Source organism: Cohnella rhizosphaerae, from assembly GCF_029525575.1.
In the GTDB taxonomy this organism is placed as follows: Bacteria; Bacillota; Bacilli; order Paenibacillales; family Paenibacillaceae; genus Cohnella; species Cohnella rhizosphaerae.
In genome coordinates this window covers 1-115,343 of the sequence record NZ_JAPDIA010000002.1, presented here as the reverse complement: position 1 = coordinate 115,343, position 115,343 = coordinate 1, and the positions used below count along the sequence as shown (strand labels likewise).

Annotated in this window: 88 protein-coding genes and 12 pseudogenes (1 of these 100 running past the window's edge); 18 read left to right on the top strand and 82 right to left on the bottom strand. The window is 60.4% G+C overall.

Annotated features, from left to right (window positions below; translation table 11 throughout):
- From OMP40_RS04090 to OMP40_RS04055, 8 genes and pseudogenes are all read right to left on the bottom strand, one after another.
- Positions 1–661 carry the 5' portion of an S-layer homology domain-containing protein gene (locus OMP40_RS04090; RefSeq protein WP_277529783.1) on the bottom strand. The gene continues 2,405 nt to the left of window position 1, outside the view, so 661 of the gene's 3,066 nt are visible here — the first part of the coding sequence; the start codon lies at positions 659–661; the stop codon falls past the left edge of the window.
- A 40-nt stretch (positions 662–701) separates the two neighbouring features.
- The gene (locus OMP40_RS04085; protein WP_277529372.1) at positions 702–1,496 is read right to left on the bottom strand and encodes a COG1470 family protein; all 795 of its coding nucleotides are present in this window, start codon (positions 1,494–1,496) and stop codon (positions 702–704) included.
- Positions 1,438–2,934, bottom strand: a complete 1,497-nt coding sequence (locus OMP40_RS04080) for a chitobiase/beta-hexosaminidase C-terminal domain-containing protein (RefSeq protein WP_277529370.1) — start codon at positions 2,932–2,934, stop codon at positions 1,438–1,440. Before OMP40_RS04080 ends, OMP40_RS04085 begins: the two co-directional genes overlap by 59 nt.
- Positions 2,935–3,078: 144 nt before the next feature.
- Positions 3,079–4,101 carry an extracellular solute-binding protein gene (locus OMP40_RS04075; protein WP_277529368.1) on the bottom strand — a complete coding sequence of 341 codons (1,023 nt, stop codon included), beginning with the start codon at positions 4,099–4,101 and terminating at the stop codon, positions 3,079–3,081.
- 148 nt (positions 4,102–4,249) lie between these two features.
- Positions 4,250–4,615: pseudogene (locus OMP40_RS04070) on the bottom strand (extracellular solute-binding protein); the annotation flags it as partial.
- Complete coding sequence (locus OMP40_RS04065) at positions 4,597–5,271, bottom strand: carbohydrate ABC transporter permease (protein ID WP_338131020.1); 675 nt, start codon at positions 5,269–5,271, stop codon at positions 4,597–4,599. The gene OMP40_RS04065 and the pseudogene OMP40_RS04070, both read right to left, overlap by 19 nt.
- Before the next feature lie 320 nt (positions 5,272–5,591).
- Positions 5,592–6,482 (bottom strand): ABC transporter permease, encoded by an 891-nt coding sequence (locus tag OMP40_RS04060; protein WP_277529366.1) that lies wholly within the window; start codon positions 6,480–6,482, stop codon positions 5,592–5,594.
- Between the two features lie 152 nt (positions 6,483–6,634).
- Positions 6,635–7,615, bottom strand: a complete 981-nt coding sequence (locus tag OMP40_RS04055) for a Gfo/Idh/MocA family protein (RefSeq protein ID WP_277529364.1) — start codon at positions 7,613–7,615, stop codon at positions 6,635–6,637.
- Between the two features lie 236 nt (positions 7,616–7,851).
- On the opposite strand from OMP40_RS04055, the gene OMP40_RS04050 reads away from it, so the two are divergent.
- Positions 7,852–8,961 carry a hypothetical protein gene (locus OMP40_RS04050; RefSeq protein ID WP_277529362.1) on the top strand — a complete coding sequence of 370 codons (1,110 nt, stop codon included), beginning with the start codon at positions 7,852–7,854 and terminating at the stop codon, positions 8,959–8,961.
- Between the two features lie 122 nt (positions 8,962–9,083).
- Positions 9,084–10,130 (top strand): helix-turn-helix transcriptional regulator, encoded by a 1,047-nt coding sequence (locus OMP40_RS04045; RefSeq protein WP_277529360.1) that lies wholly within the window; start codon positions 9,084–9,086, stop codon positions 10,128–10,130.
- A gap of 880 nt (positions 10,131–11,010) precedes the next feature.
- Here the strand turns inward: OMP40_RS04045 and OMP40_RS04040 are convergent.
- From OMP40_RS04040 to OMP40_RS03900, 30 genes and pseudogenes are all read right to left on the bottom strand, one after another.
- Entirely contained in the window at positions 11,011–12,150 is a 1,140-nt protein-coding gene (locus tag OMP40_RS04040) for an IS110 family RNA-guided transposase (protein WP_277529358.1), read from the bottom strand.
- A 1,200-nt stretch (positions 12,151–13,350) separates the two neighbouring features.
- Entirely contained in the window at positions 13,351–13,563 is a 213-nt protein-coding gene (locus OMP40_RS04035) for a GNAT family N-acetyltransferase (protein WP_277529356.1), read from the bottom strand.
- Positions 13,473–14,105: a hypothetical protein gene (locus tag OMP40_RS04030; protein ID WP_277529355.1), complete on the bottom strand. Its 633-nt coding sequence runs from the start codon at positions 14,103–14,105 to the stop codon at positions 13,473–13,475. The genes OMP40_RS04035 and OMP40_RS04030 overlap by 91 nt, the downstream gene beginning before the upstream one ends.
- Before the next feature lie 931 nt (positions 14,106–15,036).
- Positions 15,037–15,306: a hypothetical protein gene (locus tag OMP40_RS39725; RefSeq protein WP_338131036.1), complete on the bottom strand. Its 270-nt coding sequence runs from the start codon at positions 15,304–15,306 to the stop codon at positions 15,037–15,039.
- A gap of 97 nt (positions 15,307–15,403) precedes the next feature.
- Positions 15,404–15,964: pseudogene (locus OMP40_RS39720) on the bottom strand (IS110 family transposase); the annotation flags it as partial.
- Positions 15,965–16,016: 52 nt separating this feature from the next.
- Positions 16,017–16,178, bottom strand: coding sequence for a hypothetical protein (locus tag OMP40_RS04020; RefSeq protein WP_277529353.1), 162 nt, complete (start codon positions 16,176–16,178; stop codon positions 16,017–16,019).
- A gap of 508 nt (positions 16,179–16,686) precedes the next feature.
- Positions 16,687–17,374, bottom strand: a pseudogene (locus OMP40_RS04015) (response regulator transcription factor).
- Positions 17,371–18,852: a sensor histidine kinase gene (locus tag OMP40_RS04010; RefSeq protein WP_277529352.1), complete on the bottom strand. Its 1,482-nt coding sequence runs from the start codon at positions 18,850–18,852 to the stop codon at positions 17,371–17,373. Before OMP40_RS04010 ends, OMP40_RS04015 begins: the two are co-directional and overlap by 4 nt.
- 10 nt (positions 18,853–18,862) lie before the next feature.
- Positions 18,863–19,615 (bottom strand): ABC transporter permease, encoded by a 753-nt coding sequence (locus OMP40_RS04005; RefSeq protein ID WP_277529348.1) that lies wholly within the window; start codon positions 19,613–19,615, stop codon positions 18,863–18,865.
- Complete coding sequence (locus OMP40_RS04000; protein WP_277529346.1) at positions 19,584–20,354, bottom strand: ABC transporter ATP-binding protein; 771 nt, start codon at positions 20,352–20,354, stop codon at positions 19,584–19,586. The genes OMP40_RS04005 and OMP40_RS04000 overlap by 32 nt, the downstream gene beginning before the upstream one ends.
- A 72-nt stretch (positions 20,355–20,426) precedes the next feature.
- On the bottom strand, positions 20,427–21,341 hold the full coding sequence (locus OMP40_RS03995) for a hypothetical protein (protein ID WP_277529344.1): 915 nt from the start codon (positions 21,339–21,341) through the stop codon (positions 20,427–20,429).
- Positions 21,342–21,592: 251 nt separating this feature from the next.
- Entirely contained in the window at positions 21,593–21,967 is a 375-nt protein-coding gene (locus OMP40_RS03990) for a hypothetical protein (protein WP_277529342.1), read from the bottom strand.
- Positions 21,968–22,055: 88 nt separating this feature from the next.
- Positions 22,056–23,639 (bottom strand): response regulator transcription factor, encoded by a 1,584-nt coding sequence (locus OMP40_RS03985; RefSeq protein ID WP_277529339.1) that lies wholly within the window; start codon positions 23,637–23,639, stop codon positions 22,056–22,058.
- Entirely contained in the window at positions 23,639–25,531 is a 1,893-nt protein-coding gene (locus OMP40_RS03980) for a cache domain-containing sensor histidine kinase (protein ID WP_277529337.1), read from the bottom strand. The genes OMP40_RS03985 and OMP40_RS03980 overlap by 1 nt, the downstream gene beginning before the upstream one ends.
- 98 nt (positions 25,532–25,629) lie before the next feature.
- On the bottom strand, positions 25,630–27,366 hold the full coding sequence (locus OMP40_RS03975) for a type 2 periplasmic-binding domain-containing protein (RefSeq protein ID WP_277529335.1): 1,737 nt from the start codon (positions 27,364–27,366) through the stop codon (positions 25,630–25,632).
- An 87-nt stretch (positions 27,367–27,453) separates the two neighbouring features.
- Positions 27,454–28,344 (bottom strand): carbohydrate ABC transporter permease, encoded by an 891-nt coding sequence (locus OMP40_RS03970; RefSeq protein WP_277529333.1) that lies wholly within the window; start codon positions 28,342–28,344, stop codon positions 27,454–27,456.
- A gap of 17 nt (positions 28,345–28,361) precedes the next feature.
- Positions 28,362–29,333: an ABC transporter permease gene (locus OMP40_RS03965; RefSeq protein WP_277529331.1), complete on the bottom strand. Its 972-nt coding sequence runs from the start codon at positions 29,331–29,333 to the stop codon at positions 28,362–28,364.
- Positions 29,334–30,233: 900 nt separating this feature from the next.
- Positions 30,234–32,663 carry a glucosidase family protein gene (locus tag OMP40_RS03960; RefSeq protein ID WP_277529329.1) on the bottom strand — a complete coding sequence of 810 codons (2,430 nt, stop codon included), beginning with the start codon at positions 32,661–32,663 and terminating at the stop codon, positions 30,234–30,236.
- 31 nt (positions 32,664–32,694) lie between these two features.
- Positions 32,695–32,958 (bottom strand): hypothetical protein, encoded by a 264-nt coding sequence (locus tag OMP40_RS03955; protein ID WP_277529328.1) that lies wholly within the window; start codon positions 32,956–32,958, stop codon positions 32,695–32,697.
- A complete protein-coding gene (locus tag OMP40_RS03950) occupies positions 32,955–34,157 on the bottom strand; it encodes an alpha-L-fucosidase (protein ID WP_338131035.1) in 1,203 nt (400 codons plus the stop codon). Before OMP40_RS03950 ends, OMP40_RS03955 begins: the two co-directional genes overlap by 4 nt.
- Before the next feature lie 998 nt (positions 34,158–35,155).
- A complete protein-coding gene (locus tag OMP40_RS03945; RefSeq protein ID WP_277529326.1) occupies positions 35,156–37,108 on the bottom strand; it encodes a glycoside hydrolase family 2 protein in 1,953 nt (650 codons plus the stop codon).
- Positions 37,109–37,308: 200 nt separating this feature from the next.
- Entirely contained in the window at positions 37,309–40,329 is a 3,021-nt protein-coding gene (locus OMP40_RS03940) for an OmpL47-type beta-barrel domain-containing protein (protein WP_277529325.1), read from the bottom strand.
- Positions 40,330–40,370: 41 nt separating this feature from the next.
- Positions 40,371–41,729, bottom strand: coding sequence for a family 16 glycoside hydrolase (locus OMP40_RS03935; RefSeq protein ID WP_277529323.1), 1,359 nt, complete (start codon positions 41,727–41,729; stop codon positions 40,371–40,373).
- A 95-nt stretch (positions 41,730–41,824) separates the two neighbouring features.
- A complete protein-coding gene (locus OMP40_RS03930) occupies positions 41,825–42,499 on the bottom strand; it encodes a type 2 periplasmic-binding domain-containing protein (RefSeq protein ID WP_277529321.1) in 675 nt (224 codons plus the stop codon).
- Positions 42,450–43,805, bottom strand: coding sequence for a type 2 periplasmic-binding domain-containing protein (locus OMP40_RS03925; protein WP_277529319.1), 1,356 nt, complete (start codon positions 43,803–43,805; stop codon positions 42,450–42,452). The genes OMP40_RS03930 and OMP40_RS03925 overlap by 50 nt, the downstream gene beginning before the upstream one ends.
- Entirely contained in the window at positions 43,802–44,371 is a 570-nt protein-coding gene (locus OMP40_RS03920; protein ID WP_277529780.1) for a carbohydrate ABC transporter permease, read from the bottom strand. Before OMP40_RS03920 ends, OMP40_RS03925 begins: the two co-directional genes overlap by 4 nt.
- Before the next feature lie 63 nt (positions 44,372–44,434).
- Complete coding sequence (locus tag OMP40_RS03915; protein WP_277529317.1) at positions 44,435–45,685, bottom strand: ABC transporter permease; 1,251 nt, start codon at positions 45,683–45,685, stop codon at positions 44,435–44,437.
- A gap of 97 nt (positions 45,686–45,782) precedes the next feature.
- Entirely contained in the window at positions 45,783–47,705 is a 1,923-nt protein-coding gene (locus OMP40_RS03910) for a sensor histidine kinase (protein WP_277529314.1), read from the bottom strand.
- 15 nt (positions 47,706–47,720) lie between these two features.
- Positions 47,721–48,515 (bottom strand): response regulator transcription factor, encoded by a 795-nt coding sequence (locus OMP40_RS03905; RefSeq protein WP_277529312.1) that lies wholly within the window; start codon positions 48,513–48,515, stop codon positions 47,721–47,723.
- Between the two features lie 61 nt (positions 48,516–48,576).
- Positions 48,577–49,611 (bottom strand): zinc-dependent alcohol dehydrogenase, encoded by a 1,035-nt coding sequence (locus OMP40_RS03900; protein ID WP_277529310.1) that lies wholly within the window; start codon positions 49,609–49,611, stop codon positions 48,577–48,579.
- A 147-nt stretch (positions 49,612–49,758) separates the two neighbouring features.
- Between OMP40_RS03900 and OMP40_RS03895 the strand changes: the two genes are divergently transcribed.
- Entirely contained in the window at positions 49,759–50,370 is a 612-nt protein-coding gene (locus tag OMP40_RS03895; RefSeq protein ID WP_277529308.1) for a cupin domain-containing protein, read from the top strand.
- Entirely contained in the window at positions 50,303–50,686 is a 384-nt protein-coding gene (locus tag OMP40_RS03890) for a helix-turn-helix transcriptional regulator (protein ID WP_277529306.1), read from the top strand. Before OMP40_RS03895 ends, OMP40_RS03890 begins: the two co-directional genes overlap by 68 nt.
- 22 nt (positions 50,687–50,708) lie before the next feature.
- Here the strand turns inward: OMP40_RS03890 and OMP40_RS03885 are convergent, their stop codons facing one another.
- The 3 genes and pseudogenes from OMP40_RS03885 to OMP40_RS03875 all read right to left on the bottom strand — a co-directional run bounded on the left by OMP40_RS03885 (position 50,709) and on the right by OMP40_RS03875 (position 53,800).
- Positions 50,709–51,638, bottom strand: coding sequence for an alpha/beta hydrolase (locus OMP40_RS03885; RefSeq protein WP_277529304.1), 930 nt, complete (start codon positions 51,636–51,638; stop codon positions 50,709–50,711).
- A 202-nt stretch (positions 51,639–51,840) separates the two neighbouring features.
- Positions 51,841–52,633: pseudogene (locus OMP40_RS03880) on the bottom strand (SDR family NAD(P)-dependent oxidoreductase); the annotation flags it as partial.
- 141 nt (positions 52,634–52,774) lie between these two features.
- On the bottom strand, positions 52,775–53,800 hold the full coding sequence (locus tag OMP40_RS03875; RefSeq protein WP_277529303.1) for an AraC family transcriptional regulator: 1,026 nt from the start codon (positions 53,798–53,800) through the stop codon (positions 52,775–52,777).
- Positions 53,801–54,323: 523 nt separating this feature from the next.
- Between OMP40_RS03875 and OMP40_RS03870 the strand changes: the two genes are divergently transcribed.
- The 4 genes from OMP40_RS03870 to OMP40_RS03855 all read left to right on the top strand — a co-directional run bounded on the left by OMP40_RS03870 (position 54,324) and on the right by OMP40_RS03855 (position 60,131).
- A complete protein-coding gene (locus OMP40_RS03870; RefSeq protein WP_277529811.1) occupies positions 54,324–54,632 on the top strand; it encodes a hypothetical protein in 309 nt (102 codons plus the stop codon).
- A 51-nt stretch (positions 54,633–54,683) separates the two neighbouring features.
- Positions 54,684–57,104, top strand: a complete 2,421-nt coding sequence (locus tag OMP40_RS03865; protein ID WP_277529301.1) for an MMPL family transporter — start codon at positions 54,684–54,686, stop codon at positions 57,102–57,104.
- Between the two features lie 185 nt (positions 57,105–57,289).
- Entirely contained in the window at positions 57,290–57,442 is a 153-nt protein-coding gene (locus OMP40_RS03860) for a hypothetical protein (RefSeq protein ID WP_277529300.1), read from the top strand.
- Between the two features lie 925 nt (positions 57,443–58,367).
- Positions 58,368–60,131 (top strand): right-handed parallel beta-helix repeat-containing protein, encoded by a 1,764-nt coding sequence (locus tag OMP40_RS03855; protein WP_277529299.1) that lies wholly within the window; start codon positions 58,368–58,370, stop codon positions 60,129–60,131.
- A 207-nt stretch (positions 60,132–60,338) separates the two neighbouring features.
- On the opposite strand, the gene OMP40_RS03850 is transcribed toward OMP40_RS03855, so the two are convergent.
- The 3 genes and pseudogenes from OMP40_RS03850 to OMP40_RS41160 form a co-directional block, all read right to left on the bottom strand.
- A complete protein-coding gene (locus OMP40_RS03850; protein WP_277529298.1) occupies positions 60,339–60,710 on the bottom strand; it encodes a hypothetical protein in 372 nt (123 codons plus the stop codon).
- A 51-nt stretch (positions 60,711–60,761) separates the two neighbouring features.
- On the bottom strand, positions 60,762–61,361 hold the full coding sequence (locus tag OMP40_RS03845) for a phosphatase PAP2 family protein (RefSeq protein WP_277529297.1): 600 nt from the start codon (positions 61,359–61,361) through the stop codon (positions 60,762–60,764).
- A gap of 283 nt (positions 61,362–61,644) precedes the next feature.
- Positions 61,645–61,947 (bottom strand): annotated as a pseudogene (locus OMP40_RS41160) (DedA family protein); the annotation flags it as partial.
- A gap of 468 nt (positions 61,948–62,415) precedes the next feature.
- Here OMP40_RS41160 and mprF point away from each other — a divergent pair.
- Positions 62,416–64,935: a bifunctional lysylphosphatidylglycerol flippase/synthetase MprF gene (mprF, locus tag OMP40_RS03835; protein ID WP_277529295.1), complete on the top strand. Its 2,520-nt coding sequence runs from the start codon at positions 62,416–62,418 to the stop codon at positions 64,933–64,935.
- Between the two features lie 552 nt (positions 64,936–65,487).
- Here the strand turns inward: mprF and OMP40_RS03830 are convergent.
- The 9 genes and pseudogenes from OMP40_RS03830 to OMP40_RS03790 all read right to left on the bottom strand — a co-directional run bounded on the left by OMP40_RS03830 (position 65,488) and on the right by OMP40_RS03790 (position 74,377).
- Positions 65,488–66,426 carry an S-layer homology domain-containing protein gene (locus OMP40_RS03830; RefSeq protein WP_277529778.1) on the bottom strand — a complete coding sequence of 313 codons (939 nt, stop codon included), beginning with the start codon at positions 66,424–66,426 and terminating at the stop codon, positions 65,488–65,490.
- A 43-nt stretch (positions 66,427–66,469) separates the two neighbouring features.
- On the bottom strand, positions 66,470–67,363 hold the full coding sequence (locus OMP40_RS03825; RefSeq protein WP_277529294.1) for an Ig-like domain-containing protein: 894 nt from the start codon (positions 67,361–67,363) through the stop codon (positions 66,470–66,472).
- A 1-nt stretch (position 67,364) separates the two neighbouring features.
- Entirely contained in the window at positions 67,365–68,831 is a 1,467-nt protein-coding gene (locus tag OMP40_RS03820) for a galactose-binding domain-containing protein (protein WP_277529293.1), read from the bottom strand.
- A 49-nt stretch (positions 68,832–68,880) separates the two neighbouring features.
- Positions 68,881–70,182: pseudogene (locus OMP40_RS03815) on the bottom strand (polysaccharide lyase family 8 super-sandwich domain-containing protein); the annotation flags it as partial.
- 249 nt (positions 70,183–70,431) lie between these two features.
- Positions 70,432–71,481, bottom strand: coding sequence for a glycoside hydrolase family 130 protein (locus tag OMP40_RS03810; RefSeq protein WP_277529292.1), 1,050 nt, complete (start codon positions 71,479–71,481; stop codon positions 70,432–70,434).
- 12 nt (positions 71,482–71,493) lie between these two features.
- The gene (locus OMP40_RS03805) at positions 71,494–72,672 is read right to left on the bottom strand and encodes a DUF3502 domain-containing protein (RefSeq protein ID WP_277529291.1); all 1,179 of its coding nucleotides are present in this window, start codon (positions 72,670–72,672) and stop codon (positions 71,494–71,496) included.
- Positions 72,557–73,036 carry a type 2 periplasmic-binding domain-containing protein gene (locus tag OMP40_RS03800; RefSeq protein ID WP_277529290.1) on the bottom strand — a complete coding sequence of 160 codons (480 nt, stop codon included), beginning with the start codon at positions 73,034–73,036 and terminating at the stop codon, positions 72,557–72,559. The genes OMP40_RS03805 and OMP40_RS03800 overlap by 116 nt, the downstream gene beginning before the upstream one ends.
- A 64-nt stretch (positions 73,037–73,100) precedes the next feature.
- Positions 73,101–73,991 carry a carbohydrate ABC transporter permease gene (locus OMP40_RS03795; protein ID WP_277529289.1) on the bottom strand — a complete coding sequence of 297 codons (891 nt, stop codon included), beginning with the start codon at positions 73,989–73,991 and terminating at the stop codon, positions 73,101–73,103.
- Between the two features lie 14 nt (positions 73,992–74,005).
- On the bottom strand, positions 74,006–74,377 hold the full coding sequence (locus tag OMP40_RS03790) for an ABC transporter permease subunit (RefSeq protein WP_277529288.1): 372 nt from the start codon (positions 74,375–74,377) through the stop codon (positions 74,006–74,008).
- On the opposite strand from OMP40_RS03790, the gene OMP40_RS03785 reads away from it, so the two are divergent.
- Positions 74,367–74,804, top strand: coding sequence for a hypothetical protein (locus OMP40_RS03785; protein ID WP_277529287.1), 438 nt, complete (start codon positions 74,367–74,369; stop codon positions 74,802–74,804). The genes OMP40_RS03790 and OMP40_RS03785 overlap by 11 nt on opposite strands.
- A 342-nt stretch (positions 74,805–75,146) precedes the next feature.
- Here OMP40_RS03785 and OMP40_RS03780 read toward each other — a convergent pair whose 3' ends face one another.
- From OMP40_RS03780 to rarD, 5 genes and pseudogenes are all read right to left on the bottom strand, one after another.
- Positions 75,147–77,345, bottom strand: a complete 2,199-nt coding sequence (locus OMP40_RS03780; RefSeq protein WP_277529286.1) for an S-layer homology domain-containing protein — start codon at positions 77,343–77,345, stop codon at positions 75,147–75,149.
- A 133-nt stretch (positions 77,346–77,478) separates the two neighbouring features.
- A pseudogene (locus OMP40_RS03775) lies at positions 77,479–77,817 on the bottom strand (Ig-like domain-containing protein); the annotation flags it as partial.
- A 1,192-nt stretch (positions 77,818–79,009) separates the two neighbouring features.
- Positions 79,010–79,210: a helix-turn-helix domain-containing protein gene (locus OMP40_RS03770; RefSeq protein ID WP_277529285.1), complete on the bottom strand. Its 201-nt coding sequence runs from the start codon at positions 79,208–79,210 to the stop codon at positions 79,010–79,012.
- Positions 79,158–81,245 carry a cache domain-containing protein gene (locus OMP40_RS03765; RefSeq protein ID WP_277529775.1) on the bottom strand — a complete coding sequence of 696 codons (2,088 nt, stop codon included), beginning with the start codon at positions 81,243–81,245 and terminating at the stop codon, positions 79,158–79,160. The genes OMP40_RS03770 and OMP40_RS03765 overlap by 53 nt, the downstream gene beginning before the upstream one ends.
- 183 nt (positions 81,246–81,428) lie before the next feature.
- A complete protein-coding gene (gene rarD / locus OMP40_RS03760) occupies positions 81,429–82,307 on the bottom strand; it encodes an EamA family transporter RarD (protein ID WP_277529284.1) in 879 nt (292 codons plus the stop codon).
- 203 nt (positions 82,308–82,510) lie between these two features.
- On the opposite strand from rarD, the gene OMP40_RS03755 reads away from it, so the two are divergent.
- Positions 82,511–83,230 carry a glycosyltransferase gene (locus tag OMP40_RS03755; protein ID WP_277529283.1) on the top strand — a complete coding sequence of 240 codons (720 nt, stop codon included), beginning with the start codon at positions 82,511–82,513 and terminating at the stop codon, positions 83,228–83,230.
- A gap of 106 nt (positions 83,231–83,336) precedes the next feature.
- Here OMP40_RS03755 and rhaI read toward each other — a convergent pair.
- The 13 genes and pseudogenes from rhaI to OMP40_RS03690 all read right to left on the bottom strand — a co-directional run.
- Positions 83,337–84,537: pseudogene (gene rhaI, locus OMP40_RS03750) on the bottom strand (L-rhamnose isomerase); the annotation flags it as partial.
- Positions 84,538–84,587: 50 nt separating this feature from the next.
- Positions 84,588–85,253 (bottom strand): ribulose-phosphate 3-epimerase, encoded by a 666-nt coding sequence (gene rpe / locus OMP40_RS03745; protein ID WP_277529282.1) that lies wholly within the window; start codon positions 85,251–85,253, stop codon positions 84,588–84,590.
- A gap of 24 nt (positions 85,254–85,277) precedes the next feature.
- Positions 85,278–86,312, bottom strand: coding sequence for an alcohol dehydrogenase catalytic domain-containing protein (locus OMP40_RS03740; RefSeq protein WP_277529281.1), 1,035 nt, complete (start codon positions 86,310–86,312; stop codon positions 85,278–85,280).
- Complete coding sequence (locus OMP40_RS03735; RefSeq protein ID WP_338131034.1) at positions 86,284–86,943, bottom strand: zinc-binding dehydrogenase; 660 nt, start codon at positions 86,941–86,943, stop codon at positions 86,284–86,286. Before OMP40_RS03735 ends, OMP40_RS03740 begins: the two co-directional genes overlap by 29 nt.
- Before the next feature lie 36 nt (positions 86,944–86,979).
- Positions 86,980–87,213, bottom strand: a pseudogene (locus OMP40_RS03730) (alcohol dehydrogenase catalytic domain-containing protein); the annotation flags it as partial.
- A 168-nt stretch (positions 87,214–87,381) separates the two neighbouring features.
- Positions 87,382–88,284, bottom strand: a complete 903-nt coding sequence (locus OMP40_RS03725) for a sugar phosphate isomerase/epimerase family protein (RefSeq protein ID WP_277529280.1) — start codon at positions 88,282–88,284, stop codon at positions 87,382–87,384.
- Positions 88,285–88,711: 427 nt separating this feature from the next.
- Positions 88,712–89,836: a GntR family transcriptional regulator gene (locus OMP40_RS03720; RefSeq protein ID WP_277529279.1), complete on the bottom strand. Its 1,125-nt coding sequence runs from the start codon at positions 89,834–89,836 to the stop codon at positions 88,712–88,714.
- Positions 89,837–90,036: 200 nt separating this feature from the next.
- Entirely contained in the window at positions 90,037–90,597 is a 561-nt protein-coding gene (locus tag OMP40_RS03715; protein WP_277529278.1) for an S-layer homology domain-containing protein, read from the bottom strand.
- A 67-nt stretch (positions 90,598–90,664) separates the two neighbouring features.
- On the bottom strand, positions 90,665–91,651 hold the full coding sequence (locus OMP40_RS03710) for a hypothetical protein (protein ID WP_277529277.1): 987 nt from the start codon (positions 91,649–91,651) through the stop codon (positions 90,665–90,667).
- 62 nt (positions 91,652–91,713) lie between these two features.
- Entirely contained in the window at positions 91,714–95,175 is a 3,462-nt protein-coding gene (locus OMP40_RS03705; RefSeq protein WP_277529276.1) for a discoidin domain-containing protein, read from the bottom strand.
- 74 nt (positions 95,176–95,249) lie between these two features.
- Positions 95,250–96,653: a type 1 glutamine amidotransferase family protein gene (locus OMP40_RS03700; RefSeq protein WP_277529275.1), complete on the bottom strand. Its 1,404-nt coding sequence runs from the start codon at positions 96,651–96,653 to the stop codon at positions 95,250–95,252.
- Entirely contained in the window at positions 96,574–97,362 is a 789-nt protein-coding gene (locus OMP40_RS03695) for a hypothetical protein (RefSeq protein WP_277529274.1), read from the bottom strand. Before OMP40_RS03695 ends, OMP40_RS03700 begins: the two co-directional genes overlap by 80 nt.
- Positions 97,363–97,415: 53 nt before the next feature.
- Positions 97,416–97,817, bottom strand: coding sequence for an ABC transporter permease subunit (locus tag OMP40_RS03690; protein WP_277529273.1), 402 nt, complete (start codon positions 97,815–97,817; stop codon positions 97,416–97,418).
- Between OMP40_RS03690 and OMP40_RS03685 the strand changes: the two genes are divergently transcribed.
- Positions 97,801–98,343, top strand: coding sequence for a hypothetical protein (locus OMP40_RS03685; RefSeq protein ID WP_277529272.1), 543 nt, complete (start codon positions 97,801–97,803; stop codon positions 98,341–98,343). The two genes, OMP40_RS03690 and OMP40_RS03685, sit on opposite strands and share 17 nt — an antisense overlap.
- Here the strand turns inward: OMP40_RS03685 and OMP40_RS03680 are convergent.
- Both OMP40_RS03680 and OMP40_RS03675 read right to left on the bottom strand, forming a co-directional pair.
- Positions 98,309–99,187 (bottom strand): carbohydrate ABC transporter permease, encoded by an 879-nt coding sequence (locus tag OMP40_RS03680; RefSeq protein WP_277529271.1) that lies wholly within the window; start codon positions 99,185–99,187, stop codon positions 98,309–98,311. The two genes, OMP40_RS03685 and OMP40_RS03680, sit on opposite strands and share 35 nt — an antisense overlap.
- 110 nt (positions 99,188–99,297) lie before the next feature.
- Complete coding sequence (locus tag OMP40_RS03675) at positions 99,298–100,716, bottom strand: ABC transporter substrate-binding protein (protein WP_277529270.1); 1,419 nt, start codon at positions 100,714–100,716, stop codon at positions 99,298–99,300.
- A 195-nt stretch (positions 100,717–100,911) separates the two neighbouring features.
- Here OMP40_RS03675 and OMP40_RS03670 point away from each other — a divergent pair, with 195 nt between their 5' ends.
- The 3 genes and pseudogenes from OMP40_RS03670 (at position 100,912) to OMP40_RS41150 (ending at position 104,411) form a co-directional block, all read left to right on the top strand.
- Positions 100,912–102,771, top strand: a complete 1,860-nt coding sequence (locus OMP40_RS03670) for a cache domain-containing sensor histidine kinase (protein WP_277529269.1) — start codon at positions 100,912–100,914, stop codon at positions 102,769–102,771.
- A gap of 1 nt (position 102,772) precedes the next feature.
- Positions 102,773–103,099, top strand: a pseudogene (locus tag OMP40_RS41155) (response regulator); the annotation flags it as partial.
- Positions 103,100–104,273: 1,174 nt separating this feature from the next.
- Entirely contained in the window at positions 104,274–104,411 is a 138-nt protein-coding gene (locus OMP40_RS41150; RefSeq protein ID WP_420871893.1) for a helix-turn-helix transcriptional regulator, read from the top strand.
- Positions 104,412–104,561: 150 nt separating this feature from the next.
- Here OMP40_RS41150 and OMP40_RS03660 read toward each other — a convergent pair.
- A pseudogene (locus OMP40_RS03660) lies at positions 104,562–105,203 on the bottom strand (discoidin domain-containing protein); the annotation flags it as partial.
- A 397-nt stretch (positions 105,204–105,600) separates the two neighbouring features.
- A complete protein-coding gene (locus tag OMP40_RS03655) occupies positions 105,601–106,698 on the bottom strand; it encodes a hypothetical protein (RefSeq protein WP_277529267.1) in 1,098 nt (365 codons plus the stop codon).
- A gap of 213 nt (positions 106,699–106,911) precedes the next feature.
- Here OMP40_RS03655 and OMP40_RS03650 point away from each other — a divergent pair, with 213 nt between their 5' ends.
- The 3 genes from OMP40_RS03650 (at position 106,912) to OMP40_RS03640 (ending at position 109,100) form a co-directional block, all read left to right on the top strand.
- Positions 106,912–107,358, top strand: a complete 447-nt coding sequence (locus OMP40_RS03650; RefSeq protein WP_277529265.1) for an AraC family ligand binding domain-containing protein — start codon at positions 106,912–106,914, stop codon at positions 107,356–107,358.
- Positions 107,318–107,848, top strand: coding sequence for a helix-turn-helix domain-containing protein (locus tag OMP40_RS03645; RefSeq protein ID WP_277529263.1), 531 nt, complete (start codon positions 107,318–107,320; stop codon positions 107,846–107,848). Before OMP40_RS03650 ends, OMP40_RS03645 begins: the two co-directional genes overlap by 41 nt.
- A gap of 100 nt (positions 107,849–107,948) precedes the next feature.
- Positions 107,949–109,100: a glycosyltransferase WbsX family protein gene (locus OMP40_RS03640; protein ID WP_277529262.1), complete on the top strand. Its 1,152-nt coding sequence runs from the start codon at positions 107,949–107,951 to the stop codon at positions 109,098–109,100.
- 94 nt (positions 109,101–109,194) lie between these two features.
- On the opposite strand, the gene OMP40_RS03635 is transcribed toward OMP40_RS03640, so the two are convergent.
- The 7 genes and pseudogenes from OMP40_RS03635 to OMP40_RS03605 form a co-directional block, all read right to left on the bottom strand.
- The gene (locus OMP40_RS03635) at positions 109,195–109,536 is read right to left on the bottom strand and encodes a discoidin domain-containing protein (RefSeq protein WP_277529257.1); all 342 of its coding nucleotides are present in this window, start codon (positions 109,534–109,536) and stop codon (positions 109,195–109,197) included.
- 268 nt (positions 109,537–109,804) lie between these two features.
- A pseudogene (locus OMP40_RS03630) lies at positions 109,805–111,010 on the bottom strand (discoidin domain-containing protein); the annotation flags it as partial.
- Between the two features lie 25 nt (positions 111,011–111,035).
- Positions 111,036–112,646, bottom strand: coding sequence for a glycosyl hydrolase family 28-related protein (locus tag OMP40_RS03625; RefSeq protein WP_277529255.1), 1,611 nt, complete (start codon positions 112,644–112,646; stop codon positions 111,036–111,038).
- A gap of 29 nt (positions 112,647–112,675) precedes the next feature.
- On the bottom strand, positions 112,676–113,881 hold the full coding sequence (locus OMP40_RS03620) for a DUF6259 domain-containing protein (RefSeq protein WP_277529772.1): 1,206 nt from the start codon (positions 113,879–113,881) through the stop codon (positions 112,676–112,678).
- Entirely contained in the window at positions 113,785–114,420 is a 636-nt protein-coding gene (locus OMP40_RS03615; RefSeq protein WP_277529253.1) for a DUF6259 domain-containing protein, read from the bottom strand. Before OMP40_RS03615 ends, OMP40_RS03620 begins: the two co-directional genes overlap by 97 nt.
- Positions 114,421–114,445: 25 nt before the next feature.
- On the bottom strand, positions 114,446–114,895 hold the full coding sequence (locus OMP40_RS03610) for a hypothetical protein (protein ID WP_277529251.1): 450 nt from the start codon (positions 114,893–114,895) through the stop codon (positions 114,446–114,448).
- A gap of 249 nt (positions 114,896–115,144) precedes the next feature.
- Positions 115,145–115,343, bottom strand: a 199-nt coding sequence (locus tag OMP40_RS03605; RefSeq protein ID WP_277529249.1) for a hypothetical protein, incomplete at its 5' end; no start/stop codon positions are given.

Sequence of the window (115,343 nt, the reverse complement as noted above, 5' to 3'; positions counted from 1 at the left end):
GCACAACGCGTCCCGGCGCCGCCAGGCTCGTCGGGTATTTGCCGGAGTCGTTGCCGTTGATGATGCCGAGGTCCGGGAACGCGTACTGCAGCGTCGCGTCGTACATTTTCTTGAAGTTCGGGTTGGCGAAAAGGTCGTAGCCCATGCCGAGCAGCGCCTGCGCGTGATCGAACAACGCGGACTGCGCATAGAAATGGTACCCGATCGCGCCCTCGTACCAGAAGCCGTCGGACAGCACGCTGTTCGCCATCTGGAAGTTGAACCCGCTGCGGCCCTCAACGGAGAAATCCATCAGCGTCTTGTCCTCCAGAATCGCTCCGATCGTGCCGATCGCCGCGTTGTGCCACGTCTGCCAGTTGGACTTGCCGACGTCGTAGCCCTGCAGCGTCTTCGCCGAAGGCGCGAACAGGTTCTGCTCGATGTCGTACTTCTCCGCGTCGGACAGCAGGCCGCTAGGCTCGATCAGATCGTAGGCATGCGCCAGTTCGATGATCTGGACGGCCTCGTCGAGCGACTGATAATAGATTCTGCCGTTCAGCGGCTGCAGCGGATAGCTCGGATACAGCGCCGCATAATGCGTCAGAATCTCCTTGGCCTTGGCCGCGTACTTCGTCTCGCCGGTCAGCGCGTAGACGAGCGCGAGATTGCGCGCGGCCTCGATGTTGAGCGTATGCGCGGTGAACCGCCATGCCGCGTCAAGGTCATCCCCCCGTGTGCCAGGTGCCGTCGGTCGGACACAGATGCTCGTGCGGCTTGTCGTAGTCGAAGACGAGCGGCGTATCCCCGCAAACGTAAAGCGTACTCTCGCCGCCGGGCTTGGACGGATAATACACCGTTTTGTCGACCCATTCGTCGGCCTTCAGCCGGATTGCCGCCAGATAGTCGCTTGCCCAGCCGTAGGTTCCGATCTTGTTCTTCGCCTCGGCCAACTGATCCCGAGACGCCATCACGTAAGGATGCTGCTTCGTCACGCTTCTCGGCGCACCTACCTTGAGATTGAGTTCGATCGTCGTATCCTTGCCGCCCGCGAGCGGGTGGACGTTCAGGATCGCCTTCGTCGCGCTGCCCGCCTCAGCCGAAGCCGGCACGGTCGCCAGCACGTCGACGTCCGTCTCGGCGCCGTTCGCCGCGACGGCGGTCGTCGCCGGGAACGTCGTCCCGTAGCCTGCTCCCATCGGCGTCTTCAGCGACAGCGCATAGGCCGTATCGGCGCCGCCGATGTTTTTCAGCGAAAAGGAATAGCGAACCTCGCTTCCCGGCAGCGCGCTTTTGCCGATCTGCCGGATCGACGGCTCGACCGCGTTTTTGGCGAGCGCCATCGCGTCGAAGTACAGCTTGTCGTCCGGACTCGACACCGGGTCCGAATCGTACCAGCGCGGATGGATAATGACCTTGCGGATATTGTCCAGCTTCGCGCCGCCGTTGGAGTTAAGGAATTTATTGAACGGCAGCTCGAGCTTCTTCCAGCCCTGCCAGTCGACGAAAAAGGAGCTCATGAAATATTCGTTGCCCGGATTCGCGTCGTCCGGCGTGCTGATGATGACGTACACTTTTTTTGTTGGACACGCGGTCCGAATACAGCCAGAATTCGAGCTGATCGTTCGCTTGCCACGGCGAATTCGCAATGTCCGTAACGTCGATCGGCGATGTCGGGTCCGTCCACTTGCCGGAGAAGCTGCCGAGCACGGCCGGCGAGGCCGTCGGCGTCGTATTCGTCCAGCCGGCGAACGTCTCCGTGTTGCCGATCGGCAGGCTCGAGCTGCTCGACAGATCGATGTCGTAGGCGTAGCTCGTCTCCTCGCTGACCTTGCCTTCGAACTCAGCCTTGGCGGTAATCGTCTGCGAACGGTCGACGAGCAGCGGCGCCGTATACGGCTTGAAGGCCGCATCCACGCCTTCGACCTTGTAGGAGATCGCCGCGCCTTCGGTGGCCGAGCTCAGCGATACCGTCTTGGCCTCGGCGTACGTGCCGGCAGGCGGGCTGGCCGTCACGTTCTCGACGAAGTCGCGGTAGACGAACGTATAGTTATAGGTCGACTCCGCGCTGTCCGTTCCCGCGAGCGACGACTTGACGACAAGCGTCGTATCCGCGGTCAGCACGAGCGGCGCGTTGTAACGCTGGAAGTCGCCGTCGACGCCGACCCGCTTGTAGTACACGCCCGCAAGCACCGACGGCTTAGTCGCGCTGGACAGCGACACCGTCGCCTTGTTGACGTACTCGCCCGACGGCTTGTCCGCGACGGCCGGATACACCTCGCCGGTCCCCGTCAGGCGGAAGTCGTCGAGGTACATGCCAAGCGTCGGATCGAGCGTCGTGCCGCCGACGCCGGCCTGATCGAGCCGGACGTAATCCAGCGGTCCCCATGCCTTGACGCCCGCCGAGCTCGTCTGCGTCTTGACGACGGACAGCGGGATCTCGACTTCCTTCCAGCCGGTCCAGTCGAGCGGCAAGCGGTAGTAATAATACTCGCTGTCGCCCTTCATGAAAAAACGAAGCTGGATCGGCTTGTCCGCCTGGTCGCCCGTCCGGGCCTTTACGTTGTAGGCCCAGAACTTCAGCGTGCTGTAGCCGTTCAGATCGACGCTCGGCGCGACCTTCGGGTAGATCAGCGCCGCGCCCGCGATATAAGTCGTCGGATTGGCGGCATCGACGTTAATCGCGAGCAGCCACTTTTTGGAGCCCGTGCCTTCCTTGATATAGGCCGGATCGGTATTCGGGACAAGCGCGACGCCTGCCGTGCCAACGGTGTCGCCGGTGGCGTTGGTCGCCGAATCCATCGCGTTCAGCTGCTGCGCATAAGGGACGATCAAGGGCGAATCGGCCCCGCCGGCGGCCTCCGCCGCCTTTGGCGGCAGCGCCGCCAGCGCGCTCGAGACGAGCAGGAGCGCGGCCATCGCGGCCGCCAGCTTCTTTTTCAACTTGAGAAGAGTCATGCAGAACCTTCCTTTCGCGCCTATGGGTATGGCAAAGCCCCGCCGACTCGACCAACGGGGCTTGCGATAATTCCGTTTGCTGCTTGTTGCTTTTACTGCTTGTTTTCGTTAACTGCTTATTCCGCTAACCGCTCGCTTGTTCGCTTACTTCACGGCCGCCTTCGCGCGCTCGTCCGCTTTTTTGTAAATGTCCAGAATCTCCTCGTAGCCGAGCTTCTTCTGCTCCTCGACGAACTTGTCCCACGTGTCGAAGCTGCGCGTGCCCATGATGAACTTCGCGAAGTTCTCGTCGCGGTGACTGTTCAGCGAATCGCCCTTCGTGCTCAGCACCTGCTGCTCCTCCGGCGTGAACGGCGGCGTCGACGTCTTGTCGTTGTCGAACTGCGGCGCCTGCTCGTACGCCGACTTCAGCTCCGGCGAAGAGACCGAGATGTGCGCGTTAAAATCGAACCAGGTATACGTGCCGTCGGTCGACAGCCCCGTCTTCTTGCGCAGATCCGAGATGTCCGTGTACTTCTCGATGAAGCTGCCGCCGCTGACGGTATCGCCTTCCTTGCCCCAGCTCACCAGCTCGTGTCCTTCGTCGGAATAGAAGAAGTCGATGAACTTGACGATGTCCTTGATCTTCTTGGACTTGGAGGAGATCATGAAGCCTTCCTCCGTGACGGCCGTGAACGCGTTCTTCTGCAGACCGGACGGACCGGCAGGCGGCGCCATGAAGTTCATGGAGAAGTCCGGATTGTCCTTGCGCAGCGCGCTATTGTAAAAGTCGATCCGCCCGATATAGTCGAGCGTGACGAACGCGCGGTTCGTGGACACGATATCCTGCCACATCTTCGTATCGATCGTCAGGAAGTCCTTCGGAATAAGTCCGTCTTTATAAAACTTGTTGAAATATACGAGCATGTCCTTGTACGCAGGCTGAATCGGCGCATACTTCCATTCGCCGCTCGTCCCGTCCAGATAGGCGCTTGCCCGCTGCGCGTCGACCGGCGCCGATACGCCGAAGCCCGCCGCGAAGTCCTCGAAGTAACGCAGTCCGTTGCGCACCGTAAGCGGATAGCTGTCCGGGTATTCCGCCTTCAGCTTTTTGAGCGTCTCGTACAGCTCGTCCCACGTCTTCGGCGTCGACAGGTTCAGCTTCTTGAAGACGTCCTCGCGGTACATCCACGTCCGTCGGTTCGACTCCCCCGAGCCCCTGATTCGGGAATTCGTACATCTTGCCGTCGGAGGACAGCATGTTCTGCGTCTCGGCCGGATACTTCTCCATCCAGGCCTTGAAGTTCGGCATGTCGTCCACGTAGTCGAGAATGTTGACGAGCGCTCCCTGCTGGCCGAACTTGTCGGCGAGGCGCTTCTCCTGCGTCCACATGATATCGGGCATGTCGCCGCCGGCGATGGCCAGGCTGATCGCGTCCTCGAGCAAATTGCCCGCGGGCAGCTGGATGTCCAGCGTGACGCCCGTCTTCTCCTTAATATAAGACCAGATCTTCCAGTTCGCGTCGTACGGCCAGCTCGGATTGCTGTAGTTCAGGAACGTGAACGTTTGCGGCGTGAGCTCCGCGGGCGCTGCGGATGCGCTTGCGCCGGCGCTTGCCGACGTCGAGGCCGACGCGGACGGCGACGGACTCGCCTCGTCGTTGTTGTTCGAGCACGCGCCGATCACGACGCTCGCGCCCATGACCGCGGATAATACGACTGCTGTCTTTTTTGTTCATTGTTGCCCCTCGCTTTCTGTTTTCCGAACGAATTTTTCCCATGTCTGTATGTTAACCTTTGACCGACCCGATGAGCGCCCCCCTTGGCGAAATACTTCTGGAGGAACGGGTAGATCAATAGGATGGGAACCGTGGTCACGATAATGGTGGCGTACTTGAGCGCCTCGTCGACGATCATGCTGTCGCCGCCAATGTTGCCTGCGCCGTTGGCGCCGCCGGAGCCCTGCAGCACCATGTTGCGAACGATGACCTGGAGCGGGAACAGGTCGGCGTCGCGCAGATAGAGCAGCGCGGAGAAAAAGTTGTTCCAGATGGCGACGCCGTAGAAGAGGCCGATCGTCGCGAGTATCGCTTTGGACAGCGGAAGCACGAGCCGGAAAAAGATGCCGATGTCGGTCAAGCCGTCGATCTTGCCGGACTCCTCCACCTCTTGAGGCATGCCGGTGAAAAACGTGCGCATGACGATCAGATTCCACGTACTGACGGCGCCCGGCAGCACCATCGCCCAGATGGTGTCGATCAGATGATAGCTTTTGACGACGAGAAAGGTCGGGATCATGCCGCCGCTGAAAAAGAGCGTGATGACGACCATGACCATGAAGCCGTTGCGGAACAGCATGTCCCGCTTGGACAGCGAGTAAGCCCCCCGCCGCGCTGACGATCAGCGAGATGGCCGTGCCGATCGCCGTATAGAGGATCGTATTGACGTAGGCGCGTCCGATCTCCGGATTGTCGAAGACCGCCGTATACGTGTTCAGGTTGAATTCCTTCGGCCAGAAGAACACTTCGCCCTTCAGCACGGGCACGGTGCCGCTGAGCGAGACCGCGATCATATAGATGAACGGATACAGCGCGGACGCGGCGACGGCGAACAGCACGACATACAAAATGACATCGAATAGACCGAATTTGGGCTTCATGACGCGTTCGCTCCTTTCCTCACCATAAGCTCGTCTCGCTCGTCTTGCGGCTGATCCAGTTCGCCGTGAGGATGAAGAGCAGGTTGACCACGCTCGTGAACAGGTCGATCGCGGTGCCGTAGCTGTAGTTCATCGCCTGGATGCCCGTCCGGAATACGTACGTGCTCAGCACGTCCGCCGTCGAATAGATCGACGGATTGAGCATGAGCAGCACCTTTTCGAAGCCGATGTCGAGGACGTGGCCGATGTTCAGGATGAACAGGATGACGATCGCGGGCATGATGCCGGGCACCGTGATGTGGCGCAGCTGGTGCCAGCGGCTCGCGCCGTCCACGGTCGCCGCCTCGTACAGCTGCGGATCGATGGCGCTTAGCGCCGCGAGATAGATGATCGTCTCCCAGCCGATATGCTGCCAGATCTCCGACAAGATGTAGAGCGTGCGGAAATAGTTCTCGTTTTGCATGAAGTTGACGGAGCCGTAGCCCATCCATTCGATCACGTGGTTGACGAGGCCGCTGGTCGGAGACAGGAAGAGGAACATCATGCTCACGACGACGACGTTCGAGATGAAGTGAGGCAGATAGCTGATCGATTGCACGAGCCGCTTGACGACGCCCTTCCGGACTTCGTTAAGCAGCAGCGCCAGAACGATCGGAGCCGGGAAGCCGAAGACGACCTTGTAGACGCCGAGCAGGACGGTGTTCTTCAGCAGCTTGGGGAAGTCCGGACTGTGAAAAAACATCGAATAATACTTGAGTCCCACCCAGTCGCTCGCCCAGATGCCCTTGAACGGATTGTAATCCTTGAACGAAATGAGGATGCCGAACATCGGCACGTACTTGAACAGAATGTAGTAGACGAGCGCCGGCAAAAAGAGCAGCAGCAGGTACTTGCTTCTGTTCAGTTTCAATCGGAATAACGCCACTTGCGACCCTCCAGTCTGAAGCGATGTGTCTATGCCGCCTAGCTTAATGAATGCTGCGGAAGCGGCGCAATGATGCGATTTGCGGAAACCTCGCATTTCTTCGGTTTTTGCTGCGATTGCGAAGCTTCTTGCGCTTTTTAACGTTCGACCTGCGTTTCCGCCCCTCGTTCATGCGAGCGGTATAGACTCTCTACGACCGCCACGACGCTGCGGGAGTAGGCCATCGAGCATTCGGGCTCGCGGTTGTCCCGAATCGCGCCGAGCAAATCTTCGAACTGGCGGACGAACGGGTCCGGCTGCGGCGGCACGGGGACCTGTTCGTAATCGCCGCCTTCGCTGATCCACAGCTCCCTGCCCGTCAGCAGCTTCATGCTGCCGCCGGTGAACCGAAACTCCGTCTCGTCGACGACGGCGCCAGGATAGCCCGACTGCGACAGCGTCGCGGGGATGCCGGATTCGGTCACGAGAAAAGCCGAGCCGCCGCCTTCGATATCCCCTCTCATCTCCGCATAGCGAATGCGTGACGTTACGCTCGCGATTCGCTCGCCGGTCAGCCATTGAATTTTGTCGATCGAATGCGAGCCCAGATTCGTCAAAATACCGCCGCCCGCCTTCGCCTTTTCGAAAAACCATGCCGGCCTCGTTGGCGTATCGTACCGTTGGTGGCGCCTGTCGCCGATCATCGTCAGACGCCCGAGCCGGCCGCCGTCGATCCAGGCTTTGGCCGCCAGATTGACCGCGTCGTAATGCTGCGTATGCCCGACCATCAGCTTCACCCCGCCCGCATATACGGCTTCGATGATCTCGTCGCATTCGCTCGCGCTCATCGCCATCGGCTTCTCGAGCATGACATGGCAGCCTCGGGCTGCGGCGAAGCACGCGGCTTCCCTGTGCAAATAATGAGGCAGGGTGACGACCGCGATATCCGGCCGTTCTTTTTCGATCATTTGTTTGTAGTCCGCGTAGGACGGGATGCCGTGCTCCGCCGCCAGGGCGTCCGCCCGATCCCGGGCAATATCCGCGATCGCGCAGGGCGCGAGCGCATCCATACTGCGCATCGCCTTCAGATGCGAGCCCGCGATGATGCCGGCTCCGATCACGGCCACGCGATAACCCATTTGTAAGACCGCCTCCTCCGTTCGAATGCGGTCATCATAGCAAGGGCGGCGGCCGGCTCGCCATCAGGGAATCTTACGGTTCTTGTCGAATCTTAAAATACGAGGGGGAATCAGGGGCGATCGTAAAAAAGGATAAGGATCCGAAGCGATGCGTATTGAGCAAAAAGCTGACACGGGGCTATACTCAGTTTTATGTAAAGCTTGATCGACGATATTGTTAAAAAAGGAGTAATCGGATGAAATGGACGGCGCGATTCCGGGGGACGGCCAAAAACCAGATGTCTCTTTTCTACACCTTGTTCGGCAGCTTCATCGCGATCATTCTCCTTCTGGTATCGATCAATTGGGTCGCCTTCACGTTTTTCAGGCAAAGCATCCGCGACGAGATCATCCTGAACAGCAGCCTTAACCTGAACGCGACGGCCGCCAATTACGAGAAGCATATCAAGCTGGTCCGAAGCTTCATGCTCGGCTCCTTGTTCGACAACGACACGGAAATTTTGAAGCGCGGCGATCCCATGAGACGGTACGACGTCGTGGTCGACGTGCAGAAGTCGCTGGCGCATAATTTGAACAATACCTCGCTTTATTTGGACAATATCGTCTATTATTTTCGCGGCGACGACTTCATCATCGATCGGGACGGCACGCGGGACGCGGATACGATGTTTTCGAAATTTTACTATGAGCCTTCGTACACGGCTGACTTCTGGCGGCGCGAGATGGACGGCGAGGAGAGCTTTAAAGTGTACCCGGCCGGCTCGTTCGCGTCCGTCACGCCGTTCGAGCGCAAGCCGCTCGGGACGCTGCTGCCCATCCTGGTCAAAAACGGCTACGATCACGACTTTGCCTTCATCGCTTTTCTGAACGCGGATCGCATTTATGCGGCCTTCCACCAGGCCAAGCCCGACAGCACGTTTTATATCGTCGACGGCGGCGGCCGCGCGCTCTTTTCCTCCGGCGACGGTCTCTCGCTTCCTTCGGAGGTTGCCGGCAAGAGCGGTAAGGGCTACGTCAAGATCGACGACAGCTACTACTTCTATCGGACTGGCGGGGAGACCGGGTTCGCGTACGTCGAAAAGGTATCCGACAAAGGGCTGGCGGCGCAGCTTAGCAGACTGAACCTGATCATGATGGGGCTGCTCGCGCTGTCGGTGCTGATCGGCCTTGCCGTGTCCTATTGGTTCTCCAAGCGATTCCACAATCCGCTCGCCAACATGATCCGGTCGGTCCAGTCCCTGCGCGCGGTCGGCGTCCCCGCCGGCGAGGGGGAGCCGGATCAAGGAATTCAACCTGCTGCACGACACGTTAAGCGACTTGTCGCGCTCCAACCGAGAATATCATGAAGACCTGCTCGCCAAAAACAACCTGCTGCAGCAGTTCGCTTATATGAAGAAGCTGAAAAAAAATCCACGGCGGCGGCGAACAGCTCCCGGCGACCGTCGATTCGGACGCGCACTATCGGCTCGTGCTGTCGCAGATCGACTTCAAGGAACGCTTCGCCAAAGAGATCGCGAACGCGCCGCAACGCGCCTTCAACATGTATAAGGAGCTGATCGACGCGCATTTCTCCAGCCGGTACGACGACTCCCTGACCTTCCAGCTGGAGAAGGACCAGATCCTGTCCATCTTGTTCGTGCAAAACGACCGCGGTGCGGATCGGCAGGACGAGAATATGGACGAGCTGGTCCGCATGCTCGGCACGGATATCCCGTACTGCAACTTCACGATCGCGATCAGTCCGATCCGCAGCCACTCCGCCGACTTCGCGGAGACGTACCAGGACGTCCTCGACCTGGTCAAGCAGCGCAGGCTGGGCGAGGACGTGCAGGTGATCGGCGAATGGGTCCCGCAGCCTTCGCTCATGATCCCCGCGCCTTCGGAGGAGCAGGAGCTCGCGGCGAACCTGCAGGCCGGCTGCGACGACGTGACGGTGCCGCTCGTGCACCAGCTGCTCGACCAGCTCGCGCGCGCGGGGGCGCTTGCCCATCAGTTTCAGGACTTCGCCCGGGACGTCGTCAATCGGACGATCAAAATTTTGTACGCGCAAAACATCTCGTTCACGACCTTCGCCGACGGCGGATCGCCTTACGAGCAGTTGAAGGGCTGCTATACGCTGGAGCAATACAAGGCTTTTTTCGAAAAGTTTCTGTCGCGGTCCGCCGAAGCCGTGCGCGCGAAAAAGTCGGAGACCGACATCATCACGAAGTTCGTCATGGAATACGTGGAGGCGCGCTTCGGGGAAGATCTGTCGCTCGACGCGATCGCGGGCAAGCTGGGCATTACGGGTCCTTATTTGTCCACTTACTTCAAGGAAAAGACGGGCACGAATCTCAGCGACTACATCCTGACCGTGCGCATCAACAAAGCGAGCCAGATGCTGCGGGACACCGATCTGCTCATCCAGGAGATCGCTTCGCTCGTCGGCTACTACACCGTCGCCTCGTTCAACCGCGTGTTCAAGCGGTATACGGGACTGACGCCGAGCGAATTCAGACGGAGCCATAATCGGTGAGGGGCGATAGTTGCGTGGGGGTGTGGCGGCGGTGGTTTTGCGGGAGCCGTTGCCGATGGCGGCGCTGCGAATGCGCATTGGAGATGGCGGCGCTGCGGGGGGCGAGATGGGGTTGGCGGCGTTATGGGCCGAGTTTGCGGACCCAGGAGCCTCTATTTCTCGAATATCGCTCGTTTTCGCGTCTTTGTGGACTCAGGTGCCGCTATTCGTCGCTTCAGGTACGCAATCCCTCCGCTTTTTCACAAATAACGGCGCCTCGGTCCGCTACCTCCGCCATATGCGCTCAAACCTCTAAAATAGCGGCCGCTGAGTCCATTTGGCGCGTCCGGTCGGGAAAGCAGGAGTTACTGGCTGTGATGCTGCTGTAGTGGTGATTACGGTGCGGATGGTGGCATTGCGGGGGGCACGTTGCGGACCCAGGAGCCTCTGATATGAACGAAACTGTCAAGCGTCTCTGTTTGCACCCGTGTTTTTGACAATAGCGAATAGAAGCCTGTCAAGCGATTTTCTTTACAGGCGGTCGCATCATTTCCCATACTTTTCTGGATCTCCGGCATGGAAATGCCCGGAGGTGCCCCTACGGCGAGTAACGGGGTGCAGGGGGCGTCGCTCCCTGCGTTTCCCCTTTAGGGGACGGAAGGGGCCAATTCTTCTTTAGCTCAGAGGCAAAAGCAATTCGCTGGTCGGCAATCTGATATTCGTGGATTCACACATGTTATTCATACGTCTGGAGAGAGCTTACCCGCTAACTATTGACGAGCATAAGCATTCGCTTGCTCAAGCGGCTCACGCGGTTTTCTCTCCACCTTGCCTGATTTTGCCTCTGAGGTAAAAAAAGAATCGCTTCCCCTCAATCGCCTCCTTTGTTCGGACCCGTTGTTTACACCGCTGCTTGCAAACGAAGCTTCTCGATCTCCTTAGCAATCGCCCATACAAACCCCGCCAGTTCTCTGGCAATCGCGACCGCGATGCAACCCTTGTGCTTTCCTCTTCGCGCCAGACTCCAATACTTCTTGTGTAATCGATGCTGCGCGCTCCAGGCAATCGACTGAACCTCCGGTGGCAGCCCCTCGATACGGTCGCGCATTCTTCTGCGAATCGCGGGCGCGTGTCGGTAACTTTTCGCGGCTTCCACCAGTACCCGACGCAGATGCGCATTCCCGGCTTTCGTAATACGGCCTTGCCAGCGGCTGCCTCCCGAGGAGTATTCGCTGCTGACCAGTCCGCAGTAACTCATAAACGAAGAGGCGGAGTGAAAGCGGTCGCTGCTCATCATCTCGGATGAAAGCGTAACGGCTGTGACGGCTGCTACGCCTCGCAAGGCTTGCAGCGCTTGAACGACCGGCGCCTGCTCGCTTAAAGCGGCTTGTTCTTCAATTTGCTTTTCGTATCGTTTGATTCGCTCCTTCGTTTCCCAAATCGATTGGCGGTACTCCTGAAAGGTCATTTGTTTGCAGCTGTCCTCGGGAAAACGCAGCGTATCCAGCCATTCCTCGTACGCGAAAGTTCCGGGTTTGGCGCCTTTGGCGTCCTGAAGCTGGTGGCGAAGCAGAAACTTGCCCAGTCGTTGCTTAAAACGATTCAAATCCTCGACCGCATCCTCGCGTGCGCGAACGAGATCCCGCAAGCTTTCGTCTGCTGGCGTGGGCACGTATACCGGCGTCAGTTCTCCTGCGCGATACAGCTGTGCGAGTCGAATGGCATCCCGTTTGTCTGTTTTGACCCGGTCGCCGGCACGCTTGGGAATGAGCGAGGGCGCGACCACGCTGCAAGCGATGCCTGCCGTCAATAGCCAACGATAGAGCACATAGCCGGTGGGACCTGCCTCGTAACAGACCCTTAAAGTCACCTCCTCTTTCTCACCCGGACGACGCAGCCTTTGCAGGAGTTTCAATACCGCTTCCTTGCTATGCTCGATGACGCCAAAGTACCGTGCTTCTCCTCGTCCCTCATCCGCGAAGGCAACCGCGATTTTGGATTTGGATACGTCTAAACCTACGTACTTGATGGCCATACTCATACTAAACCGACTCCTTTTGCTTTGAGCTCTGTATTTGGTAAATGGGTGTTTCTGTAAACGCCATTTTTCCCAAATGTAACCTCCGAGATAAGCAAACAGGATGTCGGTTTCGTTCATGATAACTATTTCTCGAATATCGCTCGTTTTCGCGTCTTTGTGGACTCAGGTGCCGCTATTCGTCGCTTCAGGTACGCAATCCCTCCGCTTTATCACAAATAACGGCACCTCGGTCCGCTACCTCCGCCATATGCGCTCAAACCTCTAAAATAGCGGCCGCTGAGTCCATTTGGCGCGTCCGGTCGGGAAGGCAGGAGTTACTGGCTGTGATGCTGCTGTAGTGGTGATTACGGTGCCGATGGTGGCATTGCGGGGGGCACGTTGCGGACCCAGGAGCCTCTATTTTTCGAATATCGCTCATTTTCGCGTCGTTGTGGACTCAGGTGCCGCTATTCGTCGCTTCAGGTACGCAATCCCTCCGCTTTTTCACAAATAACCGCGCCTCGGTCCGCTACCTCCGCCATATGCGCTCAAACCTCTAAAATAGCGGCCGCTGAGTCCATTTGCTGCGACCGGTCGGGAAGGCAGGAGTTACTGGCTGTGATGCTGCTGTAGTGGTGATTACGGTGCGGATGGTAGCATTGCGGGGGCACGTTGCGGACCCAGGAGCCTCTATTTCTCGAATATCGCTCGTTTTCGCGTCTTTGTGGACTCAGGTTCCGCTATTCGTCGCTTCAGGTACGCAATCCCTCCGCTTTTTCACAAATAACGGCGCCTCGGTCCGCTACCTCCGCGATATGCGCTCAAACCTCTAAAATAGCGGCCGCTGAGTCCATTTGGCGCGTCCGGTCGGGAAGGCAGGAGTTACTGGCTGTGATGCTGCTGTAGTGGTGATTACGGTGCGGATGGTGGCATTGCGGGGGGCGGGTCGTGGACTCAGGAGCCTCTATTTCTCGAATATCGCTCGTTTTCACGTCTTTGTGGACTCAGGTGCCGCTATTCGTCGCTTCAGGTACGCAATCCCTCCGCTTTTTCACAAATAACGGCACCTCGGTCCGCTACCTCTGCCATATGCGCTCAAACCTCTAAAATAGCGGCCGCTGAGTCCATTTGGCGCGTCCGGAATGGGGAAGCTGGAGTTACTTCACGCTGTCTCCTTGTTGCCAGCGCGGTGCCTCCCTGTAGGAACCCCGCTGCTACCCGCTAAACCTCATCCAGCATTTTGTCGTACTTGGCGTACGTTTTCCACACCTCGTAGCCGAGCTTGCCGTAGAAGTCGACGTACGGCGTCGTGTCGATGACGATGCGCCGAACGCCCCGCGCCGTCAAAAAGTGAATGGCGGCCTGTACGATCGAGATGCCGTACCGGTGCCCCCTGCACGCCTCGTCGATGCCGAGCGGGCCGATGCCGCCCAACTCCTCCCCCGAACAGCGGCGCCCAGTATACGTTTTGCGCCAGCAAGGGCGATGCCGCGTCGTTCATCCGGCAGAAGCCGACGATCGCGCCCTCCCGCTCGAGCAGGACGTACTCGCGCCCCGTGCCGCCCCGCTCCCAATAGTCGCGGTGCTGCAAATCCCAGGTTCCGGGGGAAGCAGCGCGCCATGAACGCCGTCAGCGCCTCCCGGTCCCCCGGCTCCGCGATTCTCGCCGCCGCGCCGCCGCCGAATTCGGGCAAGCCGACGCGCTCGTCCGGACCGTACGCCTTGATCAAGTCGCAGACGTCCTCCCGATGGACATAGCCCCGGCGCTCGAACCACCGCCGCGTGTCCGCCAGCTCGCCCGGGATGCCCGGGAACAGCCGACGGTGCAGATCGTTGCCCAGCGTGATACGTTGGACGCCGGCGACGCGCAGAGCGACTTCGGCGAGGCGGAGCAGCTCGCTCCCGAGCCCCTTCCCCCCGATACGCCGAATCGACCAGCAACGCTTGAATCCAGCCGGCGTCGCGCCGAAGTCCAAAACGGCCGTCGTCCTCGCCCGCCGTTTTGGCGATCGCGAGCCCGATGACCGCCCCGTTCTTTGAATCACGCGAATCCTGCGAATCCCGTGCGACCCAGGAACCCTTGCGCAGAAGCCGCACATCCTCCAGCGAATTCTGCCGCAGCAGCCTCGCGCGCATCGGAAACGAAGCGCCCAGCTCCTTGTTCCAGAGCGCCAAAGCGCCTTCCAAATGCTTCTCCTCGAACCTCTCGAATATCATGGCGTTCCTTGTCCCCCTGCCTTACTGGATGTTGGCCTATACTAGTTAATCTAGCGGAAGGAGAGGGCCGGGCAAATAAGCAAATCTTACGATTGTTGTTATTCGATAAGATCTTGGGGGAAAAACATAGGTTAGCGGCGGCGGGTGGTGGGCGGCACGTGGGGCTTAGTGGCACGCGGGGACGCTATTGGCGCCGGCGGCGGGCGGCTGGCGGAGCCTAGCGGCATGCGATGCCGCTGATATGAACGAAACTGTCAAGCGTCTCTGTTTGCACCCGTGTTTTTGACAATAGCGAATAGAAGCCTGTCAAGCGATTTTCTTTACAGGCGGTCGCATCATTTCCCATACTTTTCTGGATCTCCGGCATGGAAATGCCCGGAGGTGCCCCTACGGCGAGTAACGGGGTGCAGGGGGGCGTCGCTCCCTGCGTTTCCCCTTTAGGGGACGGAAGGGGGCAATTCTTCTTTAGCTCAGAGGCAAAAGCAATTCGCTGGTCGGCAATCTGATATTCGTGGATTCACACATGTTATTCATACGTCTGGAGAGCTTACCCGCTAACTATTGACGAGCATAAGCATTCGCTTGCTCAAGCGGCTCACGCGGTTTTCTCTCCACCTTGCCTGATTTTGCCTCTGAGGTAAAAAAAGAATCGCTTCCCCTCAATCGCCTCCTTTGTTCGGACCCGTTGTTTTACACCGCTGCTTGCAAACGAAGCTTCTCGATCTCCTTAGCAATCGCCCATACAAACCCCGCCAGTTCTCTGGCAATCGCGACCGCGATGCAACCCTTGTGCTTTCCTCTTCGCGCCAGACTCCAATACTTCTTGTGTAATCGATGCTGCGCGCTCCAGGCAATCGACTGAACCTCCGGTGGCAGCCCCTCGATACGGTCGCGCATTCTTCTGCGAATCGCGGGCGCGTGTCGGTAACTTTTCGCGGCTTCCACCAGTACCCGACGCAGATGCGCATTCCCGGCTTTCGTTATACGGCCTTGCCAGCGGCTTGCTTCCCGAGGAGTATTCGCTGCTGACCAGTCCGCAGTAACTCATAAACGAAGAGGCGGAGTGAAAGCGGTCGCTGCTCATCATCTCGGATGAAAGCGTAACGGCTGTGACGGTTGCTACGCCTCGCAAGGCTTGCAGCGCTTGAACGACCGGCGCCTGCTCGCTTAAAGCGGCTTGTTCTTCAATTTGCTTTTCGTATCGCTTGATTCGCTCCTTCGTTTCCCAAATCGATTGGCGGTACTCCTGAAAGGTCATTTGTTTGCAGCTGTCCTCGGGAATACGCAGCGTATCCAGCCATTCCTCGTACGCGAAAGTTCCGGGTTTGGCGCCTTTGGCGTCCTGAAGCTGGTGGCGAAGCAGAAACTTGCCCAGTCGTTGCTTAAAACGATTCAAATCCTCGACCGCATCCTCGCGTGCGCGAACGAGATCCCGCAAGCTTTCGTCTGCTGGCGTGGGCACGTATACCGGCGTCAGTTCTCCTGCGCGATACAGCTGTGCGAGTCGAATGGCATCCCGTTTGTCTGTTTTGACCCGGTCGCCGGCACGCTTGGGAATGAGCGAGGGCGCGACCACGCTGCAAGCGATGCCTGCCGTCAATAGCCAACGATAGAGCACATAGCCGGTGGGACCTGCCTCGTAACAGACCCTTAAAGTCACCTCCTCTTTCTCACCCGGACGACGCAAGCCTTTGCAGGAGTTTCAATACCGCTTCCTTGCTATGCTCGATGACGCCAAAGTACCGTGCTTCTCCTCGTCCCTCATCCGCAAAGGCAACCGCGATTTTGGATTTGGATACGTCTAAACCTACGTACTTGATGGCCATACTCATACTAAACCGACTCCTTTTGCTTTGAGCTCTGTATTTGGTAAATGGGTTGTTTCTGTAAACGCCATTTTTCCCAAATGTAACCTCCGAGATAAGCAAACAGGATGTCGGTTTCGTTCATGATAACTATTGGCGCTGGCGGCCGGCGGCACGCGGAGCTTAGCGGCACGCCATGCCGCTATCGGCGCTGGCGGCCGGCGGCTCGCAGGGCTTAGCGGCATGCGGGGCCGTTATTGTACTGGTGGCCGGCGGCACGTGTGGCTTAGCGGCACGCGATGCCGCTAATGGTACTGGCGGCGGGCGGCACGTCGGGCTTAGCGGCACGCCATGCCGTTATTGGTACTGGTGGCAGGCAGCACGTGGGGCTTAGCGGCATGCGATGCCGTTATTGGCGCTGCTGGCCGGCGGTTCGTGGAGCTTAGCGGTATGCGGGGCCGTTATTGATACTGGTGGCCGGCGGCACGCGGGGCCGCTATCTGCACTGGCCCCGGCACGCGGCGCCGACGTCCCTTTAAACCTGGAAGCGGTACCCGGCTCCCCAGATCGTATCGATGTACTGCGAACGGGAGGAATCGAGCTCGATTTTCTCCCGGATCTTGCGGATATGGACCGTGACGGTCGGCAGGTCGCCGAGCGAGTCCATGCCCCAGATTTGCTCGTACAGCTGCTCCTTGCTGAAGACGCGGTTCGGGTTGGAGGCGAGAAACGCGAGCAGATCGAACTCCTTCGTCGTGAACGCGACCTCCTTGTCGTTCACGTAGACGCGCCGCGAGGCTTTGTCGATGAGCAGGCCGCGTATCCGGATCTCCTCGCGCTTCTGTCCGCCGCCCGACAGGCGCTCGTACCTGGCGAGGTGCGCGTTCACGCGCGCGACCAGCTCGCTCGGGCTGAACGGCTTGACGACGTAGTCGTCGGCGCCGAGCCCGAGGCCCCGGATCTTGTCGATGTCTTCCTTCTTGGAAGAAACCATGAGGATCGGAATGTCGAGCTCGCTGCGCAGGCGCCGGCAAATCTCGAAGCCGTCGATCCCAGGCAGCATCAGGTCGAGCAGGACGAGATCGAATTTGCCCTCGAGCGCTTGCTTCAGCCCCCCGGTCGCCGCTTGTCTCGATATGCGGCTCATAGCCATGAATCGCAAGATAATCCCGCACGAGCTCCGCCATGCTGAGGTCGTCCTCGACGATCAAGATGCGTTTCATTCGGCGTGCTCCCTTCCCGTCCATTTCTTAAGCGCAATCGTGATCAAGGTGCCCGTCCCGAGCTCGCTCGCCGCCGCCATCCGGCCGCCGTGCTCCTCGACGATCTGCTGCGCGATCGCAAGGCCCAACCCGCTGCCTCCCGTATCGACGTTGCGTGCCGCGTCGGCCCTGTAAAAGCGTTCGAAAATGTGCGGCAGCGACTCGGCGGAAATGCCCTTCCCGTTGTCCCGTATCCCGATATTGTAATACCCGTCTTCTTCGACGAATCCGATCCAGATCGCCGCGTCCGCCTTGTCGGCGTACTTCACGGCGTTCTCGACGATGTTGACGAACACGCGCTTCAGCTTCTCGCGGTCGGCGACGACGACGGCCGGCTCCGCAAGCGCGGGCGGCTCGTAGCTCAGCTTCACGCCTTGCTTTTCCGCGTCCAGCTGGAGCTCTTCGGCGCAATCGGACAGAAAGTCGTCCAGCGCCACCTCTTCAAAGTGAAACGGCAGCCGCTTCAGGTCCAGCTTCGAGTACAGGAACAGCTCGTCGATCAGCCGGTCCATCTGGACCGTCTTGCGGTGGATCGTCTTGATGTAGCTGTCCAGCATCTCGGGCGTATGGGTGACGCCGTCCATGATGCCCTCGACGTAGCCCCGGATCGCGGCGACCGGAGATTTCAAATCGTGGGAAATGTTCGAGATCAGGCTGCTGCGATTGTCCTCGTACTGCAGCTGCAGGTCGACCGAATCCTTCAGCTTGAGCCGCATCGCCTCGAACGCGGCGGCCAGCTCACCGATCTCGTCCCGCGACTCGGGGCGGACCGGGTGGGACAAATTGCCTTCCTTGATCGCCTCGGCGGCGCGCCGCAGGGACCGCAGCGGGCGAATGATGCTGCGCGATACGAAAAACGTCAAGATGCCGTTAACCACGACCAGAATAATAAGCAGAGAGAGCAAAAAGGGCTTGGAAATACGCTCCGCGAGCCAGCCCAGAAAATCCATGTTCAGCAGCATGAAGAAGCTGCCTTTGGAGCCGTCCTGGAAGACGACGCTGTACTGACGGTCCAGCATCCAGCTGCCGCCGCCCAGATCGCGGCCGTCTCTCCAGCGGACTTCGGCGCCGAAGGGCGGCAGGTTCGAAGCGACCTTCGTCTCCTTCAGCTCCGGCGATATATATTCGACCCGATCGCCCAGACGGACGATCAGTCCCATGTTGATCTTCTGCAGACGATCGTCGTAAGCCTTCATCAGGGCAGGGTCGCGCAGGGACTCGGGATCGCCGGCGATTCGCGTCCGGATATCCGATGCGACGCTCGCCTCTTCGCCCATAATCGCCGCGAGGGGATTGCCGTCTCCGGTATCCAGCGTGAACACCGTCTTCAGATCGCCGATCGCCGTGACGACGATGACCAGAAAAGAGATGCCGATCAGGATAAGCGGGATGATCAGCATCGCGAGATAAGACAGCAAGAGCCTGATGCGGATCGACATATGCATTCTCCTACGCTTCTTTTTTATCGAAAAAGTAATGGCCCGTTGTATAGAATACCATACCGCAGCCGAGCAGGAGGCTGGAGACGGCGAATATTCTCCCTGCGGGAATCGAACCGCCCAGCCAGAGCTGATGCCAATTCATGTACGTGATCGGCGAAAAGACCATGTAGGACGGGAAGACGAGCGCCAGTCCCTTGGCGGCCGCGTACAACAGGATGCATACCGTCAGCGCGCCGCTCGCGTTCTTGAAGCCGAGCGATACCCATGCCGCGGCCGTGCACAGCACGAACAACGGAAGCGCGGACGCCGCATATGCGAGGACGGCTTCGCCCATGCTTCCCGTCGCGCGACCGGCATCCGGCAGCAGGAAAGCCGCGGCTTCGGAGGCGACGAAGACCAGCGCCAACAGGACGGCGGTATGCGCGAACAGCGCGATCAGCTTCGCCGCATAAATCTTCGTCCGGCTCACGGGCCGGGACAGCACGGATCGGATCGTCTTGTCGCCAATCTCGCCGGACACCATATCGGAAGCTGTCATGAAGATGAGCAGCGGCAGCACGAACAGCGTCATGACGTTTAAGATCGTAACGGCATACTGATCGCTTGCGATGCCCGCGACGCCAAGCCCGGTTTGCAGCTGCCGGACGACGGGCAGGCCTGCGAAGGGCAGGAGCAGCGCGACCAACAGCAGCCCGATCGTTTTTTTCCTCGCATACAGCTTCGTCAGTTCATTGAAGGTCGATCGCTTGAGCAGCTCCATTCGTCTCGCCTCCTTTTTCCGATCGGATCTGGCTCATATAGTAGCTCTCCAGCGTCTGGCCCGAAGCTTGCTTCAGCGACTGCCAGCTGCCTTCCCGAATGATCCGGCCGTCCTGAATGATGCCGATCCGGCTGCAGATCGATTCCATCTCCGAGATCAGGTGACTGGACAGGAAAAAGGTGATCCGCTCCTCGCGCGCGAGCCGGACGATCAGCGTTCTTAAATCGACCGTCGCTTCGATATCGAGTCCGTTCGTCGGTTCGTCCAGGATGAGCAGCCCGGGCCTGCCGACGAGCGCGGACGCGATCCCGAGCCGCTGCTTCATGCCGAGCGAAAAATGGCCGACCTTCTCCCGCTTGCTCGCGGACAGTCCCGTCAGCTCAAGCACCTCGTCGATCCGCGTTCTCGGCAGCTCCGGGTACAGCCTGGCGGCCAGCTCCAGATTTTTGTAGGCGCTCATGTATTCGAAGGCCTCGGCTTTCTCGATCAGCACGCCGACGCGCGCCATCGCGCGCTCGTAGTCCTCGGCGACATCGGTTCCGAACAGCCTGACGCGTCCGCGATCCGCGCGGACCAGACCGGCGGCGATCTTCATGACCGTCGATTTGCCGGCGCCGTTCGGCCCGAAAAAGCCATAGACGTCTCCCCTCGTGATTTGGAGCGACACATCGCTTACCCCTCTGCCGTTCCGATAACGTTTCGTCAACCCTTCGATATCCAGCACCGTCTCTTCCGACACGATATTCCCTCCTCCTGCGGGAAAGCAGAGCGGCCAGGCAGCCGCTCCCTACCCCCGAATGTCTTCCGTTCGTTAGTCTTGAAGCTTGCCTGGCTCGATCTCGTTAATCTTTTTCCCGGACAGATCCACCGTATCCGGCGTCGTCGCGTTGACGTCCGAGGTGTCGATATCCGCGCTTACGGTCAGCCGATGCGATGCGCCCGCTTCGTCCTTGCCCGTGACGGCGAGTTCGACGACCTGGTGGACGATGTAATGGTTCGCGTCGATCTCCGCACGCAGCGACACCTGGTCGACGTTCACGTCCTGCGTCAACTTAGGCAGCTTCACGTCCAGGCGGGACAGATCGATGCCGACGACGCCCGTATCCTTCAAGGCCGAATCCCGATGCGCGTTTTCCGCGTTCAGCGCTTCCTTCGCGACGAGCGAACCGATCACATTGAACGCAGCGGGAATTTGCGATCCCTTTAACGTCATGTCGACCGCTTGCGTCCCGTCCGCCTCTTTGCTCAGGTTCACGTTATTTTTCAGATTGCCGACGAGCGCGTCGACCAGCTTCTCCAGTCCTTGCCGAACGGCGGGATCTTCGCGATCCCAGTCATGGCTGTCGGCGCGATCCGCTTCGTCCTTCACCGTCGCCACGTTATAAGTGTCGCTGCTGCCGGACTTGAAGATCGTGGCGCCGTTCTGATGGTAAAATTCAAGCCGCTCGGAAGCCGCGCCCGCCGCGATCTCGGCGCTGCCGCTGACGCCGCCGGCCTTCCGGCTCTCCTTGAGCGTCCCGTTGACGTTCAGCAGCTCCGCTCCGTTATCCTTCACAGAGAACACGTAATGCTGCGTCGCGTTCGTGGCCGCCGCCGTCGTTTTAATCGCCGTCTTGTATGCCTCGTAGCCGCCGCCCGCGCCCCCGATATCCGCGAACGCCGACGTCACCAGCAGCGCGCTCCCGATCGTCAGTCCCGCGCCTACCATTACCAATTTCTTTTTCATCTTTATTACCTCCCGATTCCGATTCGCGGCTTCGTCGTCCGCCTGAATTCATATTAGCGGGCGATTCTAAATCGCCTGAAAACGAAACTAAACCGGAAATAAGGAAAAGATTAAAAAAAAGATAAACTTTCGGGGGGCGGGGGTTGGCGGGGTCAGAAAAACGGAAAAAACCGCCAGGGAGATTACCCCGACGGTCTGTTCTGTTTTGTTCTATTCAGTTTTGTTCTTTCGTATGCAGCGGAAGCTTAGCGTTATTGCCGGATGACGAGAACGTCGGGCGGCTGCATGCGCGTACGTCGAATGCGGGCGATCTCGGCGTCCGTCAGCAAGCGTCCGACCAGAAGGAACGAAGACGTGACGTCGTTGAAATTAAACCTGCCCAGATTCGGCACGCTCTGGCTGCCGCGGAACACGCGGAAGGAGCCTTGGAAATTCACTTGGGAAAACAAAACCAGCGTGACTTGGGCGCTTTGCGCGACATTGCGAAGCCTGAAGCTCGACAGCGCATTGTTGAAACCGAATGCGCCGAGATCCCGAACGGCGACGCCTCCGCGCCTGAAGAGGATTCGGCGGCCCGTAAAATTGATGCCGGACCAAAGCGCGAGTCGAATGTTTCGATTTGCCAATTTAATCACTTCCTTGTCTTGGGATACAACATCGTATGCCATCGACAAAAATCGGAATAAGGCAAATCAAGACGGTAAATAGCTTGTTTTACGATCCTGCGGGCTCGGCGCCGCCGGAACCAGGCTTCGCCACGGCCTGCCGCCGCGCGCGGTATTCCGACGCCGGGACGCCCTCCAGCTCCCGGAAGACGCGGTTGAACTGCTTCGCGTTTTCGAAGCCGACGCGCTGGCAGATCTCGAATATTTTGTCGTCCGTCCGCGCGAGCAGCGCCTTGGCCTTCTCGATCCGCACGGATTTTACGTAAGAGACGAAGCTCTGGCCCGTGAATTCCTTGAAAAGCTCGCTGAAGTACGAATAATTCAGCGACACGTGATTGGACACCGTGGCCATGTTCAGATCCTCCGCATAATGCGCCTCGATATAAGCGACCGCCTTCCGCATCTCCCGGTTGTCACCGAGCGTCGAACGAACCGTCCGGACATATTCGTTCAGCCGGAACAGCAGGTTTTCGGCCTCGTGAAAATACTCGTGAATGTCCGAGAAATGGTAGATGCTTCCCACTCGCTTATACTGGCGCAATATTTCAAGCGACGCTTCGCCGTACGCGCGGAACACGTCGTCGAACACCGTCTCGTTCAGCAGCTTGCTGAGCCGCTCCAAATAGTCGAGCGACACCTCCGAGACCTTCTTCAAATCGAACAGCCGCATCAGGACCGCCTTCATGTCGGCCTCGCGGTCCGTCCCGATCATATTGGCGAGCCTCCGCATGTCGTCGACCGGCAGCTCCGGCGCGTCCTTCCTGTCCATGACGCTCTCGTAGCGGATGATCGACGAGCTGCAGCGCGGCTGCAGCAAACTGTAGCCCGCGGCGCGCCGGGCTTCGGCATAGGCGGCGCGAACGTCCTCGAGCCGCTCCTTCATCCGGCTGAGTCCGATATGATAGGCGGAGGAGACGCTCTTTTCCTTCAAATGAAGCATGAGCCGGTCGAACAGCGCCGCTTCGTCGGTCAATACGATCAGGCAGCCGTCCTGATCCTCCAGATGGAAGACCGCGCGCCCGTCCGCGCCGCGCGCAAGAAACTCCTGCGCGAGCACGTTCTGCCCGCGGTCGCCGGCGAACCGGAGCGCGCCGACCCAATAAGCCGGCTCCAGGCACTCCAGCCCCGCGGACCGGCAGCGCGCCGCGGCGTCCGCCGGATCGATGGCGGGATGCACGAATAGATAGTGCAGTTGGGCCGCCCGCAGCTCTTCGCGGACCCGGTCGGCTTCCCCAAGCCGGCTCTCCGCTTCCGCGGCGCGGCCGAGCTCCGCCTCCACCCGGTCCAGAATGCCGTACATCTCTTCCCGGACGATCGGCTTCAGCAGGTACTCCCGCACGTGGAATTTGATCGCTTCCTTCGCGTACTGGAAGTCGTCGTGACCGCTCAGGATGATGACGGCGGTATTCGGGGACAGTTCCGCCACATGCCGGATGAGCGCCAAGCCGTCCATCTCGGGCATGCGAATGTCCGTGATCAGAATGTCGATCCGACCGCCCCGGATGACGTCCAGCGCCTCCGCCCCGTCGGCGGCCAGCGACACGTCGTACCGGTCCCGGTACCGGCGCTCGATCATGGCCTTCAGACCCGCGCGTATGTTTTTCTCGTCGTCGACGATGAGCAGCGTTCGCATCAGCCTGCGCCTCCCGTCAAAATAAAGTATGGAATCCGTATGACGACGCGCGTGTAGGCGCCTTCCTCGCTTTCCGCCGCGAGGCCGTACTCCTTGCCGTAATAGAGCTGAATGCGCTGATGCACGTTGCGCAGCCCGATGCCGCCCCCTTCCCGCCAGGCGTCCGCCCCGGCCGCCGCCGCGCCGGGAGGCTCCGTCGAATCAAGCGCGATCGACCGGTTGAGCTGCGCGACGCGGTCCGCCGGCATGCCGCGGCCGTCGTCGCGGACGGCGAGCAGCAGCGTCCCCTCGCGCGCCTCCGCCTCAATGCGGATCGTCAGCCCCTCCATGGACGACGCGCGCAGCCCGTGCTTGACCGCGTTTTCCACGATCGGCTGCAGCGACATCTTGAGCAGCTCCTGGTCGAGCAGGGCGGCCGGGATGTCGAGCGCGAGACGGATTCTGTTCTCGTAACGGATGTTCATGATGGCGATATAGTTGGTGATATGCGCGACCTCGTCGCGCAGCCGGACGTATTCGCTCGTCCACTTCAGGTTGTAGCGCATCAGTCCGCCCAGCGAAGTGAGGGCGTCCGAGATCGGATATTGGCCCTCCACCTCCGCCATCATCTTGATATTTTCGAGCGTATTGTAAAGGAAATGCGAGTCGATCTGGTTCTTGAGCGACCGCAGCTCGGTCTCCTTGGACGCCGCCTTCTTGTTCACCGCGTCCGCGATCAGCTCGTTGATCTTGCGCAGCATCTTGCGGAAGTGATGGGCCAGTTCGCCGACCTCGCCGCCGCCTCGGACCGTCAGGTCGAATCCGAAGTCGCCCTGGCGCACCCGCTTCATCGAATCGGTCAGAATATGCAGCTTTTTCAAAATAAACGAATTGAGCGCATACGTCGCGATGCTCAGAATCGCGATCAGGATGACGTTGGCCGCGATGAGGCGATCGCGCGTCTGCCTCGCGCTGTCCAGCACGCGCTGCAGCGAGACGACGTTGATCATCCGGGCACCCAGCGGCTCGATCTCGCGGGAGACGGCCAGGAACGGCTGGCCGCCGAGCGTCAGGCGGAAGCTATCCGATTGCTGCTCCCCGGGATTCAGCGCGACGGCGAGCTCTTCCGGCGACACGCCGGTCGCCGCCAGCAGCTTCTGCTGCGGGTTGTAGAACAGATGTCCCTGCGAATCCGAGATGACCAGCTGGGACATGTCGTCCGCGCTGCTGCCGAACGTCTTGGGGAAGAAGCTGGTCATCAGCATGTCGACCTCGAGTATGCCGGCGTGAACGCCCAGCGGGTACATGATCTCCTTCAGAAAAGCGACCTTCGGCTGACCGGCCGGCGCGTTCTCGAATATCATCTTGAACGGATCCGGGTCGTTCGGCGTCAAGCTCCACGCGGTTCGATCCTCCGAAGCGGTCAGGCCGCCGAACCACGGCTCCTTCGCGACCCGCTCTTCGTCCGCGAATACCGGATAGATCTCGTTGATCCGCTTGTTGTCGAAATAGATGCGGATGTGCGCGATATTCGGATTGTTGGACTGAAGCCGGCCGAGCGCCGGAACGACCGTCGTGCTGAAGTCGATCAGCTCGGCGGTATCCGGATCCGTCGACCGGGAGATGTAATCGAGTACCTCCTGGTCCGCCAGGCTGAGGTCGGCCGCGCGCCTGATCGTCTCGATGTTGTTGTCGATATTAAGCCGCTCGATCTCGAGCGTGTTTTCGTTTTTCCGCTCCATCTCGTCGATCGCGCTGCCCGCGAACTGCCTGAACAGCAGCAGCGAGATCAGGACGCTCGGAATAAGAAGGATGATCACGTACGCCAGTATCAGCCGCGTCTGCAGCGACCATTGCTCCTGCCGCTCGGCCAGCCTTCGAATCGTTTTTTTCCAAAATGTCCGCATCCGCATGCCGTCACTTCCGTTTGCCGTCGTATTCGGAGCATGGCCCGAAAAACTCCAAAAAGGACATGCCGTCCCGAAAGGGACGACAGTCCTTGGTCAAAGCCTTACTTCATGAAATCCGCGAGCTTCTTGACGTTCTCCTCGAACTTCTTCTGGCGGAACGCCTGCATGGCGTCGTACCCCGCCTTGGCGCGATCGTCCTTGAACTGCTGCAGCACCTTGTCGAACTCCGCGTCCGACTTCGCCAGCAGCAGCTTCGGCAGCGCCTTGCTCCAGAGCGTGTCGATCTTCGTCTTGGTGATGCCCTCCGGAGACGTGGCCGGCGGATCGATCAGGTCGTACTGCGAATAGCTGACCGTCTTGCCCCGGGTCCAATCCTCCATCTGCTTCGCCGGCTCGACGCTCGGCGGCGCCCACTGCAGGTTCATGTTCGTATCCATCAGCATCCAGAACGTGTACGACGAGCCGTATTTTTTATCGAAAGAAGTACGGTCGGACTGCATGAGCTGCAGCGCCTCCGGCTTGAACTGGTCTTTGCCGTCGATCGTATCATACGAGACGCCTTTCTCGCCAAGGTACAGATCCTTCTGTCCTTCTTCGCTGATCAGATAGCTGAGGAACTTGATGGCGCGCGCCTTGTCCTTGACGTCCTTCGAGATGAGCGTGACCGTCCAGCCGGAGATCGAAGGCCCCGCCAGCTTCGGCGGATCCTGGTTCGCGTTGGCCGGACCGTCGACCGCGATATAGACCGAGTTCGGGTCCTTGGCGTACAGCACGTTCTCCTGGGCGGCCAGGTCGGAGCGCTGATAGATCATCGCGAAGTAGCGGCCCTGCGCGATCTTCTCCTCCATCTGCGTGCGTTTGTCGATGAAAATATCTTTGGCGAGCAGGCCGTCCTGGTTCGCCTGGCGGAAAACCTTGAGCCAATTCACGTACGCCTCGTTGTCGACGAGCGCGTACTTGTCGTTCAGCTTGCCGTCGACGTCGCGCGGAATGGCCAGGAAGTCGGCCAGGTAATCCTCGAGCGAATAGTTGCCCGTCGGCGTGAATTCGTGCAGCCCGAGCGGGATAAGCGGCTGGCCGTTCACGTCCTTGAACTTCTCCTTCGCGGCCTTGAGCGCGGCGAGGAAGCCTTCCGGCGTCCGCATGTCCGGCTTGCCCAACGCCTCGTACATGTCCTTGCGGACGAGGAACGTCTGGTTAGAAGTAAAATTCGTGCCGTACGTCTCGTAATCCTTCGGCGAGGACGACGCGTTCGGGTAGCCGTACACATTGCCGTCCGGCTGCGTGTACCAGCTCAGCTTGGCGGGGTCGGCGACCTTGAAGAAGTACGGGTCGTATTCCTTGGCCAGCTCGTTGAGCGGCAGCACGAGCCCGCCCTCCTGCATTTTTTTGACCGCGTCCTCGTACCAGCCGAGCGTGATGAAGTCCGGCAGTTTGCCCGAAGCGATCATCGTGTTCATCTTCTCGTTCTCGTTGCCTGCCGGTACGATAAAGTTGATGTTGACGCCCGTCTTCTTCGTGACGTACTGGGAGGTCGGATCGACGCCCCACTTGTTCGGGAACCAGGAGAAGTTCAGATACCAGTCGAACGTAATCGGCTTGGCGGCGTCGGCCTGCCAGCCCGGCGCTTCGGATGACGCAACGCCGCCGGTCTCCGTACTCGCGGAGGCGGTGGCGGAAGCCGAAGGCGCGCTGGCGGAGGGGCTTGCGCTGCCTGAAGCCGGGGCGCTCGAGCTCGCCTGGCCTTCATTGTTGCCGCCGGCGCAGGCCGACAGCGAGAACGTCAGCGCGAGCAGCAGCGTGGAGGCGATCGTTTTGTTGGATACGCGTTTGTTCATGTTCGTTCCCCTTTGCTTTTCAGATAGACAGTCTTCTATGTGGAAAATCGTGGTTGCCCTCATTGAATGGAAGGGAGGCTCCGCGGTTCAGCCCTTGATCGATCCGATCATGAGCCCCTTCACGAAGTACCGCTGCAAAAACGGATACGCGAGCACGATCGGCAGCGTCGTGACGACCATCGTCGCCATTTTCACCGAATTGGACGTGACGGACTTCGTGATGCCGCCCGCCGCCGCCGTCACCATCCGGCTCGTATCGTTCTGCGCGACGACGCGGTACAGGAACGTCTGGATCGGCTGCAGCTCGGTGTTCTGCGTGATGTAGATGACACCCGCGAAGTAGTCGTTCCACTGCCACACCCCGTGGAAGAGGGCGATCGTCGCGACGACCGGCAGCGAGACCGGGATGACGACCCGAAGGAACAGCACCAGATCGTTGGCGCCGTCGATCTTGGCGGCCTCCTCGAGTCCTTGCGGCAGCTCGCGGAAAAACGAGACGAAAATAATCAGGTCGAAAAAGCTGAACATGGCCGGGATGATATAGACGAAAAAGTTGTCCAGCAGCTGCAGGTCGCGGATGAGCAGGAAGGTCGGGATGAGCCCGCCGTTGAAGATCATCGTGACCGTGCCGAGAATCATGTACAGATTGCGTCCGATGAGCTCCCGCCGGGAGAACGCGTAGGCGACCATCGCCGTGAAAAACACGTGCAGGACGGTGCCGACGAGCGTCTTGGCGACCGTGATCCCCATCGCGGTCACGATGCCGGGATTGTCGACGACGGCCGCGTAGTTGTCCAGGGTGAACGCCCGGGGCAGCCAGTAGATGCCGCCGCGCATCGCGTCCTGCCCGCTGTTCAGCGAGTTGACGAGGACGTACCAGACGGGGTAGATCGTCACGAAGCAGATGGCCAGCATAAGCAGGACGTTGACGCCGTCGAAGACGGCCTCGCCTCTCGTTCTTCTTTTTAATGCGAACATGGTTGCCCTCCCTTCGGTCAGAACAGCGTGGATTGGTTCATGCGCTTCAGGACGCCGTTCGCGCCGAGTAGCAGGCCGAGCGTGATGACGGACTTGATCAGGCCGACGGCGGTCGCGTAGGAATAGCGGGATTGGGAGATTCCCGTCTGGTACACGAAGATATCGATGACGTTGCTCGTGCTGTCGTTGAGCGCGTTGCGCATGACGAAAATCTGGTCGAAGTTGGAGTTCAGGAGGCCGCTGACCGCCAGAATGAACAGGATCGAGATCGTGCCGGCGATGCCGGGCAGCGTCACGTATCGCATTTTCTGAAAGCGTCCGGCGCCGTCGATCGTCGCCGCCTCGTACATTTCCGGAGACACGCTCGCCATCGCCGCCAGATAGATGATCGCCGACCACCCAAGCTCCTTCCAAATGTCCGAGCTGACCGCGATCGTCCAGAAGTAGCCCGGACTGGCCAGGTAGTCGACCGGATCGCGGATGAGACCGAGCGCCAGCAGCACCTTGTTGATGACGCCCACGTCCGACAGCCATGTCGTCAGAATGCCGCCCAGGATGACCCAGGACAGGAAGTGCGGCAGGTACGAGATCGTCTGCACGGCCTTCTTGAAGCGGACCGACCGGAGCTCGTTCAGGAAGAGGGCGAACAGGATCGGCAGCGGGAACCCGACGATCAGCTTGAGCAGGCTGATGCCGATCGTATTGCGGATGACGCCCGGCAGCTGTTCGTCCGAGAAAAATTCGCGGAAATGCGTCAGCCCCACCCAGGGCGCCTCGCCGACCGACTTGATGATGTTGTACTCCTTGAACGCGATGATAAGCCCGTACATCGGGATGTAGTTGAACACGAGCATCCAGACTGCGCCGAGCAAGGCCATCGCTTGGAGGTAGCGCTGGGCGAGCAGCTTCCTGACCCATCCGGCCGCCCCGCCCCGGCGCGCGCGCGCCTGCGTCCGCTGCGCTTCCAGCGCCTCCGCCCGGGCATCCATACGATCGACCTCCTGTCTTTTTTGAAGCGATGTAAGTGTTTTCATCTGTTTGTATTGTACGATCCCCCGCGCGAGGTTGGGTAGGTTCGATATTTCGTATCGCGGCCCGGTTTTTCGGAAGTTGCGCGATTCGGCGGCGCGGCGGCGCTGGACAGCGTTTCCGGGCGGGGCTGCGGCGTATTCCGAGGCAAGCGGCGCTGGACAGCGTTATCGGGCGGGGCTGCGGCGTATTCCGAGGCGAAGCGGCGCTGGACAGCGTTTCCGGGCGGGGCTGCGGCGTATTCCGAGGCTAAGCGGCGCTGAACGGCGTTATCGGGGCGGGTCTGCGGCGTATTCCGAGGCGAAGCGGCGCTGGACAGCGTTTCCGGGCGGGCTGCGGCGTATTCCGAGGCGAAGCGGCGCTGGACAGCGTTTCCGGGCGGGGCTGCGGCGTATTCCGAGGCGAAGCGGCGCTGGACAGCGTTTCCGGGCGGAGCTGCGGCGTATTCCGAGGCCGATATGCGGCGATATGGAATCGTGAATAAACGCCAAGCCCGCGGGTTTGGCGTTTTTGCGCTCGCCGCCTATCAAATAGCTGTTGAAACGCAGTTAATTTCCTCGATCACGACGTCCTTGGACAATTAAGTGTTGAAACGCAATTAATTATTCGCTTTCGGACGTTTTGACCCGGTTTTGAACCAAATAAATGCGTTTGAACACTTATTTCCTCAGATGCCTCGGGTAGCGCGCCGATTAACTGCTTTTGAACACTTATCGCCTTCTCCTCCCGGCTCATCCTTCTGAAGTTCAGCGCCAGTCGCGCTTGCTCTCTCCCTCCAAATCAGCCTTTCTGCTTAAAACAAGCGCCGGTACTATTAATCATTAAAAAAAGGACTGCCGCAGCGGCAGTCCTTGGTGCGTTTATTGATTCGTAAGACGCATTGCCGGCCCGATCGGGCTCGCGCCGCCTTCGGGCGGCCGGCTGATATGGATGGTTCGAGGCTCGCCGGGCTTGCAGCGCAGCTCGATCGTCGCCGTCCGGCTGCCCGAGTCGTATTCGCAGGAAGCTTCGCGATCGTCGACGCAGACGTCGGGAGCGGCGTCCGACAGCACCGTCAGTCTCGCGGTGCCCGCTCCGCTAACGACGGCCGAGAGGTACGAAGGTCCGTAAGCATACTCCCGCAGCGCCAATCCCGTCGCCCGGGCGATGTACAGTGAATGCAGCGGCTGCGCGGTCCTGCGTACCCGAATCGTGAGCTCGTCCGCACCGTTCAGCAGATCGGACGGAATTTTGCAGGTCCCTTCAATGCGCGTATCGCCGACATCGACGTACTCGACGTACGGCCCCGAGCCGCGCATCTCGAGATGAAGCCTTTTGCCCCGGTAATGCAATCCCCGCAGCGTCAGCTCTTCGCCGGAATAGGGATGGATCTGGATGCCGCCGGCATCGATATCGACCCCGACGACCCCATGAACCGCCGCCTGGTACCAACCACGCATGCTGTACGCTTGCCAGGAGCCCTTAAGCGAATTCCAGCGATCCAGCTCCGGTTCCGTCGTCTCGACATACAACGGGATGCCCTCGGGACAGGTCAGCCGACGCGCCCAGTACTCGACCCAGCCGATCCAGCGATCGATCGGCTCCCTGCGGTCGAATGCGTTGATCAGGCGCATGAAGTACTCTCCGGTCACCGGCCACCAGCATTGCAATTGGTTCGCATCGCGATCGTACGCGCCGTCCCACGGCGGGATCTCCCGCAGACCGGAGGGACTCACGATATGATCAAGGAAAAACTGCAGACTACGTTCATGCGCGCCTGCAAGCAGCTCCCGGCAGTATCCGTTTTCCCATTTGACCGCGTTGGCGTTGAAGGAATTCCGGCGGGCAAGCGAATCCGCATCGACCGAGCTGACGATGAAGCCGCGGGAGGGATCGAAGAACAGCGGCAGAAAATGCCGCTCGGTCCGGCGGAAAAGGGCTCCCGCCAGCGTCTCCGTAGGTTCGTCCCCCGTAAGCGCGGCGAGGTATTCCATCGAACGCGAAGCGCAGTAGAATATCGTGTTGTTCATCCCGCTCAGATCGCGGCCGGTCTCCTGCATGAAGACGGGAAAGTCCGGAAAAAGCGAGGTGCCTTCGCATAGTCCGGTATCCCCGACTTCCAGCGCAGCGATTCTCCGGTACAAGCCCGCCGCGAACGGATAATGCCGGGCGACGACATCCAAATCCCCGGTCATCGCGTAGTATTGCTGGAGCAGCGTAATGTACATACCCTGCGCAGGCAAGGCGCTGACGCCGATGACCGACAGATCGTACCCGTAGGCATGCGCGATGCCCCGCTCCGGATCGGCCGTCTCCTCGTAAAACCGCAGCATATCGGCGATAAAGGCCGCGTCTCCCCAGTACATCGTGGCGTCGTTGCTGGTCAGACCGTCCCAGCCCCACACCCAATATTCGTTCGTCTTCGCTTTGATCGCGCCCGGTACCGAGCGGACCTTGCAGGCCTCGTGGTACATCGGCAGCAGGCTCATATATTCGTTCAGCGCGGGATAAGGACTGTCCAGCACGGGCGAGGCATCGGCCACCGCGCGGTAGCGGGCGAACTGCCTGCCGATCGCCTCGTCGGACGCGGCGTCCAGCGCGGACTCGTCGCCAAGCGAGATCGCGAAGCGGTACGTGCGGCCCGCCTGCAGCGGCTGCGCGCCGGACAACGTATACTTGACGTTGACCGGCGTGGCGGCGACGCGGAGCGGGAAGTCCGCCTCGATCGAGACCTGCTGCCGCGATTCGCCGCGATGCTCTTCAAGGGACGCGGAATCGTGCGGCCGTTCGGAAAAACCGCCGATAAAGGCATTCTTCGCATCGTCGAAACGCCAATCGTCCCATGTGCGTCTCGCGCCTCTAGGCGCGAAGCGCGGGTCTTCGGCATCGCTGGGCGTCAGCGCGAAATGCTTGTAAAACGCCAGCTTCAAGGTGAGGTCCTCCGGCAGCCCTTCGGGCGTACGCAGCTCAAAAACGATTCGCTCTTCCACCGCCATCACGCGGAGCCCGAGCAGGCTGTCGAACAGCCGCCACTCGGCCTCGATGCCGAACGGCCATACGCGCACCTGCCGCAGCTCCGGCAGATAATTCCGCAGATCGCGTTCAATGAATAGACGGAAGCCGTGCCAGTGCCGCTGCAGAAACAGCGTCGTATTGCCGAATCGCTGCGCGGGATGGCAGTAATCCACCTGCGTGATGCCCCTATCGTCCATCTGAAAGGACAGTCTGCCGTCGGAAAACCAGCGCGGGGATTCGGGCAATCCGCATTCGCTGAGAATAACGCCTCGGTCGACGGTATAAGCGGCAGTCAATCGTCATCACTCCTCGCAAAATATGCGCCCGTCATTCGCAGCGAATCTCCGCGATGCGCGCGTGATCGAGTCCGTTCGTCTCCAGCTCGGACAGCCGAAGCCGGGTGACGCCGGTCAGCTCCGTATCGAAGCTTACCCAGCGCGGCCGCGACGCCGGACGGACCGCCGCCCGCCACGACGAGCTGCGCCCGCAGCTTCGTCCGCGCGCGCAGCTCCGCCGCCCCCTCCGCTCCTTGCGCTGCCACTGCAGCCGGCGCGCCTCGGTCCGATCCGCCGATGGCTGGTCTTCGCTCATTCCATTCTCCCTTTTCTATCGTGGAAAACGCCATATACGGCCAGACTGCGAATCATCGGCAACGCATCCGCCTCAAGTACGCGCAGCCTGACGGCGATCGCCGTCGCCGGCGTGAACTCGTCGATCTTCTTGTGCCCGATCGCGCTCCCGCGCGCCAGCTCCGCCCACCCGCCGTCTTCGGTCAGCGCCTCCAGCACGTACGAGCGAATACGTTCGCCGTACGAGAGATCCTCGGCGACGATCGCGTGATCGAACCGAAGCGGTCCGTCGAATGCCAGCAGCGTCTCGTAACCTCCGGCGCCTCCGGACCATTCGGCCAACGGCCGGCCGAAGCGCCTGCGCATCTCGTCGAACAGACGGATGGCGGCCTGCGCGTCCGCTTCCGGAATGCGTCCGCGATCGTCCGGCGCCAGGTTCATGAGCAGATTGCAGCCGTGACCGACCGACCGATAGTAGATGTCGATCAGCTCGTCGTCGGTATACAGATTGCGCTCGCCGCCCTCGTGCCAGAACCAGGACCGTTTGCGGATCGGCACATCGCATTCGGCGGGCACCCAGCGCGGCGTCTCCGGCAGCCAGGTGAGCATATCCTTGGTGAACATGCTCGTGCGCGCTTCGGAGGCCGCGTTCCAGCACGGGTAAGGCGCGACGCCGTCCTCGTTGCCGACCCACCGAATCGTCGGCACGCCCATGTTGAACCGCATGGCCTCCGGATGATGCCGCTCCACCAGACCGATGATGCGCCGCCAATCGTACGCGCGGCCTTCCGAGCCCGCGCCGTCGAACCAGACCTCGACCAGCGGACCGTAGCCCGTCAGCAGCTCTTCGAGCTGCTCCGCATAAAAGTCGTCGTACGCCTCTTTGTCGGCGTAGCAGGGTTCATGCCGGTCCCACGGCGACAGATAAATACCGAAGCCGATCCCCGCCTCCCGGCAGGCGTCCGCAACTTCCCGAACGACATCGCCTTCTCCATTCCGCCAGGGACTCGACTTGACCGAGTAATCCGTCGTCCGGGTCGGCCACAGACAGAAGCCGTCATGATGCTTCGCCGTCAGGATCAAATACTTGAAGCCCGCGCGCACGGCCACGTCCGTCCACTGGCGGGCGTCGAACGCGGACGGGTTGAAATGCGCCGGGGAATCGGTGCCGTCTCCCCATTCGTTGCCCGTGAACGTATTGTTGCCGAAGTGGCAGAACATCCCGAGCTCCCAGTCCTGCCAGCGCAGCTGGGCCCGGCTCGGTATCGGAAGCGCATTCGCATTCGTCGTCATTGTCCGAATCCCTCCTCTATCGTTCGTCCGGCATGCCGCAGCAGCCGGGTCAGCAAATATTCGCCCGCGGGGTCGTCGAACAGCCGAAGCGAACATACGGTGAGCGCCGTTCCGTCCACGTCGGCCCGCAGCAGATAGGCGCGCTCCTCCGTTGCGATATGGCGAACGACCCACTTCTTCTGCACGTTCCGGGCGTTCGGATCCTGCAGGACGACCGAATTCGATTCGTCGGTCTGCAGCCGGGGGACGGAGCGGATGAGCGTCCGGCAAGGCGCACCGACGTCTTTGGCGACCGCCTGGACGCGCAGCGGATCGGCGTCCTGAATCATGCCGTAGAAATGCGCGTCGCACCAGCCGTCGTGCGGAAAATCGCCCAGAACGGGATCCGCATGCACGAGCGTGGCGATGTTCCCCCCGGTCCCATCCCGCGCGGAAGCTCGTGAATTGGCGATGATACGGGAAAGCCGTCGCGCCCGGCGGATGCATCGGCGGCAGCCAGTCGGCCGGCAGCGAGCCGCCGTCCAGCAGCAGCGCGGGTACGCCGCGCGCCAGAAACAAGCGGCACGTCTCGTCCAGCCGGTCCGTCACATAGATCGACGGACGGACGAGATCGAGCGACGCCGCAGCGTCCGGCCCCGTCCAGGAACGGCAGCCGCGCAGCATCGAGTCGTAATCCGCGAGCTGCACGGCCCCGGGCACGCGCGCGCGGAAATGCAGGCCGAACGCCCGGTCGGCGAAGTCGCAGACGACCAAGTCCCGCAGCTTCTCCCGTCGCGACGGGAACGCCCAGAACGGCCAGGAGTTGGCGGCCAACTCACGCTCTCCCGACTCTCCCGACTCTCCCGCCTCTCCCGTCTCCAGCACCCGAACGAAAAGCGTCAGCTCTTCCGGCTTCAAGACGTCGGGCAGCGCCGCCTCGATCGCGCCTACCGGACCGTTCGCGCCGTCCGGGCAGCCGATCCCTTCGAGGCGACCGGCCAGCAGCTCCGCCCCGTCGCCGGCGGCCATGCGCCATTCGAGCGCGGCGGAGCGGACATCTCGACCTGAATAATTAGACAGATGGATACCGAGCGAAATCCAAGCTCCGCCTCGCAGCGTGCGCCCTTCGTAATCCCGGTCGATGAGCACGGCCAGCGGCGCATTGCAGCCTTCGCGATAGACCGCCGGGTCTGCATCGCCTCGCAAGCCCATGTCGTCCGCGAGTCCGGCATTGCGGTTGCCGTGGCGGAAAAACGTCCACATGACGTAGCCGTCCATGCCGGGCTGCCGCCTCGCCATCTCGATGGACGTGCGCGTGCAAAGCCGGCTGAGCGCTCTGGAGCTCCGGACGACGGCATCCTCCAGCTCCGCCATGCCGGCGGCAGCCAGCGCCTCGCCGCCTCGTTTCCCGAACGAGGCGGCGTACCCGTCCGGCGGGTAGAGCGCCTCCTCCCGCGGATCGGGCCAAACGCCGAACTTGCCGTATTCGTGCACGATCGCCGGCTTCCCCCGACGCCAGACGGTCCAGGCAGCCGCCACGGAATCCGGCTGAGACCGTCGTACGCGAGCCTGAATTCGTGCCCCCACAGATGCGGACTCTCCGCGTCGTTCGGCAGATCGGGCAGCTCTCCCTGCATGCCGAAGGCGATCATCCCGATGTGGTCCGGCGCATGCCGCTTGATGATTCTGTAGCCGGTCTCCGCCCGCTCGCGGTCTTCCTGCCGGTGCACCATGAGCTGGCTGCCTTCGTTGCCGAGACAGTAGACGGCGAGCGACGGATGATTGCGCGTCTGCACGACGTGCGCGGCCAGCACGTCCGCCGCTTCGGCAAAAGGAAACGTCCCGCCGAAGTTCGAGACGAGCCCGATCTCCGACGCGAGCAGGATGCCGAGCTCGTCGGCGATTTCCAGCTCTTCCGGGGTTGGCGTGTAGGTGTGGCAGCGGAAAAAGTTGAAGCCGTGTTCGCGCAGCGAAGTCCAGCGCTGCCGAATGATGGCGCGATCCGTCAGCGGACTGATCGTCGGCGAGAAGTATTCCTGGCCGGTGCCGCGCGCGAGGAAGGGCCGGCCGTTCAGCTTGAGCGCCGATCCCTCGGCGCTCAAGTCGCGCAAGCCGAAGCGCTCTTTGCGAACGTCTACCGGTCGCGTTCCGTCGTTCAGCGCCACAGAAGCAAGATAGAGCGCCGGCGCTTCGCAGCTCCACCGGTCGGCATCCGGCATGTCTACGGTCAGCGCAAACGCCGCCGACCCGCCCGGGCCGACTTCGACCGCTTCGCCCGATGCCGTCCATGCGTTCCCGGACGCCGAAGCCGTCTCCTCCTCTCGCCACGCCGCCACGCTTGCCGCCGGCGCCAGCAGGGCCGGCGCCGCGCTGTCGTTGTAAATACAGCCCGATACCGCAAGCCGCCCGTTCGCCGCGTCCGGACGAAGCCATAGCTCCTCGATGCGGACCGCTCCAGCCGTCTCGATCTCGACCGATCGGTACAGTCCGGACCAGAACACTTCGCCGAAGCGAAGCCCGCCAAGCAGCCCGATATCCTCCTCGACGATGGCCGCGGTGACCCGGGCCGACTGCCCGGACCGCACCATCCCGGTTATATTCCACTTTGCGCTGACGGGCGCGTAGGCGTGGTAGCCGACATACGTGCCGTTCACCCAGAGATGGGCGGCGGGAGCGATGCCTCCGCATTTCAGCCACAATTGCCGCCCGTCCGTCAGCTCGGGCACCTCGAAGTCCGTCTCCAGCCAAGCCGTCCCGAGATAGGCGTTCGGCATGCCGACGACCGACGGGTAAAGCGCCTCCTCTCCCAGCTCCTTGACCTTCTGAATGCAGCCCGGCACCTCGCAATGCCAGTCTCCCCCGCAGCGGCCGCGACGCCCATCCTTCGGCCAATCCCGCATTGGCGGGGTCCAGCTTCAGGCGCCAACGGCCGTCCAGCGAACGTACCGTTCTGTAATCGGGATCTTCTCCGGCGCGCGTATTGACGCCGATGCCCGTTAGCTTCATGACCATGATGCCGTCCTCCCGCTTTTCAAAAAGCTCGGCGCTTCGATCGATCGAAGCGCCGCCGTTCTGCGTTCCCTCCAAACCGCCGGCCGCGTTAATCCGGCAGCACGAGCACCTTGCCGCCGTCCAACAGCTGCTGCGTGATCGCAAGCGGCGTCGCGACCCCGCTGAACTGGTTGCCGTCCAGCACGACGCCCTCGACGCCTCCGAAGACCGAGATGCCCTTGTCCGCGTCCTGGATCGTATTGCCGCCGACGACGATATCGCGCATGCTGCTGAGCGGCGTGCCGCCCGCGATCGAGATCGTGCTGGCGTCCTTCAGCTGATTGCGCCGGACCGTCGTGCCGATCTGCAGCGTATCGTTGCCCTGCGCCGTGATTCGCAGCGTCGTGCTGCCGGACCAGCGGTCGTTGATGCCGTAGAAGTGCGAATAATTGCCGTCCACGAACGTATTGCCGACGACGTCGATGTACCAGTCGGGCTGATAGCCGTTGTACAAAAACCGCCCCCAGGCGTTGAAGCCGCCGGCCTGCGTCATCTGGTTGCCGTCGAATACCATGTTGACCGCCCCGCCGTAAAACTGAAAATAGCCCGTGTTGTCGAACGTATTCTCGACATAGATGCCGTCCCGCTGGATCGCGGTAATGGAGATGACCGAGGTGGCGTCCGGCTGGAACTCGAACGGACTGTCCAGCGTCACGACATCCTTCGTATGGCTGACGATCGCGCGGAATTGGCCCGCTCCCTTGCCCGACAGGATGAACACGCCTCCGCCGCCGTTCCAGGCGCCCGCTACCCATGACGCGGCGCTGCCGCCGTTCGGAAGCGTCAGGGTCGTGCCGTCGATCGTCCCGATCTTGCCGTAGTAAGCGCCGCTGCCGCCGTCGTTCGTCATCGCCTCGCGGTCCCAGCCGACGGAGTTCTTGAACGAATTCCGCGCGAAATAAATATTTTGCGCCTTATGGTTCGTCGGTTTATCCACGCCGCCCCCCGTCGAGGTCATGTCGGCTCCGATAATCCGGTTGTCCTCGAAGATCAATCCGTCCGGCGCGCTTAGCGAATACCAGCCCGACAGGCCGTTGTAGAAGGTGTTGCCCCGGACGAGCGCTCCTTCGGCCTTATCCAGGTTCAGCGGGCGGTTCGGACTGTATATCGAGCTGTCCACGATCTGCACGTTTTTGCCGCCGATGCGCAGCGCGTCGATCGTGCCCCGCGCGCGGACCTCGTCCGCGATCAGCTTCTCGACGTCGGGCGTGACGTGCCCGGCGAACGGATTCGCATTGATGCGCACCCTGCGGATAAAGACGTTGCCTGCCGCCGGCGTACTGACGTCGGACACGATGATATTCCCGGTGCGGGTCGCCTGCAGGGAGATATCTTCGACGGCAAAGTCGTGCGTGCCCGTCAGCAGCGCGGCCGGCAGCTCGTTCAGCTCCCACTCGTAGGGAGACCAGAACACCTGGGTCAGGCGCTGCGATTCGCCGCGAATGACGGTGCGGGTCGGAACGGCAAGCTCTCGCGTGAGGTGATAGCGGCCGCGCGGGAAGTAGACGATGCCGCCGCCTCCCGCTTCGGCTGCCGCCAGCGCGTCCATGACGGAGGCCGTATCGTTCGTCGTTCCGTTGCCCGTCGCGCCGTAATCCTTCACGTTGTATACGGTCTGCGGCCAGGCCTGCGCGGCTTCGACATGCAGCAGGGCCGAATTGCTCCAGGCGGTCGCGCCGCCCGTGCCGTTGTGCAGATAAACCCGGTAGTCGCCTTCGGCGAGCGACGGCGGCAGGTTCGCCTCCACCGAATAGGCGTCGAGCGTCTTGGACGCGGCCAACCGCGTCAATGCGCCGCCCGATACGGCTTCCAGCACGATCTGCGGCGTCTTGCCCGTCACGGACAGATTGCGTCCGTTCAGCCGCACCCAGCCGCCCGGCGTCGCGGAGACGCCCTGGTCGCCCTGCGCCCAGACGATATCCGGCGCATTAAGATAGATGACAGGCGTCTCCTTGCCCTCCACGATCGGATGAACGGCATAGACGCCCGGCTCCGCGTCTTCCGGAATCTTGAACTTCAGCGACTGCTGGCCGGGCTGGAGCAGGTCGAGCGTCTCGCCAGCGTTCGCCTCCCATTCCGGCGTCACTGCGCGCGGATCGTCATCGGCATTGAAGGGCGCGTCGGGATGCGGCAGACGGACGTAGGCGGGCTCCGCCGCATCGACGTTGTCGTCGGCCAGCCGCTCGTATACGACGCTCGTCACCGTACCCAGGTTTTCCCCGATCAGCATCGCGATTTCGCCGGGAAGCACCGTCTGCGTCACCTGAAACAGACTGGGCAGCGGCAGCTCGTCGAGCGTGAACGACAGGCTTTTCGCGGTCTCCGTGTTGCCCGCCTTGTCGATCGACTTGTATTGCAGCTCGTAGACGCCTTCCAGATTGAATTTGAGCGGACTTGAATAAGCCTGCCAATTCGTCCCGCCGTCCAGGCTGTAGACCGTCGAGGCGACGCCGCTGTAATAATCGATCGCGGACAGCGTCGCCGTCACCGCCGATTTGTAATAGGTGCCGGTATACTCGCCGGTCAGCGCGCCCGTCGTTACGGGCGGCGCCGTGTCCGTGACGCTGTAGCTGCCGTTGAACTTGAACCAGTCGAGATTGCCGATGCCGACGCCCCCGACGAACACGAGGAAAACGTCGTGAACGCCGCCGACGGTCTGGACTGTCGTCGCCTGTTCGGCAGGCTTGCCGTATCCGCCCGTAGATTGCGTGATCAACGTGCCGATCAGCTGTCCGTCGAGCGCGTCCAGCCTGATCTCTACTTTGTAGCCCGCGGCGTTGTCCGGCAGTCCGATCTTAAGGACGACGTCCTTGGCGCCCGAAGCGAAATCGACGTCGTCGTAACGGGCCCAGCTGCCGCCCCTCAGATCGTTGATGACGTCGTTCGTGATGCGGACGCCGTTCGCCGCGTCGTACCCTTCGGCCTGCTGCGTCGCGAACGCGTCGCGCGTCGTGTCCGCATAGGCCTTGAAGCCGCCCGGAACGCCGGGCAAGAGAAGCAGCAGCGCCAGCAGAACGACCGCCGCCCTGCGCGGCGTCACGCTCCAACGTTTTCGTATGGACATGGACATGGACAAGCCTCCCGATTCAAAATGATTCCGTACGAACCGAATCACGGCGCCGGACGGTCGAAGCGCCCGCCGACCCAATTATCGAAGTCGCCGCCGAGCGGATCGTCGACCTTGGTCACGATGACATTGTCGAGCTGCACGAGACTCTCCTCGGTGCGGATGCCGATCCCGCCTCTCAGATTCGGCAGCAGATCGTCGGTATAACTTAGCTTCAGCACGCCGTCCAGGTAGACGTTCAGCGTATTGTCCAGCGCCCGGATCTTGATCGTCCGCCACTGTCCGTCCAGGACGCTGGCGATACCCACCGAGCCCAGCGTCGTGGATTCGCCCGCGGTCAGCTTCTCCAGCACGAGCTTGTTGCCGCCCGAGATGCCCGCCGCATAACAGAAGTTGCCGTAGACCGCGGTCTGTCTGCTACGGACGAGCAGTTGCGCGATGTTCAGCCCGCTGCTGGCCGCGTCGAACTTCACGTCCAGGCTCGCTTCGTAGTCCGTCCAGGCATTGCTGCCCGCGTACGCATAGCCGTTGCTGCCGTCCCTCACCCAGGCGCGGTTGCCTGCGCCGTCTTCCACGATGCACGCATAGCGGACGCCGCGCCAGAGCGGGTTGTTTACGGCCGCGGGCGTATTGGTGGCCGAGCCGTCCTCGAACCGGTCGCGCAGCAGCAGGCCGGATGCCGTCGGCTCGGGATCCACGTAGCCGTCCACCGGCGGCGAATAGCTGCTCGTATTGACGATATCCAGGTTGCCGTACTCCGCCGTGATCGGATTCGAGGTCACCGAGAATGCCCCGATCCCCGCACGGACATTCGTCCCCATATCGACCTCGACATATTTGTGCAGCTTCCAGACGCCGCTCTGCTTGTAGTAGGCGGTGAAAATATTGCCCTGCCGCACGAGCTTGAGCTCGATCGGAAACGTCAGCGTAGGTCCGCTCGTATTGGCCGTCGTCCCGCCGTCCGCGGTCCGGTACGTATACCGGATTCCGCCATTCGGCAGCACCCGGAGCATGACGTTTTTGGCGCCCGCCTCCTCGCTGTCGCGGAACATCAGGCCCGCGGACGCATTCACGTTTTCATAGTCCGAGATCGAGTAGATCGTGCCCGTGATCGTTACGCTGCTGCATTCGTCGTACAGCGACTCCTCCTCCTGCGACACGAAGGTGAACGAGTCGGCGTTGCCCCACACGTTGGCGCCGGTCGACTGCAGATTGTACTTGCTTCCGCTCGCCGCGATGCTGCCGGCTGCGCCGCCGTACGTATCGACCGTCCACGTGCTTGGCGTGAAGGCCGCGCTGGCCCGCGGCAACCCGCCCGGCGCAGCCGCCCATCCGATCGAACTGACGAGCAGAAAAGCCAGACACATGCGGAGCGCGGACCCTTGCATCAACCGTTTCTTCAACGTCATCCACATCCTTTCTTTTTTTAAAATGCCGGGCGAGACGGCCTTTGGGGGGTCCCGCTCGCCCGATCGGTCGCTGCGACGTCTTTAACGCTTTACTTTTCCAGGTTCGGCATGTACGCCTTGTTCGTCTCGCGAAATGCCGCTTCGATCTTATCCTTCAGCGCGTCGGTATAGCCGTTCTTTTCCGCCGTCGCGAGAAAATCGGCGAACAGCTTGTCGAACTCGGCGTCGTTTCTGGCGACGAGCACCTTGGTGAGCGAATCCTCCAGCGCCTTTCTCGCCTTCCACGCCTTGTCGGCTTCCGGCACCGCCGTCAGATAGCTGTAGATCTTGGGCGTGAGCGTATCGGTCGTCGGCGCGCGCTCCGCGCGGCTCATCTCGAAGTAAGTCAGCGCCTCTTCCTTGCTCCGCTGCTTGTCGTACCAATTGGGCGGGTAATAGATCCCTTTGCCGGTGAAGCTGATGAAGTCGCTCTTCGTGCGATCGTCGTTGGAGCCGTCCCATAGCTTTAGACCGTATTCCTGCGCCTTCGTACCGGGCTTGCTGTACACCATCTGATCCTCGAGCGCCTTGTCTTTATACACGCGCTTGCCGTCCTTCTCCTCGAACAGTCCCGCGCTCTTCGGCCCCCAATACCACAGCTTCTCGCCGGCGTCGGAGACGAGGAAGTCGAGCCAGCGCAGCACCTGGGGCAGGTCCTCTTCCTTGACCGAATCCTTAAAGATGCCGATGCGCGAGCCCGAGTCGGGAAAGGCCGTCGGGAACACGTACCGGTCGTTCTTGAAGGGAATGTCCAGAAATACTTTGCGATAGCGGTACGGCTTGCCGGCCTGGGCGAGCACGCTGTTGTCGGGAATCAGATAGCCGTAGGAAACGGCATACTGGCCGTTGTTCAGCTTCTGCTGGAACACGTTGTACGGATCGACCATCGCCTCCTTGGACGCCACGCCGTCGCGCAGCAGCCCGTTCATCTTTTTTGGTCAATTCCTTGAATTCCGGCTGCTTGAATCCCCATTCGAGCCGCTTGGTCTTTTGGTCCCAGTAGGTGAAGTAGGAGTTGTCTCCGCTTGCGCTGCTGCCGCCGAGCAGGGCGCTGTAGAGCACGGTCATCAGATTCCAGTTGTCCTGGCCGGAATAGGTGAAGAAGGGCGACACCTCCTGATTGCCTTCCTTGATGCCGAGCTTCTGGATATCGTAGAGAAACTTGAAGAAGTCCTCCTGCGTGTTGATCGGGACGTCCAGAAGCTCGTCGCGCGTGAACTTCCCGTTTTTCATATACAGATCCTCGATCTCCGACACCGTCTTCGCCTGCGGGTAGAGCTTCTTCAAGATGTCGTCGCGGACGTAGAGGTAACCCATATAGTGAGTGGTCGGGAACAGGCTAGCGTCAAGGTCGGGCTTGAGCAGCGGCAGCGCGTTCTCGTAAATGTTCGCCGGAACCGCGTACACCTTGCCGTTCATGCTGACGTACGGCTTGTTCCAGACCGTATCCAGCGACTGGGGTATCTTTTTCATCAGATTCGGCGCGTATTTGGGCAGCAGCTCGGTCAGATCGTAGAGCTTGTCGTTCTCGACCAGCGACTGGAGCTCGTTCCCGTTCACGATAAGATCCGGCCAGTCGTTCGTCGCCGCGAGCATGCCCATCTTGACCGATCCCGTCATGCTGCCGCCGTTGTCGAAGGAACGGTCCAGATCCATCCGCACCCCGGTTACGCGGGCAATCTCGTTGGTCACGAGATCGTCCTTGTACTTGCGCGCCCCCGCCAAGAGACCGCCCGTGCCCTGATCGAACCAAACCTTCAGCTTAAGCTGCTTGCCGGTCCAGTCCGGCAGATCCGAGCTGTCGGCGAGATCCGTCGGGATCAGATTCGCCGCCTCTCCGCCGCCGTCCGTATGCTGCGCGGCCGTCGGCGAAGACGATGACGGCGCGGAGGACGATGCCTCGCCCTCTCCGTTCCCTTTCGTACATCCGCCAAGCACGGACAATCCGAGCGCCGCCGTCATGAATGCGAGCGTTATATTTTTGCGCCCTTCCCCCCATCGTTGAACCCTCCTTGGTTTTTTTTGGTTCATTCCTTGACCGAGCCGATCAGCACGCCTTTAATAAAATGCTTTTGCAGAAACGGATAAACGAGGATGATCGGGATCGTCGTCACGACGACCTGCGCCGCGCGGATGCCTTCCGGCGTCACGCGGATGACCCGGCCCGTGTCCGCTTCGCCCCGCTGCGCCGCCTCCTGCACGAGGCTCGCGATCATGTCGCTCTCTTTGATCATGAGCATCAGCTTGAACTGCAGCGTATGGAGCGACGGCTTGGTCACGAAGTTCAGCGTCGTCGTCCAGTCGTTCCAATGCATGACCGCCGTCCACAGCGCGATCGTGGCGAGGATCGGCCGCGACAGCGGAAGGATGACCCGCCACAAAATGGTCAATTCGTTCGCGCCGTCGATCTTGGCCGACTCCTCGAGGCTGTCCGGAATCGTGTACAGATACGTGCGGATGATGATGACGTTAAAGAAGGCGAACGCGCCCGGAAGCACGTAAACGAGGAAGTTGTTGAGCAGTCCGAGCTCCGAATACGTCAGGTACATCGGAATCAGACCGCCGCTGAAAAACATCGGCACGATTAAATAAAGCAGCAGTGCGTTGCGGCCGATCAGCCTTTTTTTTGGTCAGCGCGTATCCGGCGGAAAACTGGACGATCAATCCGGCCAGCGTGCCGGACAACACCTTGGCGATCGAGACGAACAGCGCGCGTACGATGGAGTCGTCCCGCAGCAGCGTCGAGAAGTTTTCCAGCGTCGGCACCCGCGGGTAAAAAAGTAATGCCGCCCAGCATGCTGTCCCGGCCGTCGTTGAAGGCGATCGCCGCTGTATTCAGGTAAGGATACAGAGATAAAAGCGACAGCAAAGCGATAAATGCAATGTTGCATATATTGAACAATCGGTAACCGGCGGTTTTTGTTCTCATGTCGGCGTTCCTTTCCGGCTGTCACCAGATCCCGCTGCTCGTCAGCTTTTTTGGAGACGGCATTCGCGCCGATCGTCAGCAGCAGCGCGATCAGTCCCTGGATGAATCCGAGCGCCGTCGATAAGGCGTACGCGCCTTGCTGGATGCCCTGCTTGAAGATGATCGTCGAGATCACTTCCGTATCCACGTACGGATTCTGGAGGCCGTATATTAGCTCGAAGTTGCTCTGGAACAGATGCCCCAACTGGAAGATCAGCATGATCATCACGGTCGGCAATATCGTCGGCAGCGTCACGTTCAACGCCTGCTTCAGCTTGCCGGCGCCGTCCATATAGGCGGCTTCGTACAGCTGCGGGTCGACGGAAGCGATCGCCGCCAGAAAGATGATCGTACTCCAGCCCGTTTCCTTCCACAGGGACAGCAGCAGAACGTTGGGGATGAAGAAGCTTTTGTCCGCGAGGAACATCGTTCGCTCCGCGCCTGGCCCGAGCAGCCAGAGGCGTATATCGTTGAGCGGACCGTACAGCGAGTAAAAGGCGTAAGCGATGCCGATGACGGAGATCCATGACAGAAAGTGCGGAAGATACAGCAGCGTCTGCGCAAAACGCTTGAACAGCTGCATTCGCAGCTCGTTGAGCAGCAGGGCCAGCAGAATCGGAGCGGGAAAGCACACGAGCAGGGTCAGCGTGCTGAGCAGCAGCGTCTGTCCGATCGCTTCCGTCATCATCGGCAGCTCGAATACCTCGCGAATATGCCGGAGCCCTACCCAGTCGCTGCCCCAGAAGCCTTTGAACACGTCGTAGTCCTTGAAAGCGACGAGGATGCCGGGCATCGGCAGGTAGGAAAAGACGAATACGAGCACAATGGCGGGAGACAGCAGCAGGTACAGCAGCTTGTCTTTGCGCATTCGCCGCCATTTCGATTCAGGGCCCCGGGGCCTTGAAGGCGAAGCGCGGACAAGCGGTTTGACCAGTTCATTCATCGCAGAAGGCTCCTTTTGGCGGGTTGGATGGGAGCGCGTTCCTCCTGCTTTTATTTTCTTTGAATACGCTTTCACCATCAAGACGCGAGAATTGTACTCAAGGAACGGAATGTCGTACTTCCGAGGAAGCGGCTGCGAATATCCGCGCTTCTGCGTCCGTATGCGTCACCGCATCCGGGCCGGCCGGCAGCTTGGACTTCCGCCGCGGCAACGGCAGCCGCAGGATCGCGGTCGTACCTGAACCGGGGCTGCCGCAGATGCGCAGACTGGCGTCCGCGCCGTAATAAAGCCGGATGCGCCGCCGGATATTGGCGATCGCATAGCCGCTGCCGGTTGCGCCGTCCTTCGGCGCGGCGGCTTCGCCATCCGCTTCGCTACTCGACAAGCGGGCGGCAAGATCTGCGTCGATCCCCGGACCGTTGTCTCCGATCTCCACGACGACCGCCTTGCCCTCGGGTCGCGCGGCGATCGTCAGACGGCCGCCCGACGGCAGCCTGAACAGGCCATGGATCAGCGCGTTCTCCACGAGCGGCTGCAGCAGATTGCGCAGGATCGGCGTCTCCCGCAGCGAATCGTCCAGCTCGACCGCGCAGACGAAGTCCGATTCGTAGGAGAAGCGTTGAATCTCCGCGTACTTCAGAAGCATAACCGTCTCCGACTCCAGCGAAGCCTCGGCTTCTCCTCGATTGAGAAACAATCGGTAATAATCGACCATGTCTTCGATCAGCCGGCCGAGACGTTCGTCGGGATACGCCCATCGAATCGCGGAGAGCGAGTTGTACAGCAGATGAGGATTAATGTTAACCTGCAGCAGCTCCGTCTCCAGCAGCCGTCTCTCCAGCTCCGATGCGGCGGCTTGGCGGTAGCGGTCGCGGATCTCGTCCGCCATCCGGCGGAAGGCGCGCTCGAGCTGGCCGAGCTCGTCGCCTGCCGCGGCGAGTACCGGCTCGCCTGCGTCCGCTGGCGGGCGAGGCGGAAGAGAGACGTCCCCGGCTTGGGGCGCGACGAGCGACGGCGCCGCGGATTCGCTCCGCACGGTGTCCATCAGCCGCGAGAGACGCGCGGTAAGGAGCGAAGTGGCCAGTCGGATGGAAAAGTACGCGGCGAGCAAAAGCCCGCAGACGATCAGCAGCGGCACCGCGAGCAGCGCGCCGATTCGGGCGTATACAGGCGTCTTGGAAAGGAACAATACGAGGTCGTCCTGCGCGGCGTTTATGCGAAGCGGCAATAAGAAGCTTGCGCCTGCGGCGGTCGGCAGCGCGTTCCCGCCGGCAGCGCGCACCCCCGCGGCGATATCGCGATCGGAGACGGCCCGGCCGGTCAGATAAAGCGGCGGGCCCGACTTCGGCTTGTACAGGACGAAGCCGCCGGCGGGAAGGCTCTCCTGCAGACTTTGGATCGTATCGTCGATCGGAAAGGACACTTCGATAATCGCCAGCGTCCGCCGAAGATCCCGGATCGTGCTGAACAGACGGACGACGGGGGGGCCGGCATTCGCGCCTCCGGACATTTGAACGACCCGGATCGGGTAATCATCCGTCTGCGCCAGAATACGGTCCCGCAGCGTCGTCTCCAAATCCTGCGCAAGACGGATGCCGTTCGTGCGGTACAAGGTCGGATTGAAGCCGTACATCACGATCTCGCACCGCAGCTCGTCTGCCTGAAGCGCTGCCAGCACCGGCTGTACATCGTCGTTGTTCGTCATAAAGGCGAGCAGGTCTTCGCTGTAGTCCTGGCCCAGCATCTGCAGGATCTGCAGGTTGTTTGCGATAAATACGGACTTCTGGATCGCCGAATCGTATTTGCGGTCGAGACTGTCGGTCAGCAGACCGAACTTCTCCTGCTCCGACCGCAGCAGCGCGTCGAGCTTGGCGCCCGCGAAAGAAACGAGAAAAAAAACGGAGATCGCGAGCAGCGGAACAAGGCAGAGCAGCGCGATCGTTATGCGCAGCTTCTGCCGGTATTGGAGTTCGCGGAAAAGCGCGGAGACGGCCCTCAGCCTTCTTTTAACGGCATCCATGGCTCGCTCCCCTTGTCATGCGTAGTGGTTCTTGTATTCGGACGGCGTTCGGCCGCTATGCTTCTTGAAGACGAGGCAGAAGTGGGATTTGTTGGCGTAGCCGACGGTCTGCGCTACGCAGTAGATCTTGCTGTCCGGCTGGCGCAGCAGCGCCTTGGCCCGCTCCATCCGGTACGCGGTCAAATAATCGAATATTTTCTGTCCCGTCTTCCGCCGGAATATATTGTTCGTATGGCTGAGGCTCAAATAAAGCTCGTCCGCGATATCCTGGACCGTCAGCGGCTCTTGATAACGCTCGGCGACGATCCGCTTGATCTGCATGACGATCCGGTCATGATACGAGCGGGCATCCGCGTCATCCGCGTCAGGCGCTTCGGACGTATCGACGCCCGCCTGCCGCAGAAGACGCTCGCGCTCCGCCGCAGCCTCCCGCTCCCGGGAGAGCCTGGCGGCCGCCTTCTCGAGGGCGGTCTGCAGCTCAGGCTTGCGAACCGGCTTGAGCACATAATCGGCGGCCTCGAGCCGCAGGGCGCCGCGAATGAACGAAAAGCTGTCGTGTCCGCTCAGAAAGATGAGCTGCGTCCCCGGATAGTCCTCCCGCAATCTTGCGCCGAGCGCGATGCCGTCCATCGCGGGCATCTGCACGTCGGTCAGCACGATATCCGGCGCTTCGCGCTCCGCCGCTTCCAATGCCTCGCTGCCGCTTGCGTACAAGCCGGCCACTTCGCAGCCGAACGTTTGCCATTCCAGCAAGCCCGCCACGCCGCGGCGCTCGAGCGGATTGTCGTCCACGATAAACAGTTTGTACATCGGATTCTCTCCCCGCGCCCGAATGGAATCGCCGCCTAGCTAATGACAATGATAGCACAGATCAGCGCTTGACCTCGCAATCGATCATGACGTGAATCGCGCTTCCGCCGTGCCCGTTGCGGAGCCGGAATGCTTCTGCGATGTCCGCGAGCGGCACGACATGGGTGATCATCTCCTTCGTGTTGACCAAGCCGTCGCTCACGAGGCGCAGACTCTCCTCGAAGTACCGGCGGTTGTCGATATCCCGTTTCGGTTCGGTGGACAGGATGTCGAGGCGCTTCTTGTGCACCTTGAAAAAATCGATCGGCTTGCGGCAGGTTCCGATGCAGCCGTACATGACGATCGTGCCGTTCTGCGCCGCGACGTCGATGGCGTCGATCATCCCCTCTCCTTCCAGCAGACAGGGGATAACGACGTCGAAGCCGTCCGGAAAGTCGGCGCGCGTCGCATCGGCCGTGCGGCCGTGCGGATCCGACAGCCGATACGTATCCGTGGCGCCGTACTTGCGCGCCAGCGCCAGCTTCTCCTCGAACAAATCGGTCACGGCCAGCCGCCGCGGACTGAAAAGGCTTACAACCTGGGTCAAAATCAAGCCGCTTACGCCTTGTCCGGTGATCAAAACATTCTTGTGCGGGGCGATCTGCCCCCGCTCGGCCGCATGAAGAATACCCGGCAGCACTTCGATCAGCGAGGCTTCGAGCAGCGGAAATTCCTGCGGCAGCACCTTGACGGAAAAAGGCCGGCAGCAGACGTATTCGGCAAACGCGCCCCATACGTACCGCAGCGCAACCTGGTCGCCTGCCCGAATGCCGGAGACGCCGGCTCCGACCTTGTCGACGATGCCCGCCACCTCGTGGCCGAGCCGCGTAGGATAGCTTACGAATTCGGGTTCCCTGGCGCCGCGGAAAACTTCCAGATCGCTTCCGCAGATGCCTACCCATTTGACTTTGACGCGCACCTCGCCCTCCAGCGGCTCCGGAATCAGCGCACGCCGCACGCCGATCTCGCCGGCGCCGTCCATGACGGCGCACAGCTGCGTACCGGGACCGTCCTCCTCCGTCAACGCAAGGGGCGGCACTGTCATCTTCGTTACCATTTCACTTCCGCCTTTCCGCCGGACGCCTGGATTATCGTTTTCGGCCCGGCTGGTTCCAGTGTAGAATAGAACCGGAGCCGCCGCGATATCGCGCATTCGGCTTCCTTTATCCGATATTCAGCTATTGCCGGAGAGGGGGATGGAGGCGTGCAGGAGGACGATGCTCTGCGGGACGCCCAGGTGAGACTGCTATGGACGGCCCGCATCGACTATCGGCCGGACACCGGCGTAACCGGTCACGTTCACGAGGATTATTATCAATTGCTCGTCGCGCTCGAAGGAGACGGGACGCTGACGGCGGGAGGGACGGAGTACGGCTTGGGCGCCGGCGATTGCTGCCTGATCGGCCCGGGCGTCAGCCACGGCTTCCGGTTCGGGGCCGACACGCTCACGCTGGACTTCAAGTTTGCCGTAGACGAGCCTCGTATCGCCCGCTTCCTCGACGCTCTGCCGAGGCGGCCCTTTTTGCCGGCGGATTCGCTTGTCCATTTGAAGACGATCTTCAGGCTGTCGCTGGCGCACCGACGCAGCCCGAAGCCGCTGCTGCCGCTTAGAATCGATACGCTGTACAAGAGCGTGCTGCTCGGATTGCGAGATGCGCCTCCCGGCGTCCGCGACGGCGCCGACTGGCCCGAATCGAATGCGAACGCTTCCCCCCGCGCGCCAGGAGACGGAAGACGCCCCGTTTCCGATGGCGGCCTATCTGGCGGACCGTACGCATCGTCAGGTGAAGCTCCGCGAGCTGGCCGAGCGCTTTAACTTTCACCCGAACTATATCGTGGAGCTGTTCCGCCGCCATACCGGCACGACGCCGATCCGCTATCATCAGTCGCTCCGGCTCGCCAAGGCGAAGGAAGCCCTCGAATTCACCGGTTCGACCGTCTCAGAGATCGCGGAGGCGCTCGGATGGAGCCTGCCCTACTTTTCCCGCGTGTTCCTGCAAGCCGAAGGCATGCCCCCCTCCGCTTATCGGGACGATCTGAAGACGGCGCTCGGCAGGGACATCGTACTCGAGTCGTCCTTCGTCAACGACTGGCGCGTGTTCGCCGATCGAGATTCCCGTCCGGACGGATGAGGCTCCCGTCCGCACCGGGTCGTCAGTCTCTATCCGAAGCCTCGGCCGGCGGACGGATGCCGACGGCATTCAAAAAACGGACGGTCGTATCCAATGCGAACCGCAGCTCCTCGTCCGAGGCCGAATAATTAAACAGGGCGAACGCATGCGTGCTTGCCGGCAAAAGCGCCAGCTCGGCGCGAACGCCCAGCTCCCGCAGTCGCTCCGCATATTCTGCGCTGTGTTCGGGAGGCACGACCGTATCCATCAAGCCGTGCATCAACAACGCCGGCGGATGCTCCCCGGTCAGCCGCAGAAGCGGAGACAGCAGGCGAGCCTCCTCGTGCCGGCGCCGCCAGCGTTCGACTTCGTTATCCGCCGACGCGTCCGAGGGCGCGGTATCCTGCCGCCCGGCGTCCGGGGCGACCGTCTGCGGAATACGGGACTTCCAGCTGCCCAGCAAGTGGACGATCGGGTTGTAGGCGATCAGCGCATCGGGCACGCTCGATACGAGCCGGTCTTCACCGGCGCGTCGTTCACCGACGCCGGCCGCAACGCCGCATGCCAGATAGCCGCCGGCGGATTCTCCGACCAAAGCGATTTTCGAAGGGTCGATCCGCCATCTCCGGGCTTGGCCGCGCATGTACCGCACCGCTTCCCTGCAATCTTCGAGCTGGTCGCCGAGCATCGGGCTGTCCGCGACGGGCGTCTCTCCGTCCAGCATCATGCGCCTGTAATCGACGGAAGCGCAAACGTAGCCCAAACGCGCGAAATACCGGCATTGCGGCAGCAGCATCTCCGGGCTCCCGCCGGCGAAGCCGCCGCCGTGAATAAAAACGATGCAGGGCCGAAGAATGGCTTCGCCCGACGGCTGCACGATCAATAGCCGAAGTCCCGGCCCCTTGCGCTCCCGGCAAACGACCTCCTCCACCTTGTCCTCCGGAAGTATTTCCCACTCCTTCGCCACATCCATCTGCGTCCGCTCCTTTTTCGACCAACGTCGGAAGCTGTTTTCCTGCGCTTCGGCCCCAGTATAGGCGATATCGTTTCCAATGAATAGCCATTTTTGGCGCAAGACAAACAAAACGGCCTCTGCCCCGGAAGCTACGGGAAGAGAGGCCGTTCAATGCCTTATTGCCCGGTACGGCGAATCGCCGGACTGACATGCGCGTTAAAAAAATCGTCGGTACCATGCCGCCGTCCATGCGAATCGGCGATCCTCTGAACGCGGAAGCGAAGGGGCTGCAGACGAAGGCGGCCAGCCTGCCGATCTCCGACGGCGCGATAAATCTTTGAATTTCCGATTGCGGCAGGTTCGCGGTCATAAATCGCTTTTCTTTTTCCGCAAACGACAGCTCTTCGCCCGGATACAGGCCCGCTATGATTTGCTGCACCTTTTCGGATAGCGTCGGCCCGGGCATGATCGTATTGACCGTAACCTCGGTTCCGACCGTCAGCTTGGACAAGCTTTTGGCGAGCGACAGCAGCATCGACTTGGTCATCGCATACTGAGGCATCTGACTCGAAGGCATGACCGCCTCCTCGCTCGCGATAAAGATCACGCGGCCGTAGCCATTCTCCCGCATTTTGGGCAAATAGAATTTGGACAAGCCGTTGGCCGCAAGCACGTTCGTTCGGAAGTATCTCTCCCATACGTCGTCGTCGACGTCCTCATACCGCATCAGCTCGTAGATGCCCATATTGTTGACCAGGATGTCGATGTCGGGGTATTTTTCGAAAAGCGCCTGCCGCTGTCCGATATCGACCAGGTCGGCTGCCGCATTTCGCGGCTCGGTTGCGGGGGAAGCTCGATTGGATCTCCCGTACGACGCGTTCGGCTTCTCCCTCGTCCCTTCCGTTGACGAGCACGTTCGCGCCTTCCCGGGCCAGCTCGAGCGCGATCGCCTTTCCGATGCCCTTCGTCGAACCGGTCACCAATGCGGTTTTATTTGTTAATCCCATATCCATGCAGCCAGTCTCCTTCTTAATTGAGCCGTCGTCGAGCCGCGCGCGCCTGTCGCGCGAGCGGCGGACAATCCCCATGTTACCTTCTCTCGCCTTTCCGGTAACTAGCGGACGGCGCCAACCTGCTTGCCGAAGGCGCCACGACTATTGCTTTGCCGTATGCGCGGCGGCCGAATGTTCCTCTCGCCAGCGGGAAGGCGTCTTGCCCTCCCACTGGCGAAAGGCGCGATAGAATGAGTTTTGATCCTTGTAGCCGACCAGAAAAGCGACCTCCTGCAGGCCGATCGACGCGTCCGCCAGGCAAGCGCAAGCCTGCTCGCGCCTCGCTTGGGCGACCAATCCCTTGAAGCTTGCGTCCTCGCCGGCAAGCCGGCGCTGCAGCGTGCGATCGCTTAAGCCCAGCGTCTTCCCCACCGTCCGAATGTCGAACCGTCCGCCGGCAAGGCTGCGTTTCACTTCATGCTTAACCGCCTCGGACAGGGTGCGGCCGTTCAGCCTTTCGTCCAACGTGCGGTCCAATGCAGGCGTCAGCATGTCTACCAGCTCTTCGTTAAAGGAAACGAAGGGGCGATCCAGGTCGCTTCGGCGAAGCGTCAAGCGGTTGCGCCCGCCGCCGACCAGCACCGGGCAGCCAAAGTAGGCTTCAAGCGTCCGCGTGTCGCCCATCGGCTGCGCGAATTCGACCCTTTGCGCCGACAACCGAAGGCCGGTCCCCCGGCGTCCGAGCTCCAGCAGGTAAGCCAGCGTAACGCCGATCAGGACCGGCGGGCCGGCAAGATTGGCGTCCCACCATTCCAGCCCGATCGTGCAGCGATCGCCTTCCTCCCGGATGCTTAAGCTCTCTGGCGGACATAGCTGTTTGTATCGAACCATGCGGAAAAGCGCATCGCGGTAGTTTGGCGCGTGATAGGTAGCGAGGACAGTAGGCGGGTATTGCGCGGTTTCGAAGGCGGTCGCCATATCGACGATCCCTTTGGCCGTGTCTCCCGACAGATCGGCATAAGCCCGCCAGATGGCGAAGTATTGGATGACGGTGACGGCCGGTTCGTTTATGATCGCGACGGGCAGGCCGGCTTGACGGGCGATATCGCGCCCTGAAAGTCCCATTCGCTTCAGCGCCGTCCAAAATCCGGGCGCAAGCTTAATAAGGTCGGTCGTTTGCTGGTTCATGAACGGAGCTCCTCCGGCTGCGATCGCTTCGCATCGTGGTCCAAATTATAGTCCCTTTCCGCCATCGCCGCAAAGGGGGCTAGCCGCGCTTTCGTTTCAAAGGACGATGGCCAGTAAGCGTTCACTAATCCGTAACACATTACCCATTGTGCAACATTGCCCTTTGGGCAATAATATAACTATGAAGTGAGGTGTACAAATAAGACGATATGATGATCAAACAAACGCTGCGCGACCTTAAAAAAAGAAGCGACCGCGCATGCCCTGGCGGATGCCGCCTACGAGCTCGCGCTGGAGCGCGGGCTGGACGGCTTCGTGGTCGACGACATCGCCCAGCGCGCCGGCTATTCCAGAAGGACGTTCGCCAACCATTTTTCGTGCAAGGAAGAAGCGGTCGTCATGTCCACCGTGGCCTTCAAGGAAAACCACAAGCCCCCCGGAGCAGTTGCTCGCCGCCATACCGCCCGATGCCCATCCGCTCGATACGCTGCAGCATTTGCTCAAATTGCGGATTACCGCAGAAATGTTCCGAAAGCTCCGCACGCTCGTGACGATGTCCAAGGAAGCGCCGACGCTCGAGCCGTACATTTTGATCTTGCTTCGCAAGCTGCAATTCGAGGCGCAGGCGATTCTGAGCGAGCTGTCCCGCGGGCGATATCCCGAGAGCTATCCCCATCTGCTGGCCGGCGCGATGTACGGCGTCATGCTGCCGCTCATCGACGGCAGTCTGAGCGTGCTCCTGCCGGACGAACCCGCGGCCGAAGCGACCGACGCGATGACGTTCGAGCAGTACCTGGATACGGCGTTCGGCTACTTGCGCCAAGGCTTCTAGACCGGTTTTTCGCAAAGATTGCTTATAGATAAAAGGAGAGAATGCCCCGCTATGTCGACATTTCTGTACAAATTGGGCAAGACCGCGTACGGCAAGCCGTGGCCGTTCATCGCCGGCTGGGTCGTCATCCTCGCCGTCGTCCTCGCGCTGCTCGGCGTGAACGGCATCCACGTCAGCTCCGAGATGAAGATCGAGGGCACCGAGTCGCAAAAAGTGCTGGACCAGCTGGCCGAAGAGCTCCCGGCAGCTTCCGGCGGACAGGCCAGCATCGTATTCACCGCGCCGAAGGGCGAGCGTCTCGACACCGCGGAGCGCGGCTCCTTGATTCAAAAGGCGGTTAATGAGGTCTACAAAAATACGTATGTCATTAACCCGGCGGAGCTCGCCCGGCAGGCGGCCGCGGGCGCTGCCGCGGACGGCGGCCAGACGAACGGCCAGGCGGCCGGTCAAGCCGGCGGACAAGCGGGCGGTACAAGCGATCAGGCCGGCGGCCAAGGATCGGGCCAGACCGACAGACAGTCAGCCGGCCAAACGGAAGGCGCGGCGGCCGCGAACACGGCGCAAAATAGCGCGGCCGGCCAAGCAGCCGCAGCCGCTCCCTACGGGCCGATGATGATCGACGGCGCGCCGGTGCCCGGCGTCCTGATCGCGGCGGACGGCGGCGTCGCCCTGTTCCAGTTCCAATTCACCGTGCAGCAGACTTCGCTGCCCGAAGAGGTGCCGGATCAAATCATCGAAGCGGCGGAGAGCGTCCAGCAAGGCGGCTCGGGCATCACCGCGCTGCCGAGCGACTCGCTGAAGAGCAAGCCGGCGATCGGCTCCACCGAAGCTGTCGGCATCGTCGTCGCGGCCGTCGTGCTGCTCATGACGCTCGGCTCGGTCGTGGCGGCGGGCCTTCCGCTTCTGATCGCCATCCTCGGCGTCGGGATCAGCGTCGGCGCAGCCTTCGCCTTTTCCAAATTCATGACGATGACCGACATTACGCCGGTGCTCGCGCTCATGGTCGGACTCGCGGTCGGCATCGACTACGCGCTATTCATCGTCAACCGGCAACGCCGGATGATTATCGACCAGGGCTTAAGCGCCCGCGAAGCCGCGAGCCGGGCGATCGGAACCGCCGGCAGCGCCGTCTTTTTCGCCGGACTGACCGTTATCATCGCCCTGTGCGGCATGCTCGTCATCGGCATCACGTTCCTGTCGGCCATGGCGCTCGTCGCCGCGGCGACCGTCCTCGTCAACGTGCTGATCGCGCTGACCTTGCTGCCCGCGCTGCTCGGCCTCATCGGCGAACGCATCTGCTCCGCCAAGGCCCGCGCGAAAAAAGCGGCATCCGAAAAGCACGGCTTCGCGCATGCCTGGGTCAAAGGCATCGTCAAGGTGCGCTGGCTTGTCGTCGTGCTCGTCGTCGTCGTCCTCGGCTTCGCCGCGATTCCGGTCGCCGAGATGAAGATGGGCATTCCGTCCGGCACGACGGCGAACCTGGACACCGGAGCCCGCCAGAGCTACGACGCCATCTCCGCCGGCTTCGGCGAAGGCTACAACGGCCCGCTGCTGCTCGTCGCCGAGCCGCGCGCCGAATCGGGCAAGATCACGATGGAGACGCTGGGCGCGATCGTTCAGGGCCTCCAGCGGCAGGAAGGCGTCGCCATCGTGTCGCCGCTCGGCATCAACGAAACCGGCGATATCGGCATCATCACCCTGATTCCGACGACCGGACCGAACGACGACGCGACCAAGGATCTCGTGCAGGCGCTGCGCGACGCGGATTCGCCGGTCGCCAAAGCCAGCGACGTCAAGCTCGGCGTCACGGGCTTCACCGCGATTAATATCGACATGTCGGCCAAGCTGGCGGAAGCGTTCCCGGTGTACATCGTTATTATCGTGATTTTGTCGTTGATCATCCTGCTGCTCGTCTTCCGGTCGATCATCGTGCCGATCAAAGCGACGGTCGGCTTCCTGCTCAGCGTGCTCGCGACGTTCGGCATCACGACGGCCGTCTACCAGTGGGGCTGGCTTCACGCGCTGTTCGGCTTCGACACCGGCGGGCCGCTGCTCAGCTTCATGCCGATCCTGGTAACCGGCATTTTGTACGGACTGGCGATGGACTATCAGGTGTTCCTCGTCAGCTCGATGCGCGAATCGTACGTTCACGGCCATAAAGGGATCGACGGCGTCGTCCATGGTTACGAACAAGCCAGCCGCGTCGTCGTGGCAGCCGCCGTCATCATGGTCTCCGTCTTCGCCGGCTTTATATTCGCGCCGGACATCATGATCAAGCAGATCGGCTTCGCCCTCGCGGTCGGCATTCTGGTCGACGCCTTCATCGTACGCATGGCGCTCGTCCCCGCGGTCATGGCGATCTTCGGCAATGCCGCCTGGCGCCTGCCCAAGTGGCTCGACCGTATCCTGCCGAATCTGGACGTCGAAGGCGACAAGCTGCTCGCCCAGCTGAAAGCCAAGGGCGAAAACTGATCGCTTGACGATAGGCAACGCCATAAGCGCAACGCCATAAGCGCAACTTCAAAAACCGCCTGCCGCCTTTCTATGGCGCAGGCGGTTTTGCATCCGCCATTTTTATCTTCGCTTCCAGCATAGTTCGCCGTCGCGATCGGAAACCTATGCATGCTGTTCCATTTCAAGCGCGGGAGGTGCAACGCATGCCGAACAACAAGCAAAACGGAACGACTCGCAAAGGCGCGAACGTTCAAGCGAACAAAATGCCGGCTTCGTCTCAAAGCGACACGGAATTCGCTTCCGAACAATCCCAAGGCACAGGGTCCGTAACGAAGCTGCCTAGCCGAAAAGGCTAATTCCAAGCGCGCTTACGGGTGCTGCAGCCGCTGCCGGCGATTCCGACGGAGCGGCCGCGCGATGCGCGTCCTCGAAGCGATACGTATTACACGACAAAAAAGGCTGTCCCACATCCAGGACAGCCTTTTTTGTCGCATATTATGAGCAGGACAGGGGATCTACCTGCAGCACGGCGTAATCACCAATCGATTAAAGTGCAGGATTTTCACCTCAAACAAGCTCTACAGCGTCGCGAACCGTTCGAAATGGTGCATTAAAGGAGAGAAGTTACTCTACAGGCTCGGGAACCGGTCGAAATGGTGCTGTAAAGGAGAAAAGTTACTCTACAGGCTCGCAAACCGGTTGAAATGGTGCTGTAAAAGAGAAAAGTTACTCTACAGGCTCGCAAACCGGTCGAGATGGTGCATTAAAGGAGAAAAGTTACTCTACAGGATCGGGAACGGGTCGAAATGGTGCTGGAAAGGCAAAAAGTTACTCTACAGCTTCACGGTCCGGTCCAGCAGGTGCTTCATACCTTAGCATTCTTCCTGGCTCAATCAGAGCGAGATTTGGTTCAGAATATTATCGGGCCGTCTGCTCAGACGATCTGAAATCCAAGATTTTGCAATTTGTCGATTAATTTAATCGGACGATAGATCAACTTTTTCGATGGACCTCTCAAGGTAAATCGCTTCGTATTAATAGATCGATGATTTAAGCAGGCATGTACTAGCTGGAGCTGAAAGCGATGGGGATAATCCGTCGTTCGCAGGTTTAAACGTAATAGGGCTCGAAAAAAACAGCAGGAATAAATTGGCATCCTCCAAAGCGCTGCCAAAGTCTTCATGCCGATGTTTTTTTTTGCCGATATGCTAAATAAGCAGACCTATCACTCCGTCTTTACCCGCCTGGTTCGACATCCAAACATGCGATGGAGGTTTTTTTTTGAAAAAGTTCAGTTCGGTGGTTTTGGCGCTTGTTTTGGCCCTCGGTGTCGTCTATGGTTTCTCGTCCAATGCCGACAAGACGGCCTATGCGCTCTCCGGCAATACCTCGCAAATCTTCTCCGCCGCCGCCGACTTCGATCTTGTGCAAGGCAAGCATCAATGGTACTATCAGTCGCTCGCAGGCTCCGAATATGCCGATCTCGTCTATAACGCCGATAACAAACGCTGGCAGCCGTCGAACGGCGATTACCCCCGGATCTCCAAGGATCAGCTGCATCCGTCCGACAACGCAGACGCCGTCCTGAAGTGGGTGTCGCCTGGCAAGGGCACGATCGCGATCACCGGCGAGGTGTCGAGGAGCTCCGAACTCGGCGACGGCATCGTGGTCACCGTGTTGAAGGACAGCAAGATGCTCTGGAAAAATACGTTGACCCTCGTCAAAGGCTATGCGCCGAAAAGCGTCGGCAGCGTCCCCGTCGAAAAGGGAACGGCGATCTATTTTATCGTGAATCGCAGGAATACGGCAGTCGGCGATAACGCGCTCTGGAGCCCGACGATCGAATTCAAGCCGGATGCGCCTGTCGCTGCGCCGACAGCGTCCCCGATCGCCAAGCCGGCAACCGTTACGGCTTTGCCTTCGACAACACCTACACATACACCTACACCTACTCCAACTCCAACTCCGACGCCCACGGCTACGCCGGTTGTAACGGCAACGCCTTCCGCGTCTCCAACGACAATGCCGACCACTGCCGGCATCGACGTGACGAGCTGCGGCGCGATCGCCGACGACGGCAAGGACGACTACGCCGCCTTCGCCGCCTGCGTGAGCAAGGCCAAGACGCAGGGCAAGCTCGTGACCGTGCCTGCCGGCAACTTCACGCTCGGCAAGATCCTGACGCTCGACGGCGTCAGCCTGAGCGGCGCCGGCATGGACAAGACGACGCTCACCTCCACGGATCCGCAGAACGGCTCGATCGACATCAAGGGCGACGGCGTCAAACTGAGCGACATCAAGCATGCATACGCGACGACAGTCCCGCGGGGCAACGGCGCCAACGAAAAAAACAGCATCACCGTCCGCAGCGCCACGAATTTCGTCATCGACCATGTCTACGTCTATAAGTCCAGCACGGCCGGCATTCTGGTCACCTATGCAGCCAAGGGCGGCCGCATCTCCAACAATGTCGTCGATTCGACCGGTGCCGACGGCATTCATATGACGAACGGAAGCAGCGATATCACGGTCGAGGGCAACCTCGTGAAGGGCGTCGGCGACGACACGATCGCGGTCGTCAGCTACGACGAGCCGGCCGTCAACGACATCACGATCCGCAACAACGATGTCGGATACGGCTCCAAGGCGCGCGGCATCTCCGTCGTCGGCGGCAAAGACGTGCTGATCGAAGGCAACGCCGTCAAGGATACGCAAATGGCGGGCATCTATATCGCCTGCGAAGGCTCCTACAATACGGCCAACGTCAGCAACGTCACGGTAAAGGGCAACACGGTCGACCATACGGGCATCCAGGAGCCCCAGAATCATCCGAACGTGCTCGTATACGCCTCGACGGGCGTGATCGACAACGTTACCTTTAAGGAAAACATCATCAAAAACGCCGCGCATCGCGGAATCGGCGTATGGGGCGACGGTCAGATCAAGGACGTCTACTTCTCGGGCAATACGCTGATTAACGACAAAGGCGCCAACACGACGTTCAAGAACGGCACGATCCACTTGCTCGACAACATCGGCTTCTAAGCCAGGCCGACGGTATTGGACCGGCGGCGGAACCTCGCCCCCTACATTGGCGGAGAGACGCTGTACAGCGCCACTTGTCGGGACTTCGGCGCTTAAATTAGCGAAGTAGCGCTGTAAGACGTCACATTGCGGATTCTCGGCGGCAACCAAGGCGGAGAGACGCTGTACAGCGCCACTTGGCGAAAAGTTTCTACCTGGAGCTTCGTTTCAAAACAGGGGCGCCAGCAGCCAATCGTCATCCGCCGTCTCATTTCGACGAAAACCTGCAAATATACATCTAATTTTGCCGATATCTATCCTTTCGGGAACAAAAGATGCGAATGTGCAGGTAATTCCCTCCATCGGCCCGTTTTCCGGCTTGCGCTTTGAATTTGCCTGCAAATTTGCATGTATTTTTTCACGTGCCGTTGGTCGGCAGAAAATACATGTAAAAATGCAGGCTTTTATATGCAAACCGCCTGAAAATCGTCGGCACGCCAATAGCGCGCCGATCGATCCGCGAATCGCCCCGCCCGACTCAGAATGGAAAGCGCGGCCTCTTTCTATCCTTTCTTCTATCCTTTCCGATTCGCGGTTCATCGATAGGCATGATCTTGCGGAAGGATTGCCGATTGCCTTTTGCGACTGCCATCAATCCCCGACGGCCCGCAGCTTCCGGAGAATCTCCAGCAGCATGACGTGAAGACTGACCCACGCGCCGCCGAACACATATCCGGCGAAGACGTCGCTGGGGTACTGCACGCCGAAATAAATCCGACTTACGCCCACCGCCAGGCAGATCAGAATCGCCCCCAGTACGAGAGGAACCCGGATATAATGAAAGTGGTAATAACGCAGCAGCAGAAATGCCGAGTAGCCGCATACCGTCAAGGTAATCAGCGTTTCCTCGCTGGGGAACGTATTAAATAGCTGAACGTCCGCCGCGACCGGCCCTGGACGATGGAAGACCGTGCGCAAAATTTCGTCGAGAAACTCTCCGCCTGCGACAACCCATACAAGAAAGATCAGGTCGAGCCTCCGCTCCTTGCTGTGCAGCATGATCCAAATCGCTGTCAGGCCAAGCACGGGACCATATAAATAAAGCGTGCCGAGCTGCTCGAAGACGTGCATCCATCCGTCCCAACCAGGACCGAAGGAGGCGATGACCAGAAAGGACGCAATCTCGTCGAACTGGCCGAACTCCTGCCCCAAAAAGTCCTGAATCACCCCGAGCATGAGCGAGAAAAACACAATAAACACCGCGAAAGAAGCCAACAGCAGCAGCCGTACTTTTCCGAACGAGCGAAAACGGCGCCCCCCCTTGCGCCAACAGCCGCATGAGCGCTTCCAGGACCCGGTCCTTGTACTTTTTGTACACATAAACCAGGCCGGCCGCAAGCGCCGAGGCAATGCCGAAAATAATCATGTAACGGTTGACCGTCGCATGATACAGCTCCCACTTCGGCCCCAGCACCTTGCCCAGAGAGATAAACAATCCGACCCAGAGGATCGCGCCGGAATACGCAAACAACGCATAACGCCGAAAAGGCATGCGGGTAACGCCGCAAAAATACCCGGTAATGTGCCGGACGCCGGGAATGAAATAAGCGACGACAAGCAGCTTGTCCCCGTACTTTTCAAACCAAAAGGCAAGCTTGTCCATGCGCGCTTCCGTCAAATGAACGCGATGCCTGTACCGGGCGATAAACGGCCGGCCCAGCCGGTATCCGATCCAATACGAGAACGTCACGCCCGTCAGTACGCCCGCGCCCGCCGACAAGACGCTGAACGTCCAACCCAGCTTTTGTTCATATACGAAAAGCCCGATATAGCTCATCATCATCTCGCCCGGAAGCGGTAGCGCGAGCATCTCGAGACACAGGAACAAGAAGATAAGTCCATATCCGTAGTTCGCAAGCAAATTTGTCAGCGTGTCCAATGGTAATCGCCTCCACGATGAACAAGAGCGGCCAACTTGTTGGTATCATTCCTACTTGCGCCGTCTTTTAACACTTGGCTTGGGTCACATCAAAAAGGACGTTAAACGAGCTGCGCTTGTTCGCCGCAAAATAAATATTTTTTCGGAAAGGTCGCTCAGGGTATACTTTGTGTACGACCAGTGGATGAGGAGAACATTTATGGCAAAAACCAAAAAAAGAGCTCCCTCGCCTAAAGGCGCTGAAGCTCTTGTCTACGCTGTACCGGTTAAAAGTAATCCAAATCCTGATTCCAGTCGCCGTGATCGGACTCATCGTCTGGGAAGGCCAAGCCGAATTCCGCCGGATCGACTGGGCGGCCACGCTGCATGTATTGCGGCAGATCGAGCCGTCGCGGCTTGCTGCTGCTCATCGCATCGTCTCTGGTTGCCGTCGCGGCGGTCGGCGGCTACGAATTCGTGCTTCGCCGGCATTTCCGGCTTACCATCGGACGCTGGGCAACTTTTCGCATTGCTTGGATCGCCAATACCTCAAATAGTGTGATCGGCTTTGCCGGCGTGGCCGGAGCCGCGCTGCGCACCTATCTGTACCGCAACCGCGGTCTATCGGTTCCGACTATAACGGCCGTCATCGCCTTCCTCTCCACGATCACCATCACAGGGATATCGCTTCTGGCCTGGGGAGGCATCTGCGGGCTTTTTCCGATCGACGCGGTGATTCGAACCCATCGCTGGACGCTCTATGCCGTCTGGGTCCTGGCTCTTTACCTGCCCGGCTATTTGCTGTTTCAACGCACTTCTTTTTATGCGAAATGGTTGAACCGCGACCTGCCGCGGATGAATCCCTCCACCATCGTCGCATCCGTGCTCGTCTCCGTGGCGGAGTGGGCGCTGGCGGGCGCCGTGTTCTGGTTGATCGGATCGACGCTGCTTCCCGATCTCCCTTTCCTTACGGCGATGGGCATCTTCACCGTCGCTGCCGTAGCGGGACTGGTGAGCCTCGCGCCCGGCGGCATCGGGGGCTTTGACCTGATCGCGCTGTTCGGGCTGCAAGCGCTCGGCTACGCGCCTGAGCATACCGCTGCGGTCCTTGTTCTATTTCGCATCCTCTATTATCTGTTCCCTTGGCTCATCGGGCTCATCATGGGCGCATTCGAATTTGCCCAGAACCGGCAGAAAGCGGCGGATAACGATGAGGCCGCGCTGGAGGATTCGCTCAACGGCTGGCAGCGCTTGTGGGAATTCCCCGGCCAGCATGCCTGGATCTCCGAATTCGGCGCATGGGCGCTCGGCAAGCTGGTATTTCTAAGCGGAGGCGTGCTGCTCCTGTCGGCTGCGACGCCCGGCCTGCTCGGACGGCTGGAATTTGCCGAGGAGCTTCTATCCGCGCCGCTCATGCGCCTTTCCCACCAATTAAGCCTCACGATCGGGTTGATGCTGATCGTTCTGTCATGGGGCATCTCCCGCAGAATCAAGCGTGCCTATCAGTGGACGCTCGGCCTGCTGTGCGCCGGCGCCTTGTTTACGTTCACCAAGGCGTTTGATTTCGAGGAAGCGATCTTTCTGCTGTTGGTCGCGCTCCTGCTTTATTTATCGCGGGCGCGTTTCTACAGAATCGGCGCGCCGATCCCTCGGGAGCGCATGGCGGTCTGGGCCGCGACCACCTTGATCATCGCCTACGTCTACGATATCGTCGCTGCCGGCACCGTGCCCGAATTTGTGCACCGGCTCCCCGACAATCGCTACCTTCATCTGATCCTGAACCCCACGGAGCATACGATCGCCGTCGTAACGGGCCTCGGCGTGACCTGGCTGCTGCTGTCGCTCGCGCTTGTGCTGCGACCGAACAAACTAACGGCACGCGGCGTTTCCGCCGAGGAGCTGGACCGGGTTCGCGATTTTTTGGAGGGAGCGCAGGGCAACCTGCTCACGCATATGCTGTTTGCGGGGGACAAGCGCTTTTTCTGGGCATGCGACGGTCGCGTGCTCATTCCATATTCGATCATTCGCAATAAGTTTGTGGTACTCGGAGACCCGTTGGGCGACGCTTCGCTGATCAGCAGCGGCATCCAAGAATGCCAGCGGCATGCCGATTTATACGATCTCGAGGTCGTTTTCTACCAGGTAGCCCCCGGCTATTTGCCGATTTATCACGAAAATGGCTACCGTTTTTTTAAGCTGGGCGAAGAAGCGCTGGTGAACCTGACGACGTTTTCGCTGGCTGGAAAAGCCAATAACAATCATCGCAACGTCATCAATCGCTTTGAACGCGACGGATACCGGTTCGAGGTGCTTCAGCCTCCGCATGACCAGCTAACGCTGGAGCGTCTGCGCCGGATCTCGGCGGCATGGCTCAAAGGCCGTCGGGAAAAAGGATTTTCGCTGGGCTGGTTCGAGACCGCCTATTTGCAGAAAGCGCCAATTGCGGTGCTGCTCGCGCCGGACGGGCAGGAGGTCTCCTTCGCCACGCTCGCGCCAAGCTACGACAAAGGGCGGACGATGTCCATCGACCTCATGCGCCATCTGGCGGATACCCCGAATGGGACCATGGACTTTTTGTTTATCCGCCTGCTCGAGTGGTCCCGGGATCAAGGCTATTCCGTCTTTAATCTGGGCATGGCCCCTCTCGCTAGCGTAGGCGAAGCACGAGCCGCCATGCGCGAGGAAAAGCTGGCGAACCGGCTCTACGAATACGGCGGGCACTGGTACGGCTTCAAGGGGCTGCGCAAATATAAAGAAAAATTCCGTCCGACCTGGGAGCCGCGATACTTGGCTTATCCTGCGCGCGTGACCCTGCCCGTGCTGCTTGTCGAATTAATACTGTTGATTGCCAGACGGCCGAACAAACGGCGGGCAACCGAGTCGGAGCGGGCGGAAGCGGCGACCTAGCCCGCCTCCTGCCGATGCGGACGAAGAAAAATCGTCTGGTCCCAAAAAGTTGTTCCAATAGCCGACCGCTAGCTGAGGAGGCGTTGTATAGCGTTACATGCTGCAACTGCGGCGTATTCTTAGCCGAAGAGGCGCTGTACAGCGTTACTTGACGGGACTGCGGTGCATGCCGAGCCGAAGAGGCGCTGTACAGCGTTACTTGACGGGACTGCGATGTATGCCGAGCCGAAGAGGCGCTGTACAGCGTTACTTGACGGGACTGCGGTGTATGCCGAGCCGAAGAGGCGCTGTACAGCGTTACTTGACGGGACTGCGGTGTATGCCGAGCCGAAGAGGCGCTGTACAGCGTTACTTGACGGGACTGCGAGTATTCGAGGCCGAAAGGGGCGATCGTGAGAAAATGGCTCGACACATCCAAATTAGCAAGTGCGTTCTATGTGATTTTGTGCGTGTTGCAAATTAAGAAAAAAAACCTTCCTCGAAAACTATCGAGGAAGGGCGGCACTTCGATTATTCGGTTATTCTCGCTTCTTTTTGTGCTAATTCTTATTGTTATTCCTTTTCCTTTTCCTTTTCCTTTTCCTTTTCCTTCGCCTCCAGCATCCGGAGCAGTACGGCGACCGTTTCCGCTCTCGTCGCGACGTCCTTCGGGAAGAAGCCGTTGCCGCCTTTGCCCTGCATGATGCCCAGCTTCTTCATCTCGGCAGCCGCGCCGACGGCCCAGGCCGGAATGTCGCGATCGTCAGCGAAGCCCGCGGACGCCGCTTCAGGTGTCAGGCTCAACGCTCTTGCGAGCATGACGGCCATTTCCGCTCTCGTGAGCGGCGCGTCCGGACGGAAGTTGTCGTTCGCGTCGCCACGGATCAGTTCCATGCTTACGGCTTGCGCAACGGCTGTCCGGGCCCACTGGCCGATTCGGTCCGCGTCCTTGAAGGACAGAACCGACGCTTCGTTCTGAAGCTTCAGCGCCTTGACCAGCATGACCGCGAATTCGGCGCGCGTCACCGTGCGGTAAGGACGGAACGAGCCGTCCGGATAACCTGTAATGATCCCTTTTTTTGCGGCTTCCATAATACTCGCTTGCGCCCAGTGACCGGCGATGTCCGAGAACTCGCGGCCGGTCGACGGAACGTCCGGCTCGTCCGGATCTTCGTTTGGCTCGTCGGGTTTGGCCGGCGGCGTCACGGGCGTTCCTTCGTTCGGATTGCCGCCGTTCGGACGCTCGTAGACCGAGACGCTTATTTTGCCGGTCACGGACGGCGTGGCGGATAACACTGCCGTGATCGTCGCCTCTCCGGCAGTGGATGGCGCCGTGAAGCGCACGCTGAACCGGCCGTTCGCATCCGTTGTCGCTTTGGACGTCTGAATGCTGCCCGATGAAGCCGCGAGCTCAACCGTTACGCCGGACACAGGCAGACGGTCGCGATCCGTTACGATGCCCGTCACGGTCGCTTCGTCTCCGGTCCACACGGCGGATGGCGCAGCCTGCATGTCGATTCGGACAGGCACTTGCTCGGCTTGGCCGACGGACACTTTAACCGCGTTCGTCACAGACGGATAAGCGGTCAAGGCGGCCGTGATCGTCGCTTCTCCGGCTGCGGACGGTGCCGTGTACACCGTGCCGAACCGGCCGTTCGAATCCGTTACCAGCGTGGCGTTCTTGACGCTGCCCGCCGAGGCCAAGACTTCGACCTCTACGCCGGGAACAGGCAGATCGTCGCCGTCGTAGACGACGCCCACGACGGACGCTTCGCCCCCCCGCCGTCACGGCAGACGGCATGGCTTGCAGCTCGATGCGAACGGGCACTTGCACGACCTCATGGACCGTAACGGCAATCGTATTCGCCACGGACGGATTCGCGGCCGAAGCGGCCGTAATCGTCACTTCTCCGGCGGCGGACGGTGCCTTAAAGATCGCGCTGAATTCGCCGTTCGCGTCCGTTATCGCTGTAGCCGGTTCGAAGCTGCCCGACGAAGCCGCGAGCTCGACCTCTACGCCGGCAACCGGCAGATCGTCGCCGTCGTAGACGGTTCCCGTTACGGACACGGACCCGCCGACCGCCACGGAAGACGGCGTCGCCTTCAGCTTGATGCCAACGGGCACCTGCTGGGCCCGCTTCACCGGCACGACGATCGTTCCCGTCACGGACGGAGTCGAAGGCAGGACGACCGAGATCGTCATGTCGCCGGCAACTCCCGGCGCCGCGTAAACATGGCTGAACCCGCCGTTTTCGTCCGTGATCGCGCGAACGGTGTCCGCGCTGCCCGGCGCTGCCGAAATTTCGACGGCCACGCCGGATATCGGAAGCCCGTCGCCGTCATATACGACGCCCGAGACGGACACGTCTTCGCCGACCGTCGCGGAAGACGGCGTTGCCTGGAGCTCGACCAGGGCGGGGATCCGCTCCGCGGTCTCGGCGCCGTACACTTTAAATTCCCAGAGCGAATAGCCGTAGGTGCTTCCTCTTTTTTAAGCCGTTCATCTTGACGTATCTCGCATTCACCGGTTCGAAGGCGATCTCGTCGATATCACCTTCCCCGTTCGCGGTGCTGTAAACGGTCGTCCAGTCCGCCGCATTGTCGGAAACCTGGATTTGATACTCCTTGCCGTAGGCGGACTCCCAGTGAAGCACGACCTTCGCGATCGTCTGGCTTGCGCCCAGATCGACGTAGATCGACTGCTGATCCGAATAGTTGGAGCCCCAGCGGGTCGTGAGCGAGCCGTCGACCGCATTCCCCGCCGCAACGTCGGCCGCCTTGGTCGAGCTCGCGACGACGTTCTTGCCTTCCGCAAGATTGGGCGCGACCGCCTCGTAGACGTTGAATTCGGCCAGCGAATACCCGTCCGCGGTCCCTTGCTTTACGCCCTGCATGCGAACGTACCTGGCGTCTACCTTGCCGAAGGAAATGTCGTCGATGCCGCCGTCTCCCAGCGAAGTGGCATAAACGTCCTTCCAAACGGATGCGTCGTTCGACACTTGAATTTTGTAGCTTTTCCCATAGGCCGACGCCCACTTCAATCGGACTTTATTGATCGTATATGGGGCCTGCAAATCCACGTAAAGCCATTCGTCGTCCGAAGCGTTCGAATGCCAGTAGGACGTTCTGTACAAGTCCGTCGCGTTCGAGGCGAATTGCTTGCCTTGGCTGGAGGAAGCGGCCGCGCCTTTGGTGTAGGCCAGGTCGAATCCGCTGTCGTCGAGGGCGGCTCCCTCGTTCAGGGTCACGCTTCGGCCGGCGAAGATGTCTTTGCCGAGCCGATACGTTGTCGTCGTCTTTTCCCCGTCCCGGTCCAGCGTCACATTCACCGTAATTCCCGGCGTCTCGGGATTGGCGACCGAGATCCGCACAGGCGACGCGGATTCGTCGACGATGACCATGGCGGGCTTATCCACAGCAACCGTCAGCCCGTCTCTTACCGTCACCGTTCCCGGCTGATAGAACAGCATTTCCGACAGGCGCAGCGTTTCGTGCCGAACGGCCTGGACCGATGCCGTGTTCGACAGGATGCGAATCGGGTTGTCGCTCGCGTAGCTGCCGACTTCTTCGGCGGATTTGTCCGGCAGCACAATGTACTGGTAGGAAGCGCCGGTCGGCTTGACGCCATGATCGAGCCAGATGGAGAAGATTGGCTTCGTGATCGGCTCCGTCGAGCTGCCCGTGACGACGTCGCTCCATTTGCCGGTTTTCGTCTCCAGCTTGACTTGGAAGTCCGTCGGATTCGGGAATACGTAGCCGATCCGATCGTTATAGGCCCACTTGCCGTTCGTCTGCTTCGTCCCTTCCGCCATCGTCTGGCCGTCCACGATCACGTCGCCGACTGCCATGCTTTGGTTCAAGGTCGTATGGATCGGAGCGGCGTTCGTGGAAGCGATGCCTGCGCCGAGCGCCACCATTTCGTCGTCGAAAAAGAAGTAGCCCTTTTTTGCCGCTCGTGCTCAGCTTGTTGAAGTCGAAGGCGGTGGCGCCGTAGCGCTCGTCGGTCACGCCGCCTACGAACGTCCTGGGATTGTTGAAATTCCCGTCCTTCGTAAGTACGTAAGGAGCCGTCGTGCCCGGAACGTGCATCCAGTCCATCAACGGATAGACCGGCCTGTATTCGTCGCCCGTCCGCTGAATGGCGGTCGCGCCCTGCGGCGTCCAGTACAGCAGGTTGTAGCCGCCCGGATTGATCGTTCTCCATTCGCCGCCCTTCACCGTGCTGGAGGACATCTTGACCGTAATGCCGTAGTCCTCACGCATATGGGACGAGACGAGCGTCTGCCATTGCGTCATATTGTTGTCGTTCAGTCCGTTGCTCGTACTCGTGCCGATCCGGCGAATATTGTCCAGGAAGCTCGCGAACTCCGAAGCCCGCTTCGGATTGGCCGCCTCCATCCACTGCATCGGATCTTCATAGAAGGTCAGGGCCGCGCTCGCGTAGTCCGGCCAGTCCGGTCCGTTCATCCCCATGCCCAGGTCGGCGACGTCGCCTCTCACCTGGTACCGGGTGCCGTCGAGCAGGTAGGACGACAACGAGTCGATTGCGGCTTGGCTGTAGGCGAAGACGGTACCCGAAGTAACGTACGCCCAGAACGACATGTCTCTGGCGAAGCTTCTGCCGTAGCCCGTCGTATAGTTGGTTTTGCCATGCTGGAAAAAAGACATGTCCGACTGGATGCCCGTCACCGTCGTCGTCACGGCCGACAGCACGTTAAACGCCTCCACGGCGTCCCGGACGATCGCGGCATCCTCCAGCAGCAAGCCCCGGTACATGTAATTCTGGTTGTACCAGGACGAATTGGCGCCATCGACGGTGTTCGGGCCGCTGTCCAGCGTACCGACGATATTGGCCGCTTGCGTCGCCGTCAGGTAGCCTTCGCACAGTACCGCGATCTTTTCCAGCCTTAACTGGGTGCCGATCGTGTTCTCCCACCAGTTGGTGGAGGTCGGCTTGACCGTGAACCAGTGATCCAGCGCCCGCTTGATGCCGTCCAGCATCGCATCGCCATGATAGCTCGGGCTCTTCGGATCGGCGAACGCCGCAGCCATCGACTGCATCCGGTCCAGGGCCAGGTAGGAAGGCCAGCCGCGCCCGTTGGCGGCGGATTGCTTGCTCGCATAATCGACGTCCGCCCAGCTGCCGTCCGGCTTCTGGCTGGCTAAGTAAGAAGCGGCCTGCGATTTGAACGTCCATTCGACCCGGCCGTTCGTGCCGTCGTTGATAATATCCTTGGAGACGAGAAAGTCGACGATCCGCAGCTTCATCCGCTTGATATCGGCGGTCTCTTGCGCAGCGCTCGGCGATTGGGGATCGGCCGCCGATGCGGACGGGGACAGCCATACGGAAGAGATCATCGCGCCGGCGAGCAGGAGACAGATCCACCTTTTCGCCAGCCTCTGCATTTGTCCGGTCATGCCTATGCACTCCTTTATAAACGTAACTTTAATCGAGCGTTTGATAGCGCTTTCCAAACGTTGGAAGAAAGAAGGCAGCTCGCACTGCCTTCCGCCCTTTCAATTCAGCGTGTCGTAAATATCGGCTAACGGGATGTCCACGCCGGCCATCGCTTCGTCCGCGGCGCCGTAATACATGCGGATCGTTCGATCCAGCAGCAGCGCGCCGCACGAGAAGACGACCCGGCCGAAGAAGCCGTTCACCTCGTATTCCGCTTCCGGCTCCAGAATGGGCACGCGGGATCTGGCGATCACGCGGGCCGGGTCCGCCAGGTCCAGCAGCAGCGCGCCCATGCAATAACGGTCCGTCTCGTCCGCGCCGTGGTACAGGGCCAGCCAGCAGCCCTCCGGCGTCTTGATCGGAACGGCTCCGCCGCCGATTCTCCCGCCGTCCCATTGCCCTTCCCGAAGGCCGATCAGGTGCCGATGCCGTCCCCAGTGTACGAGATCGGGAGACTGCGCGATCCACATCTCGGGAGAACCGATCGCCTTCGGCACCGGCCGATGAAGCGCATAGTAGCTGCCGCCGATTTTCTCGGGAAAAATCGCGACGTCCTTATTCTCGGGAGGAAGCATCGTGCCGGATCGCGCAAACGTCACGAAGTCCTCCGTCACGGCGACGCCGACGCTCACGCCCTTTGGCGAGATCGCGCTGTACGTGATGTAATATTGACGTCCGATCTGCGTAATCCGCGGGTCTTCGATGCCCCAGGCCTCCAGCGGGCCGTCCGGCAGCATTGCCGGACCGGGGTCCACCGTGAAGCGGACACCGTCGGCGCTGCGCGCAATCCTTAGATAGGAAAGGGAGGTCAGGTACGCGTACTTGCCCCGCTGCTTGATCACGCGCGAGTCCGACAGATCGTACCGGTCGTCCGACTTGGCGATGCGAACGATCTCCAGTTCGCCGTTTGTCTCGCTCAGCACGGGGACCAGCACCTGATTGTCGTCGGATTGTACCGGCATTTCCGCGACGCGCAGCAATAAGATAATCTCGCCCCCGAAGGTCGCCACCCCTGCGTTAAAAACGCCGACGACTTGAAAATCGGGATGGATCGGCTTCACGTCGTTCGTTGCTACGATCGGATTGTGCGCAAACCTGCTCAAGGCCATTTTCGAATCTCCTTATTTCTGCGCCGCCAGATAAGCATCCAGCTGCTTTTGATATTCCGCTTGAATTTTTTTCAGGTCCGCTCCGTATTTGGTCTCGAAGTCGGCAAAGGATTTGTCCGGATCGAGCGTGCCGAGCAATATCGGATAAACGTACGAGTTCGCCTTCAGCCTTGCCATCTCTTGCAGCACCGGCTCCGGATTAAACGTGAAGCCCGAATCCTTCGACTTCGTGAAGTTGGCCGCGTCCTTCGCCCAGTTCCACCACTTCAGCTCGTCCGGCGACAAGGCCGCGTCGTACCGTTCGTACGTCGGATTCCAGATCCAGTCGAAGCCGAAGTTCGGGTAATCGCCGTTCAGCGCCTTGAACCCGTCCTCGCCGACCGCTTCCCAGTTTTTTCCTTCCAGGCCGTAGCTGAGCAAATCGTAATTTTCTTTTTCGTTCGCCCAGTTCAGGAACATGATGGCGCGCTCTTTGTTTTTGCTGCTCTTCGGCACGCTGATGAAGTTCCATTGCTTGAAGTCGGTCTGGTACTTTTGCGACGGATCCATAAAGGTGACCCATTCGGCCGACCCGCCGAGCTTGCCGACGGCGTCCTGGATCGATGACGGAATGCCGACGTCCGCGGAGGTGATCGCCGCCGTTTTGCCCGCCGTGAACAGATCCCGCTCGTTCTGCACCGCCAGGTTATCCTTGTTCACGATGCCGTCCTGATACCATTTGCGCATGCCTTGAATGCCCGACCAGATGCCCTCGTCCTTGTTTTCGAACAGCGTATAGATTTTTCCGTCGTTGTTTTTCTTATAGAAGAAAGGATACATCTCGGGAATTTCCTGCTTGACGTCGTAGGCCGAATCGAAATAGAAAGGATATGCGTTCGTGATGCGGTCCGTCGACACGAGCGTCGTCAGCGGACTCATCCCCTGCTCGTTCTCCTTCACCTTGTACAGGTATTGCGAGAGATCGTCGAACGTTTTCAGCGGCTGCATGCCGTACTTCTCTCTTAAGTCTTTGCGGATGTAAAAGCCTTTGATCTGATATTGCGAGACGCCGAGCGGTATGCCGTAAATATGGCCGTTAAACTTGTTCGCGTCCCACATTTCCTGCGGCCGGGTTTTCAGTATCGTCTGGCCGTACTGCTGCAGCAGCGGCTCCAGATCCTCGTACGTATCGGAGGCGACCATCTTGTTCATATGCAGCCACGGCGCGTCGAAGATCAGGTCGACGGCTTCCCCCGGAAGCGAGCGCGAGCGACGTTTTATTGTCCAGATCCGACCATGGAATAAACGTGATGTTCAGCTTGACGTTAAGCGTGCCTTCCATCCGCTTCTCGGCTTCGGCGATGACGGCGTCCATATCCTTGGGACGGTCTCCGGGAATATAAATTTTTAACGTGGCGGGGCTAAGCGCTTCACTTTGTTGAGCTTGCTTCGTGCCGGCAGGGCTCGAGCCCGCCGCTTCGTTGTCGTTGTCGCTGCCGTTTCCACTGCAGCCGGCCAGTACGCCGGAAGCGGTCAGCGTGACGAGACCCGCCAGCAGCATCGCTTTTCTTTTCATTTCGATTGCCTCCCTGGAATGTTTCTTTATATGCTCAACCGAATACTGCCGGTTATAGCCCGAATTAGCCTTTGACCGAGCCGATCGTCAGCCCTTTGACGAAGTAGCGCTGCAGGAACGGATACAGCAGCACGATCGGTCCGATCGTCACGCAGACGGTCGCCAGCTGCACCCCGTAGGCCGGGATCTGCTGGAGCTGGCCGGTCGACGCGCCCTGAATGTAAGCCGCGGCGTTCATGTTGGAGATGAGCTGCCGAATCATGATCTGAAGCGGGTGCAGCGTGTAGTCGTCGATAAACAAAAGCGCGAGCCACCAGTCGTTCCAGTACTGCAAGGCGTACAGCAGCGTCGTCGTGGCGAGGACCGGCGTCGTGATCGGCAGGATGATGCGGAAGAACGTCCGCCATTCGCCCGAGCCGTCGACCGTCGCGGCTTCGTTCAGCTCGTACGGCACCGTACGGAAAAACGATACGAGAACGAATGTATTGAACGGGTTCAGAAGATACGGCAGGATCAAAGCCCAGAGCGTATCCTTCAGATGCAGCCAGTTGACGACGAGAATGTAAAAGCCGACAAGCCCCGAGCCGAACAGCATCGTAAAGTAGGTGAGAAACGACAACGCATTTTTGTACTTGACCTTGCGATGGGCGAGCACGTAGGCGAACATGGCGCTGATGAGGACCGCCGCAAGCGTGCCGAGGACGGTCGTCTCGATCGTCACGAGATAGCTTCGGTACACTTGCCCGCCGCGCAGCAGAAATTCATAGGCGTACAAGCTTAGCTTGCCGGGGATCAGCTTGAAGCCCTCCGCTCTCAGACTGCTCTCGTCCGTGAAGGAGCCGATAATGACCATCCAGAACGGAATCAAGCAAAAGAGGGCGAAAAGCGTCGTAATCGCATAAGCGGAACCGTTGACGAGCCGGTCGCCGATACTCGTTTTCGAACGTCGTTGCATGTACGGGTTCTCCTTTAGAAAAGCCTGGAATCAGGATCGTATTTTTTAACGAGTCCGTTAAACAGCAGAATGGTCAATAGCCCCATGACGGACTGGTAGAGCGCCACCGAGGATGCCATGCCGAAGTCGCCCAGCCCGCGAAGCGCGCGGAACGTGAACGTATCGATCACGTCGGTCGTCGGATAAAGCAGCGAGTTCTCGCCGACGATGCCGTAGATCATCCCGAAGTCCCCGTAGAAGATCCGCCCGACCGCCAGCAGCGTCAATATCACCAAAGTGGGTCTCAGCAAAGGAAACGTAATGTAAAAGATTTGTTGAAGCCGGTTCGCGCCGTCGATGCGCGCGCTCTCGTAAAGCTCGTCGGAGATGCCCGAGATGGCAGCCAAAAAAGATAATCGAATTGTAGCCGGCAAACTTCCAGATGGAGATGACGGTCAGGATGGCCGGCCAATAGGCCGGCGTACTGTACCAGTCGATCGCGCCGATATGAAGCGACTGCAGCTCGTGATTGACCATGCCGTTCGTCGAATTAAGCAAGCCGAACACCATCAGGCTGACGACCAGCCAGGAGACGAAGTACGGCAGAAATATAATGGATTGCGCCAGCTTCTTGTAGAGCCGGGCATGGATCTCGTTCAGCGCGATGGACAGGATCACGGCCAGGCCGAGACCGAAGACGAGAAACAGCGCGTTAAGTCCCATCGTATTGAGCGTCACGCGAATCCAATCGTCGCTGCCGAAAAAGAACTTGAAGTTATTAAAGCCGTTCCATTCGCTCCCCCCATATGCCCTTCGAGACGGAAAATTTCTTAAAGGCGATCACGTGCCCCACCATAGGCAGGTAGGCGAACACGAGCAGGAACAGAAGACCGGGCAACGCCATCGCGTAAATGCTTTTGTTTTTGTGAAGCTCTCGCAAGAAACTCAATTGTGCCCTCTCCTTTCGATGTCCCCATCGTATCGGAAGGCGCGCGGTTCTGGATAGTTCTGGTTCTATCAAAACGGCGTTCTTATGCGGTTTTTGCAGGTTCTCGTTGTAACGAAACGGAGCAAGAACTTCTTTTCTCGCCCGTTTACGAAAAAGAGGCTGCCGCCTGCTCGCACAGTCGGCAACCTCAACTTACAGCTTACGATTCCGCGCTCAGATAGAGCCGGTCAAGCTTCGCCAGCAGCACGACCGCCTCTTCGCGCGTGACCGCATCGGACAGACGCGAGATGTCGGCTTGCGCAATCAGACCTTGACCGAGGAGGTAGCGGACCGCCTCCCTGGCATAGCCGGGGACGCCGCTCAGATCCTGCCGGCCGGCTGCCAAATCGTTGCGATCTCCCCCCGGCTATGAACTTCTGGAGATTCAGGTAGCGATAGGACATCACCAGGTAATCGAGATTCCGAACAATACCTTTGGGGTTGAACGTATTCGTATCCGTGCCGTTAACCAGGCCCAGCTCGCCGGCCGCCCCGACGGCTCCCGCATAATAGCTCTCCTGCTTCACGTCATGGAACGCGGTTGTCAGGTTATCCTTGATCCCGAACAGGCGGTTCAGCAAAATGATGGCGTCCGCCCGCTTGAGCGCGGCGTTGCCGTTGAATTTACGATCCGGCGTGCCGAGGACGACGCCTTTGTCGTACATCGCCTGGATGGAAACCTGTGCAGGGCTGTTGCGGCCTACATCGCTGAACGCTTCATCCAACGGTTTGGAGGTTGGCGTAGGTGTCGGACTTGGCGTAGACGTCGGGCTCGGCGTCGGTGTCGGTGTCGGCGTCGGTGTCGGTGTCGGCGTCGGCGTCGGTGTCGGTGTCGGCGTCGGTGTCGGTGTCGGTGTCGGTGTCGGTGTCGGTGTCGGTGTCGGTGTCGACGTCGGTGTCGGCGTCGGCGTCGGTGTCGGCGTCGGTGTCGACGTCGGTGTCGGTGCCGGACTGACCGTCACTTTGACCGTCGTCGTTTTTCCTTCGAGCGTTATTCCGATTTCGGCCGTCCCTGCCGAAACGGCCTTTACCAGTCCGGCCGAAGTGACCGTCGCCACTTGCGGCTTGTTGCTGACATACAGGATGCCTGCCGCAGTTGTCACATCGTTGGTTTCAGCCGTGCTATAAGTGGCATCGACCCGCAGCTGTTCGCTGTCCTTTTCGCCGAGCTTCAATTCGATGGATTGCGGGACGGCCGTCAATTGGGATACCGCCGGTTTGTCCGCAATCTGGAAGTAGAAGCGTTTGGCGTTCTCCGTATAACCGTCGTTTAGCAAAAACGCGAGATAGTAATCTCCCGGCGCCAAATCCTGCAGCCTCGGATATTCCTTTCGGCCTTCGCTTGCGTCCGTGATCGTAATCGTGCCGCTCGGAATTCCGGCGACATAAGCCCATTTCCAGGCGTTCGTCCCTTTTTTCGGCGTTTCGCTTGCGCGGTAAATACCGATCCAGTCTTTAGCGCTTTGAGCCCCTGTGTATCGGATGGTCAACGGCTGCCCGCGCTCGACCGTCGTCAAATCCATATTCAGCGTACTGGTAAGCTCGGGCTCGGGAGCCGACGGCAAATTCAGGTCCGCGTATAGGCGCGGCTTGACCTTGAACGTGGATACGACGGCGCGATGGTCGGGCAAGTAGCTGTCCAGTTGAACGTCCGCATAGGAGGTCGGTCCGCCGTTGACTTCCTTCTCGCCGATCAGCTTGCTTTCGAGCGTCGTCGCGGGGCCTCCGGCATAGACATAGTCGATTCGATCGTAGACTTCCTTCGGCTTTCTCCACTCGGTACCTTCGACCGCCCAGGTAATGCCGGGCATCGCGGCCGGGTCGGGATAGATAGCCCGGTAGGAATCGATCATGCCGAGCTGCTCCAGCTTCTTCGATACCGGCCACTCCACCGTCTTGCCGAAGTAGCGGTCCTTCGTCGCCTCCGTCCAATCCAGGTGCGAGGGCACATTGAAGTCTCCCGTCAGAAAGACGGGCAGCCCTTGCTCGGCGAGCGCGGGAAGCTTGCCGAACGGGTTGCGCATCTCGACCATATGCCCTGCATTCTCGTCGGCAATGACGCTTTGCACGGTCGCGCCGTCCGCAATGCTATAGGGGCTGTAGGGCTTGGAATTCAAATGCACGTTGCCGACGGCCACCGCTCTGCCCGGATCGACTTCGATCAGGTAGTAATCCTTGTCCTTATCGACATCGAGAATCGGGTATTTGCTGATGAGACTGCGATCCGAGCCGGTCCTGATGCTGACGTTGTAGCCTAACGCTGCGGCTGCCTGCGTCACGATCGCATCGTTGGATTCCTGAATGCCGACGACATCCGCGCCCGACACCCGGATCACGTTCTCGAGGAACGCGACCACCTTGTCTTTGCCGTGCTTTTTTGATGGCATCTCCCGCCCACAGGTTCAAGCTCATCACCGTGAACGCGATCTCCGGCTTCGGACCGGGTTCCTGCGTCGCCGGTCCTACCGTGACTTCGACGGTTGCCGAGGCTCCTTCGAACGAAATGCCGATCGAAGCGGTGCCCTCCGACAAGGCTTGCACCAATCCTGCCGAGGTCACCGTCGCGACTTGCGTATTGCTGCTCACATACTGAATGCCGGCTGCCGCCGTCACGTCCTTCGTTTCCTTCGTATTGTAGGTTGCTTCGACTTGCAGCTGCGCGCTGTTCTCCTGCTCGTCCAGCTTTAACGCTACCGATTCCGGAACCGCTTTCAATTGTGCGATCGCTTTGTCGACGATTTGGAAATAAAAGCGATCCGCATTTTCCGTATAACCGTCGTTAAGCAAATACGCGAGATAGTAATCTCCCGGCGGCAGATCCTGCAGTCTCGGGTATTCCTTTTTTGCCTTCGCTTGCATCCGTCAGCGTGATCGTGCCATCGGGGACGTCGTTCACATAGCCCCATTTCCAGGCATTCGTCCCCTTTTTCGGCGTTTCGGTTTTGAGGTAAATCCCGATCCAATCCTTTTTTGCCCTGAGCTCCCGTGTAACGGATCGTCAACGGCTGCCCTCGTTCTACGACCGTCCGATCCATGCTCAGCGTGCCGCGTTCGGCTGCACGGGCGGCGTTCGCAGACAGATTCCATGTCCCTAATAAAATTACGAATGCCAATAACGACTTCAACACTTTACCCATGGACATTTCCCTCCCCTTTCGGTGCCCCCATCTTATCGGCACTTTCCTGGTTCTGGATAGTTCTCTTTCTATCAAAACGTTGATTTGGCGCGGTTTTCTCAGGTTCTCGATTGAACAAACACCAAATTGGTGCGAGGGCGCGGCGGGCGTCGGCGGGAGCGTATGTACGCGCGGCGCGGCGGGCGATCGGGCAAGAACCGCACATTTTTTGTGCGGTTCCGGGGTTCGCGGGCGCGGCGGGCGGCCGCGGGAGCGTATGTACGCGCCGCGCGGCGGGCGACGGGCAAGAACCGCACATTTTTTGTGCGGTTCCGGGGTTCGCGGGCGCGGCGGGCGGCCGCGGGAGCGTATGCACGCGCGGCGCGGCGGGCGATCGGGCAAGAACCGCACATTTTTTGTGCGGTTCCGGGGTTCGCTGGCGCGGCGGGCGGCCGCGGGAGCGTATGTACGCGCCGCGCGGCGGGCGACGGGCAAGAACCGCACATTTTTTGTGCGGTTCCGGGGTTCGCGGGCGCGGCGGGCGGCCGCGGGAGCGTATGTACGCGCGGCGCGGCGGGCGATCGGGCAAGAACCGCACATTTTTTGTGCGGTTCCGGGGTTCGCGGGCGCGGCGGGCGGCCGCGGGAGCGTATGCACGCGCGGCGCGGCGGGCGATCGGGCAAGAACCGCACATTTTTTGTGCGGTTCCGGGGTTCGCGGGCGCGGCGGGCGACGGGCAAGAACCGCACATTTTTTTGTGCGGTTCCGGGGTTCGCGGGCGCGGCGGGCGTCGGCGGGAGCGTATGTATGCGCGGCGCGGCGGGCGATCGGGCAAGAACCGCACATTTTTTGTGCGGTTCCTGGGGCGCTGGCGCGGCGGGTTGCAGTGGGAGCGGCCGAGCGATCTGTCGAGACAGCCCCTTCCCATTTTCTCATCATGAGTGATCGTCCGCTTCGAACCTGAACTGCATGGGCGTCATCCCCGTCGCTTTCTTGAACACCGTGAAGAAGTGGCTCTTCGTCTGGAAGCCGGCGGAATCCATAATTTGCGTGATCGGCCAGTCCGTCGCGCGCAGCAGCTTTTTAGCCTTTTCGATCCGAAGGCCGAGGATAAAGTCCGATAGCGACAGCTGCAACACATCCTTGAATATCGTCCGCACATAGTTCGGGGAAAGGCCGATATGCTCGGCGATCTGTTCGACGGTCAATACCGTTTCCTGCAAATGCCTGCTTACGTAATCGACGACGGATGCGACGACGTCCTCCTTGCGCGTCTCGCGGCCCGGCTTTTGGTTGCGTTCCTTGAACGCGATCATCTCGTTTTTCAGCCACGCGTAAACCTCGTTCAGGTTGGCGAAGCGATCCAGCTGGCGCGAGACGCCGTCGAAGTCCTGAAGAGCGCCGGCCCGCAAAAATATTTTTCATGCCGTACACGAGCCGGATGAGCTGGAACCTGCATTCTTCGAAGGGCAGATGACGCAGGCGCGCGAACAGCTGCTCCATGACAAGGAACGCCTCGTGCTCCTCGCCTTTGCTGACGGATTGGAGAAGCTGCTGAATCAGCTTGTCGGAGAACGGCTCCAGCGTCTGCGTCTGGAACCGGCTCCAGTCCGACTCCTCGTAAATTTGGTCCTCGCCGTTCAAAAACTTCAGCATGGAATACTCCATCGCCTGCCGGTAGACGGATTGAAGATTAAAGCTTTGTTCGGTCGTCTTATGGTAGGAACACACCGTTGCGATATGCAGGCATCGGTCGATATTTCCTTTCATATCCGTCAGCATGCGGCGTATATCCTCGCCGGACATCGAGCCGGCCCAGATCAATACGATATGGTCGTCGTCAAAATCGACGGCTTCGCATTCCGCATGGTGGTAGCGCAGCGTTTCCTGCGCAATGTTGCCCATAGCGTATTTCAGCAGTTTTCTGGAATAAAAATTGTACTTCTCCTCGAAGGAGGAATAATATTCGATTCGGACGACCGCAAGCCCCAGCTGCTTCGCTTTTGCGATCGGGGTCAGCTCGATCAGCGACTGGCGCGCTTCGGCCGGCAGCGTCCCGTTGCGAATCCACAGCCGCAGCATATCCTCCCGGATCGTCTGCCGGTTGGATTTGACCGATTGGTTCATCTGCTCGACCTGCGTCACCAGCTTGCCGATCCCGCTGCGCAGTATTTGATGCTCGGGCTGAAGACGCCCGCTCTCGTCCGCGTCCGTCCCATGGCGCTGAATCAAGCCGATCAGCTCGCTGAAGGGCATATAATGCCGGCGGGAAACCCAGAACAGGAAGACGAGCGTGAGCGTCAGCATGACCACCGCCGACCATAAAATGGCGTTGCGCAGCTCCTTCAGCTTGTACTGCCAGACGTCCCAGGGCGTAAACTGGTAGACGTGCCAGCCTTCGGGTTCGATCTGAGCCGTATGTACGAACCATTTCCGGCCGTCGCCCTTCCAATCGAAGCTGCCCTCCGGCCTCTCTCCGAACGTCGGGATCGCCGTCAGCAGCCGTTCGTTCTCGTTGCCAAGTATAAAGTTGCCGGCGGCGTCCGTTACGAGCAGCTGCATCTGGCTGTAGATCTCGGACTGCAGCACGTTGTCGTCGAAGTTGCGTTTATCGACCATCATGACCAGATAGCCGTCCGAGTTTTTCATCGAGTTGTCGCGAATCGCCAAATAAATATACGACCGCTTCCCGTCGCTGTGCCCCTGAAACCGGAAATAAGGGCTTCTGTCGTTCCTGACCTTCTGAAGCAGCGGCTGATCGAAAAAATCGATATTGTCGAACATCGACTCGCGCAGCGTCCATACGCGGTTCTCTCTGGCGCTGATCAAATAAATATTTTGGATAAAAGGCTCGGACGCGGCGTACTCCTTCATGCTGTTGGACAGTCGCACGAGCAGCTGCGGATCGTTCGGGCTCGAGAACCATTCGCGGACCAATTCGTCCGCGAACATCCGCATCCCGTACAAGCGGAGCTTATACAGCGTAAACTCCGTGCTTTTTTGCACCTGCTTCAGCTGGTTCTGGATGGTCGAGAGAACCTCGTCCCGCGCGGACTGGGAAAATCTTTGCACCAGATACAGTGAAAACGCGCTTACGATGACCGTGATCAAAACAGCCGAGGTGACAAACGCGCGGAGGTACGTTTTGCGCATGATCGTATTTTTCGCCATTCTGTTCAAGGACCCCTCTTGATATCTATCATCTCTCTATAATGAACGGATCGAGGGGGGTTTCTTAAAGTACTGATTTTAACAAAGCTTCGGAAATGCATAGAGAAATCCCGCTGCGCCAAAAGGTTAAGCGGCCGACGGCGGCTGCTTAACCTTATGTCTTGCGATCGCTTCCCTGTGCCTTTAGCCCGCTTTCGCGAGTCTCGCGCCGCGCACCGATGCGGCGGCATAGACGATCAGCGCGGTCCAGATCAGCGAGAAGCCTACGAGCAGAACCGGCGACACCGATTCCTTGAACGCGAACACGCTAAGGAGCAGCATGATCGTCGGCCCGATATATTGCACGAAGCCGAGCGTGGACAGCGACATGCGGGCGGCCGCCCGCGCGAAGAAGAGCAGCGGCAGCGCCGTCACGATGCCGGACAGCAGCAGCTCGACGAACGTGGACGCGGGCAGCGTCCACGCCGTCGTCTTGACCGCGGCGGCCAGGTAGATCCAATAGCCGAGCGCGATCGGCAGGACGACCGCCGTCTCCGACAGCAAGCCGATCGAGGCGTCCTGCCGGATCTTCTTCTTCGCGAAGCCGTACAGCCCGAACGATGCGGCGAGCGAGATCGCGATCCACGGGAACCGCCCGTAGTCGACGGCGATGATCAGCACCGCCGCGCCGGCGATGGCGATCGCGAGCCATTGGCCGCGGTTCGGCTTCTCGCGAAGGAAGACGACCGCCAGCAGCACGTTCAGCAGCGGGTTCAAATAATAGCCGAGACTCGTCTCGACGACATGGCCGTTGTTGACCGCCCAGATGAAGATGAGCCAATTGGCCGCGATTAAGAGCCCGCTGGCGACGAGCGGCAGCAGCAGCGCGCGGCTGGCCGCGATTCGCAGCATGTCGCCCCAGCGGCGCTGCAGGACGACGACGATGCCCATAAATACGAACGACCAGACGACCCGATGCGACAGAATCTCGCCGGCCGGCACGTCGTTGAACAGCTTCCAATAAAGCGGGAGAACTCCCCACATGATATACGCGATCACCGCGTTGACCAACCCGTTGTTCATAACCATTTCCTCGCTTCTCGATCGATGTCTGAACGGATTATACGCCTCGGTCGACGCTTAAGCAAAGGAAATAATTAGGTTTCGGGTAGGCCTCGCTTCGCGCATTCTCATTCGTGACGCCTGCCTCCCGGTCAAGCGTCGTGCCTCCCCCGCCTTCTTGTACATAGACTGTCATGGAAGAAAGACGGGAAGGGAGACCTACGATGTCGAGTCCTTTGGTCAGCATCATCATCCCATTTTATAACGACGGCTTCGTCAACCAAGCGGTCGCCAGCGCCCTGTCGCAAACCTATCCGAATATCGAGATCATCGTCGTAGACGACGGATCTACCGTTAACCAGCACCTGCTCGATCCGTTCCGTTCCAGCATCCACTACGTAGGCAAGGCGAACGGCGGTACGGCGAGCGCGCTTAACCACGGCATCCGCATGTCGAGCGGCGAATACATCGCCTGGCTCAGCTCCGACGATCTCTTTTATCCGCACAAGATCGCCGGCCAGCTCGGCCATATGCTGACGCACGGGGCATTGATCAGCGCCACGGACTTCGACCTGATCGGCGCCGGCGGAGAGCTGCTGCAGCCGCAGCTGGCCGTCAAGTTCGCAAGCGCGGGCGCTTTTCTGCGCGCGCTCCATACCTTTTGCCCGATCAACGGCTGCACGGTCATGATGCATCGCAGCGTCGTCGGCCGCATCGGATGGTTCAACGAAGGGCTTCGGTATACGCAGGATTACGATTATTGGATGCGGACGATATTGTCCGGCATCGACTTTCACTTCGTCCATTCGCCGCTCACGGCCTACCGCTGGCACGAAAATTCGGGCACCTCCCGCCACCTCGACCAGGTCAACGCGGAGTTCGACGCCGTGCACAGCTGGTACGCGAATGGACTTAACGAGCTGATCGCCCGCGTAGGCGGATGATCTTCTGCAGAAGCGAATCCTTGCGCGAGCGCAAAACAAATAGCGGCCGTCCGGCTTTCGCTGGACTTCCGCTATTCGTCATGGCTTTGGCTATCGCTATGATTATCCCCCTGCCGCGAATGCGGTTCAAATAGCCGCTGTCGTAGAACGCCTTCATCGGATCGGCCGGCAGGCCTCTTTCTTCGCGGAACGCTTCCAGCAGCGGCGTCACGTCCTGCTCGAAGGCGCTTCGCACCGCGTGCTCGGCGCCGAGGACGTCCTGGCGTTCTTGCGCGAGTCTGACTTCTTGGGAGTTGATCAGCAGCGCCTTGGCGAATTGGGTCTGCACGTTGAGCACGGAACGGATCATCGCGGGTATTTTTTCTTCGATGTTGTGGCTCTGGTCGATCATGTAGGCGATGTTGGCCGCCTTCTGCCTGACGACGGTGTCGCCGTCCCGCATGGCATCGACAATTTGATAGAAAATGAGAAACAGCTCGTAGGGATTCATGGCGCCGACGATCAGATCGTCGTCCCCGTACTTGCGGCTGTTGAAATGAAACCCGCCCAGCTTCTTCTCGTTCAGCAGATAAGCGACGATATGCTCGATGTTCGCGCCCTGCGCGTGGTGGCCGGTGTCCACGAGCACCTCGGCTTGCGGTCCGAGCTTGTTGGCCAGGTTAAACGCCATGCCCCAATCCGCGAGATCGGTATGATAGAAGGCCGGCTCGTAAAACTTGTACTCGATCAGCATCCGCATGTCCGGAGCGAGCTTCGCGTACACTTCCTCGAGGCACGCCTGCATCCAGTTCGCGCGCTGCCGGATCGGCGCCTGACCCGGATAATTGGTGCCGTCCGCGAACCACAGGCTGAGCGCGTCCGAGCCGACCGCCTTGGCGATATCGACGCATTCGAGCAGATGACCGGTCGCCTTGCGACGCACCCCTTCCTTATTGTTCGCGACGCTGCCGAGCCGGTAGGCCTCGTCCTGGAACAGGTTCGGGTTCACCGCGCCGATCCGTATGCCTTTGGACGCGGCATAAGCGCCGAGCTCGCCGTAATTCTCCGTCGCATCCCATGGGATATGGATGGCTACCGCCGGGCATGCCCCCCGTATATTCGTGAACGGCCGCCGCATCGTCGATCTTCTCGAACGGCGTTCGCGCGGCGCCTTGATAATGGAATGTCTTGAAGCGCGTTCCCTGGTCCGCATAGCCCCACGAAGGCGTCTCGATGGCGAGCGCTTCAAGCGCCGCCTTCGCCTGTCCGAGGTCGATGCCTCTCGCTCGTTGCTTGTCTTCGAAGCAAGCATAAGCCCGATCCGTCATTTTAACGAGTCTCCTTTCCATTAATCGCGTCGATTCGCAAGCTCGCGGCGCTAAGCCACGGCTTCTCTTAACGCCTGGGTCAGCGCCACCAGGTCCGCGCCGGGCTTGAAGACGCTCGACGTGCCCGCCACGAAAATATCCGCGCCGGCCTGCCGCATTTTTTTCGCATTTTCCATGCTTACGTTGCCGTCCACTTCAATCTCGATATGGCCGCAGTCCCGTTCCTCAAGATACTTCCTGAGCCGCGAGATCTTCTGCAGCGTCGCCGGTACGAGCTTCTGCCCGGCAAAGCCCGGATTCACCGTCATGACCAGAATCATGTCGATATCGTCCAGCACGTCCTCGATCGACAGTACCGAGGTAGCCGGATTCAGCGCCACGGACGCGCTGGCGCCGAGCGACTTGATCTGCTGCAGCGTCCGCTGCAGATGCGGCGTCGATTCCTGGTGCACCGATACGATGTCCCCCTCCCTCACGGGGAACAGATGCAGATGCCGCTCCGGGTGATCCACCATGAGATGGAAATCGAGCGGAATGCGCGTCGCCTGGCGGACAGCCTGCACGAAGTCCGGACCTAGCGTGAAGTTCGGGACGAACGCGCCGTCCATAATGTCGATATGAAGATAGTCGACGCTTGCCCGATCCAATGCGGACAGCGTCTCTTCGAGATGAAGAAAGTCGGCGCACATCAGGGAAGGCGCAATTTTACCGCCCATGGTTGGGTCCTCCGTTCGAGCCCTTCAAGGCTTGATCATGACGCGCATGCCCGCATGGCTCTCCGCCATGGCGATCGCTTCCTCGATCGATGCGAGCGGATAACGGTGCGAGATGTACTTGTTCATATCGATAATGCCGGCATTGATCAGCTCGACCGCCTTCTGGTGATGGCGCGGCAGCGAGCCGTGGGCGCCGTGAACGAACAGCTCCTTGTAATGAATCATGTTCGTATCCAGCGCGACCATGGATCGACCCTTCGGCAGACCTCCGAAGAAATTGACGCGCGCGCGATTTTTAGCCATGTGGATCGCATCGACCTGGGCATCCGGCGAAGGGTTGCACGTGATGACGACGTCCGCGCCGAGTCCGCCCGTCTCCTCCAGCACCCGCTCGATCGCATTCTCCTCCGCCGAGCAGATATAGGCGTGCGCGCCAAGCTGCTTCGCCATCTCGAGCCGCGGCCGGGAACGGTTCACAAGCAGCGCGCGCGCGCCCATTTTCAGCGCGACTTCGACCAGCATGCAGCCGATCGGACCGGCGCCGATCACGACGACCGTGTCCCCGATGGAGACGTTCGACAGCTCCAGGCCGTTCAGCACGCAGGCCAGCGGCTCCGCCAAGGCGGCTTCGTCATAAGTAATATGATCCGCGATCTTGTGGATCGGGCCGTAATTGACGACCGTCTTGTTCAACAGGACGTATTCGGCGAAGCTGCCCGCGAATTGATAACCGAGCGCGTAGTTGATCTGGCAGTTGTTGCCCATGCCCGCTTCGCAGAAGACGCACGCGCCGCAGGGCACGTCGGCGCCCAGCGATACGCGGTCTCCCGGCGCGAACTTCGTCACGTTGCGGCCGACCTTCACGATGCGGCCCGACGCCTCGTGTCCCAAAGTCTGCGGCAGCTCGACCCGGCTGTTGCCGTGGTGGAAAATACGGATATCCGAGCCGCAAATCCCGACGGACTCCACCTTCATCAGCATGCTGTCGTCATCCGGCTCAGGCAGCTGCACTTCCTTGATCGTCATTCGTTCAAGCGCTTCCAATACGGCGGCTTTCATCCTGCTCCTCCTCGCTATGGCAAAACATGACTTTGTTATGGAATGCGCTGCGGTCCCGCATCATTTCCAACGCGTCGTTCAGTCCGTCAAGCGGCACGCGGTGCGTGACGAGCGGCAGCAGCTCGATCCGGCCGGCCGCCATCGCTTCGACGACCAGCTTCCATTCGTTTTTCGGCAGACTGGCGTACCCCGAATTCCAGGTTCCCTTCAGCGTCAATTGCTTGCGCAAGATCTCCCAGTACCCTTGCTGCGAGAGCCTCATCTCGCTTGCCGGATTGCCCATCAGGACGACGCGGCCGAAGCTGCGGACTGCCTTCAGGCATACCTCGAGCGATGCCCCGGCACCCGCGCCTTCTACGGCGACATCCGCCCCCCGGCCCGTGATCCGGAGCACCTGTTCCGCGGCGTCTTCCTCCAGCGCATTCACCGTGTCCGAAAAGCCTAACGAACGCGCAAACGCCAGCTTCGCCGGGTCGATATCGGACAGCAGCACCCTGGAAGCGCCCCAGGCGTACGCCCACTTGGCCAGCATCAGGCCGATCGGGCCTGCGCCGCTGATCAGCACCTGGTCCCCGATATCGATGCCCGCCTGCCTGAGCGCATGCAGGGCGACCGCTGCCGGCTCCGTCATCGCGAGCTCCTCGTAGGCGAGGCTGTCCGGCGCCGGAACGACGTTCCATACGGGTACCGCGATATATTCCGCGAATGCGCCGTGACTTCTCGAGCCCATATAATCGTAATGCTCGCATTGGGCGAACTCGCCGATCTCGCACGCCGCGCAATCCCGGCATGGCATGAGCGGGAACACGGCGGCCTTGCGGCCGACGAGTCCCGGGTCCGCACCCTCGCCCGCGGCGACGATTTCCCCCGAAAACTCGTGCCCCGGAATCGTCGGAAAGCTGTAGGTGCCTTTCGTGAAAACGCGGGGGAATGTCGGAGCCGCATACGCCGCACGCTTTGACTTGAATCAATACCTCGCCGCGGCGCGGAACCGGACGCTCGACCGCTTCGATCCGAAGGTCGCCGACGGCGTGAAGCACGGCCGCTCTCATCTGCCTCGCTCCTTCCTTCACTTCGCGACGAACCGGCGCCAATACGCGACGGACTCCTTGTGATCTTCAATAATCCGAAATTCCGTCGACCAGGCTTCGCGGTGCGAGATCTCGAAGACGATCTCCGCTTCGGTCGCGCCGGATTGCTCGATCGCGGCCAGCAGCGGCTCTCCGTGGATGATGCCGAGCCTGTTGTACGCCTCCGTGAACGGCCAGTGCCGGCTGTGATCCTTCTCCGTCTGCTGAATATGAATGACCGGCGACACGCTTCCCAGCTCTCTGACCCAACGGTAAGGATCGCGATCGTCCGGATGCGGCGCATGACCGACGTCCAGACACAGCTTGAACGGGATGCCCGCGTCCTCGTTCAGCCGCGCCAGCAGCTCCCGCGTGTCCGCCACCGTATTGGCCATCTCGCGCGGAACGGACATCGGCTCGAACAGCAGGTGATCCATGCCCAGCTCCTTGCAGTACCAGCTCAGCTCCTGCCAGTTTTTGAGCGCTTCGCCGATTAGATATTCCCTGCGGGCCGGATCGTCGTAGTCGGCGAACGTCAGGATACCGAAGTGGCTGCCGGTCGACTTGGCGCCCAGTTCCGCGGAGACGCGCGCGAACTTCTTGAACCAATCCAGCCATGTCTTGCGCGTCTCGGCGTCCGGATGCATGAAGTGATTGACGCGCGTAAAGGCGCTGGTGAACGTGCTGGTCACGTTCAGACCGTACTGCTCCGTGCTGCGGTTGATCCGTTCGACCTGTTCGCGAATGATGGCGTCCGGCAAAAAGACGTTCAGCAGGTCGGCGACGAATTGGACATTTCGAATGCCCAGCTCCTCGGCGACGATTCGGGACCACACCTCGGGCTCCACGTACTTGTTGATGGCAAAGCCGAGATTGATGCCCAATTTTAAATCCAGTTTCACTGAATCACCTCTGATACTTTTATTTATTTGTAATACTATTATGTATCACTAATACTTTCAATCAAATTTTTATTAGTTGCTGCTGCCGATTTATGATGAAGGACATAACAAAAACAAGCCGGCTCCGATTCAACCATCGGGCCGGCTTGCGGACTTAACATACAGTGTCGACGTACGTGCACACCTCAGGCGGGGGACGAGGCTCGGACCGCGATGTGTCGACGTACGCTCATACTTCCGGCGCGGAACTTGATTCGGGGCAGGAAGTGTAGACGTACGTGCACACTTCCCGCGCGGCGCGAGGCTTGGGGCCGGAAGTGTGCACGTAGATGCATACTTCGGGTGCGGAGCGAGGCTTGGGGCCGGAAGTGTTGACGTACGTGCATACTTCCCGCGCGGCGCGAGGCTTGACACGCGATGTGTCGATCTACGTGCGCACTTCTGCGACGCTATCGCGGACGATCAAGGTCGTGGGCTGCCTCACGGGCGGCGGCGTCCGCTCCGGATGGCGGATCCGCTCCAGCAGCAGCGCGACGGCGGCTTCGCCTAGCGGCTCCGGCGGCTTGCGCACGGTCGTGATCGGGACGACCGACTGCCGGGCGACGGACGAGTCGGTGAAGCCTGCGACCGACAGCCGGCCGGGCACATCGATCCCCGCGCGCACGCAAGTGTTGATCGTCAGGTTGGCGAGCAGGTCGTTGGCGCAGAAAACGGCGCTCATCTCGGGATGCTCGAGCAAATAGGCGTGCAGGTCCCTCCGCTTCCGCTCCTCGTCCGCATCCGGCGCGTCCGCGCAAATGTAGCTTAAAGCTTTGGAAAAAGGAATGCCGCGGTCCAGCAGCGCCTGCAAATAGCCGTGATAACGCTCCTCCCGGCTCATGATGCCCTCGATATCCTCCGTGATAAAGCCGATATGCCGGTGCCCCCGGTCGATCAGCCACGAGGTCAGCTCGTATGCGCCCTGGTAATGGTCGTGAGAGACGCTCGGAATATCGATCTCGCGGAACGCCCGGTCCACGATCACGATCGGGAAGCTGGCCAGATGAAGCCTGAGGACTTCGTTGCTGCAGGCCCTGCGATTGCCGGGAAACCAGATCACGCCGCCGATCTCCTGCTTTGCGGCCGCTTCCTTGATCATCTCTTCCTCCTTTTCCGGCACGCCGCCGGAAATATAAAGAGCGAGGTCCGCGTCCTGGCGGCTGCCTGCCGCGATAGCCGCCTCGACGATTTTTCCGGTATAATCGTCGATCGCCGGCAGCACGACGGCCAGCTTCAAGCGCAAGCTGGCGCCGCCGACGCTGCCTGCCCCCGGCGCCTCGGCCAGGAACGTGCCGCGTCTGGGCATGCGGTAGACGATGCCCTCCTTCGCGAGCGCCGCCAGCGCTTCTTTGCTCGTTCTCGTGCTCACGCCGAACAGGGCGGCCAGCTCGACCTCCGAAGGCAGCGGATCGTGCGGCCGCAGCCGGCGTTCCTCGATCAGCTCGACGATTTTGAGCCGCATCTGTTCGTACAGGGCAAGCGGGCCCTTCACAAGCTTATTTCCGGCGTCCATGCCTTTGCTCCTTTGTCGATTCGCTCGTCTGATACGTATTAATACATACTAATACATGCGAAGAGCCCCGTCAAAGGACGGGGCTCCCGGGCGCAGCGCTGCTGCCGGCCGTTACCGGCAAATGACATCCTCGTTCGTGCAACAAGCGGACGGGCCGTCCGAAAACCTTGCCTTTTCTTTAACGGCCCTCCAAGCCCGCCTTATTCAGCGTTCGCAAGCCAAATTTTGTACATTACCTGCGCGGCTTCGGCTCGCGAAGCGGATGCCGTCGGACGGAACGTCTGGCCGCTGCCCTGCAGGATGCCGGCGGAGACCAGCGCGCCGATGCCTTCCCGCGCATAGGCGGCCATATCGGACGCGTCTTTGAAAACGGCGCCGCCCGCCGCCGGTCCTTCCGGCGCGGCAAGCCGCCCCGTCAAGAGAAGCGCCCGATAGACCATCGCGGCCAGCTCCTGTCTGGAGATCTGCACATTCGGACGGAAGCGGCCGTCTCCGTCCCCTGTTACGATGCCGTCGCCGGCCGCCTCGCGAAGCGCAGCCGCATAATACGCGCCGGCGCTCACGTCCTTAAAAGGCGGCGCCTCGCCGGAATCGCTGCCGCCGCTCTCGGTCTCGCGTTCCAACGTTCTCATCAATAGCGCTACGAATTCGGCTCTCGATATCGGTGCCGCAGGATCGAAGACGACGTCCGTTCTTCCCTTGACGATCTCCCGGGCAGCCAGCGCGCCAACGGCCCCATACGCCCAATGGGAGGCAGGCACATCGCCGAACGTCGGGCGGACGTACGCTACGGCATAGGCGCTGAGATGCGTGGTTCGGAAAAGGACTTTACCGTTCTCGTATCGCCCGCTCGGGACCGGTGTCGACCGGCCGCTGTCGTCGACGTACCGGACGATCAGCAGCTCTGCCGCTTCCCCCCTGCGCAGGCGTATAGGGAATCGCCACGTTGACCGGCGAAGCGAGGTTGCTCCAGTCGATGCGCTTCCCGTCTAGCCCCACGCTGATATCGACCGCCGGACGATTGCCGACGTTCGCGCGCGCGGCCTCGTTCCAGCCGTCGCGGTTCGCTTCTGCGATCGTAAATTCCGCGACCGAAGCTCCGTCTCCTTCCAGCATGTCCGAGGAGACCGCTACGGCTGCGATCGGCGTTGCCATCGTGAAAAGCGCCGATTTGGCGTTCGTACGAAGGGCCGCCGCGGGGAGCGCGATCCGATAACCCTGGGCGGCTTCCGCTGCGTTTGCCTGGATCGTAATGCGGCGGATGCCGGCGGCGTCGGGCTTCGCCAAGGCCATCGCCCGATTCAGCGCTTCGCTGCCGATCGCGGCGAAGACGAAGCCATTTGCGCCATCGCGGCTCCATATCGGCGTCAACACAACCGATCCGTCAGCCGCGGACGCCATTTGAACGGCGCCCGCGCCTGGCGCGGCATTCGCGCCCGAATCGCCGCCGCTCGACGGCGCGGCGCCCGAATACGTATATTCGGCTTCCAGGGGCGCTCCTCCGCCCGCCGACGAACCGATCGCGCGAACGCGGTAAGTTCCCTTCATTTCGGAACGGCTTACGTAGCTGAAGCGAAAGCCGCCCGCTTCGTCCGTCTTTTTCTGATTAAAATAGTCCATCCGGCCGTCCGGGTCCGTGACCGTGACCAGAACCTCGCCGCCGGCTTCGGGAAGCCTGCCCGCGATGACTACCGTTCGGTCGTTCTGATCGATCTTCGCCGTCAGCTCGCCCGCGGCAGCGGCCGCGTTCGCACCGGCCGGCAGGAGCTGAACGGCCAGCACCGCAATCAGCAGCAGCAATATCCACTTTCTCATAGCCGATGTCCTCCTCCGCGCCGGACGCAGCCGATGCCGCCCGGCGTCTCTGATCGTATCGCTCACTCGCCCGCCAGCACGGCCGGCTCGCTTAAAATGCCTGTCGGGGCCAGAAAATCGCTGCCGCTCACGACGAACAGCTTCGCTTTAAATCCGGCTACCGCGCTCGGCAGTTTGAAGCCCGCCGTCAGCGTAGACGTCTCGCCGGCCGCGAGCGTCTGCGTCCGGTACGAGAAGTTGACCAGCGCCCCGTCCTCGCCCGAGTCGTCGTACAACGCCGTCACGAGCGTGACCGTCTGCGCCGCCGCGCCGTTGTTCGTCGCTTGAAGCATACCCGTGAGCAGCTCGCCTGGCGCAAGTCCCGCAGGATGCCCGTTATTGCCGACCTTGAAGGACGTCGATATCGTAAAGGGCGACTCGACGTTCACCGTGTAGACGACAGGCTCCTGTCCCTTGGTCGATTGCAAAATCACCTTCATGCCGTCCTCGACCGTGCCTCCGGCGACAGGCGTCGTCCCGTCCGCGCGGAACAGACCGATCTCGGCGTTAACGGAGGCAAGCCGGCTCAGGAACGTATCGACCGCTTCTCCATGCCGCACGCCGGCAATCGTACGGGCCGATTCAACGATCGCATAGGCGGCGGAGATGAGAAGGGATTCGTCCGTCAGCACTTTGAACTCCTTCATCGTCGCCCAGTTGCCCCAGCCCGCGATCATGTTGACGCGCACGTACCGATAGCTGCCCGCGACGTCGTCCGCAAAAGAAGGACCCTGCACCGCATTGTCCGACCGATCGGCGAGCATCGTCCAGTCCGTCCCGTCGTTCGAGCCCTCGAGCGTGTACTTCCAAGGGTCGTTCGTGAGATACAGTTGCTCGATTCTGCTCAAGTGATAAGACCTGCCAAGGTCCACTCGGAGAAATTGCGGCAGATCGCCGTTCGCCGCTACCCAGGCCGTCGCTTCGTCGCCGTCTGCCGCCATCGCCGGATCGGAGCTGGGCGCGTTGTTGCTGGAAGCGATGACCGGCTTGCCTTGCGACACGTTCGCGCTGGCCGTTGCGCGTTCGGTCAGCAGCGCCGTCCGGTACGAGGAGGCGTCGCCGATCGTATTTTCGCCTTGGCCGAAGTTCGTCAAGATCCCCTTCAGCTGGCCGTTCGCGCGGAAATCGCCGATCATTACGCCCAGGCCGAGCTTCATATTCGGACCCGGCGTAAAGGACTCCCCGTTTTTGCGGAGCGCGCTCCATGGCAGGAACGCTTCGAGCGCGTAGCCGTCCGCCGTCTTTTTGCCCGCAACCTTCACGCCGGCCCGGTAATCGGCGCTGCCCCATTTCCAATGCTCGTACCACGCGGCCGGTCCGCTCTGATCGCTGCCCGACGTCGGCACGAAGTCGAAAATGTAAGCGTCGCTTGTACCGGACGTTTTGCGGTTCATCGGGTCGACCGTCAGTTGGATGACATCGTTGTTGTTCAGCGGGTCTCCCTGGCCGTAAGGATTAAAATACTCGTTATCCCGAACCGTTCCCGCCAAATAAAGCCCGAAGGAATCCCACATCAATCGGACGGTTCCGGTCAGGTCCGTTTCGGTCGCGCCGATCAGCGCGCCGTCCCCCTGCGCGACCTGCGTTTCGTCGCTCATGTCGATCGGTTCGGCCCCCGTCCATTCAGCGGCGCCGATCTCTCCGTCGATGTCGGGCTTCGCCGCCGCCTTGCCGACCGTCATGATCGGCGTTGCCTTCGCGCCGCCGAAAAACAGCCCGCTCACGGTCGCCTTGCTGTCCGCGGCACCGGTCACCTTGACGACGACATGGCCCGCCGCATCGAATACGTAATAAACGCCGTCGCCGAAATTTTCGATCGTACGCGGTTCGATGAGCGCATGTCCCGCTTCATCCTCGACCGTCACCGACTGCTTCATGCCTTCGCGATTCCAGTCCGCCATGTAGAAGGCGATCCGGTGCGTCAAGCCGTCTTTCAGATCGAGATCGTAGGCGAGCGTGCCTCCCTTATCCTGCGAGACGAGGGCGGCTGCCGATCTTGCCGTGCCCTGCGCATTCGTGAGCGCTCTGCGATCGGAGGTCGCCTCCTGCAGGACGACGGGGCTTGCGCCGCTCGTCTCGCTCAGCACGGCATAGGCGGGGAGCTTCGCTTCCAGCTTTTCGAGCTTGTAGCCTTCCCGTCCGAACCGGCTGCGCCAATCGCCCGAGGTCGCCTTGTCGAGCTCGACGAACTCTGCTTTGAGCGCTTCCGGCAGGTAGGTCATGTTCGTCAGCGTGAACCCGTCGGCGCTTCCTTCGAGGAAGGGAACCTGCGCGTCGCCGCGATCGACGGTCACGTTTTGAATCGTGCCCGTCGAGCGGGTGTTCGGAAAAAACTTGATGCCGCCGCTGGAGTTCCCGGGGCTCCTGCCGAAGTTGCGAATCGTCGCGCCGTCCACATGGGCGCCGTCGGTGCCGCCTACCCCGCCGTTGTCGAAGATCATGATGCCGGCGCCGTCGATGCCGTCTATGACCGCATTGCGCAGCGTGACATTTGAAGCGTCGGTACCGCCTTCAAAATCGAAGCCGACGCCGTCGTAGCCCTGCGAGCCTTTGCCGATGTTGCGAAGCTCGACCCCGTCAAAAACGACGTTTTTGGAATTGGCGACGACGATGCCGCCGATGCCGTAGGGATTGACGCCATCGTGCGTGCCGCCCAGCATACCCACGTTTTCCGCGCTGATATTCGTGATGGTCGCATCCACCATGAACAGGAAGTTGAAGCCCCACTGCTTGGCGTTCGTCGCGGTCAGACCGTCGATCGTCACGTCCTTGAACCTGGCGTTCGTGCCGAACCCCGCCGTGTTCGTATATTGGGAGATCGCCCCCTGGAAGAGCGGCGTATTCACGTTGTCGAAGACGATCGACTTCATCGTAAGTCCGCGCAGATGGTACGTCGATGCATTGCCGTTCCCCTTCAGGGCGATCCCCGTCGAAAAGTGGTTATACAGATTCGGCTTGCTGTTGAACGTATCGTCCATGTCGCGGATGTCGAGGTTTTCGAAAGCGAGCGACCGCTTGTCGTAGACGCCGTCGAATTCCGCGTTGATGCCCATCATCGCCTTCTCCATCGCGATGCCGTCGATGCGCCAGCCTTCCTCGTTATGGAGCGTGATCGCCGACGCGTCGGTCATTTGGGGGGAAATAAGCGGCTTGTCCCCCGTCCCGTAGGACGACAGCTCGATGGGCAGTTCCGGGGTACCGCTGCCGCGCAAGGTCAGCGTCTCTCCCGTCCAACGGTCGCCCGACTTGAGCAAAATGCGGTCGCCGGGCTGAAACGTCTGCGCCGACACGTGCGTCAACGTCTTCCAGGCGGTCGTCTCCGACAATCCGTCCGCGGCGTCGTCTCCCTCCGACTGGCTGACGTAGTATACGGCCGCATCTGCCGCATGTACGACCGCCGGCGAGAATACGAAGCCGACCAACTGCAGGATAAGCAGGAGGGAAAAAGCCGTCATCAGAGCCGGCTTCAAACGTTTATCATTCATGGATCATCGTCTCCTTCATGGCATGTATTCGCTTTCATTTTGCGGTTGAAGCGCAAACTCGGTTATCGGCCGTCCTATTTTTCTGATTCTGCGCTCATCGTCCGCAAAAACAGACAGCCGTACGGCCGCAGCCGCACCCGGAACGGCAGCGCCACCCGCGCCTGGTTCCCCGTCTCCGGATCGCAAGCCACGGCGGCCGTCGCGCCTGCCCTTCCTTCCAGTACCGCTTCCGCCGTGCCGTCGCCGGCATGGAGCAGCATGAGCAGCTCCTCGCCGTCCTTGTCGTAGCGGCTCATGAACAGCCGTTCGCCGCCGACGACGCCCGCGACCCGAAGCGCAGGCCGTTCCGCCGCTTCGTCCCGGACGCGACGAATGCGGTTCGCCGCCTCGCTCGCGGAGATAAGCGCGCAAGCGCGCATCCGCCGCACGACTTCGGCATGCTCGTCGGCGCGAATGCCGCTTGCGGGCAGCGTGCCGGACCAGACGACCCGTCCGCCTGCTGACTCGAAGCGCTCCAGCTTCTCCAGCACGGCGAGCGGGACGACCTCCGCGCCATGCATCAGCACCGCGCGATAGGGGATGCCGCCGACGGCAAGCGCGCCATCCTCGAGCCCGGCATCCAAGATCGCCTCATCGTCGAGAAAGTTAAAATCCAGTCCCGCCGACAAGAGTCCGCGCGCCGTCGCCAGCAGCGATTCGTGACGGCGCCACATCGCTTCGGGCTGGCGGCGCGCCGCTTGACGAATCGGCCTGTAGTCGGCCTGATACGTCCCGATGGCGTAGTAGACGCCGACGTCGGGTCTGTGCGCCGCGCCTTCCAGCATGACGCCGAGCCTGCCGACATGCGCGCAGTAGCGCCGATATTTCGACGCCTCCATATCCAAGGCATTGTAATAGGAATTGATGTGCGTCACCCCGCCCATATAGAGCAGGTTGGCGGTCCCCGTCATGTCGTCGATCGTCGCTTCGCCGTCGTATGCATACGCGCCGGACGGATCGAAATGAACCGGGCAAATCTCGGCCATCACGTCCCGGCGACCGGCGGCCCGCGCCGCGGAGCCGGCGAACTTCGGGGCAAGCAGATAGCCGAACGGATCGTCGACGTAGCGCCGGGGCCTGGTCGTCAGCATATCGACGCCGGGAAACGGCATCTCCCGCAGCGCGCGCATGAGGCTTCCATAGTAAGCGACGTGATACACCATACTCTCTTCCAGCAATGCGTGACCGGAAAAGCGGATGCCCCGCGCCTCGCACCAGTCCGCAAGCTGACGGAAATAGCTCTCGGACAGCAGATCGGCGACGGTCCGGTAAAACTGCACGCGCACGGTCCGCTCCGCTTCTCCGTCGCCATCGAACAGCGCGTGAAGCTTCGGCGCGAGCGCTTCTCCATGTTCCCGTTCAAACCGGCCGGGCAGCGCCTCCGTCCACGGCACGACGGCGCGCGCGTACGTTTCTTCCGTATTCTGATACGCCGCCATCAGGCTCGGCTCGTCGGTAAAAAAAAGCGGACGCCGCTTCGCCGATGCGTCCCTGGCCGATATGGGCTGCATACGGCTCGTACGTCGTCTCGATAAATCTCCGCACCGCCCGGCTGTCCAGCAGATTGGGGTAGCGCCGCGGCGACCAGCCGTTCCGCTCCGCGTGAGTGCCTTCGTACAGGTATTTCTCCACGTAAGCGTGCAGCACCCAATCGCCGTCCATCCCGTTCGTCCGTATACGCGATCCGTCCTCGGCTACGTCCACCCGGGGCGCCGCCATGCCAGTCGCAGCCTCTCCAAGCGCATGCAGCGAAGCGGAATAGAAGCGAACGCCGTCTTCCGGCAGCTGCACGACCGCCGGCGCAGCGCCGCTTCCCCGTACGGAAAGCAGGTACAGTCCTCGCGCCTGGAGCTCCGGATGGCCCGACAGCGTGAGTCCGTCCGCCGAGCCGCTGGGATAGCCCTTTTCGTCGTACAGCCAGATGCCGAGTCCTCTGTCTCTTGCCGCCTCCAGATGCGCATCGAGCTCGCGGAAAACACGCTCGTCCTGCAAATAGCGATCGTCCCAGGGCACGTTCGTCACGATGCCGCCGATTCCGAGCGAAGCCAGGCGATCCAGCTTCTCTCGCGGATCGGGCCCCCCAATCGTGCACGATCTGATAGGGGCGGTATCGCAGCGGCGGCGCTTCGAACGCGCTTGTGCCGCCATCGTTCGCTTCGTTCATCGTTCCCTCTGCCTCCTCGCTTTGCCGAACGCGCCGACTAGCCTTTTACCGACCCCACGACAAGTCCCTTGAGCAGATACTTCTGCGTGAGCAGGAAAAACAAAATCATCGGGATGGCGGACAGAAAGCAGAGCGCGTACACCGGTCCCCAATCCACGGTCGCGTTGGCGCCCATGAACTTGTAGACGGACATCATGAGCGGCGCTACCTTGCCGGCATTCAAATAAATGAGCGGTCCCTGAAAATCGTTCCAGTACCAGTACACCGTCGTCGTGACGATCGTCGCGGTCGCCGGCCTGAGCAGCGGCAGGATGATGCGGAAAAACGTCTGGTACCGCCCGCAGCCGTCGATGAAGGCCGATTCCTCCAGCGCTTGCGGGATCGTTCTCGTGAACGCCGCGAAGAAGAGCGAAGCGAAGGCCGTGCCCCCCGGCCACATAGATGATGATCAGAAAGACGGGCGTATTGATCAGATGCGTCGCCACCCCGAGCTTGTAGAGCGGCAGCATGCTCGACTGGGCCGGAATGATCTGGCCTGCCGCGAACAGCGCGTACATCCACTTGATCCACCGTCGCTCGGAGCGACTGATGATGTAGCCGGCCATGGAAGAGAACAAAACGATAAAAAACAGTGTCACGGCGCAAATGACGACCGTAAGCGACAGAGAGGCGAAGAAATCGGTATTGCGCAGCATCGTTCTGTAATTGCTCAGGTCGGTGAGATCCGGCATGTAAAAGGCGTCGAAAATATGCGATTTGTCCTTGAACGTATTCAGGAAGAACAGCAGAAACGGCGCGAGGAAGATCGCGCCCGCAAGCCAGGTGGCGGCTTGCGACGCGACGCGAAGCGTCGGCAGCGAGGCGGTTCGACCGGCGCTTATGCGATCGGCCTGGCGTTCGGCGCGGGCCGAAGTGTGAAGCGCAGGCATCTCAGATCTGCACCTCCTTGCTTCGCGTCAGCCTGAGCTGAAGCATCGATACGACGCAGACGAACAGAAAGAGAATGATGCCTCCGGCCGTTGCGTAGCCGTAATTGCTGTAGCTGAACGCATGCTTGTAAATAATCAGGGAGATTGTGTTCGAGGCATCCCCAGGTCCGCCGTTCGTCATGATGAAAGGCAGGTCGAACATGCGAAGCGTCGTGGTCAGCCCGAGGAAGGTCACGACCGTGATCGACGGCATGAGCAGCGGGAACGTGATGCGGCGAAAAACGGACCAAGGCCCTGCGCCGTCCAAATTCGCCGCTTCGTACAGCTCGGACGGGATCGAGCCGAGACCGGCCAGAAAGACGATGACGCCGAAACCGACGCCGCCCCACACCATGATGACGATCAGGGCCGGCATGACCGAATCGTACGTGCCGAGCCATTCCCGCCCCGCCGAACCGAGTCCGATCGATCTCAGCAGCTGGTTCAGCGCGCCGTCGTTGTGATAGATCATCGTCCAGACGATCGACATCGTGACGAAGCTGACGACGCCCGGCAGGTAGAAGATCGTGCGCAGCACCGTCTGCGCGCGTCCCGCTTTATTGAGCGCCAGCGCGAGCGCAAGACTCAGCGTGTTGCTTAAGAGAAGACCGGCCAGCGCAAATAGCAGCGTATTGCGAAGCGCGATCAGAAAGCCGGGCTCCTTGAACAGGTTGACGAAGTTGTCGAAGCCGATAAAGAGCGGCTTGGAAAATCCGTCCCACTGCGTTAAGGAATAATAGAACGAACTGACGAACGGCCATACGACGATGATAAGGAACAAAATCAATGCGGGCGCCGCAAAGGAAAGTTCGACCCATGCATGTCTGAAACCCGATTTCATACGCTTCCCTGCTTTCGGTTGTTCGTTGGAAAGAAGAAGGGATACGGCGGCGAAGCTTGATCCGCGGCATCCCTCTTGTCGGCCAGCGAGTCGCTGCCGTTGTTATGCGCTTACTGCTCCGGAGGCGCCACGAGCCCCTTGTCGCGCGTGAAGGCGCTGTCGGCTTCGTCCAGCCAGGACGGGCTGAACGCCTTGCCGGCCAGCATCTTGGTGAACATCTTGGCATAGACGTCGCCGACGGAAGCCGGCATGAACTGTCCCTGAATCATGCTCTTGGTGGAGCCGAGCACGCTCAGGAAATCCTTGTTGCCGATCTCCTTGTAATCGATCTCGATGCCTTTGATGGCCGGGAACACGCCCGCATCCTTGTCGCGGATGATGATCGCGTCGGTGTCGTGCATGGCCGTTACCAGGTCTTTGGCCCGCTTCAGGTTTTTCGTGTGGGCGTTGACGCCGGTCAATACGCCGACCGATACGCTGAGCGTCGGGTCGCCCTTGTCGCTCGGCAGGGCGAAAAAGCCGGTTTCCATGCCGCCCTGGTCCTTCATCTCGCTGTTCACGAGACCGCCGATGTAAGGGCCGTGAATGATCATGGCCGCTTTGCCGTCTTCAAAATCTTTGCGCTGCAGATCCCAGCCGTTGCTGAGCGCGTTGCTGCCGAAATAGCCTTTGTCGACCAGCGTCTGAAGCTTGTTGAACGCGGCCTGTATTTCCGGACCGTTCAGCTTCTTGGCGCCGTTGTAGACGTCCTTCTCGAACGTATCGCTGCCGTATTCGTTGGGCAGGAAGACGCTGACGGTCATGCTCGCCACCCAGGCGTCCTTGAAGCCGCCGGCAAACGGCGCGATGCCCTTGGCTTTTAGCGTCTCCGCCGTCTGCATCAGCTCGTCCCACGTCTTCGGCACCTGGATGCCGTTGTCCTCGAACAGCTTGCGGTTGTACCAGACGCCGTTGCTGTTCAGGTCGAACGGCGCGGCGTATACTTTGCCGCCGTAGGAGCTTTGCGTCTTTGGCGCGCCGTCGATGTTCGCGACGAACGGCATGTCCGACAGGTCGGCGATATAGCCCGCCTTCGCGAACAACGGGAGCTGCGCGCTCTGGAACTGAACGACGTCGGCGGCGGACGCCGAGGCCATTTGCGCTTTGAGGAGATCGAAGTAAGCCTCGCCCGGCGTATTTTTGTATTCGATCGTGGCGTTCGGATATTTGACCTTGTAGGCCTTCTCGAACGCTTCGCGATAAGCCTTCACGATGCCGAGCGGCTCGTCGCCGAGGTTCCAGCTCGCCACGCTGATCGAGAACGCTTCCGTATCCTGCGTCGGCGCGCCGCTTGCCGTCGCCGTGCCGCTTGCCGTACCGCTAGCCGCGCTCGCCGTTTCCGTATTTTCCGCGCTGCCCCCATTCGAGCCGCCGGAGGCTCCGCTGCCGCCCGCATCCGAATTCGAGCCGCATGCCGCGAGCAAGCCGAGCGCCAGAATGCTCGCCGGAATCAATGCCTGTACGCTTTTACGTGTCCGTGCGTTTTTCATTGAGAACCCCTCCTATGATGAACAGACCCTGCGGCGCTGTCCCGCATGCCCATTGTAAGCCGGACGCCGCGGCGCCGAATAGAATCAACATCTTGACATCGGGTGCAATTTCTTGATCATCCCATAGAACGCTTTCAAGCGCCATGCTATGATAGGAACAACTTAAGGCCCAATCACAACATGGAGTGGAATTCGATGCGTAAATGGCGCTTTTCGGCAAACAACTCGATCGCGTATCGGCTGTTCGTCATCTACCTGGTTGCGATTTCGATTCCCGTGTACCTTTACGGCGCCGTCTCCTACAGCCTGTCCGCGCGCAACGTGGAGAACAATTATATCCGGAACAAAGCGGCCGTATCCGACCAGGTCATGCGCAATATCGACGAGAACGTGCTGATCTTGCAGAAGCAGTCGGCCTCCCTCTTTCTGATCAGCAAAGAGATCACCTATATCCTCGGCTCCGGGCCCGGCGACACGAGCGACGCTTACTTCGATTACAAAGAACGTCTCGACCGTTATTTTCTCGCCCTCATTCAAATGAACGACAAGCTGAACGGCATTACGCTGATCAACACGAACGGCGAGGTTAAATATGCCATCAACGTGCAAGGCCGCAACTCGGTCGCAGGCTCCGTGCGAGACGAGCCCTGGTTCAGAGAGACGCTGGCCCTGAACGGCGCGCCTCATTTTCTGGACCCGCATACGAACGACTTCCTCTTCAACCCCGTCAGCGCCGCGAAGCCTATCGTCATTTCCGTCGCCCAGTCGATTACCGATTACAATGCCGACGGACCGGCCGGCGTATTGCTCGTCGATCAGAACACGCAGCAGTTTTTCGGCGACATCGCCAATATCAACCTGCAGGAGGGCGAGCAGACCGCCATCGTCAGCCGGACGGGGAAGCTCATCTACAGCAATGTCGAACTGGGCGAGCAGGAGCGCGCCAAGCTGCTGTCCGTCGCCAAAGGGCTCGGCCGCGGACAGACCAAGACCGACGTCGGCGGGCGGAGCATGCTCGTGATCGCAAGCGCGCCGTCGCAGTACGGCTTTCAGGTCGTGTCCCTGCTCCCGACGTCCGAGCTGCAGAAAAAAAGCGGATTTCTGCGAAGCATTACGGCTGCCATGCTGCTGGTCGTCTCCGCGATCGTTCTTCTCATCTCCATCGTCGTCTCGTTCTTGATCGTCAAGCCGCTGCGCCGGCTGATGCCTTCGTTCAAGCAGCTGGAGCTGGGCAACTTCTCCACGCGGGTACCCGTGAAGGGCAACGACGAGCTGGCCCGCATCAGTCAGGCGTTCAACAGCATGGTCGGCAATATCGAGTCGCTGATCGTGCAGAAGTACGAAGCGAACCTGCTGCGCAACCAGGCCGAGCTCAACGCGCTTCAGTCGCAGATCAATCCCCACTTTTTGTACAATACGCTGTACGCGACCAAATCGGTCATCGACCGCCACGATTACGGGCGCGCCTCGGCCATGGTGCAGAGCCTGTCGGAAATTTTCCGCTACAGCCTGCAGCAGGGGAGCAGCGTCGTTACGCTGCGCGAAGAGATCGATCATATCCGGAAGTATATATACGTTCACGACATTCGCTTTGCCGGACGGTTCTCGACCGTGTTGGAGATCGACGACTCGCTGTGGGACAATCCCATTTTGCGATTGACGCTTCAGCCGCTGGTCGAGAACGCGATTCAGCACGGCCTGGCGAACAAGGCCGTCGGCGGCGAGCTGCGCATCACGGCCAAGCCGGCGGGCGATCATTGTCTCATTTATATTTACGACAACGGCGCGGGGATGTCCGAAGCGGAAATCTCGCGTTTGAACGGCTGGTTCGCCTCGTCGTCATCCATGCCGGCAGAGCGGCCCGAAGCCGCAGCGAACGAACCGCCGGCCGCCGGCAGCGCGGGAACCGGACTTGGCGTCCGCAACGTGCATGCGCGCATCAAGCTGCAGTTCGGACCGGAATTCGGCATTAAAATCAGCGGCAAGGCGGGCGCCTTCACGACGGTGAAAATCACGCTGCCGCTGCACGACAGTTTGCGAAAGGAGGCGGGTTGAGATGAACGTTCTGATCGTCGAAGACGAAACGCAAATCCGCAGCTCGCTCGAGGATGCCCTCCGCCGGTTCGGCATCGACGATATCCGGATCGCCGGCCACGGCCTGGAAGCGCTGGCGCTGCTGGAGGAGCGGCGGGCCGATCTGATCCTGTCCGATATTCGCATGCCCGAAATGGACGGCATCGCCCTGCTGGAGCGCGTGCGCGAGCGCCATGGCGACGTGCTGTTCATCGTGCTGAGCGGCTACGATCTGTTCGAATACGCGCAGAAAGCGTTAAAATGGGGTGCCTACGCCTATCTGCTGAAGCCCGTCGCCGAAGCCGAGCTGGAGGACGTCCTCCGCCGCGCTTTCCGGGAATTGACGCAAAAGCGGGACTTGCGCGAAGACGAGCTGCGGCTCCAGATCAAGCTGAACGCGGGCACCTCGGAGCTGCGCCGCCGCTTCCTGACCGAGGTCGTCGAAGGCAAGGAAGCGTCCGGCAGGACGGCGCGCAAGTGCGAAGAGTACGGCATCCGGTTCCCTTACTCTTTCCATTACGCTTGGATCGCCGGCATGGACGAGGCGGTTCGCATCGCGCAATCGATGCCGCGTTCCGATGTGGAGCTGCTGAAGTACGGGCTTGAAAATCTTTGTCTCGAGGTCTTTCGGGAGGCCGGGCTTGTCGCGGAGCCGTTCCGGTGGGATGACGGGATCGGCCTGCTGTTGAACGGGGACGGCGAGGATGGGCAGAGCGTGGACGGGCAGAACGCGGATGGGCAGAACGCAGATGGGCAGAGCGAGCTCGGGAAAATCAAGGCGCTGTCGGAGCGGGCATCCGGACTCGCGCTCGAAGTATTGAAGCTGTCTATTACGGTGGGCGTCGGACACGCGGCCGACCGGCTGGACGGGACGCCGGCTTCCTTCGCCGCCGCGCGTCGCGCCTATGCGCAGAAGCTGATCCGCGGCGGAGGCCGCGTCTATGCGTGCGGAGCGGAGCGGGAACCGGCTCCCGAGAGCGGATCGCTCGATCTTGCGGCGGAACGGGAGCTGCTGGCCCTGTTCGAAGCGCACCGGCAGGACGAGGCGTCGGCGTTCCTTGCGGAGCGCTTCGCGCCTTTCCGCGTTCCCTGCTCGTTCGAGATCGCCGACGTAGCCAAGCTGAATTATCGGCTGATCGTGCTGCTCGGCACCATATTGAGGCAGCTTGGCTTCGACGCCGACGAAGCGCTAGGCGACGAGTACCATCTGTATACGCAGGTCAACGCGCTGCAAAGCGTGGATGAAATGGTCGCCTGGTTCAGGCAGCTTTGCATGGACGCGTTCGCGCATATCCAGGAAAAATCGACCCGATCGACCAAGAAGCTGATGGGGAAGGCGCGCGATTTTATTGCCGAGCACTTCCACGAGGCGATCAGCCTGGAGCTGGTGGCGGACCATCTGCAGATCAGCCCGGAATACCTCAGCCGGGAGTTCAAAAAAGGAGCTCGGCGAAAATTTTACCGACTTCCTGCTGAGGCTGCGCATGGAGAAGGCCAAGTTTTACATTCGGGAGGGTCGGTACCGTACCTACGAAATCGCGAATCTCGTCGGCTTTCAAAATGAAAAATACTTCTCCAAGGTGTTCAAAAAAAGCGACCGGCTTCACGCCAAGCGAGTTTAAATTCCGCACGCTGTGACTACCGCCTCGCCGGGACGGACGAAAAAGCGGGATCGGCTCCATTTGGAGTCGAATCCCGCTTTTTCGTCGATCCGGACAGCATGTCGGCGTCAGCTTGCCGAATACCTGGATCTCGTTGACGCGCGCGTAGCTGCTTGCGGCATCGCCGAGCGTCGCGTACACCCGGATCTTGGAGCCGGTGACGGGCGTAAATGCATGCGTGCGATGCGCCTGCGTATTGCCCGTCACGGCCGGGACGCAATCGACCCAGGACGTGCCGTTCCATGCCTGAAGCTGGTAGTTCCGCAGCTCGTACCCGCTCGTCGTGAACAGCTCCACCCGGCCGAAGGTCCGGTTCGCGCCGAAGTCGATTTGCACCCACTGTGGCATAACCGGCGAAGCGCTGGCCCAGCCGTTAAAGTCGGTGGAGGCCGTCCCGTCGTTTACCTTGGCCGCCGAATAGCCGTTGGCGGTATCCGTCGACGACGCGGAAGCGGTGCCGCCGTAGGCCAGGTTCACTTGGTACAGCAGCGTCACGGGACCGTAGGCGCGGTTGCCCGAAATCCCGGTATTCCAGCCCGATCCGTTGTTGTAGACCGAAGCATTGACCGTCCCGAAGCCAAGCGTGATCGTCGTATCGTCGCTGTACCACTGATCGCCGCCGTTGTCCTCGGTCGTCACGAGCAGGTAGGCGGTGCCCGGCAGAAGCGAGACGCTCTCCGCCAGCTTGCAATATTGATAACCGAGCGCATCCGGCGTCCCCGCGGACGTCCGGACGCTGCAGGCGCCGAGCATCGCCTTGTCGCTGTCGCGATACAGCTTGAGCGTATGCGACTTATCATTGCCAGCAGTGAATCGCCGTCCCAACCCGTTCACGCTGACAACGCCGGCGCCGGTCGTGAACTTAAAGCCGACTTCGCCGCTCGAATCGTTGCGCAGCGTGCCCGGCGTCTGCGACGCGACAAGGCCGGTCCCGGCCGGGGAAGGCAAGGCGGAAGGCGCCGTCGGCACATAGGTCGTCGGCACGGTATTCACCGTATTCGCCGCGAAGTAAAATCCGCCGTAAGTTCCGCCGTACGTGCTGCGGCCGCGGCTGTTGTTGAAGACGTTGTTCGTTACGAGCCCGGTGCCGCCCGCAAAGTGGATCCCTTCGCTGCTGTTGCCCGGATTCGTGCCGTAATGGCTGACGACGTTATTCTCGATGACCGAGTCGATGTCCGGCAGACTCGAATTGTTGAAGTGGAAAATGCCCGCGCCGGCCGTATCGTGAATGTTCATGCCGCGCAGCGAAATGTTCTTGCCGACGCCTTCGAAGTCGAAGCCGACGCCGTCGTAATTTTGATCGGGGTGTCTGGCCACGTTCGCGATCTCGCCGCCGATCACCTCCACGTTTTTGGAATAAGCGACCACCATGCCGGCCGAGCCGAACGGATTGGAGACGGCGCCGATGTTTTTGGCCGTCAGGTTGGTGAGCGTCCCCCCCATCCACGAAGAGAACGTTGAAGCCCCACATGCCGCCTCCGTCGATCGTCAGATTGTCCATGACGACGCGCTTCGTCCATAGATGCTCGTTCGGATTAAAGCCGGAGACAGGCGCCCCGAACCAGGTGGCGGCGTCGCAATTGTAGAACGCCACGTTTTTGATCGTTAAGTTCGTAAGCGCCGTCAGTCTGCCCGGCGCGTTCACCTTGTCGGTATACGCGGGCGACACGGCGTCGGCCATCGTCTTGACGCTGATGCCGGCGGACGTATGGTTGTAAGTCGACGGCGCGCTATTGTATGCGGCCGTCATATCGCGGATCGTCATATTTTCGATCCAGATATAGTCCCGGTTGTACGCATGATCGTACTGGAGCCTGATGCCCTCCCAGGCGTTCTTCAGCTCCAGGCCCGCGATCTTCCATCCCGCATAACCGTCGATCAGCACGGCGATGGCGTCGGTCGTGCCGGGCGCAATGACAGGCTTCGCGCCCGTGCCGTAAGCGGACAACACGATGGGATTGGCGGCCGTTCCGCTGCCCTTGAGCGTCAGCGTCTGTCCGGTCCAGGTCGCGCCGCTCCTCAGCAGCACCTGATCTCCCGCCGCGAACGTCCGGGCGTTGACCGGGGTAAAGTCGCACCAGGGCGCCGCCGTCGACGTGCCTGCCGACGCGTTGCTGCAGCCGGCGCCGCTCTGGTTGTTCACGTAGTAGACCGCGGCATCCGCCTGTTCCGCATGGGCTGCAAGCCCGAGCGTTATGCCGCCGACCACCGCGATCATCCATGCCGCCAACCGAAGTATTCTTTTCATTTCCCTTCCTCCTGCCTTTAATTGGATGCGCTTACAATTCGCCGTGCGACGGAAGCGATGAAAATGAAACCGATTGCATATTCAGTATCGGTCACCCTTGCAAAGCCGTATAGCGTCAAAATTTTGATATTGGCGCTATTTTTTGTTGTCCGTATTCGGTCTTCGCCCGGGACGATGTAAAATGGATGCAAAGGCCATCGAGGAGACGATTCCATGGAACAGAAGAAAGAGGCGCGGCAAGGCATCGGGTTCCGGGAGTTGGCGCCTTATGTGCGTCTCGTTCAACATATCAACGGCGACGATCGCTACCGGCTGCCTCCTCGCATCATCTACGATTACGAGTTCAAATTCGTGCTCGAAGGCCGCTGCGATTATGTGATCGAAGGCGTCCATTACGCCATCGGTCCGGGCGATATGGTCATTCTGCAGCCGATGGTGCGGCATTCCTGCGCGGTCCCGCCGAACGGGACCTTCCGCTATTTCGCCGCGCATTTCGACTTGATCTACATGGGGGACGCCTACAATTTTTCCGTCGACGACGTCTATTTGAGCCAGGATTACCAGCACTCGCCGTTCATACCGGACGACCCCGAACTGACGGAGCGGCCCGTCGTCTTTTTTGTCCGATATCGCCTTTCCCTGCGTCGTCCAGACATCTAACCCGGGCGCCTACGAAGCGCTGCTTCGTTCCATGCATGCGACGTTCGAGGGCGGCGAATACGGCAAGGAGCTGCGCCTGCGCGGCGACCTGCTTCATATCCTCGCCCTGCTCGTCCGGGAGCTATCGACGCCCGCGGGGATCAGCATTCGCCATCCGCAGGGCGAACGGATCGGACAAGCCGTGCAATGGATGCGCGAGCATTATCGTTCCCAGCTGCAGCTGGGCGACATCGCGGCATCCGTGCATCTGTCGCCGAGCCGGTTCCGCGCCTTGTTCAAGGAAGCGACAGGCCAATCCCCGATGGAGATGCTCGTCTCGCTGCGCATGGACAAGGCCAAGGAGCTGCTGCTTCATTCCTCCCTGACGGTCGGCCAGATCGCCGATGCAGTCGGTTATCCGGACCTCCATTATTTCAGCCGGCTGTTCAAGCGCTGCGAAGGCTTGTCCCCGATGCAATACGCGCAGTCGCTGCGCTCCAGGTTCAGTTGAATCGTCCAACAACCCCGTCGTTTTATCCAAATACGCGCGCCCTCCGCTTTTCGTAAACTGGAGTCGGCAACATCACATTTCGAGGAACGAAGGTGCGTATATGACTGGCAAGCGCAAACCGGAAGTCGCCGTCTATTATTTTCCGAACTATCATGTCGATCCCCGCAACGAAGCGACGCATGGCGCGGGCTGGAACGAATGGGAGCTCGTTCGCCGCGCGACGCCGCGCTTCCCCGGACACGAGCAGCCCAAGGTGCCGCTGTGGGGCTATCTGGACGAATCCAAGCCCGAGACCGCGGAAAAGCAGATCGCCGCGGCGGCCGACCACGGCATCGACGCCTTCATCTACGACTGGTATTGGTACGAAGACGGGGCATTTTTGAACGGCGCGCTCGAGAACGGCTTCCTGCAGGCGTCCAACAACGACCGGCTTAAATTTTCCTTGATGTGGGCCAACCACGACTGGATCAACATTTTCCCTTACAAGCGCGGCATGGACCATACGCTGCTTCACAGCGGGCAAGTGTCGCTGCAAGCGTTCGAAGCGGCCTGCGATTATATGATCGAAAAGTACTTCGGCCACCCGTCGTATTGGCGCGTGGAAGGCGGTCTGTACTTCTCCGTCTATGAATTGATGAGCCTGATTCAAAGCTTGGGAGGCATCGAACGGACGAAAGCGGCGCTCGAGGGATTCCGGGCGAAGGTGCGGAACGCGGGACTCGGCGAGCTGCATCTGAACGCCGTCGTCTGGGGCATTCAGAATCTGCCGGGAGAGCGTACGCTCGAGAATCCGGGCGAACGCGTGCAGGAGCTCGGTTTCGACAGCGTCACTTCGTACGTCTGGATTCACCATATCGCGCTGGATGCGTACCCGACCGTCGAATATCCCGCATACGCCAAGAAGTCGGAAGCCGATTGGAGCAAGTTCCGCAAGCAGTTCGGCGATTACGGCATCCCCTACTACCCCAACGTGTCCATGGGCTGGGACTCGAGTCCGCGTACGGTACAATCCGACGTGCATGCCAATATCGGTTATCCGTTCACGCCGATTCTTGTCGGCAATACGCCCGAAGCGTTCCGCCAGTCGCTCGCGGCCGCGAAGGCATTCATGGAAGCGTCAAGCGATACGGTCCCGCCCATCCTGACCATCAACTCCTGGAACGAATGGACGGAAGGCAGCTATATCGAGCCGGACACCGTGAACGGCATGGGTTATCTGGAAGCGATTCAATCGGTATTCGGCAAAAAATAAGGCGATCGGAAGACAAAAGAAGACCGGCAAGCGCAGCGTTCGATTCCTGCGCTTCCGGTCTTCTTTTTGCGTCCGTGCAGCTCTATTCTTTCAGTCAATTGTACAGCCGGAACTCCTGAATGCGGGCATAGCCGTCGTATCCGCTTTGGGTGCCTTCGGTAATTACGAGCCTGAAATATCTGGCCGTCACGGCCGGGATCGTACGGTCGGTCATGGCGCTCGCATTGCCGGCGACGCTGTCGATGTCGGTCCAGATCGTCCCGTCCGCGCTCGCCTGAAGCTTGTATGCCCGCGCATTGTAAATGTCATAGCTCGACGAGACGGCGCCCGGATGAATGACGACCCAACGCTTGACGGTAACCGGCGCGAACAGATCCGCCTGCAGCCAATAATCGTTGTTCGGCGTCTTCGCGATCGCGACCCATTTCGAATTCACGTCTCCGTCCAGGGCCTTCTGCGGCGTCTCGCTCGCCAGGTTGTAGGCATTGGCGGAAGCCCACCGATTGAGGCTGATGTTCGTGCTGCCGTAAACTTCGAAATCGTAGATGCGCGCATACCCGTCCGAGCCCATCTGCGTGCCCTGGGTAATATACAGACGCACGTACCGGGCGTCCGCAGAGATCGAGCGGTCGGTCAAGCCGGCCGTATTTCCGGTTATGCTCTCCAGATCCGTCCAGGTCACGCCGTCCACGCTCTTCTGCAGCTTGAAGTCGCGCGTGTTGAATGCAGGACTCTCCCCCATTGTAAGACGCATGCTTCACCACCCAGCGGGTGAGGCTCTGCACCGAGCCGAGATCGACGGCCAGCCAATGGGTCGTTCCTGTCGTGGACGCCCACTTGGACGTACGCATGCCGTCGACCGCGCGTTCGGGTCCGTTGCTTCCCGCGGAAGCGCTGGCCGTAGCCGGTCTCCCCTGCGTGATCGGAACGGCAGCATACACGCCCTCGTCCTTGTCATAGACGTTAACGGTTCCGCCAAGCTGCTGGACGGTCGTCGTCGTATCTCCCCAGAGCAGCGAATCGTATATGTTCATCGTTCCCGTAAAGCCCGCGCCCGTCTTTGTGTAAGGCTGTCCCGGCATCACCCCCGCCTGAAGGCCGACCATGTGGATGCTGCCGCCCTTTTCGATCAATACGTTGGGACCGGACGACGTATCGACGGAAGGCAGGAACAGCGTCAGATTCTGAGGACCAGTCCCGCCCGATTGCGCTATGGTATGGAGACCCGTTTTCACGGCAAACGAATCTGCGGCAAACGAAGCGACATTCGTACTGTTGCCGAAGACGAAAGCGTCCGTATGTGCGAGCGTGTAATTTTTCGCCGCGTCGAAGCCGTAGGTATGCGGACTGTTGGCATGCTTCGACTGAAAGAAGGTCCCGTAGGTGACGACGACTTGTTCGACCCAGCCTCCGTTCGTATTCGCGCCCACGTTGACCGCCACGTTGGCGGCATTGATCCACGTTCCGGACACGACGAACCGGTCCGCCGCCGTCGTCCCGTAATCGATGCCGTTGTAGCCGTTCTCGATCTCTACGTATTTGACCCAGGTATCCGTTCCGGCGGCGCGTACGGTATACGGATACTTCTTGACCGGATAGCGCGAGCGGATGTCGGCCGGGACGCCCGGATCGGCGCCGTCGGCGAAGCCTTGCTCCGGATAATACACGCTGAAGCCCTTGATTCCGGCGCCCTGGCTGAGCGTCAGGAAGGCCGTCGCGGAATCCGGCGCCGTCGTATCATTGCCGCTGTAGGCGAGCAGCACGGTCGTATCCAAATTGTTGTGGGCGTGAACGTAACCGTGGCTGCCCGTCAGCTCCACGCCCGTCGGCACCTGGAGCGATCCGGATACTTTATACGAGCCTGGCGGCAGGAACACCGTACCGCCTCCCGCAATTCCCGCTGCCGTCAAGGCGCTCTGGATCGCCGGACCGTCGTCAGCGACGCCATTCCCCCTTGGCGTTGTAAGGCGCGTCTTTCACATTGATCAGATTGCTTTCATTCGCCGGTTTGCGCACGGGCGCAAAGGCATAGAACAACGGACGCGCCTGCCATACTTTGTCCGTGTTGATGAACTCGCCGACCTCCGCCCGCACGAAATCCGTCCGGACATTCGCGTTGATCTTGGCCATCGCGCCGTAGGAGCCGTTGGAGGAAGGCGGTCCCTGCTCGATCAGGATGCCGTTATTGGCCTCGTTGATGCTGATGCCGTACATCGTCAAGCCGTCGTTTTTCCACAGCTTGATGCCGAAGAGGTAGCTGTTCGTGTAGCCGGCGATCTGTTCGCGCTGGGCGGCGCTTGGTTTATTGATAACCGCGGAAGGAGCATTCGCCCAGATCTCGCTGTCCATGAACAGATTGGTGAGGTAGGAGTACTCATAATTGCCGTCCAGCGTAATCCCCTGGAACAGGAAGGTTCCGTAGATGTCCTGAATGTTCACCGCGCTGCCCTTGTCGAAGTAAATGCCTTGGAACGAATTGTAGAACGTAAGCCTGTAGGCATTGACCGAGGAGGCCTCGGAATAGACGGTGTACGGATAGCTCGTCGGCGCGAAGCCGCCTGCCGAATAAGCGCCCTGGTTCGGATACCAGAAGCTCAGGTCGCGTACGGTCGCGTTCGCGCCGGACAACGTTACGGCGCTTTCCGTTGTAGAATATACAGCAAGAATCGTGCCGTTTTGCGGCGTTTCCTGCAGCGGATTGCCCCAATTGCCTCGAAGAACGACGTTGGCCGGGATGTTAAGGCCCGAATCCAGGCGATACGTTCCGCTTGGCAAATACACGACGCCTCCGCCCATTTGACGCGCCAGATTCAAGGCGGACTGTATGGCGCCAGCCGCATCCGATACGCCCGTCGTATCCGCCGTCACGACGACATTCGCAATGACCGTCTCGCTATTGTCGATCAGGTCCGCGATTCGCTGGGGAGCCGGAAAACTCGGAGCGGATGCGCGCTTGTCGAAGCGGATCCAGTCTACGTACGTGCCCGGGTCCGGTCCGCTGTACTCCGTCGTCAGCACGTGGGTTCCGGCTTCCAGATAAACCGGCATGGGCAGCGAATACGTCTGGAGCGCGGTCGAATCGATCTTGTTCGTCGCGCCTTTTTGCACGTTGTCGATCAAGGTCGTTATGCTGCCTTTTTTCCCGGAGGTCCCGGACTTCGCGCTGTAAACGATGTCGTACCAGCCCGCGTCGGACGCGCCGACCGTGAACGTGTATTTCAAATACTCGCTAATATAGCCGGCAGTCGACGAACCTGCCGCCTGATCGTTCGAGCTCACGACATAACGATTCGTTCCATCGGAATACAGGTCGACGTTCGCGACGTCTCTGTAAGCGGTTTCGCGAATGACCTGAGAAGAAGCATGCGCGAAGTAAGCGTCGCGGATGCTGCCGGAATTAAAATCCTCCGCTTGGATGGTTCCCGGCACGGTATGCGTTCCATAGGGTACCCCGTCGGAAGCGGCGGCTTGCCGGCCCGGCGTTAACAGCATGACATACGCGATCATAAGCAAGAACAGGACTGCGCTGCGAACCATCCATTTCATGATCATTTCCCCTTGTTTAGGATTTTGGATTAAAGCGGTCTAAGGCAGGCGGGAGACGATTGACGCCTTCTCCCGCCGCATTTCCGATTGCTCACTCCGCCGCCTGCGTCGGCGGCGTCCAAGCCAGCATGATGCAGGATAACGGTTCGATCGTTCCCCCGGTGCATCCCTCTTTCTGTTTGCGAGGCGAGCTCGAGCCCCTCGCCATCCGGCTGCTTGTAAGCCAGCAAAGCGCCGATTGCCCCGCCATACGGCTGCTGCCAATCATACGCTTGCGGCTCCGTCGTGTAATTCACCAGGAACTGCGCGACCCGCCCCTCCGAAGATTGCCACTTCGTCGTAAGAATGGAAGGCTGCTTCAGCACGCTGCCGTCCCGCATGTGAATCGTTTGCGCGGACACGCCGGTCAGCCGCTCCGGCGCGAGCATCCTGCCCGTCGCGAGATACGGCTTGCCCGCGCCAATGCGCCAGGCGTTAAGATTGCGGATCAGGGTGCCGATCGCCTGTTGATCCGGCGCCGGGTAATCCCATTCCGTCCCCCAATCCCAGTTGATCGCCCCGCCGCGTCCGAGCACGACCGTGAGCATATCTCCCGCCACGAAGGAATAGGCGGTCCGCCAGAGCAGATTGTCCGGCGACTTGAGCAGGTCGATGCTCTGGCCGCTGGAGTTCTGGTTGCCCATGAAGTTGTTGATATATTCGTGGTATACATACTGATAGACAGGCACCGGCTCGCCGGTGAACAAGCCGATGTTGAAGCGCAGGTCGTTAAAAGGAAGCTCGCCCAGGAAGGGCTCTGCGGCTGCCGCTTCGCAGCCGAGCACGATGTCTTTGCCCATCGCCTTCCACTCCTGCCGAATCTTGCGGAACAACGTCTTCATCGCTTCCGTCTGCCAGCGCCCGGGCCCCGGCGGATGATCGTGCTCCTTGCTGTAGCACAGGTACGACAGTCCGCCCAGATTCTGGTCGAAATACTGCATGTAATCGCAGCCGCTGTTCGCGACGCCTCGGATCTCCTCGAGCACCGTCTCCGTCACAAATGGCTCTGACGGACACATGTCGTATCCCCAGCGCTGCACGCCGTTGCAGATCAAGGAGTACGGCAGCTCGCCCTCCGGCGACACGCACATGACCTTCTCTAGCTCCAGACGTTCGAAGTCCGCTTCCCGGTTGTAATCGGGGTCGAGCAGACTCCTCTGCGTCCAGGCGATGCCGCTCGCGTACAGACCGAGCAGATGGCCGCGCGCGTGCAGCTCGTCGGCGAACTGCCGCATGCCTTCTTCTCCCCGTAAGGGGGCCAGATGTAAGGCGGCGCCCAGGGGGCCGACCCTTCCCAGTGCATAAGCAGCGCCATCACCTTGCTATCGAAGCGCTCGGACAGCCGCTCCAGATGCGGAATCGCATTGACGTAAGGAAAATATTCGTTCGGGTCCATGCTGCCCGTATCCTTGACGCCGCGCACGGGATACGTCACGACGACGGGCGATTCCCGGTACCAGGCGGGGAGCTCCGGATTGTCCGCGATGCGCGGCGGCGTGCTTCCCTGTTCGAACCAACGTCGGTACAGCTCGGCAGCCTGATGCCAATCGCCGTGGAAGACGCCCAGCACCATATTAAAGTTCATTCGATAGGAACCTTGACCGGCCCCCTCGACGAAAATCCGATACTGGAGCCTCACGCCCCCGTCGAACGGAAGAAATTCGATCGATTTGACGTGGTGCCTCGCATCGTGCGCGCCTACGTAGAGGCCGCAGTCGTCATCGTAATAAGCCATGAACTGCGTCGGCGCGGGGCCGGGATCAGGTTCCGTCCCAGCCTTTGCTGGGATAGCCGGTTTCCTGGTATTTCAGCCAAGTGTTCTCTCGTCTGCCGATGTCCTCGATCAGCACGCCCTCATGGGCCGGCCACAGAATCCGGGCAGTCCCGCCCGCGGCGACGAGATCGTTCGGCACGACGACGTCCGGGAAGTCGACCCATTCCACGAGGTATGACGTCCGATTGTCGAAGGAAATGCGCCAGTCGGTCAAGTTGGAATCTTGCGGGAGGTCGACCTCGACGACGGCATCCAGATCCAGGTTATTCAGCTTCGTATATTTAAATCGGAGCTGCGTGCCGTCGTCCGCCGATATCGAGGCCTGCTCCAGCGTGACGGACGCCGCTTGCAGCGCCGTAACGTCCAGCGCCTGTCCGGCGTCGTCCCGCAGCCGGAGCGTAAAGATCGGCCTGGCCGCGCTCCCGCCGTGAATCATGTTTTTTCCCGGATCGCTTATCCGTAAATGCCAGCAAAGATCCGTTCGCCGAATCCAGTTCGATCGTATAGGCCGAGCGCTCGATGATCATCGTTTCATTTCTCCTTAGCTTGTCGTCAGCTTATCGTCTCTGTCCCAGCATGCCGTACACTTGTCTCAACCCTTGACCGCGCCGGCCGTCAGACCTTTGAGGAACTTATCCTGCACGAAGAAAAACAATAGGATCAGCGGAATGCGTCGCTATGACGCTCAAGGCGAAAATTTGGTCCCCAATCGGTCGTCCGCTCCTGCTTGAACCCATAAATGAGCGTCATCAGGTTTGTTTGCCGGGCTGTACAAAGTAAATGAGCGGTCCGAAAATCGTTCCAGGATCGTAAAGACGTCGTCACGATGAGTGCCGGTGGCAGGCGGCAGGACGGGGAGATGGTGGTAAAAAAGGTTCGCGTCT

Coding starts and splice junctions, on each gene's coding strand:
- OMP40_RS04085 (WP_277529372.1), bottom strand. CDS start 1,496: ATGAGCTCCTTTTTCGTCGACTGGCAGGGCTGGAAGAAGCTCGAGCTG.
- OMP40_RS04080 (WP_277529370.1), bottom strand. CDS start 2,934: ATGACTCTTCTCAAGTTGAAAAAGAAGCTGGCGGCCGCGATGGCCGCG.
- OMP40_RS04075 (WP_277529368.1), bottom strand. CDS start 4,101: ATGTACCGCGAGGACGTCTTCAAGAAGCTGAACCTGTCGACGCCGAAG.
- OMP40_RS04065 (WP_338131020.1), bottom strand. CDS start 5,271: ATGCTGTTCCGCAACGGCTTCATGGTCATGGTCGTCATCACGCTCTTT.
- OMP40_RS04055 (WP_277529364.1), bottom strand. CDS start 7,615: ATGGGTTATCGCGTGGCCGTGATCGGAGCCGGCATCATCGCGGGCTCG.
- OMP40_RS04050 (WP_277529362.1), top strand. CDS start 7,852: ATGAAATGGACGGCGCGATTCCGGGGGACGGCCAAAAACCAGATGTCT.
- OMP40_RS04040 (WP_277529358.1), bottom strand. CDS start 12,150: ATGAGTATGGCCATCAAGTACGTAGGTTTAGACGTATCCAAATCCAAA.
- OMP40_RS04020 (WP_277529353.1), bottom strand. CDS start 16,178: ATGAGTATGGCCATCAAGTACGTAGGTTTAGACGTATCCAAATCCAAA.
- OMP40_RS04010 (WP_277529352.1), bottom strand. CDS start 18,852: ATGTCGATCCGCATCAGGCTCTTGCTGTCTTATCTCGCGATGCTGATC.
- OMP40_RS04005 (WP_277529348.1), bottom strand. CDS start 19,615: ATGGAGCTGCTCAAGCGATCGACCTTCAATGAACTGACGAAGCTGTAT.
- OMP40_RS03995 (WP_277529344.1), bottom strand. CDS start 21,341: ATGAAAAAGAAATTGGTAATGGTAGGCGCGGGACTGACGATCGGGAGC.
- OMP40_RS03985 (WP_277529339.1), bottom strand. CDS start 23,639: ATGCGAACGCTGCTCATCGTCGACGACGAGAAAAACATACGCGCGGGT.
- OMP40_RS03980 (WP_277529337.1), bottom strand. CDS start 25,531: ATGCGGATGCGGACATTTTGGAAAAAAACGATTCGAAGGCTGGCCGAG.
- OMP40_RS03975 (WP_277529335.1), bottom strand. CDS start 27,366: ATGAACAAACGCGTATCCAACAAAACGATCGCCTCCACGCTGCTGCTC.
- OMP40_RS03970 (WP_277529333.1), bottom strand. CDS start 28,344: ATGTTCGCATTAAAAAGAAGAACGAGAGGCGAGGCCGTCTTCGACGGC.
- OMP40_RS03965 (WP_277529331.1), bottom strand. CDS start 29,333: ATGGATGCCCGGGCGGAGGCGCTGGAAGCGCAGCGGACGCAGGCGCGC.
- OMP40_RS03955 (WP_277529328.1), bottom strand. CDS start 32,958: ATGAGCGAAGACCAGCCATCGGCGGATCGGACCGAGGCGCGCCGGCTG.
- OMP40_RS03950 (WP_338131035.1), bottom strand. CDS start 34,157: ATGTTCTGCCACTTCGGCAACAATACGTTCACGGGCAACGAATGGGGA.
- OMP40_RS03945 (WP_277529326.1), bottom strand. CDS start 37,108: ATGCGGGATTGGCCGAAGGATGGGCGTCGCGGCCGCTGCGGGGGAGAC.
- OMP40_RS03940 (WP_277529325.1), bottom strand. CDS start 40,329: ATGTCCATGTCCATACGAAAACGTTGGAGCGTGACGCCGCGCAGGGCG.
- OMP40_RS03925 (WP_277529319.1), bottom strand. CDS start 43,805: ATGAACCAAAAAAAACCAAGGAGGGTTCAACGATGGGGGGAAGGGCGC.
- OMP40_RS03915 (WP_277529317.1), bottom strand. CDS start 45,685: ATGAATGAACTGGTCAAACCGCTTGTCCGCGCTTCGCCTTCAAGGCCC.
- OMP40_RS03910 (WP_277529314.1), bottom strand. CDS start 47,705: ATGGATGCCGTTAAAAGAAGGCTGAGGGCCGTCTCCGCGCTTTTCCGC.
- OMP40_RS03905 (WP_277529312.1), bottom strand. CDS start 48,515: ATGTACAAACTGTTTATCGTGGACGACAATCCGCTCGAGCGCCGCGGC.
- OMP40_RS03900 (WP_277529310.1), bottom strand. CDS start 49,611: ATGGTAACGAAGATGACAGTGCCGCCCCTTGCGTTGACGGAGGAGGAC.
- OMP40_RS03890 (WP_277529306.1), top strand. CDS start 50,303: ATGGCGGCCTATCTGGCGGACCGTACGCATCGTCAGGTGAAGCTCCGC.
- OMP40_RS03885 (WP_277529304.1), bottom strand. CDS start 51,638: ATGGATGTGGCGAAGGAGTGGGAAATACTTCCGGAGGACAAGGTGGAG.
- OMP40_RS03875 (WP_277529303.1), bottom strand. CDS start 53,800: ATGAACCAGCAAACGACCGACCTTATTAAGCTTGCGCCCGGATTTTGG.
- OMP40_RS03870 (WP_277529811.1), top strand. CDS start 54,324: ATGTTCCGAAAGCTCCGCACGCTCGTGACGATGTCCAAGGAAGCGCCG.
- OMP40_RS03865 (WP_277529301.1), top strand. CDS start 54,684: ATGTCGACATTTCTGTACAAATTGGGCAAGACCGCGTACGGCAAGCCG.
- OMP40_RS03860 (WP_277529300.1), top strand. CDS start 57,290: ATGCCGAACAACAAGCAAAACGGAACGACTCGCAAAGGCGCGAACGTT.
- OMP40_RS03850 (WP_277529298.1), bottom strand. CDS start 60,710: ATGAACCGCGAATCGGAAAGGATAGAAGAAAGGATAGAAAGAGGCCGC.
- mprF (WP_277529295.1), top strand. CDS start 62,416: ATGTATTGCGGCAGATCGAGCCGTCGCGGCTTGCTGCTGCTCATCGCA.
- OMP40_RS03830 (WP_277529778.1), bottom strand. CDS start 66,426: ATGCAGGCTGCGCCATCCGCCGTGTGGACCGGAGACGAAGCGACCGTG.
- OMP40_RS03820 (WP_277529293.1), bottom strand. CDS start 68,831: ATGGTGGCGCTCGGCGCAGGCATCGCTTCCACGAACGCCGCTCCGATC.
- OMP40_RS03810 (WP_277529292.1), bottom strand. CDS start 71,481: ATGGCCTTGAGCAGGTTTGCGCACAATCCGATCGTAGCAACGAACGAC.
- OMP40_RS03805 (WP_277529291.1), bottom strand. CDS start 72,672: ATGAACAAGATGGTCGCCTCCGATACGTACGAGGATCTGGAGCCGCTG.
- OMP40_RS03800 (WP_277529290.1), bottom strand. CDS start 73,036: ATGAAAAGAAAAGCGATGCTGCTGGCGGGTCTCGTCACGCTGACCGCT.
- OMP40_RS03795 (WP_277529289.1), bottom strand. CDS start 73,991: ATGCAACGACGTTCGAAAACGAGTATCGGCGACCGGCTCGTCAACGGT.
- OMP40_RS03785 (WP_277529287.1), top strand. CDS start 74,367: ATGGCAGCCAAAAAAGATAATCGAATTGTAGCCGGCAAACTTCCAGAT.
- OMP40_RS03780 (WP_277529286.1), bottom strand. CDS start 77,345: ATGCCATCAAAAAAGCACGGCAAAGACAAGGTGGTCGCGTTCCTCGAG.
- OMP40_RS03765 (WP_277529775.1), bottom strand. CDS start 81,245: ATGGCGAAAAATACGATCATGCGCAAAACGTACCTCCGCGCGTTTGTC.
- rarD (WP_277529284.1), bottom strand. CDS start 82,307: ATGAACAACGGGTTGGTCAACGCGGTGATCGCGTATATCATGTGGGGA.
- OMP40_RS03755 (WP_277529283.1), top strand. CDS start 82,511: ATGTCGAGTCCTTTGGTCAGCATCATCATCCCATTTTATAACGACGGC.
- rpe (WP_277529282.1), bottom strand. CDS start 85,253: ATGGGCGGTAAAATTGCGCCTTCCCTGATGTGCGCCGACTTTCTTCAT.
- OMP40_RS03740 (WP_277529281.1), bottom strand. CDS start 86,312: ATGAAAGCCGCCGTATTGGAAGCGCTTGAACGAATGACGATCAAGGAA.
- OMP40_RS03735 (WP_338131034.1), bottom strand. CDS start 86,943: ATGACGGAGCCGGCAGCGGTCGCCCTGCATGCGCTCAGGCAGGCGGGC.
- OMP40_RS03720 (WP_277529279.1), bottom strand. CDS start 89,836: ATGGACGCCGGAAATAAGCTTGTGAAGGGCCCGCTTGCCCTGTACGAA.
- OMP40_RS03710 (WP_277529277.1), bottom strand. CDS start 91,651: ATGAGAAAGTGGATATTGCTGCTGCTGATTGCGGTGCTGGCCGTTCAG.
- OMP40_RS03705 (WP_277529276.1), bottom strand. CDS start 95,175: ATGAATGATAAACGTTTGAAGCCGGCTCTGATGACGGCTTTTTCCCTC.
- OMP40_RS03700 (WP_277529275.1), bottom strand. CDS start 96,653: ATGGCGGCGTATCAGAATACGGAAGAAACGTACGCGCGCGCCGTCGTG.
- OMP40_RS03695 (WP_277529274.1), bottom strand. CDS start 97,362: ATGGCGGCACAAGCGCGTTCGAAGCGCCGCCGCTGCGATACCGCCCCT.
- OMP40_RS03690 (WP_277529273.1), bottom strand. CDS start 97,817: ATGTGGCCGGGGGGCACGGCCTTCGCTTCGCTCTTCTTCGCGGCGTTC.
- OMP40_RS03680 (WP_277529271.1), bottom strand. CDS start 99,187: ATGAAATCGGGTTTCAGACATGCATGGGTCGAACTTTCCTTTGCGGCG.
- OMP40_RS03675 (WP_277529270.1), bottom strand. CDS start 100,716: ATGAAAAACGCACGGACACGTAAAAGCGTACAGGCATTGATTCCGGCG.
- OMP40_RS03670 (WP_277529269.1), top strand. CDS start 100,912: ATGCGTAAATGGCGCTTTTCGGCAAACAACTCGATCGCGTATCGGCTG.
- OMP40_RS41150 (WP_420871893.1), top strand. CDS start 104,274: ATGGAGAAGGCCAAGTTTTACATTCGGGAGGGTCGGTACCGTACCTAC.
- OMP40_RS03655 (WP_277529267.1), bottom strand. CDS start 106,698: ATGAAAAGAATACTTCGGTTGGCGGCATGGATGATCGCGGTGGTCGGC.
- OMP40_RS03650 (WP_277529265.1), top strand. CDS start 106,912: ATGGAACAGAAGAAAGAGGCGCGGCAAGGCATCGGGTTCCGGGAGTTG.
- OMP40_RS03640 (WP_277529262.1), top strand. CDS start 107,949: ATGACTGGCAAGCGCAAACCGGAAGTCGCCGTCTATTATTTTCCGAAC.
- OMP40_RS03625 (WP_277529255.1), bottom strand. CDS start 112,646: ATGAAATGGATGGTTCGCAGCGCAGTCCTGTTCTTGCTTATGATCGCG.
- OMP40_RS03615 (WP_277529253.1), bottom strand. CDS start 114,420: ATGGCTTATTACGATGACGACTGCGGCCTCTACGTAGGCGCGCACGAT.
- OMP40_RS03610 (WP_277529251.1), bottom strand. CDS start 114,895: ATGATTCACGGCGGGAGCGCGGCCAGGCCGATCTTTACGCTCCGGCTG.